103 protein-coding genes (2 of these 103 running past the window's edge) are annotated in these 113780 nt (G+C 65.6%); 47 read left to right on the top strand and 56 right to left on the bottom strand.

Features of this window, described 5'->3' with window-relative positions; translation table 11 throughout:
* Positions 1–521, bottom strand: partial view of a phosphoribosylformylglycinamidine cyclo-ligase gene (gene purM / locus ACTDI4_RS12410; protein ID WP_442841441.1) — the start only. It extends 544 nt beyond the left edge of the window; only the first 521 of its 1065 coding nucleotides appear in the window; it begins with the start codon at positions 519–521; its stop codon lies beyond the left edge, outside the window.
* Between the two features lie 176 nt (positions 522–697).
* Here purM and ACTDI4_RS12405 point away from each other — a divergent pair, with 176 nt between their 5' ends.
* From ACTDI4_RS12405 to ACTDI4_RS12360, 10 genes are all read left to right on the top strand, one after another.
* Positions 698–1258 (top strand): CDP-alcohol phosphatidyltransferase family protein, encoded by a 561-nt coding sequence (locus ACTDI4_RS12405; RefSeq protein ID WP_442841440.1) that lies wholly within the window; start codon positions 698–700, stop codon positions 1256–1258.
* The gene (locus ACTDI4_RS12400; protein WP_442841439.1) at positions 1227–2402 is read left to right on the top strand and encodes an AI-2E family transporter; all 1176 of its coding nucleotides are present in this window, start codon (positions 1227–1229) and stop codon (positions 2400–2402) included. The genes ACTDI4_RS12405 and ACTDI4_RS12400 overlap by 32 nt, the downstream gene beginning before the upstream one ends.
* On the top strand, positions 2399–3100 hold the full coding sequence (gene hdaA, locus ACTDI4_RS12395) for a DnaA regulatory inactivator HdaA (protein WP_442841438.1): 702 nt from the start codon (positions 2399–2401) through the stop codon (positions 3098–3100). The genes ACTDI4_RS12400 and hdaA overlap by 4 nt, the downstream gene beginning before the upstream one ends.
* 224 nt (positions 3101–3324) lie before the next feature.
* Entirely contained in the window at positions 3325–6804 is a 3480-nt protein-coding gene (locus ACTDI4_RS12390; protein WP_442841437.1) for an indolepyruvate ferredoxin oxidoreductase family protein, read from the top strand.
* 169 nt (positions 6805–6973) lie between these two features.
* Entirely contained in the window at positions 6974–8065 is a 1092-nt protein-coding gene (locus ACTDI4_RS12385) for an ABC transporter substrate-binding protein (protein ID WP_442841436.1), read from the top strand.
* Positions 8066–8157: 92 nt separating this feature from the next.
* Positions 8158–9051 carry a branched-chain amino acid ABC transporter permease gene (locus ACTDI4_RS12380; protein ID WP_442841435.1) on the top strand — a complete coding sequence of 298 codons (894 nt, stop codon included), beginning with the start codon at positions 8158–8160 and terminating at the stop codon, positions 9049–9051.
* Positions 9044–9937, top strand: coding sequence for a branched-chain amino acid ABC transporter permease (locus ACTDI4_RS12375; RefSeq protein ID WP_442841434.1), 894 nt, complete (start codon positions 9044–9046; stop codon positions 9935–9937). Before ACTDI4_RS12380 ends, ACTDI4_RS12375 begins: the two co-directional genes overlap by 8 nt.
* Positions 9930–10691: an ABC transporter ATP-binding protein gene (locus ACTDI4_RS12370; RefSeq protein WP_442841433.1), complete on the top strand. Its 762-nt coding sequence runs from the start codon at positions 9930–9932 to the stop codon at positions 10689–10691. The genes ACTDI4_RS12375 and ACTDI4_RS12370 overlap by 8 nt, the downstream gene beginning before the upstream one ends.
* The gene (locus ACTDI4_RS12365) at positions 10688–11446 is read left to right on the top strand and encodes an ABC transporter ATP-binding protein (RefSeq protein ID WP_442841432.1); all 759 of its coding nucleotides are present in this window, start codon (positions 10688–10690) and stop codon (positions 11444–11446) included. Before ACTDI4_RS12370 ends, ACTDI4_RS12365 begins: the two co-directional genes overlap by 4 nt.
* A 37-nt stretch (positions 11447–11483) precedes the next feature.
* On the top strand, positions 11484–12290 hold the full coding sequence (locus ACTDI4_RS12360) for a maleate cis-trans isomerase family protein (RefSeq protein WP_442841431.1): 807 nt from the start codon (positions 11484–11486) through the stop codon (positions 12288–12290).
* A 60-nt stretch (positions 12291–12350) separates the two neighbouring features.
* Here the strand turns inward: ACTDI4_RS12360 and ACTDI4_RS12355 are convergent, their stop codons facing one another.
* The gene (locus ACTDI4_RS12355; protein ID WP_442841430.1) at positions 12351–13046 is read right to left on the bottom strand and encodes a TetR/AcrR family transcriptional regulator; all 696 of its coding nucleotides are present in this window, start codon (positions 13044–13046) and stop codon (positions 12351–12353) included.
* Positions 13047–13178: 132 nt separating this feature from the next.
* Here ACTDI4_RS12355 and ACTDI4_RS12350 point away from each other — a divergent pair, with 132 nt between their 5' ends.
* From ACTDI4_RS12350 to ACTDI4_RS12340, 3 genes are read left to right on the top strand one after another with little or no spacing between them, the layout of a single operon-like run.
* The gene (locus tag ACTDI4_RS12350) at positions 13179–13934 is read left to right on the top strand and encodes an SDR family NAD(P)-dependent oxidoreductase (RefSeq protein WP_442841429.1); all 756 of its coding nucleotides are present in this window, start codon (positions 13179–13181) and stop codon (positions 13932–13934) included.
* Between the two features lie 8 nt (positions 13935–13942).
* The gene (locus ACTDI4_RS12345) at positions 13943–15154 is read left to right on the top strand and encodes an acyl-CoA dehydrogenase family protein (RefSeq protein ID WP_442841428.1); all 1212 of its coding nucleotides are present in this window, start codon (positions 13943–13945) and stop codon (positions 15152–15154) included.
* Between the two features lie 37 nt (positions 15155–15191).
* The gene (locus ACTDI4_RS12340) at positions 15192–16199 is read left to right on the top strand and encodes a phosphotransferase family protein (protein ID WP_442841427.1); all 1008 of its coding nucleotides are present in this window, start codon (positions 15192–15194) and stop codon (positions 16197–16199) included.
* A gap of 46 nt (positions 16200–16245) precedes the next feature.
* Here ACTDI4_RS12340 and ACTDI4_RS12335 read toward each other — a convergent pair whose 3' ends face one another.
* Positions 16246–17508 carry a D-amino acid dehydrogenase gene (locus ACTDI4_RS12335; protein ID WP_442841426.1) on the bottom strand — a complete coding sequence of 421 codons (1263 nt, stop codon included), beginning with the start codon at positions 17506–17508 and terminating at the stop codon, positions 16246–16248.
* A gap of 28 nt (positions 17509–17536) precedes the next feature.
* A complete protein-coding gene (locus ACTDI4_RS12330; protein WP_442841425.1) occupies positions 17537–17890 on the bottom strand; it encodes a RidA family protein in 354 nt (117 codons plus the stop codon).
* Between ACTDI4_RS12330 and ACTDI4_RS12325 the strand changes: the two genes are divergently transcribed.
* The 13 genes from ACTDI4_RS12325 (at position 17880) to cydB (ending at position 31850) form a co-directional block, all read left to right on the top strand.
* Positions 17880–18749 carry a GntR family transcriptional regulator gene (locus tag ACTDI4_RS12325; protein ID WP_442841424.1) on the top strand — a complete coding sequence of 290 codons (870 nt, stop codon included), beginning with the start codon at positions 17880–17882 and terminating at the stop codon, positions 18747–18749. The genes ACTDI4_RS12330 and ACTDI4_RS12325 overlap by 11 nt on opposite strands.
* Positions 18750–18969: 220 nt before the next feature.
* A complete protein-coding gene (locus ACTDI4_RS12320) occupies positions 18970–20214 on the top strand; it encodes a septal ring lytic transglycosylase RlpA family protein (protein ID WP_442841423.1) in 1245 nt (414 codons plus the stop codon).
* A 90-nt stretch (positions 20215–20304) separates the two neighbouring features.
* Positions 20305–21471: a D-alanyl-D-alanine carboxypeptidase family protein gene (locus ACTDI4_RS12315; protein ID WP_442841422.1), complete on the top strand. Its 1167-nt coding sequence runs from the start codon at positions 20305–20307 to the stop codon at positions 21469–21471.
* A gap of 65 nt (positions 21472–21536) precedes the next feature.
* Positions 21537–22214, top strand: coding sequence for a dTMP kinase (tmk, locus tag ACTDI4_RS12310; protein ID WP_442841421.1), 678 nt, complete (start codon positions 21537–21539; stop codon positions 22212–22214).
* Positions 22211–23266: a DNA polymerase III subunit delta' gene (locus ACTDI4_RS12305; protein WP_442841420.1), complete on the top strand. Its 1056-nt coding sequence runs from the start codon at positions 22211–22213 to the stop codon at positions 23264–23266. The genes tmk and ACTDI4_RS12305 overlap by 4 nt, the downstream gene beginning before the upstream one ends.
* Positions 23267–23351: 85 nt before the next feature.
* On the top strand, positions 23352–24905 hold the full coding sequence (gene metG / locus ACTDI4_RS12300) for a methionine--tRNA ligase (RefSeq protein WP_442841419.1): 1554 nt from the start codon (positions 23352–23354) through the stop codon (positions 24903–24905).
* Positions 24905–25699, top strand: a complete 795-nt coding sequence (locus ACTDI4_RS12295) for a TatD family hydrolase (protein ID WP_442841418.1) — start codon at positions 24905–24907, stop codon at positions 25697–25699. The genes metG and ACTDI4_RS12295 overlap by 1 nt, the downstream gene beginning before the upstream one ends.
* A gap of 3 nt (positions 25700–25702) precedes the next feature.
* Positions 25703–26521, top strand: a complete 819-nt coding sequence (locus ACTDI4_RS12290) for an MBL fold metallo-hydrolase (protein ID WP_442841417.1) — start codon at positions 25703–25705, stop codon at positions 26519–26521.
* A gap of 15 nt (positions 26522–26536) precedes the next feature.
* A complete protein-coding gene (locus tag ACTDI4_RS12285; RefSeq protein ID WP_442841416.1) occupies positions 26537–27007 on the top strand; it encodes a YbaK/EbsC family protein in 471 nt (156 codons plus the stop codon).
* A gap of 257 nt (positions 27008–27264) precedes the next feature.
* The gene (gene nirK / locus ACTDI4_RS12280; RefSeq protein WP_442841415.1) at positions 27265–28383 is read left to right on the top strand and encodes a copper-containing nitrite reductase; all 1119 of its coding nucleotides are present in this window, start codon (positions 27265–27267) and stop codon (positions 28381–28383) included.
* 70 nt (positions 28384–28453) lie between these two features.
* A complete protein-coding gene (locus ACTDI4_RS12275) occupies positions 28454–29311 on the top strand; it encodes an SUMF1/EgtB/PvdO family nonheme iron enzyme (protein ID WP_442841414.1) in 858 nt (285 codons plus the stop codon).
* A gap of 113 nt (positions 29312–29424) precedes the next feature.
* Positions 29425–30834, top strand: a complete 1410-nt coding sequence (locus ACTDI4_RS12270; RefSeq protein ID WP_442841413.1) for a cytochrome ubiquinol oxidase subunit I — start codon at positions 29425–29427, stop codon at positions 30832–30834.
* A gap of 2 nt (positions 30835–30836) precedes the next feature.
* Complete coding sequence (gene cydB / locus ACTDI4_RS12265) at positions 30837–31850, top strand: cytochrome d ubiquinol oxidase subunit II (RefSeq protein ID WP_442841412.1); 1014 nt, start codon at positions 30837–30839, stop codon at positions 31848–31850.
* A 23-nt stretch (positions 31851–31873) separates the two neighbouring features.
* Here cydB and ACTDI4_RS12260 read toward each other — a convergent pair whose 3' ends face one another.
* The 17 genes from ACTDI4_RS12260 to ACTDI4_RS12180 form a co-directional block, all read right to left on the bottom strand.
* A complete protein-coding gene (locus tag ACTDI4_RS12260; protein ID WP_442841411.1) occupies positions 31874–33106 on the bottom strand; it encodes an NnrS family protein in 1233 nt (410 codons plus the stop codon).
* Positions 33107–33185: 79 nt separating this feature from the next.
* Positions 33186–33629, bottom strand: a complete 444-nt coding sequence (locus ACTDI4_RS12255; protein ID WP_442841410.1) for a pseudoazurin — start codon at positions 33627–33629, stop codon at positions 33186–33188.
* Between the two features lie 127 nt (positions 33630–33756).
* The gene (locus ACTDI4_RS12250; RefSeq protein ID WP_442841409.1) at positions 33757–34221 is read right to left on the bottom strand and encodes a group III truncated hemoglobin; all 465 of its coding nucleotides are present in this window, start codon (positions 34219–34221) and stop codon (positions 33757–33759) included.
* 92 nt (positions 34222–34313) lie between these two features.
* Positions 34314–34496 (bottom strand): cbb3-type cytochrome oxidase assembly protein CcoS, encoded by a 183-nt coding sequence (ccoS, locus tag ACTDI4_RS12245; RefSeq protein ID WP_442841408.1) that lies wholly within the window; start codon positions 34494–34496, stop codon positions 34314–34316.
* Complete coding sequence (locus ACTDI4_RS12240; RefSeq protein WP_442841407.1) at positions 34493–36754, bottom strand: cation-translocating P-type ATPase; 2262 nt, start codon at positions 36752–36754, stop codon at positions 34493–34495. The genes ccoS and ACTDI4_RS12240 overlap by 4 nt, the downstream gene beginning before the upstream one ends.
* On the bottom strand, positions 36751–37539 hold the full coding sequence (locus tag ACTDI4_RS12235; protein ID WP_442841406.1) for a DUF2189 domain-containing protein: 789 nt from the start codon (positions 37537–37539) through the stop codon (positions 36751–36753). The genes ACTDI4_RS12240 and ACTDI4_RS12235 overlap by 4 nt, the downstream gene beginning before the upstream one ends.
* A 17-nt stretch (positions 37540–37556) precedes the next feature.
* Positions 37557–37757, bottom strand: a complete 201-nt coding sequence (locus tag ACTDI4_RS12230) for a hypothetical protein (RefSeq protein WP_442841405.1) — start codon at positions 37755–37757, stop codon at positions 37557–37559.
* A gap of 2 nt (positions 37758–37759) precedes the next feature.
* Entirely contained in the window at positions 37760–38638 is an 879-nt protein-coding gene (gene ccoP, locus ACTDI4_RS12225; protein WP_442841404.1) for a cytochrome-c oxidase, cbb3-type subunit III, read from the bottom strand.
* Positions 38639–38642: 4 nt separating this feature from the next.
* Positions 38643–38813: a cbb3-type cytochrome c oxidase subunit 3 gene (locus ACTDI4_RS12220; RefSeq protein ID WP_442841403.1), complete on the bottom strand. Its 171-nt coding sequence runs from the start codon at positions 38811–38813 to the stop codon at positions 38643–38645.
* A 3-nt stretch (positions 38814–38816) separates the two neighbouring features.
* Entirely contained in the window at positions 38817–39557 is a 741-nt protein-coding gene (gene ccoO, locus ACTDI4_RS12215; protein ID WP_442841402.1) for a cytochrome-c oxidase, cbb3-type subunit II, read from the bottom strand.
* Between the two features lie 2 nt (positions 39558–39559).
* Positions 39560–41215 carry a cytochrome-c oxidase, cbb3-type subunit I gene (gene ccoN, locus ACTDI4_RS12210; RefSeq protein WP_442843340.1) on the bottom strand — a complete coding sequence of 552 codons (1656 nt, stop codon included), beginning with the start codon at positions 41213–41215 and terminating at the stop codon, positions 39560–39562.
* A gap of 343 nt (positions 41216–41558) precedes the next feature.
* A complete protein-coding gene (locus tag ACTDI4_RS12205) occupies positions 41559–42425 on the bottom strand; it encodes a sulfurtransferase (RefSeq protein ID WP_442841401.1) in 867 nt (288 codons plus the stop codon).
* Positions 42426–42476: 51 nt separating this feature from the next.
* A complete protein-coding gene (locus ACTDI4_RS12200) occupies positions 42477–44219 on the bottom strand; it encodes an NADPH-dependent assimilatory sulfite reductase hemoprotein subunit (protein WP_442841400.1) in 1743 nt (580 codons plus the stop codon).
* An 11-nt stretch (positions 44220–44230) separates the two neighbouring features.
* Positions 44231–46060, bottom strand: a complete 1830-nt coding sequence (locus ACTDI4_RS12195) for an assimilatory sulfite reductase (NADPH) flavoprotein subunit (RefSeq protein WP_442841399.1) — start codon at positions 46058–46060, stop codon at positions 44231–44233.
* Between the two features lie 340 nt (positions 46061–46400).
* Positions 46401–46718 carry a cupredoxin domain-containing protein gene (locus ACTDI4_RS12190; RefSeq protein WP_442841398.1) on the bottom strand — a complete coding sequence of 106 codons (318 nt, stop codon included), beginning with the start codon at positions 46716–46718 and terminating at the stop codon, positions 46401–46403.
* 10 nt (positions 46719–46728) lie between these two features.
* The gene (locus tag ACTDI4_RS12185; protein WP_442841397.1) at positions 46729–47256 is read right to left on the bottom strand and encodes a DUF4142 domain-containing protein; all 528 of its coding nucleotides are present in this window, start codon (positions 47254–47256) and stop codon (positions 46729–46731) included.
* A gap of 95 nt (positions 47257–47351) precedes the next feature.
* Positions 47352–48044 (bottom strand): RNA polymerase sigma factor, encoded by a 693-nt coding sequence (locus ACTDI4_RS12180; RefSeq protein WP_442841396.1) that lies wholly within the window; start codon positions 48042–48044, stop codon positions 47352–47354.
* 168 nt (positions 48045–48212) lie between these two features.
* Between ACTDI4_RS12180 and ACTDI4_RS12175 the strand changes: the two genes are divergently transcribed.
* Positions 48213–49733, top strand: a complete 1521-nt coding sequence (locus ACTDI4_RS12175) for an FAD-dependent oxidoreductase (protein WP_442841395.1) — start codon at positions 48213–48215, stop codon at positions 49731–49733.
* A gap of 4 nt (positions 49734–49737) precedes the next feature.
* Here the strand turns inward: ACTDI4_RS12175 and ACTDI4_RS12170 are convergent, their stop codons facing one another.
* Entirely contained in the window at positions 49738–51756 is a 2019-nt protein-coding gene (locus tag ACTDI4_RS12170; protein WP_442841394.1) for a hydantoinase/oxoprolinase N-terminal domain-containing protein, read from the bottom strand.
* Positions 51757–52008: 252 nt separating this feature from the next.
* Between ACTDI4_RS12170 and ACTDI4_RS12165 the strand changes: the two genes are divergently transcribed.
* The 3 genes from ACTDI4_RS12165 to ACTDI4_RS12155 all read left to right on the top strand — a co-directional run bounded on the left by ACTDI4_RS12165 (position 52009) and on the right by ACTDI4_RS12155 (position 53708).
* On the top strand, positions 52009–52215 hold the full coding sequence (locus tag ACTDI4_RS12165; RefSeq protein ID WP_442841393.1) for a hypothetical protein: 207 nt from the start codon (positions 52009–52011) through the stop codon (positions 52213–52215).
* 316 nt (positions 52216–52531) lie between these two features.
* Positions 52532–52960: a nucleoside diphosphate kinase regulator gene (gene rnk / locus ACTDI4_RS12160; protein WP_442841392.1), complete on the top strand. Its 429-nt coding sequence runs from the start codon at positions 52532–52534 to the stop codon at positions 52958–52960.
* 157 nt (positions 52961–53117) lie between these two features.
* On the top strand, positions 53118–53708 hold the full coding sequence (locus tag ACTDI4_RS12155; RefSeq protein ID WP_442841391.1) for a nucleoside-diphosphate kinase: 591 nt from the start codon (positions 53118–53120) through the stop codon (positions 53706–53708).
* Positions 53709–53754: 46 nt separating this feature from the next.
* Here ACTDI4_RS12155 and ACTDI4_RS12150 read toward each other — a convergent pair whose 3' ends face one another.
* Positions 53755–54600 carry a LysR family transcriptional regulator gene (locus ACTDI4_RS12150; RefSeq protein WP_442841390.1) on the bottom strand — a complete coding sequence of 282 codons (846 nt, stop codon included), beginning with the start codon at positions 54598–54600 and terminating at the stop codon, positions 53755–53757.
* 155 nt (positions 54601–54755) lie between these two features.
* Between ACTDI4_RS12150 and ACTDI4_RS12145 the strand changes: the two genes are divergently transcribed.
* From ACTDI4_RS12145 to ACTDI4_RS12135, 3 genes are all read left to right on the top strand, one after another.
* Positions 54756–55415, top strand: coding sequence for a 5-formyltetrahydrofolate cyclo-ligase (locus tag ACTDI4_RS12145; RefSeq protein ID WP_442841389.1), 660 nt, complete (start codon positions 54756–54758; stop codon positions 55413–55415).
* 122 nt (positions 55416–55537) lie between these two features.
* Positions 55538–57136 (top strand): cytochrome c oxidase subunit I, encoded by a 1599-nt coding sequence (gene ctaD / locus ACTDI4_RS12140; RefSeq protein ID WP_442841388.1) that lies wholly within the window; start codon positions 55538–55540, stop codon positions 57134–57136.
* Between the two features lie 82 nt (positions 57137–57218).
* The gene (locus ACTDI4_RS12135; RefSeq protein ID WP_442841387.1) at positions 57219–57848 is read left to right on the top strand and encodes a Tim44/TimA family putative adaptor protein; all 630 of its coding nucleotides are present in this window, start codon (positions 57219–57221) and stop codon (positions 57846–57848) included.
* 41 nt (positions 57849–57889) lie between these two features.
* Here the strand turns inward: ACTDI4_RS12135 and ACTDI4_RS12130 are convergent, their stop codons facing one another.
* From ACTDI4_RS12130 to ACTDI4_RS12095, 8 genes are all read right to left on the bottom strand, one after another.
* Positions 57890–58774: a LysR family transcriptional regulator gene (locus tag ACTDI4_RS12130; protein WP_442841386.1), complete on the bottom strand. Its 885-nt coding sequence runs from the start codon at positions 58772–58774 to the stop codon at positions 57890–57892.
* A gap of 10 nt (positions 58775–58784) precedes the next feature.
* Complete coding sequence (locus tag ACTDI4_RS12125; RefSeq protein ID WP_442841385.1) at positions 58785–59846, bottom strand: YeiH family protein; 1062 nt, start codon at positions 59844–59846, stop codon at positions 58785–58787.
* Between the two features lie 154 nt (positions 59847–60000).
* Positions 60001–60687: a D-lyxose/D-mannose family sugar isomerase gene (locus tag ACTDI4_RS12120; RefSeq protein WP_442841384.1), complete on the bottom strand. Its 687-nt coding sequence runs from the start codon at positions 60685–60687 to the stop codon at positions 60001–60003.
* 12 nt (positions 60688–60699) lie between these two features.
* A complete protein-coding gene (locus tag ACTDI4_RS12115) occupies positions 60700–61455 on the bottom strand; it encodes a heme ABC transporter permease (protein WP_442841383.1) in 756 nt (251 codons plus the stop codon).
* 84 nt (positions 61456–61539) lie between these two features.
* Positions 61540–63315 carry a glucan ABC transporter ATP-binding protein/ permease gene (locus ACTDI4_RS12110; RefSeq protein WP_442841382.1) on the bottom strand — a complete coding sequence of 592 codons (1776 nt, stop codon included), beginning with the start codon at positions 63313–63315 and terminating at the stop codon, positions 61540–61542.
* Positions 63316–63544: 229 nt separating this feature from the next.
* A complete protein-coding gene (locus tag ACTDI4_RS12105; RefSeq protein WP_442841381.1) occupies positions 63545–72118 on the bottom strand; it encodes a GH36-type glycosyl hydrolase domain-containing protein in 8574 nt (2857 codons plus the stop codon).
* Positions 72119–72505: 387 nt separating this feature from the next.
* A complete protein-coding gene (hutG, locus tag ACTDI4_RS12100) occupies positions 72506–73324 on the bottom strand; it encodes an N-formylglutamate deformylase (protein WP_442841380.1) in 819 nt (272 codons plus the stop codon).
* Between the two features lie 187 nt (positions 73325–73511).
* Complete coding sequence (locus ACTDI4_RS12095; protein WP_442841379.1) at positions 73512–73856, bottom strand: RidA family protein; 345 nt, start codon at positions 73854–73856, stop codon at positions 73512–73514.
* 203 nt (positions 73857–74059) lie between these two features.
* Here ACTDI4_RS12095 and aztA point away from each other — a divergent pair, with 203 nt between their 5' ends.
* The 4 genes from aztA to ACTDI4_RS12075 all read left to right on the top strand — a co-directional run bounded on the left by aztA (position 74060) and on the right by ACTDI4_RS12075 (position 77269).
* A complete protein-coding gene (gene aztA / locus ACTDI4_RS12090; protein ID WP_442841378.1) occupies positions 74060–74872 on the top strand; it encodes a zinc ABC transporter ATP-binding protein AztA in 813 nt (270 codons plus the stop codon).
* A complete protein-coding gene (aztB, locus tag ACTDI4_RS12085; protein WP_442843339.1) occupies positions 74872–75747 on the top strand; it encodes a zinc ABC transporter permease AztB in 876 nt (291 codons plus the stop codon). The genes aztA and aztB overlap by 1 nt, the downstream gene beginning before the upstream one ends.
* Before the next feature lie 38 nt (positions 75748–75785).
* Positions 75786–76748, top strand: coding sequence for a zinc ABC transporter substrate-binding protein AztC (aztC, locus tag ACTDI4_RS12080; protein WP_442841377.1), 963 nt, complete (start codon positions 75786–75788; stop codon positions 76746–76748).
* Positions 76749–76930: 182 nt separating this feature from the next.
* The gene (locus ACTDI4_RS12075) at positions 76931–77269 is read left to right on the top strand and encodes a TIGR01244 family sulfur transferase (protein WP_442841376.1); all 339 of its coding nucleotides are present in this window, start codon (positions 76931–76933) and stop codon (positions 77267–77269) included.
* Between the two features lie 2 nt (positions 77270–77271).
* Here ACTDI4_RS12075 and ACTDI4_RS12070 read toward each other — a convergent pair whose 3' ends face one another.
* Positions 77272–77751, bottom strand: coding sequence for an Lrp/AsnC family transcriptional regulator (locus ACTDI4_RS12070; RefSeq protein WP_442841375.1), 480 nt, complete (start codon positions 77749–77751; stop codon positions 77272–77274).
* A gap of 116 nt (positions 77752–77867) precedes the next feature.
* On the opposite strand from ACTDI4_RS12070, the gene hppD reads away from it, so the two are divergent.
* Positions 77868–78980 (top strand): 4-hydroxyphenylpyruvate dioxygenase, encoded by a 1113-nt coding sequence (gene hppD / locus ACTDI4_RS12065; RefSeq protein WP_442841374.1) that lies wholly within the window; start codon positions 77868–77870, stop codon positions 78978–78980.
* A 16-nt stretch (positions 78981–78996) separates the two neighbouring features.
* Here the strand turns inward: hppD and ACTDI4_RS12060 are convergent, their stop codons facing one another.
* From ACTDI4_RS12060 to hmgA, 4 genes are all read right to left on the bottom strand, one after another.
* Positions 78997–79308 (bottom strand): BrnA antitoxin family protein, encoded by a 312-nt coding sequence (locus ACTDI4_RS12060; RefSeq protein WP_442841373.1) that lies wholly within the window; start codon positions 79306–79308, stop codon positions 78997–78999.
* A complete protein-coding gene (locus ACTDI4_RS12055; RefSeq protein ID WP_442841372.1) occupies positions 79295–79552 on the bottom strand; it encodes a BrnT family toxin in 258 nt (85 codons plus the stop codon). The genes ACTDI4_RS12060 and ACTDI4_RS12055 overlap by 14 nt, the downstream gene beginning before the upstream one ends.
* A gap of 127 nt (positions 79553–79679) precedes the next feature.
* Complete coding sequence (locus tag ACTDI4_RS12050) at positions 79680–80693, bottom strand: fumarylacetoacetate hydrolase family protein (protein ID WP_442841371.1); 1014 nt, start codon at positions 80691–80693, stop codon at positions 79680–79682.
* Positions 80694–80783: 90 nt separating this feature from the next.
* Complete coding sequence (gene hmgA, locus ACTDI4_RS12045; protein ID WP_442841370.1) at positions 80784–82097, bottom strand: homogentisate 1,2-dioxygenase; 1314 nt, start codon at positions 82095–82097, stop codon at positions 80784–80786.
* 93 nt (positions 82098–82190) lie between these two features.
* Here hmgA and ACTDI4_RS12040 point away from each other — a divergent pair, with 93 nt between their 5' ends.
* The gene (locus tag ACTDI4_RS12040; RefSeq protein WP_442841369.1) at positions 82191–82637 is read left to right on the top strand and encodes a MarR family winged helix-turn-helix transcriptional regulator; all 447 of its coding nucleotides are present in this window, start codon (positions 82191–82193) and stop codon (positions 82635–82637) included.
* Between the two features lie 11 nt (positions 82638–82648).
* Here ACTDI4_RS12040 and tdh read toward each other — a convergent pair whose 3' ends face one another.
* Positions 82649–83683: an L-threonine 3-dehydrogenase gene (tdh, locus tag ACTDI4_RS12035; RefSeq protein ID WP_442841368.1), complete on the bottom strand. Its 1035-nt coding sequence runs from the start codon at positions 83681–83683 to the stop codon at positions 82649–82651.
* A 10-nt stretch (positions 83684–83693) separates the two neighbouring features.
* The gene (locus ACTDI4_RS12030; protein WP_442841367.1) at positions 83694–84884 is read right to left on the bottom strand and encodes a glycine C-acetyltransferase; all 1191 of its coding nucleotides are present in this window, start codon (positions 84882–84884) and stop codon (positions 83694–83696) included.
* A 242-nt stretch (positions 84885–85126) separates the two neighbouring features.
* Between ACTDI4_RS12030 and ACTDI4_RS12025 the strand changes: the two genes are divergently transcribed.
* From ACTDI4_RS12025 to ACTDI4_RS12010, 4 genes are all read left to right on the top strand, one after another.
* Positions 85127–87199 carry a putative bifunctional diguanylate cyclase/phosphodiesterase gene (locus ACTDI4_RS12025; protein ID WP_442841366.1) on the top strand — a complete coding sequence of 691 codons (2073 nt, stop codon included), beginning with the start codon at positions 85127–85129 and terminating at the stop codon, positions 87197–87199.
* Positions 87200–87284: 85 nt separating this feature from the next.
* The gene (gene queF / locus ACTDI4_RS12020) at positions 87285–87746 is read left to right on the top strand and encodes a preQ(1) synthase (RefSeq protein WP_442841365.1); all 462 of its coding nucleotides are present in this window, start codon (positions 87285–87287) and stop codon (positions 87744–87746) included.
* Positions 87747–87854: 108 nt separating this feature from the next.
* A complete protein-coding gene (gene mutL, locus ACTDI4_RS12015; protein WP_442841364.1) occupies positions 87855–89681 on the top strand; it encodes a DNA mismatch repair endonuclease MutL in 1827 nt (608 codons plus the stop codon).
* Between the two features lie 84 nt (positions 89682–89765).
* Positions 89766–90005 (top strand): DUF2093 domain-containing protein, encoded by a 240-nt coding sequence (locus tag ACTDI4_RS12010; RefSeq protein WP_442841363.1) that lies wholly within the window; start codon positions 89766–89768, stop codon positions 90003–90005.
* A gap of 6 nt (positions 90006–90011) precedes the next feature.
* Here the strand turns inward: ACTDI4_RS12010 and lpxK are convergent, their stop codons facing one another.
* From lpxK to ACTDI4_RS11955, 11 genes are all read right to left on the bottom strand, one after another.
* Entirely contained in the window at positions 90012–91037 is a 1026-nt protein-coding gene (lpxK, locus tag ACTDI4_RS12005) for a tetraacyldisaccharide 4'-kinase (RefSeq protein ID WP_442841362.1), read from the bottom strand.
* The gene (gene waaA, locus ACTDI4_RS12000) at positions 91034–92350 is read right to left on the bottom strand and encodes a lipid IV(A) 3-deoxy-D-manno-octulosonic acid transferase (RefSeq protein WP_442841361.1); all 1317 of its coding nucleotides are present in this window, start codon (positions 92348–92350) and stop codon (positions 91034–91036) included. The genes lpxK and waaA overlap by 4 nt, the downstream gene beginning before the upstream one ends.
* Positions 92347–93138, bottom strand: coding sequence for a lysophospholipid acyltransferase family protein (locus tag ACTDI4_RS11995; RefSeq protein WP_442841360.1), 792 nt, complete (start codon positions 93136–93138; stop codon positions 92347–92349). The genes waaA and ACTDI4_RS11995 overlap by 4 nt, the downstream gene beginning before the upstream one ends.
* A 2-nt stretch (positions 93139–93140) precedes the next feature.
* The gene (locus tag ACTDI4_RS11990; protein WP_442841359.1) at positions 93141–93386 is read right to left on the bottom strand and encodes a DUF4170 domain-containing protein; all 246 of its coding nucleotides are present in this window, start codon (positions 93384–93386) and stop codon (positions 93141–93143) included.
* Positions 93387–93463: 77 nt separating this feature from the next.
* Positions 93464–94249 carry a 3'(2'),5'-bisphosphate nucleotidase CysQ gene (locus ACTDI4_RS11985; RefSeq protein WP_442841358.1) on the bottom strand — a complete coding sequence of 262 codons (786 nt, stop codon included), beginning with the start codon at positions 94247–94249 and terminating at the stop codon, positions 93464–93466.
* A gap of 7 nt (positions 94250–94256) precedes the next feature.
* Entirely contained in the window at positions 94257–95600 is a 1344-nt protein-coding gene (locus tag ACTDI4_RS11980) for a TldD/PmbA family protein (RefSeq protein ID WP_442841357.1), read from the bottom strand.
* A gap of 89 nt (positions 95601–95689) precedes the next feature.
* On the bottom strand, positions 95690–96535 hold the full coding sequence (locus tag ACTDI4_RS11975) for a patatin-like phospholipase family protein (protein ID WP_442841356.1): 846 nt from the start codon (positions 96533–96535) through the stop codon (positions 95690–95692).
* On the bottom strand, positions 96532–97989 hold the full coding sequence (locus ACTDI4_RS11970; RefSeq protein WP_442841355.1) for a M16 family metallopeptidase: 1458 nt from the start codon (positions 97987–97989) through the stop codon (positions 96532–96534). Before ACTDI4_RS11970 ends, ACTDI4_RS11975 begins: the two co-directional genes overlap by 4 nt.
* A 4-nt stretch (positions 97990–97993) precedes the next feature.
* Positions 97994–99364, bottom strand: a complete 1371-nt coding sequence (locus ACTDI4_RS11965; protein ID WP_442841354.1) for a M16 family metallopeptidase — start codon at positions 99362–99364, stop codon at positions 97994–97996.
* Positions 99365–99455: 91 nt separating this feature from the next.
* On the bottom strand, positions 99456–100010 hold the full coding sequence (rsmD, locus tag ACTDI4_RS11960) for a 16S rRNA (guanine(966)-N(2))-methyltransferase RsmD (RefSeq protein WP_442841353.1): 555 nt from the start codon (positions 100008–100010) through the stop codon (positions 99456–99458).
* Positions 100010–101917, bottom strand: a complete 1908-nt coding sequence (locus ACTDI4_RS11955) for a pseudouridine synthase (RefSeq protein ID WP_442841352.1) — start codon at positions 101915–101917, stop codon at positions 100010–100012. Before ACTDI4_RS11955 ends, rsmD begins: the two co-directional genes overlap by 1 nt.
* Positions 101918–101992: 75 nt before the next feature.
* Between ACTDI4_RS11955 and ACTDI4_RS11950 the strand changes: the two genes are divergently transcribed.
* Positions 101993–102439 (top strand): nucleoside deaminase, encoded by a 447-nt coding sequence (locus tag ACTDI4_RS11950; RefSeq protein ID WP_442843338.1) that lies wholly within the window; start codon positions 101993–101995, stop codon positions 102437–102439.
* An 18-nt stretch (positions 102440–102457) separates the two neighbouring features.
* Here ACTDI4_RS11950 and ACTDI4_RS11945 read toward each other — a convergent pair whose 3' ends face one another.
* The 3 genes from ACTDI4_RS11945 to ACTDI4_RS11935 form a co-directional block, all read right to left on the bottom strand.
* The gene (locus ACTDI4_RS11945) at positions 102458–103129 is read right to left on the bottom strand and encodes a hypothetical protein (RefSeq protein WP_442841351.1); all 672 of its coding nucleotides are present in this window, start codon (positions 103127–103129) and stop codon (positions 102458–102460) included.
* 190 nt (positions 103130–103319) lie between these two features.
* Entirely contained in the window at positions 103320–106298 is a 2979-nt protein-coding gene (gene ileS / locus ACTDI4_RS11940; protein WP_442841350.1) for an isoleucine--tRNA ligase, read from the bottom strand.
* A gap of 231 nt (positions 106299–106529) precedes the next feature.
* On the bottom strand, positions 106530–107339 hold the full coding sequence (locus ACTDI4_RS11935; protein ID WP_442841349.1) for a MipA/OmpV family protein: 810 nt from the start codon (positions 107337–107339) through the stop codon (positions 106530–106532).
* A gap of 192 nt (positions 107340–107531) precedes the next feature.
* Between ACTDI4_RS11935 and ACTDI4_RS11930 the strand changes: the two genes are divergently transcribed.
* Positions 107532–108107: an HdeD family acid-resistance protein gene (locus tag ACTDI4_RS11930; protein ID WP_442843337.1), complete on the top strand. Its 576-nt coding sequence runs from the start codon at positions 107532–107534 to the stop codon at positions 108105–108107.
* On the opposite strand, the gene ACTDI4_RS11925 is transcribed toward ACTDI4_RS11930, so the two are convergent.
* Both ACTDI4_RS11925 and ACTDI4_RS11920 read right to left on the bottom strand, forming a co-directional pair.
* A complete protein-coding gene (locus ACTDI4_RS11925) occupies positions 108104–109087 on the bottom strand; it encodes a bifunctional riboflavin kinase/FAD synthetase (protein ID WP_442841348.1) in 984 nt (327 codons plus the stop codon). The two genes, ACTDI4_RS11930 and ACTDI4_RS11925, sit on opposite strands and share 4 nt — an antisense overlap.
* Positions 109088–109089: 2 nt before the next feature.
* A complete protein-coding gene (locus tag ACTDI4_RS11920; RefSeq protein WP_442841347.1) occupies positions 109090–109950 on the bottom strand; it encodes a TIGR01459 family HAD-type hydrolase in 861 nt (286 codons plus the stop codon).
* A gap of 248 nt (positions 109951–110198) precedes the next feature.
* Here ACTDI4_RS11920 and ACTDI4_RS11915 point away from each other — a divergent pair, with 248 nt between their 5' ends.
* The gene (locus ACTDI4_RS11915) at positions 110199–112082 is read left to right on the top strand and encodes a pilus assembly protein TadG-related protein (RefSeq protein WP_442841346.1); all 1884 of its coding nucleotides are present in this window, start codon (positions 110199–110201) and stop codon (positions 112080–112082) included.
* Between the two features lie 63 nt (positions 112083–112145).
* On the opposite strand, the gene ACTDI4_RS11910 is transcribed toward ACTDI4_RS11915, so the two are convergent.
* A complete protein-coding gene (locus ACTDI4_RS11910) occupies positions 112146–112973 on the bottom strand; it encodes a DUF2189 domain-containing protein (protein WP_442841345.1) in 828 nt (275 codons plus the stop codon).
* A 187-nt stretch (positions 112974–113160) separates the two neighbouring features.
* Between ACTDI4_RS11910 and ACTDI4_RS11905 the strand changes: the two genes are divergently transcribed.
* Entirely contained in the window at positions 113161–113706 is a 546-nt protein-coding gene (locus tag ACTDI4_RS11905) for a CAP domain-containing protein (RefSeq protein WP_442841344.1), read from the top strand.
* A gap of 37 nt (positions 113707–113743) precedes the next feature.
* Here ACTDI4_RS11905 and ACTDI4_RS11900 read toward each other — a convergent pair whose 3' ends face one another.
* Positions 113744–113780, bottom strand: the 3' portion of a protein-coding gene (locus ACTDI4_RS11900) for a DHA2 family efflux MFS transporter permease subunit (protein ID WP_442841343.1). Its footprint extends 1499 nt past the window's final position; 37 of the gene's 1536 nt are visible here — the last part of the coding sequence; its start codon lies beyond the right edge, outside the window; it ends in the stop codon at positions 113744–113746.

The following is a 113780-nucleotide window of genomic DNA, read 5'->3' as shown; positions in this document are numbered from 1 at the left end:
GTAGGCAGGAGCTGGCCGCGCTCGGCGGCACCCACGGCAAAGCCGGCGAGGTCGTAGTCCTTGTCGCTGTACATGCCCGGCATCTCGGCCGTCTCGCCGCCGATCAGCGCGCAGCCCGCCTGCTTGCAGCCCGCCGCAATACCGCTGACGATGGCCACCCCTTGCTCGGGATCGAGCTTGCCGGTGGCGAAATAATCCAGAAAGAACAAGGGTTCGGCCCCCTGCACGACGAGGTCGTTGACGCACATGGCGACGAGGTCGATGCCGATGGTGTCGTGCTTGCCGGCCTCTATGGCGATCTTCAGCTTGGTGCCGACGCCATCATTGGCGGCCACCAGGACGGGATCGGAAAACCCCGCCGCCTTGAGATCGAACACACCGCCGAAACCGCCGATCTCGCCATCGGCGCCAGGCCGCCGCGTGGCGCGCACCAGCGGCTTGATCTTCTCCACCATCAGATTGCCGGCGTCGATGTCGACGCCCGCATCGGCATAGGTGAGCCCGTTCTTCTGCTCGCTCATCGCCATTTCCCTGCTTTTCCCGGGCTCTTGCCACGAACGGCCCCGCCCCGCAAGCAGCATGCATCCGGTGCTTGTCCCGGCGGGGCAAAAGATCGGGGCCGATCTATTGCGGTTCGCCGCGGGGTCGCCCACCTATCAGGCCTGTCGATCGGACCATACAACCTGCGGGGTATTTTGTGACGATCCCCAACGTGATCACGATCCTGCGATTCCTGCTGGTGCCGGGGGTGGTGCTGGCAATGCTCGAGGCGCGCTGGGGCTGGGCCTTCACCGGATTCATCGCCGCCGGCGTATCCGACGCCATGGACGGCTTCATCGCCCGCAATTTCAACCAGCGCTCACGGCTCGGCGCCTATCTCGACCCGATGGCGGACAAGTTGCTTCTGGTCTGCGTGTTCGTCGTTCTGGGCATTATCGGCCAGTTGCCGCTGTGGCTGGTCATTGCGGCGGTCTCGCGCGACGCGCTCATCGTCTGCGCGGTGCTCTTGTCGACCGTCATGGGCCAGCCGGTGGAGATGCGGCCGCTGCTGGTATCGAAGGCAAACACGGCGGTCCAGATCGTCCTGGCGGCGATGGTGCTGGGCGAACTGGCCTTCGAACTGTCGCTCGGGCCCCTGCGGCCGCTCCTCATATTGACGTCCGGCCTCTTGACCGTGGCTTCGGCCGCAGCCTATCTCGTGGCCTGGCTGAGGCACATGAACGGCTATGGCGAAGGCAGTACCCCCGGCAGCACCTGACGAAGCGCCCGCCAGGGCCGCGGCATCGGCCGCTTTCTGGCGCCATGCCGGATTCTGGCTGGGCGCCGCGCTCGTGCTCGCGCTCTTCCTCTACATGTTCAGCGGCATCCTGCTGCCCTTCGTGGCAGGCATGGTGCTGGCCTATTTCCTCGATCCCGTGGCGGACCGGCTGGAGCGTCTCGGCCTGTCGCGCGTCATGGCCACGGTGGTGATCCTCATCGCATTCATCGTAGCGCTGGTGCTGGCTTTCGTGGTGCTGATCCCGGTGCTGGCTTCGCAGATGAGCGAGTTCGCGGGCAAACTGCCGGAATATCTGACGCGGCTGCAGGGCCTCATCACGAGCTTCGATCCGCAATGGCTGGAGCAGCGCTTCGGCGTCAATGCCGCCGGCCTGAAAGAGGGGCTGAATTCGCTCCTGACCTCCGGCTTCGGCCTTCTGACCACCGTCTTCCAGTCGATCTGGAACTCCGGCGTGGCGCTGGTATCGGTGGTCAGCCTGTTCGTGGTGACGCCCGTGGTGGCGTTCTACATGCTGCTGGACTGGGACCGCATGGTCTCCACGGTGGATAGCTGGGTGCCGCGCGACCATGTTCAGACGGTGCGCCAGATCGCCACCGACATCAACACCGCCACCGCCGGCTTCGTACGCGGCCAGGGCACGCTGTGCCTGGTGCTTGGCGCCATGTATGCCATCGGCCTTACGCTGACCGGCCTGAACTTCGGCGTGCTGATCGGCCTGTTCGCCGGCCTTATCAGCTTTATTCCCTATGTCGGGTCGCTGACCGGGCTGGTGCTGGCGGTCGGGGTCGCCTTCGTCCAGTTCTGGCCGGACTGGGTGATGATCGTGGTGGTAGCCTGCGTGTTCTTCGTCGGCCAGTTCATCGAGGGCAACATCCTGTCGCCCAAGCTGGTGGGCAAGAGCGTCGGCCTGCACCCCGTCTGGCTGATGTTCTCGCTGTTTGCCTTCGGCGCGCTGTTCGGCTTCGTCGGCCTGCTGATCGCGGTGCCGGCGGCTGCCGCCATCGCCGTGCTGGTACGCTTCGCCATCTCGCGCTATCTCGAATCGCCGCTCTATCAGGGCGAGGCCACCGAGCCGCCGCCGACGACGGCACAGCGGTCCAAGGCCGCCCGGACACGCGGATGACCAGGCAGATGGAAAAGCCACGCCAGCTTCCGCTCGATCTCGGGCACGGCACTGGCTATTCGCGCGACGATCTGGTGGTCTCGGCGGCAAACGCCGAGGCGGTGGCGCTGGTGGACCGCTGGCCGGACTGGCCTGCACCGGTGATCGTGCTGGCAGGGCCGCGCGGCTGCGGTAAGAGCCACCTGGCCTCCATCTGGCGTGAGAGCGCCGGTGCGATACAGCTTCCGCCCGGTCGTATCGGAGAAGAGGCGGCCGCGCTGGGAGCGCGCTCCGTGCTGATCGATGACGTCGATGCCGACGAGATCGATGAGCAAGGGCTGTTCCATCTCATCAATGCGATCCGCGCAGAGGGGTCGCACCTGCTGCTCACGGCGCGGCGCTTTCCCGCCGCATGGGGCGTAACTCTTCCTGACCTCGCCTCGCGGCTGAAGGCGGCCGCCACGGTGGAGATCCACGAGCCGGACGACCTGTTGCTGGCGGGCGTGGTCACCAAGCTGTTCGCGGACCGCCAGGTCGAGGTCGAGCCGCATGTCGTGCACTATCTGGTGCGGCGCATCGAGCGCTCCCTCGCAGCGGCCATGCGCGTGGTGCAGCAACTCGACAGGGCTGCACTGGAGCAGAAAAGCCGCATCACGCGTTCGCTGGCCGCCGACGTCGTCGGCGCCCTGGACGACGGGCAGGACACTCTTCACCCGTAGCCGCGCCCCGCGGTTGCCTTCCTCTTTCCTTGCGCTCGAAGGTTTCGCCGGCGCGGCCGGGCGAGGATGCGCGATTTTTCCACGTCGCAACGGCACTTCCTGTTTTGCTTATGCTTGCAGGATAAAATTCATATGTGTATACAGTTATGGATTGACATGAAGACTGCCCGGTAGAGGCCGTTCGCTCGAGCTTTGACCCGGATATCCGCGCGCAGGAGATCACCATGGCTTCCCCAGCGGTTTCGCTCGACGACAAATATCTGCTGGAAGAGGGGCGCATCTTCGTGACCGGAACGCAGGCGCTGGTGCGTCTGCCCATGGTCCAGCGCTGGCGCGACCGAGCCGCGGGGCTCGATACGGCAGGGTTTGTCACCGGCTATCGCGGCTCTCCGCTCGGCGGCATCGATCAGGCGTTCGGTCAGGCGCGCCGGTTTGCGGAGGCCAACGACATCCGCTTCCAGGCCGGCCTCAACGAAGACATCGCCGCCACCGCCGTGCTCGGCACGCAGCAGATCAACCTCTTGGAAAAGGCCAACAAGCAGGGCGTGTTTGCCATGTGGTATGGCAAGGGGCCGGGCGTCGACCGTTCCGGAGACGCCTTCCGCCACGGCAATCTCGCCGGCTCCGCGCCTTACGGGGGCGTGCTGCTGCTGGCCGGCGACGATCACACCTGCAAATCGTCGACAACCTCGCACCAGAGCGAATATGCGCTGATGGATGCGATGATTCCGGTTCTCAATCCGGCCGGCGTCCAGGAAATCCTGGACTACGGTCTCTACGGCTGGGCGCTGTCGCGCTATTCTGGCTGCTGGACAGCGATGAAGCTGATCGCCGAGACCGTCGACTCCTCTGCTTCCATCGTCGTGGGCGGCGACCATGTCGCCTTCAGGACGCCCTCGGATTTCGAAATGCCCGCAGGCGGCCCCGGCATACGCTGGCCCGACAGCCCGCAGGAACAGGAGCGGCGGCTCCACAATCTCAAGCTGCCCGCAGCGCTCGCCTTCGCCCGCGCCAACCGTCTCGACCGCGTCGCGCTCGGCGGTCCCCGCCGCAGGCTCGGCATCGTCACCACCGGCAAATCCTATCTCGACGTGCGCCAGGCGCTGGAGGAACTCGGCATTTCCGAAAAGAGGGCCATCGAACTGGGCCTGTCGATCTACAAGGTCGGCATGGTCTGGCCGCTGGAGCCGGAGGGCATCATCGCCTTCTCGACCGGGCTTGAGGAACTGCTGATCGTTGAGGAAAAGCGGCCGCTGCTGGAAGGGCAGGTCAAGGATATCCTCTACAACATGCCTGCCGATCGCCGCCCATGCGTCTACGGCAAGCGCGACGGCGAAAACCGGATCGTGCTGCCGGCCCACGACGACCTGAATGCGGTCCAGATCGCGCGCGCCATCGCCGCCCGCATCCTGCCCTGGCTCGACGACAGAGAACTCGTCGAGCGGATCGGCAGGCTTTCTGACGTCGACGGCGCCAGGCTCGCCACCCTCGTGCCCGTGCAGCGCACGCCTTATTTCTGCTCGGGCTGCCCGCACAACACCTCGACGCGCGTGCCCGAGGGCAGCCGCGCACTTGCCGGCATCGGCTGCCACTGGATGTCGCAGGCGATGGACCGCAACACCGCTACCTATACGCATATGGGCGGCGAGGGCGCGAACTGGATCGGCCAGTCGCCCTATGTGCCGACGCGCCATGTGTTCCAGAATCTCGGCGACGGCACCTATTTCCATTCCGGCCTGCTGGCGATCCGGGCCGCGGTCGCTGCAAGGGTGAACATCACCTACAAGGTGCTGTTCAACGATGCGACGGCGATGACCGGCGGCCAGCGCCATGACGGCACGCTCAATCCGCAGCGCATCACGCACCAGATCCGCGCCGAAGGCGTCGAGCGCATCGCCGTGGTTTCGGACGACACCGACAAATATGCGGGGCAGGAAGCCTTCGCTGCCAACGTCTCGATCCACCATCGCGACGAACTGGACGCCGTTCAGCGCGAACTGCGCGAGGTCGAAGGCGTGTCGGCCATCGTCTACGACCAGACCTGCGCCGCCGAAAAGCGGCGGCGGCGCAAGCGCGACCCCAAGCCGCGCGTGGAGCGCCGCGTCATCATCAACGAACTGGTCTGCGAAGGTTGCGGCGACTGCTCGAAGAAGTCGAACTGCCTGTCGGTGACGCCCATCGACACCGAGTTCGGCCGCAAGCGCCGCATCGACCAGTCCTCCTGCAACGAGGACCTTTCCTGCGTGAAGGGTTTTTGTCCGTCCTTCGTCACCGTCGAGGGCGCGAAACCGCGTCGCCCGAAAAACATCGATCCCAAGGTCATCGCCGCCCGGCCGATCGCCGAGCCGGCGCCGCTCGAGCTCGACCGTCCGTGGAACGTCCTGGTCACCGGCATTGGCGGCACCGGCGTCATCACGATTGGCGCCCTTCTGGCGATGGCCGCCCATCTTGAAGGCAAGGGCTGTTCCACCCTCGACATGGCCGGCATGGCCCAGAAGGGCGGGCCGGTCACGACGCACCTGCGCTTCGCGCCGACGCCGCAGGATCTGCACGCCGTACGCATCTCCTCGCATGCCGCCGATCTGGTGCTCGGCTGCGATCTTGTCGTGGCCGCCGGAAAGGAAGCGCTGGGCGTGATGGCGCATGGCCGCACGCGGGTTGTGCTGAATTCCGAAGAGACGATCACCGGCGCCTTCACGCGAGACCCCAATTTCCGCATCCAGGGCCTTGGCCTATCCGGCATCGTCAAGGACGTGGCCGGGAAGGAGCAGGTCGAAGTCGTCCCCGCCACGCAGCTTGCCACCGGGCTGCTCGGCGATTCCATCGGCACCAACCTGTTCATGGTGGGCTACGCGTGGCAGCAGGGCCTGATCCCGGTTTCGGCCGCCAGCATCGATCGCGCGATCGAACTGAACGGCGCCGCGGTGGAAATGAACCGCACGGCATTCCGGCTTGGCAGGCTCGCCGCGGCGGATCGCGCTGCGGTGGAGGCGCTGCTGCCCAGGCCGCAGGCCGGCTCGCCGCTCGGCCATCGCATCGAATCCCGGTCGCTCGACGAGATCGTTTCCCGCCGCACGGCGTTCCTCACCAGCTACCAGAATGCCCGCTATGCCGGTGAATACCGAGCCCTCGTCGAGCGGGTGCGCGCCCGCGAAAAAGCGGTCACCGGAAAGGAAGGCAGGCTTTCGGAAGCCGTGGCGCGCTATCTGTTCAAGCTCATGGCCTACAAGGACGAATATGAGGTGGCGCGTCTCTATTCGGACGGCACGTTCCGCCGGCAGATCGCCGAAACCTTCGATGGCAAGGGCAGGCTGACTTTCCATCTGGCGCCGCCGCTGCTGGCGAAGAGAGACCCCAACACCGGAGAGCCGGCCAAGATGGCGTTCGGACCGTGGATGATGACGGCGTTCGGCGCGTTGGCGAAATTTAGGTTCCTGCGCGGCACAGCGTTCGACCCGTTCAGCTACACCGCCGAGCGCCGTACCGAACGGGCCCTGATCGGTGAATATCGCCAGCATGTCGAAGCCGCGTTGGAGGCCCTTTCCGCGCAGGGCCACGCAGCGGCCGTGGCCATTGCCGAGGTGCCGGAAGAAATCCGCGGCTACGGCCACGTAAAGGAAGCCAGCATCGAAAAGGCGCGTGCCAGGTGGCGCGAACTGGGCGAGGCCGTCGAGCCTCAGCCGATTCGCGTGGCGGCCGAATAGGAGCTGCGCGCGCCAACTGCAAAGCGCGCAAATCGCAACGGCCGGATGTCGTAGGTTATTGCATGATGATGTGTATTCACTTAGTTTAAAAATCGTGCATACATGCATGCTGTGGAGGTTGTCCGAGCGCACGTCGAGACGGCGATCGGAAGCAAATTCGGAGGAAAGAATGCGTAAAGCCATATTGGCGGCTGCTTGCCTTGCCTTGTCGGGTGCTCCGGCACTCGCGCAGGACGTCGTGCTCGGAGCAGTGCTGCCGCTCTCGGGAGCGAGCGCGACTTTGGGCGACGACCAGCGTCGCGGCATTGAAGTCGCGGTGGATCAGATCAACGAGAAGGGCGGAGTGCTCGGCGGCCAGAAACTGCGCGTGATCGTGGAGGATTCCGGCGGACGCGCGCCATCGGCACTCGATGCCGCAAAGAAGCTCGTGACGGTCGACAACGTGCCCGTCGTGATCGGGGAATACTCGTCGGGCATCACCATTCCGGTCGGCCAGTACCTGGTGCAGGAAGGCCGCGTGCATCTCAACATCGGCTCGTCGAGCGGCAAGATCCGCGACCTGGGCGAGGGCTCGTTCAGCCTCATCGGCCTCGACAACGTCTCCTCCGGCTTCGCGGCCCAGGACGTCATCGACAACAACTGGAAGAAGGCCGCGGTGATCGTGCCGAACAACGCCTATGGCCAGGGCGTTGCCGACGAATTCCAGAAGGCCTTCACCGCGCTTGGCGGCGAGGTGGTCTCGACGGTCCTGTACACCGAAGGCCAGACCACCTATCGTCGTGAATTGCAGCAGATGGAGCGCGGCGAGCCGGACGTCTATGTCTACTCCGCCTATGGCAAGGAAGCCGCGACCGTCAACCGCGAGGCCTACGAGCTTGGTCTCACCTCGACCCCCTGGTACGCGATCTATCTGTCGATGTGCACCAGCGACGCCGACCCGCAGTTCGTTCAGGGGCAGTACGGGCTCGACCTCAACTATGTCGGTCCCGACGGTGCGGCCTACGAGGCCGCCTACAAGGCCAAGTACAACGAGCCCTTCAAGACCAGCTTCAACGGCTATGGATACGATGCCGTGATGATGGCGGCGGCGGCGATCGACAAGGCCGGGTTGACCGAGCCCAAGGCCATTGCCGCCGCGCTCAAGGAGATCGGCAACGGCTACAAGGGTGCGACCGGCGACATCACCTTCGATGCCGACCGGCAGCGCTCCAAGCAGCCCTACCTCAAGCTGAAGATCGCCGACGGCACCCAGCCGCGCTGACGGGTTCGGGCGGCGGGAGGCCTTGGCCGAACGCCGCCCTTTGTCCGCCCGTGCGCCGCGCGGGCGTGGCAAACGCCTCGAGAGAAAACACAATGGTCCAGTTTGTCGTCGATGTCCTGATCCGCGCTGTCGATATGGCGCTGATCGCCATCGGTCTGAGCAGCGTCTATTCGCTGATCCGCTTTCCCAACGTGGCGCTGGTGCAATATGCGACCGCGGGCGCGCTTCTGGCGCTTTTCCTGCAGATGATCGGCCTGCCGCTTGTCATCGCCGGGCTTGTCGCCTGCGCGCTGGTCGGGCTTTTGGCGGTTGTCCTCAACATCGCGCTCTTCGAGCGTCTGCTGCGGGCCGGGCCGGCCATCGCCATGATCGGCTCGCTGGCGCTGAGCATGCTTTTCTCCGCGATTTTCCTGGTCACGGCGGGGCCGCGCCCGCAACGCTTCGCGCTGGACATCAAGCCGCCGCTGCGCTTTCTCGGCGCGCGCGTGACGGAGCATCAGATGATTTCGGTGGCCATCAGCGCACTTGCCATCGCCGTCTTCGCGGCGATTCTTTTCCGCACGGATCTCGGCCGCTGCATGCGCGCCACCGCGACGAACTCGGTGCTTGCCAGCGCGACCGGCATCGACACCCGCAAGGTCACCAACACGGTCGTGTTCCTGTCCGGCGTCATGGCGGCGCTCGGCGGCATCGGGCTTTCCGTCAAGGGCGAAATGAGCGCGCAGCTCGGTCTCGACATGCTGCTGCCGGTCTTCGCGGCGGCTATCCTCGGCGGGCTCGGCAACGCACTGGGAGCGGCCGTCGGCACCGTGGTGATCGCGGCGGCCGAGACGCTGGTGACGAATGTCAATTTCGGGCCGCTTTTCGGGGAATCCGTTCTGTTCATCCCCGCCGCCTACGCCACCGCCACGTCTTTCCTCCTGCTGGTCGTCGTGCTGCTCGTGAAGCCCTACGGCCTGTTCGTCTCGGAGGTGAAACGTGTTTGAGTTTCTCATCCATGTCGCGATCATGGCCTGCCTCTACGGGCTCCTGGCGCTCAGCCTCAACCTGCAGGTGGGATTTGCCGGGTTGGTCAATTTCGGCCAGGTGATCCTGTTCGGCTGCGGCACCTATGGCGCCTCGATCGCCTTTTCCCATCAGCTCGGCCCGGTGGCCGGCATCGCGCTGGGCGTGGCGTTCGCGCTTCTCGTTGCCGTGGCCTTCGCCCGGCTCGGCCGCAATCTCGGCGCCGACTATTGGGGCATCGCCACGCTGGCCGTTGCCGAGGTGCTGCGCATCCTCGCCAACAACGAAACGTGGCTGACCGGCGGTGCCCAGGGCGTGGGCGGCATTCCGCTGCTGTTCGGCGACATGCCGCGCCCCGCCGGCCCTCTGGCGACGCTCGGCCTGTGCCTGGCGCTGCTGCTGGCGGCCTGGTGGCTGTGCAGTCGGCTGACGGGCAGCCGTTACGGCCTGGCGCTCAAGCTGATGCGCGAAGAGCCGCAGCTCGCCGTCTCGCTCGGCTACGACCTTTCGGTGCTGAAGACCCAGACGCTGATGGTCGCGGCGGTCATGGCGGCGCTCTCGGGTTTCGTCTTCGCCCACTACATCACCTTCGTCGGGCCCGACCAGCTCGTCGCCTCCGAGACCTTCCTCATCTGGGCCATGGTCATCATCGGCGGCTCCGGAAATCATCTTGGCGCCATCGTCGGGGCCTTCCTCATGCAGTTCCTCTTCGCGTTCGTGCCCTTCGTGAAGGATGCGTTCCAGCTTCCGTCCGAATACGTGGCCGCCATGCGTCTGACGCTGGTCGGCGGGGGACTTCTGGCCTTCCTCATGTGGCGCACGCAGGGCCTCGTTCCGGAACGCATCGGGGGGCGTGGCAATGGCTGATACCGTTCTGGCCGTCGAGGCCGTCGCCAAGGCGTTCGCCGCGCACAAGGTGCTCGCCGACGTCCGCTTCCGGGTCGGCGCGGGCGAGATCGTGGGTCTCCTCGGCCCCAACGGTTCGGGCAAGAGCACCCTGCTCAACGTCGTTTCGGGCTTCTCGCGGCCCGATGCGGGCGAGATCCTGTTTCGCAACGAAAGCGTCGCAGGCATGCCAGCCCACAGGATCGCCCGGCACGGCCTGGTCCGCACCTTCCAGCTCCCCTCCATGCCGCATCGCATGAGCGTGAGGCAGGTTCTGCATGCGGGCTCGCGCGAGGGAGCCGGCCTTTTCGACGCCTTCACGCCGAGGCGGGGCGATCACTCGCAGGTTGACGTCCTGCTGGAGCAGTTCGCGCTGACAGCCGTCGCCGATCAGCCCGCCAGCTCGCTTTCGGGCGGACAGAAGAAGCTTCTTTCCATAGCCCTGGCCCTGCGCACCAGGCCGAAGCTGCTGTGCCTCGACGAGCCGACCGCGGGCGTGCATCCGCAATTGCGCAGCCGCATGGTGGAATTGCTGCGCGCGTTCAATGGACGCGGCGTGGCCATGCTGGTGGTGGAGCACGACATGCATTTCATCCGCGAGTTGTGCAGCCGCTGCATCGTGCTCGACCGCGGCGAGATCATTGCCGATTGTGCGCCGGACGAGTTGGCGAAGAACGAACGGGTCGTCGAGGCCTATCTGGGCAAATCCGTCGAGCGACAAAAGGTGCTGGCATGATCCGGGTCGACAAGGTTCGCGCCGGCTACGGCGACGGCCCGGATATCCTCCAGGGCATCGACCTCGCAGCCTCTGGCGGGGAGATCGTTACCATCCTCGGCCCTAACGGCTGCGGCAAATCCACCCTGCTCAAATGCATCGCCGGCTTCGTCAGGCCGCGTGGCGGCACGGTCGAAATGGAGGGGCGCAATGTCGGGGCGGTTCCGGTGCATGACCGGATCAGGAACCACGGCATGGGCTTCGTGCCTCAGACCGACAACGTCTTCTCGACCCTGACGGTTGCCGACAACATCCTGCTCGGCGCCCGCCACATGGCGCCGGCTGCACGCGCCGCCCGCTATGAGGAGGTGATGACGCAATATCCCTCGCTGGCTTCCAAGCAGGAACGCAAGGCTTCCGCGCTCTCCGGCGGCGAGCGACAAATCCTGTCACTGGCCCGCGCGCTGATCTCCAGCCCGCGCGTGCTGCTGCTCGACGAGCCCTCCGCCGGTCTGTCCCCGGCGATGATGCATGAGGTGTTCGCCGCGATCGCCGACATTCGCGACCGCACCGGCATGTGCATCGTCATGGTCGAACAGAATGCCTTCGAGGCATTGAGCGTGGCCGATCGCGCCTATGTGCTGTCGCTCGGCAAGGTGGCCATCGAGGGGCGGGCCGACGATCTGCTCGCCGATCCCGCCATGCGCCATCTCTATCTCGGCGGAGAGCCCCCGCCTGCCGCCGAACCCACCCCGCAACCGGCGGCGATCTCCTGATGCGGCGCCTCCGGATTCAAACCAAGAAGGGCAGATCATGACCATTGCTGCAAGGCCGACCGACACCGCCGACCTGGTCTCGAACATCGAAAACATCGCTTTCGAGACCGATGCCGGCGTTGGCCGCAGGGGAAATCTCGGCCTGCTCGTCCTGCGCACCGACCAGACCATCGAGGATGAGTTCCGCCTCGCCCTGCCGGACGGGGCGGCGCTCTACGAGGCCCGCCTTCATTCGCCGGTGGAGATCACCCCGGACAACCTCCGCAAGATGGAGGCCGATATCCCCGGCACGGTCAGGCTTCTCCCCGACGTGACGTTCGACGTCATCGGCTTCGGTTGTACGTCGGGAGCGCTGGTGATCGGCGAGAGCCAGGTGGCAAAGCGCGTGCAGGAGGTGATGCCGCAGGTCAAGGTCACCGATCCGGTGACTGCTGCGGTGGCGGCGTTCAAGGCGCTTGGCACCCGCCGCGTCGCGCTGCTGACGCCTTACATCGCTTCCATCAACCACTCGTTGCGGGCAGCCTTCATCGAGCGCGGGTTGCAAATACCTGTCATGGGCTCGTTCAACGAAGCGGACGACAATCGCGTCGCCCGCATCACCGCCGAGGCGATCGAAAACGCGATGGTGCAGGTCGGCTCGTCCGACGAGTGCGAGGCGGTATTCGTCTCCTGCACCAGCCTGCGCGTTGCCCGCATCGCCGAAAGGGTTGAAGCGCGGCTGGGCAAGCCCGTCACCTCCAGCAACCACGCCATGGCATGGCACATGCTCAGGCTGGCGGGGATAGCGGATGCGATTTCCGGGCTGGGCCGTCTTTACCAGACGCCGCTTGCCGCGAACGCCTGACCGGAAGCGCGCCGCCGGCGATACCGGGGGCGCCGTCGGATCTGCGAGGCGAAGCGGAGGTCAGGTGCGGGCCGGTTGAAGCGCTGCTTCCACGAATGACGAGACGGCCTCGATATAGGCGTCGATGCCGGTGCCCCGCTTGCGGTGCTTGGCGCGCTTGACGTACCAATCCTGCAGGAGCGGCTTGATCAACGATGCCGTCAGGTCGGCATCGGCAACGGCAAAGACGCCGTGACGGGCGCCCTGGCGCAACACCGCGGCGATAATCTCTTCCGTCGCCGCCTCGCTGTCCACAGCCATGCGGCGCTCGGCCGCCGGGAACGACTTGGCCTCCATGAAGGCGAAGACGAACCAGGGCTGCATGGCTTCCGTCAGCCGCACATGCGCCTCGATCAGCCATCTGAGATGGGCGGCCGGGTCCTCGGCTATCTCTTCCGGCGCCGCCCGCAGAACCTCGTTCACCGTGGACGAGACCTCGCCGAGGATCATCGACAGCAGCGTGGCCTTGTTGTCGAAATAGGAGTAGAGCCCGCCCATGCTGAGACCGGAAGCCTGCGCCAGGTCGCGCAGGCTGGTGGCGTGGAAGCCCTGCCGGTTCGACAGCTTCAGCGTGGCCTCGATGATGCGCCCGAGATTTGCCACCGCGACATGCGGCTTCTGCACACGCACGGCATCGCGATGCCGCTCGAGGATGCGCCGGCAGAGCGCCTCCGTGGAGAAGGCGGCGGTCCATTGCCTGTGGCGCGCGAGGTCCAACCGTGTCCATCCTGTGCTTCGGCCTGCGACGCTGGCCCAGGCTCAGCAAATAGCAGCAAAGAGCCTGTTGCAAAAGGGGTAAAGGAGCGATAAGAAAATCGAGCGCTCGCTCGTTTTTTGAAAGTGTCACCGATGCTGTTCGAAGATCTCAAAGGCAAATCCGCGCTGGTCACAGGTGCCTCCGGGGGGCTCGGCCTGCATTTTGCCGAATTGCTGGCGCGGCACGGCGTGGCGGTGGTGCTGGCCGCCCGGCGCAAGGAAGCGCTGGAGGAAGCCTGCGTCCGCGTTGCCGCCGCCGGCGGCAGCGCGCAAGCCGTCCAGATGGACGTTGCCGACAGCGCATCCGTGGTCGCGGCGCTTGCCGAGGCGGCGGTGGATTTCGACATCCTCATAAACAACGCCGGCATTTCGGGCGCCGGGCGGGCTTTCGATCTTGAAGAGGCCGAATGGGATGGCGTGCTGGACACGAATCTCAAAGGCACCTTCCTCGTCGCGCAGGCCGTGGCGCGCGGCATGCGCGAAGCGGGCAGGGGTGGCGCGATCGTCAACATCGCCTCCATCCTCGGCCACCGCGTGGCTGGCAACGTCAGCGCCTATGCGGCCTCCAAGGCCGGCGTCATCCAACTCACCAAGGCGCTTGCGCTCGAGTGGGCGCGCGACGGCATCCGCGTCAATGCGCTTTGCCCCGGCTATATCGAGACCGCCATCAACCGTGACTTCTTCGCCTCGGAAGCCGGCCAGCAACTCGTCAGGCGCATTCCGCAACGCCGGCTGGGCCAGCCGCGGGAACTCGACGGCGCGCTGCTGCTGCTCGCCTCTGCCGCCGGCAGCTACATCACCGGCTCGTCCATCGAAGTCGATGGCGGCCATCTCGTCTCCTCATTGTGAGCATTCCCATGAATTTCGAGATTTCCCCCCAGGTCGAGGACTACCGCGCCCGTATCGCGGATTTCGCATCCCGCGAAATCCTGCCTCTGGAGGAAGACCGTTCCTCCTATGACGCGCATGAGAACATTGCCCTGCCGGTGCTGGAGACGCTGCGCGCCAAGGCGAAGGCGGCGGGGCTGTGGTGCCTGCAACTCAAGCCCGAAACCGGCGGCGCAGGCATCGGCCGAATGGGCATGGCGGTCTGCTACGAGGAGATGAACCGCTCGATCTTCGGCCCTGTGGTGTTCAATTCCTCCGCGCCGGACGACGGCAACATGATGGTGCTTGAGGCGCTGGGCACGCCCGAGCAGAAGGAAAAATGGCTGAAGCCGATCGTCGAGGGCAAGGTGCGTTCGGCCTTTGCCATGACCGAGCCGCACCCCGGCGGCGGCTCGGACCCGGGGATGATCATGACGCGGGCGGAAAAGCGCGGCGACAAATATGTCGTGACCGGCCGCAAATGGTTCATCACCGGGGCCGGCGAGGCCAGCCATTTCATCCTGATCGCCCGCACATCGGACGATCCGCGCCATGGCCTTTCGGCGCTGCTGTTCCACAAGGACCAGCCCGGCTGGCGTATCCGGCGCCGCATCGACATCATGGGGCCGGAAGAGCATGGCGGCCATTGTGAACTTGAATTCGATGGCCTGGAAATCCCGGCGGACGAATTGCTGCTGGGCGAGGGCAGGGGGCTTAAGGTCACCCAGACCCGGCTTGGCCCCGCGCGCCTGACCCATTGCATGCGCTGGCTGGGGCTGGCCAAGCGCTGTGTCGAGATCGCCCGCGCCTACGCTGCGGAGCGTCAAGGCTTCGGCGTGCGCCTGGCTGACCGCGAGAGCATCCAGGTCAAGCTCGGCGACCTTGCCATGCGCATCGAGATCGGCCGCCTGCTGGTGATGAAGGCGGCATGGGAGCTCGACCGCGGCGGCTTCGCCCGCAAGGAGGTCTCCATGGCCAAGATCCATGTCGCCAACCTGTTGCATGACGCAGCCGATGTCGGCATCCAGATCAATGGCGCGCGTGGCTATTCGAAGGATACGGTGCTGGAATGGATCTACCGCTATGCGCGGCAGGCCCGCCTCGTGGACGGCGCCGACGAGGTGCACAAGATGGTGCTCAACCGCTTCCTCAACGATGAGGGCGCGGACTTCTGGCGCTGGAACGTCGCGGCGAATGCCTGAACATGGCATGCAGGCATCCGCAGCAGGGGAACGTGCAATGAACGCCGATTTCGATCCCGCCGCGCTGGAGCACTTCCTGACGGAGCGCTTCGGCAAGGGCCAACTCGGGCTCGAACGCATCGGCGGCGGTCAATCGAACCCGACCTACTTCGTGGATTTCGGCGGGCGCCGCATGGTGCTGCGCAAGAAGCCGGCGGGTCCGATCCTGCGCGGCGCTCATGCCGTCGATCGCGAGTTCCGGGTGCTGGAGGCGCTGGCGCCGACCGACGTGCCGGTGCCGAAGCCGGTGCTCTATCACGCCGACGATGCCGTGCTGGGCACGCCCTTCTATCTGATGGAGCGGCTGGAAGGGCGCGTCTTCCATGATTGCGCGCTGCCCGGCATGGCGCCGCAGGAGCGTCGCGCCATCTATTTCGCCATGGCCGAGACCCTGGCGAAGCTCCATGCGGTGCGCCCGCACGAGGTCGGGCTCGCGGACTATGGCCGGCCCGGCAACTATTTCGAGCGCCAGATCGGCCGCTGGACCAAGCAATGGCGGGAATCGTCGAGCGAGCCCATTCCGGCGCTCGACGAGGTCGCGGCATGGCTGCCTGCCCATATGCCGCCCGACAGCGGCCACGTCGCCATCGCCCACGGCGATTTCAGGCTCGGCAACCTGCTGTTTCATCCCGACAGGCCGCAGGTTATCGGCATTCTGGACTGGGAACTGTCCACGCTCGGCCACCCGCTCGCAGATCTGGGTTTCTGCTGCATCGCCTGGGAATCGATGCCTGACGAATATGGCGGCATCCGGGGCCTCGACCTCGCCGCGCTCGGCATTCCCGACCAGCGGACCTTCGTGGAGCATTATTTCGCCCATGCCGCGCCCACCGAGCCGCTGGAGCCGTTCCACGTCGTCTTTTCGCTGTTCCGCTTCGCCGTGATCTTCGTCGGCATCGCAGATAGGGCGCGCGCGGGAAATGCCGCCGCATCCGATGCCGCCGACGTCGCCCCGCTGGCGAGGCGATTCGCCGCCAGGGCGCGGGACATCATTTCCGGTTGCTAGCCCCGGCGACGGCCCTCGTTTCGGGTGCGCGGCGCAAGATTTGCGATCAGAAGCGGCGGCCGCTCACCATCATGCCGGCCGGATCGAAATCCGGCTTCGCGCGCTTGACGATATCGGCGGTGATCCGCGCCGATCCCGCCGACATGGTCCAGCCCATATGTCCGTGGCCGACATTGAAGACCATGTTGCTGTACCGCCCGCCACGGCCGAAGATCGGCGTGCCTTCGGGCGTCATCGGCCGCAGGCCGGCCCAGTATTGCGGCGCGCCGTAATTCGCGCCGTTCGGGAAAATGTCGCGGATGGCCGAAAGCATATGCTTGAAGTCTTCGGGGCGGTTCGACTTGTCGTATCCCGCGAACTCGGCGGTCGCCGTCACCCGCAAACGGTCGCCGAAACGCGCATAGGCGACCAAATTGTCCTCGTCGACGCCGCCGATCGAAGGCGGATTGTTGCTGCCGTCGAGCGGCATGGTCACGGAATAGCCCTTGATCGGATAGATCGGCAGCGAAACGCCCAAGGTCCTGGCGAAATCCGGCGCGAACACGCCGAGGCACAGAACATATTCGTCGGCGGAAATGACGCCTCGCGACGTCTTCACCCCGGTGATCCTGTCACCCTTGCTTTCGAAACCGTCGACGGAGGTGTTGAACATGAACTTGACGCCGAGATTGTCGGCGCAGAAGCGCGCGAGATTCTGGGTGAAGACGCGGGCGTCGCCGCTGCCGTCGGAAGGGCAATAGACCGCCCCTGCAAACTTGTCCTTCACGGATTCGAGCGCCGGATCGATACGCGCGGCTTCGCCGGGATCGATGGCGCGCAGGTCCAGCCCTTCCTCGGACAGGATGCGCGTGTTGGCCGCGCCGCGCGCGAAGGATTCGGGCTTGCGGTAGAGATAGAGCAGGCCGCCCTCCCGGCCGTAATATTCCACGCCCGTATCGGCGATGACGCCTTTCAGGCGCTCCTGCGAGTACAGGCACAGGCGCACCTTGCGCTTGGTGTTGGTGCGCGCCTTCTCGGCCGTGCAGTTCAGCAGGAACTTCCAGGACCACGACCACAGGCGCGGGTCGAGGCTGGGCCTGAAGCGCAGCGCCTGGCCGTCGTCGAACAGGGAGCGAAGCAGGATGCGCGGCGCCTTGGGCGAGGACCATGTATAGGCATGGCCGGGCGCGACGAGACCGGCATTGGCAAAGCTGGTCTCGGCCGCCGCCTCGGCAAGCCTGTCCACCACCGTGACCTCATGCCCGTCTCGCGCGAGCTCGTAGGCGGTTGTAACGCCGACGACTCCGGCGCCGAGCACAATCACGCGCATGCTGCTTCTCCGTCTGCTGCGGGAACGGTCAGAGCGCCGCGATCACGGCGATCTCCACCGTGAATTGCGGCGCGGCGAGTTTGGATTCCACGGTCGCGCGAGCAGGCGCACAGTCGGGCGCGACCCAGGCGTCCCATACCGCGTTCATTTCCGCAAAGGTGGAGATGTCGGAAAGCCAGATCGACGCCGACAGCAGCTTGGTCTTGTCGGTGCCTGCCGCGGCGAGCAGAGCATCGATGCGGCTGAGAATGTTGGTGGTCTGGGCGGTGACACTCTGTCCGCCGGCGTCAAGCGCCACCTGGCCGGAAAGATAGGCCACGCCGCCGTGGACGACGGCCTGGCTCATGCGTGCGCCTGGTTCGATGCGCTTGATGTCGCTCATGGGAAAACCTCCGTTTCTGATAGGACTCACTATATGTGGACATAAGTGTATCCACAAGAGGATTGTGAACTGCACCTGGCCGTGGCAAGACTGGGCCAATGCGGAGAAAGTCATGAACATCAATGAAAAACGCGCTGCAACGGACGCCGCTCAATCCCGGCAGCAGCCCCGGCAGGCAAAGACCGGACGGGCGGCCGACAGCGTGGAAAAGGTCTACGAAGCGGTCAAGGAGCTTGCCGTGGAGTACCGGTTCAAGCCGGGCGAACGTGTCAACGAGGTCGAGCTTGCGGCCCGGCTTGGCGTGTCGCGCACGCCCGTGCGCGAGGCCTTGAACCGGCTGGCGCGCGACGGTTTCATGACTTTCGTGCCGAACAGGGGCTTTTATGCGCGCGACATAACGCCTGAAGGGGTGCAGGAGCTCTACGAGCTCCGCGCGGCCATCGAGCGGGCGGCGTTCCGCTTCGCCTGCCAGCGCGGCAGCGACGCCGAAATCGGCGATGCCATCGCCCTGTGGCACGACAACAGCAATCTGGGCCCCACCACGGACTGGGCCAGGGTGGCCGAGGCTGACGAAGCCTTCCATACCGCCATCGTGCGCCTGTCCAAGAACGAGCGGATGCTCAATGCCCTCGAAGGGATCAACTCGCTCATCCGGTTTTTCCGCAGGATCGATCTGGAAAGCAGCCGGCGCCGCGGCGGGCTGTATGACGAGCACGCCGCCATCATAGATTGCCTGAGGCGCCGTGACGGCGAGGCCGGCGGCGAACTGATCGAACGGCACATCACGCTGAGTTCGGCTCATGCCGTGGAGGTCACCAAGGAAGGGCTGGCGCGGATCTTCTTCGGCCGCACCGGCTGAGCGGCGGATCGCAGCCAAACCCTGGAACCGGCGGCAGCGCGATTGTGCCACAATCTCGCCGGGTTCAGGACATAGTTGGTTAATCTGCTGATAAGCAATTCCTGCGCAGATGGACTTTGGGGACCGGGGCGTCGGATGCGTGCATCAGCGGCTTGCCTTGGCTTTCGCAAATGTATCGTGTCGCGGTGCCGCCGTCGGGCCTGAGGGGACCATCGAAGAAATGCAGACATTGACGCGCCAGCGTCTTCGCCGCGCATCCGATTTCATGTTCGTGGTGGTTTCAGCCGGCCTGCTGGCCGCCTGCGCTTCGCCCGAACCCAGGGCCGCGGCCGTCAAGAAGCGGTCCAAGGAGTATTTCGCCGAGAGCGAATACGGCGTGAAGGCGAGCCCCCGGGTAGCCACGGGCAGCAAGATTCCGCGGGGCGGCGGACGCGACCAGCTCGGCAAACCGTATCAGGTGCGCGGCAAGTGGTACTATCCCAAAGAGGACAAGCGCTACGCCAAGGTCGGCAGCGCCTCCTGGTATGGCGACGCCTTCCACGGCCGGCTGACCGCCAATGGTGAAGTCTACGATACCGCCCACCTGACCGCGGCGCACCCGACGATGCCGCTGCCGAGCTATGCGCGCGTTACCAACCTGGCCAACGGCAGTTCCGTCATCGTGAGGGTGAATGACCGTGGCCCTTATCATGAAGGCCGCATCATCGACCTGTCACAGCGCGCGGCCGAAATGCTCGACTACGCCAATGTCGGCACCGCCAACGTCAAGGTGGAATATGTCGGGCGCGCACCGCTCGACGGCGATGACGACCGGTATCTGATGGCATCGTACCATCCGGGCAACCGGGCTCCGGACCCGTCGGTCGGCCTGCCCACCGGGGTGATGATCGCCATGAACGGATCGACCCCCAGCGCCCGTCCCGCGCCGATGCCCGTGCCGTTCCCCCAGCAGATGCTGGCCGAGGCGACCGCCGTCCAGCCGGTGCTGTCGGCGCAGGCCCCGTCCTTTGACGGCATCGCGCTGCCCGAATTCGGCCCCATCGTGCCGCAGCGGCCGGACCTTGCCCTGCCTTCGCAGGTGCCGTTCGCCATCGCCTCGCTGTCCTACGCGGACGAGCGGGTGCAAAGCGCGGCGCGCGCATTCGACGCTTTCGAAAAGGCAGGGCGGGTGAACCCGGACGATCTGGCAAATGCGTGGAAGCGCGCCAATCCCGCCGCCGCGGCTGCCTACAGCCGCGACTATGTCGCGGCGGGTTCCTATGCGGATGCCGCGCAAGCCAGGGCAATCGCGGCGCAGCTTGCCGGATTTGGACGAATCGGCATCGAGCAGAGCCGGCCGGACGGCGCCGGTGGCAAGATATGGTATTCGGTCAATCTCTACCCGGACGGACGCGCCGACCTGGACGCCATGCTGCAGGCGGCATGGTCGCACGGCGCTGCGGACGCTATTGCCGTGCGCGATTGAGGCGGCCCTTGCGGCCCGGTTGTTGATCCGCCCGCAAAGCCTGATAGCCTTGCGGTCTCTCTCTGGCCGAACGCGGGGCTTTCCATTCGCATGATCCGTCGTCTTCGTCGGTTTCTCGCCGGGTTCCTGAGCACCGCGCTGGTCGTGGCATGTGCTGCGCCCGCCGCGGCCCAGCTTTTCGAGACCAAGGCGGCCGAGGCCTTCATGATCGATGCCGGGACGGGCACGGTGCTGTTTTCCAAGGACGCCGACAAGGCGATCCAGCCGGCCTCGCTGGCCAAGCTGATGACGATGGAAATGGCTTTCAACGCCATCAAGACCGGCCGGCTGAAGCGGGAAGACACGTTCGTGGTCAGCGAGCATGCCTGGCGCACCGGCGGGGCGCCGTCCCGCGCCTCCACCATGTTCGCCGCCCTGAAATCCTCCATCCCGCTCGAAGACCTCATCAAGGGCGTTACGGTGCAGGCCGCCAATGACGGCTGCATCATCTTCGCCGAGGGCTATGCCGGCTCGGAGGAGAATTTTGCGATGCAGATGAACGAGCGCGCGCGCCAGATCGGGCTGGAGATGTCGACCTTCGTCAACGCGACCGGACTTCCGGCCCCGGGGCAGAAGACGACCGTGCGGGAATTGACGCTGTTGGCCCTGCATCTGTGGCGCGATTATCCGGACCTTTATGCCGATTACGGCCTCAAGGACTTCACCTGGAACAAGATTTCGCAGCGCAACCGCAACCCGCTGCTTGCGATGGACATCGGCGCCGACGGGCTGGCCGTGGGCGCGAGCGAGGAGGACGGCTTCGGCATCGTCGGTTCAGCCGTGCAGAACGGCAAGCGCGTCATCGCCGCCATGAGCGGGCTGGCCAGCGACCGCGAGCGGGCGGAAGAGGCGCGCAAGCTGATCGAGTGGGGCCTGCGCTCCTTCGAGAAGACCGAGATTTTCGCCATGGACGAGGTGGTAGGCGAGGCGCAGGTTTTCGGTGGCGTCAAATCGGGTGTGAGCTTGAAGGCGAAGGGTCCGGTGGATATCTTTCTGCCGATCGTCAATCGCGACAAGCTGACGGCGCGCATCGTCTATGACGGGCCGTTGCCGGCGCCGGTCGAGGAAGGCCAGAGGGTGGGTTCGTTGCGGGTATGGATCGGCGACACGCTGAGCCAGGAAACGCCTCTATACGCCGCCGAGACGGTCGAGGTCGGAACGCTGCCCGACCGCGCGCTCGACGCGCTGAAGGAGTTGGCCGTGGGCTGGCTTCGTTAGGTGGCACGGATTATGACACCCGGCGCACATTGCGCATGGGACGCAGACGAGCGAAGGCGCGACTATTGGCCAAAGGCTTCTTCATAACCTTCGAGGGCGGGGAGGGCGCCGGCAAGTCCACCCAGATCGCCCGGCTGGCGGCCAAGCTGCGCGCCAAGAAGTACGATGTGGTCGTGACCCGCGAGCCGGGCGGTTCGCCCGGCGCGGAAGCGGTGCGGCATGTGCTCCTGTCGGGCGCCGCCGAGCCGTTCGGCCCGGGCATGGAGGCGCTTCTGTTCGCCGCCGCGCGCTCGGACCATGTCGAGCAGGTCATCCGTCCGGCCGTGGATCGCGGCGCCATCGTGCTATGCGACCGCTTCATGGATTCCTCGCGCGTCTATCAGGGGGTCACCGGCGGGCTCGACCCCGCCTTCATGCGCGCGCTGGAGCGCGTTGCCGTTAATGGCATGGTGCCGGACCGGACGCTCATTCTCGATCTCGACGCCGAGGAGGGGCTGCGGCGTGCCGGCGACCGGCGCGGTGCCGGCGACGCGCCCGACCGCTACGAGAAGGAAACGCTGGCCGTCCATCAACGCCGGCGCGACGCATTCCTGGCGATCGCGGCCGCAGAACCGGAGCGCTGCATCGTCATCGATGCTTCCGGAGACATGGGCGTGGTGGAAGACCGTGTGACAGCCGCCATATTTGCCGCGCTGGAAGTGAAGCTGCCGGCGCGCGGCCGCCGACAGGCGACGCCGGCATGATGTTCGAACGGATCGCCCCCGAGCAGCACGACATGCTGGACGGCGTGCCGTCGCCGGCCGAGACCCTGCGCCTTTTTGGACATTCCGAAACGGCGTCGATCCTTGCCGCCGCCTATCGCGCCGGCAAACTTCCACACGCCCTGATCCTGGCCGGCCCGCTCGGGATCGGCAAGGCCACGCTGGCCTTCCATCTGGCGCACCACCTGCTGAAATATCCGCAACCCGCCTCGGCGCCGGAAACGCTCGATGCGCCCGACCCGGCCTCGCCGCTGTTTCGCCAGATCGCCACCGGCGCGCATCCTTCGGTGCTGCACCTGACGCGGCCGCTCAATGACCGCACCAAGGCCTTCAAGACCGTGCTCACCGTGGACGAGATCCGCAAGGTGGGCGGTTTCCTGTCGATGACGTCGCATGATGGCGGCCACCGGGTGGTCATCATCGACCCGGCCGACGACATGAACACCAATGCCGCCAATGCGTTGCTGAAGAATCTTGAAGAACCGCCCAAGCGCACGCTCTTCATCCTGATCGTGCATGCGCCCGGCAGCCTCCTGCCCACGATCCGCTCCCGCTGCCAGATGATGCGGCTCAACCCGCTCGGCGAGGCTGATCTGATGCGGGTCCTGGACGGGCTGGAGCCGCCACCGCCGCAGGAACCGGCCGCGCGCGCTGCGCTGGCGGTCAGGGCAGGGGGCAGCGCCCGTGCGGCGGTCCTGCTCACCCAATATGGCGGGCTGGAGATCGCCGAGGCGCTAAGCGCGCTGGCGAGGGCGCCCGGCATGGACGTCGCCGCGGCCTACCGGCTTGCGGAGGCGGTTGCCGGCCGCGACCAGACGGTGCAGTTCGGCATTTTCAACCGCCATGCGCTCGATCTGCTTGCCGACGGCGCCAGCGCTGCCGCGCTTGCCGGCGACCTTGCCAGGGCCAAAGCGCTGTCGGATGCTTGGCAAGAGGCTCTGGACGCGATATCTGAGACCGAAACCTACAATCTCGACAAGAAGCAGCACGCGCTCACGATGATCGACCGCCTGAATTCTGCAATGCGAATGTGACGCGTGGTGCGGGATGGCAATCGCCGTCCCGATGCGATAATTCACGCCCGACATCATTCCATTTCAGATTTCCGACGGTCCGCACATGTCACGCGAAAAATTTTACGTCACCACGCCGATATTCTACCCGAACGGCAAGCCGCATATCGGCCACGCCTACAACGTCATCGCCACCGACGTGCTGGCGCGCTTCCAGCGGCTCGACGGCAAGGATGTGTTCTTCCTGACCGGAACGGACGAGCACGGCCTGAAGATGCAGCAGAACGCCGAGGCCGAAGGCATCACGCCGAAGGAACTCGCCGACCGCAACTCGGCGATCTTCCGCGAAATGGACGAAAAGCTCGGCATCTCCAACGACCAGTTCATCCGCACCACCGAACCGCGCCACTACCGCGCCAGCCAGGCTATCTGGGAAAAGATGGCGGCCAATGGCGACATCTATCTCGGCGGCTATTCCGGCTGGTATTCGGTGCGCCAGGAGGCCTATTTCGACGAATCCGAGACCACGGTGGGCGAAGACGGCGTGCGGCGCGAACCGCTCGGCTCGCCGGTGGAATGGAACGAGGAGCAGACCTATTTCTTTCGCCTCTCGGCCTATCAGGACAGGCTGCTGGCCCATTACAAAGCCAACCCCGACTTCATCGGCCCGGCCGAGCGCCGCAACGAGATCGTCAGCTTCGTGAAATCCGGCCTGCGCGATCTTTCCATCTCGCGCTCGACCTTCAAGTGGGGCGTGCCGGTGCCGGGCGACGACAAGCATGTGATGTATGTGTGGGTCGATGCGCTCACCAATTACATCACGGCCGCAGGCTATCCTGATGAAAACTCGGAGAATTGGCACTATTGGCCGGCGAACGCCCACATCATCGGCAAGGACATCATCCGCTTCCATGCGGTCTACTGGCCGGCGTTTCTGATGTCGGCCGGGATTGCGCTGCCGAAGCGCATCTTCGCCCACGGCTTCCTGTTCAACCGCGGCGAGAAGATGTCGAAATCGGTCGGCAACGTCGTCGACCCGTTCACCATGGTCGACCACTACGGGCTGGACCAGGTGCGCTATTACTTCATGCGCGAGGTGCCGTTCGGCCAGGACGGAAGCTACAGCCACGAGGCCATCGTCAATCGCACCAATGCCGACCTCGCCAACGATCTCGGCAATCTGGCCCAGCGCTCGCTGTCGATGATCGCCAAGAACTGCGGCGGCCAGGTGCCGAAGCGCGGCGACCTCCTGGAAGCCGACCGCGACATCCTCGACCGGGCGGTGGAGGCCCTTGACGCCGCGCGCAAGGCGATGGGCGAACAGGGCATCCATGTGGCGCTGGCCTCGATCTTCTCCGTCGTCGCCGAGGCCAATCGTTACTTCGCCGCGCAGGAGCCCTGGGCGCTGAAGAAGACCGACCCCGCCCGCATGGAGACGGTGCTGTGGACGACCGCAGAGGTGATCCGGAGGGTGGCCGTGCTGTGCCAGCCCTTTATCCCCACTTCGGCGGGCAAGCTGCTCGACATGCTGGCCGTGGGCGATGAAGCGAGAAGTTTCGGCCATGTGGCAGCGGACCATGCGCTGATGCCCGGCACGGCGCTGCCGGCGCCGCAGCCGGTGTTTCCGCGCTATGTCGAGCCTGTGGATGGAAACGCCTGATGCTGGTCGACAGCCATTGCCACCTCGACTTTCCGGATTTCGCCGAGGAGCGGCAAGATATCGTCGCCCGCGCCCTGGCGGCCGGGGTCGGGCGCATGGTGACGATCTCGACCAGGGTCAGGAAGTTCCAGCAGGTTCTTGAGATCGCGGAATCTTTCGAAGAGGTCTATTGCTCGGTCGGCACCCATCCGCACAACGCCGCGGAAGAGCTGGACGTGACCGCGGCCGAGCTGGTGCGCCTTGCCGCGCATCCCAAGGTGGTGGCGATCGGCGAGGCCGGGCTCGATTACCACTACGATTACGCTCCGCGCGAGGCGCAGGCACAGGGCTTGCGCACCCACATCGCCGCCGCCCGCGAGACAGGCCTGCCGCTGGTCATCCATGCGCGTTCGGCAGACGAAGACATGGCCGCGATCCTGGAGGAGGAGACGGGGAAGGGGGCCTTCCCCTTTATCCTGCACTGCTTTTCCTCCGGCCCGCGGCTGGCGGAGGTGGGCGTGGCGCTGGGAGGCCATATCTCCTTTTCCGGCATCATCACCTTCAAGAACTCGGCAGAATTGCGCGAGATCGCAGCGCGGGTGCCGCGCGAGCGGCTGCTGGTGGAGACGGATGCGCCTTATCTGGCCCCCGTGCCGCATCGCGGCCGCCGCAACGAGCCTGCCTATGTCGCCGAGACGGCAAAGGTGCTGGCGGCCACGATCGGTGTGAGCGAGCAGGAAGTCGCCGACATCACCACGCAGAACGTCTTCCGGCTGTTTTCCAAGATGCCGCGCCCGACGCAAAGGGGCGGCTGAGCGGTGGGCGACCGGCTGCGCTTCACCCTGCTCGGCTGCGGCTCCTCGCCCGGCACGCCGCGAATTACCGGCGACTGGGGCAATTGCGACCCTACCAACCCGAAGAACCGGCGCATGCGCGCGGCCGCGCTGGTGGAGCGAATCTCGGCCAGCGGCGCAAAGACCACCGTGGTCATCGACACCGGGCCGGATTTTCGCGCACAGATGCTGATGGCGGGCGTGAAGCGTGTCGATGCGGTGATCTACACCCATCCGCATGCCGACCACATCCACGGCATAGACGATCTGCGCGGCTTCGTCCTGGAGCAGCGCAAGCTGATCGACATTTATGCCGACGGACCCACCATGGAGCGGCTGCGAGCGGCCTTCGGCTATTGCTTCGAGACGCCGCACGGCAGTTCCTATCCGCCGATCCTGTGGGCGCGCACCATCGACCACGACCGGCCGGTGGTTGTCGCGGGCGAGGGGGGCTCCCTCTCCTTCCAGCCGCTGCCGCAGGTTCACGGAGACATCGTCTCGCTCGGTTTCCGGGTCGGCGGGCTGGCCTATTGCCCCGACGTCAGCGCCTTTCCGAAGGCGACCGCCGAACGGCTCGGCGGGCTCGAGCTGCTGGTGATCGACGCACTGCAATACAGGACGCACCCCAGCCATTTTTCGCTGGGCGAAGCGCTGGAATGGATCGAGAAGCTGGCGCCGAGAAAGGCGGTGCTGACGCATATGCACGTGCCGCTCGACTACGACACGGTGATGGCCGAGACGCCTGCGCGTGTCGAGCCGGGATATGACGGCATGATCGTGGAAATAGCTTATGATTCAATGTGAAATGGCGAGTTCTTCATGGCGGGAAGTATCGAGCGCGTAACACAGGCTGCGGCGGATGCCGGGCTGGACATCGAGGTCAGGCGCATGGGCGCGTCCACCAGGACCGCAGAGGAAGCCGCGCAGCAATGCGGCTGCACGGTGGCGCAGATCGTCAAGTCGCTGGTCTTTCAAGGCGAGACCAGCGACAGGCTCTATCTGTTCCTGGTCTCGGGCTCTAACCAGCTCGACCTCGGCAAGGCCGCCGCGCTGGCGGGAGAAGCGCTGAAGCGCGCCGAGCCGCGCCATATCCGCGATCAGACCGGCTTTGCCATCGGCGGCGTTTCACCGCTCGGCCACCTGATCGCCATTCCTGCTTTTGCGGACGAGACGCTGCTGGGCTTCGAGCGCGTTTGGGCCGCGGCCGGGGCGCATGACGCGGTCTTTGCCGCTGCGCCGGCAGCGCTGGTCAAGGCTGCAAAGGCAGCCGTGGTGCCGCTGGCGGCGTAGTTCGTGGCCACGACATAAAGCCGAACGGCACAAGCATCGGTTCCATAATCTATCTTATGCGACTTTTACATGAGCCTCTCGTATCGTGAGGCGCCGGCTCCTTTTCTCGTCCCCGTTCCTCCTATGCGCCCTTTGCCATCCAGGTGCGACATTTTGCACTTGCGAGCGATTGTTGCGCTGCAACAAAGAGCGTTTGCGCAACTCGTCCTAGTTTCCTGGCCATGAAGACAGGCAACCTTCATGAAGGAGATGGAAAGATGCTGACGAGACGCGAAGCTCTTTTGGGTACGGTCACCGGTGCGGCAACCGCCGCGGTGCTGGCGGCCATGTCGGCCACGCCGGCCCGCGCGCAGCCGCAGCCCGTCGATGTGAGCAAGCTGCCGCGCGAGAAGGTCGCGCTGGTCGCCCCGCCCTTCGTGCATGCGCACGAGCAGGTCGCCACGGGCGGCCCCAAGATCGTCGAGTTCCAGTTGACGATCAAGGAGCAGCCGATGGTCATCGACGACGAAGGCACGACCCTGCAGGCCATGACCTTCAACGGCTCGATCCCGGCGCCGATGATGGTGGTGCACGAGGGCGACTATGTCGAACTGACGCTGGTCAACCCAGAAACCAACGAGATGCCGCACAATGTGGACTTCCATGCGGCGACCGGCGCCCTGGGCGGCGCCAAGCTGACGGAGGTCAACCCCGGCGAGCAGGCGACGCTGCGCTTCAAGGCTACGCGGGCCGGCACCTTCGTCTATCACTGCGCACCTGCGGGCATGATCCCCTGGCACGTGGTGTCGGGCATGAGCGGCACGATCATGGTGTTGCCGCGCGACGGGCTGAAGGACGAGAACGGCAAGCCGCTGAAATACGACCGCCTCTTCTACATCGGCGAGAACGACTTCTACATCCCGCGCGACGAAAACGGCAAGTTCCGCAACTACGCCTCGCTGGGCGAGAGCTACGACGACACGCTGAAGGTCATGCGCGGGCTGGTTCCCACCCATGTCGTCTTCAACGGCAAGGTCGGTGCGCTCACGGGCGACAACGCGCTGAAGGCCAATGTCGGTGAAACGGTGCTGTTCGTGCATTCGCAGGCCAACCGCGACACGCGCCCTCACCTGATCGGCGGCCATGGCGACCATGTGTGGGAGATGGGCAAGTTCCATAATCCCCCGGCCAAGGACCTCGAGACCTGGTTCGTGCGCGGCGGATCGGCCGCGGCTGCGCTCTACACCTTCCGGCAGCCGGGCATCTACGCCTACGTCAACCACAACCTCATCGAGGCGGCCGAACTCGGCGCCACCGCTCATGTCATGGTGGACGGCGAATGGGACAACGACCTGATGGCGCAGGTGAAGGCTCCGGCTCCGATCGCAACCTACTGACGGGCGAGCGCGAGCAGTCGAACGGGCGGCCCGTCGGTTTCCGGCGGGCCTTTTTCTGGAGGATATGGTCATGAAACTGGCGACCCCCGCAGCCCTGGCGGCAACGGTACTGGCCTTCGCCGCCGCTCCGGTCCTGTGGCATCCGGCAGACAGGGCCGCAATGCCCGTCGAGACCGTAACGGTGGCGCCCGGCTCCTTCGTCTTTCGCTTGCCAGGCGAATATCTCAAGGCCGACTGGCCGGTCGACGCACCGAAGCGCAACGTGACCTTCCGGCGCGGATTCGACATCATGAAATTCCAGGTCAGCGCTGCCGACTATGCCGGCTGCGTGGCCGATGGGGCGTGCGAGGCGCCGGAAGGCGGCCGCAAGGCTTCCGCCGACATGCCCGTCACCGGGGTGAGCTATCGCGATGCCGTCACCTATGCCGCGTGGCTGTCGCAAAAGACCGGCGACACCTGGCGCCTGCCCTCCGACGAGGAATGGGCCTTTGCGGCCGCCGAGCGCATGAATGACGACGCGCTCGGGGTGGAAGACGACGGCGCCAACCCCGTCGCCCGCTGGCTGGCGCGCTATCGCGCCGAGTCCGGCACGGGCCCGCGCGATGCCGAGCCGAGGCCGCTCGGCCATTTCGGGACGAACGGCAAGGGCCTTGCGGATGTCGCCGGCAATGTCTGGGAATGGACGACGAGCTGCTATATGCGCGCCACGATTGCGGCGGACGGCAGCGTGGCGCAGAGCATCGAGAATTGCGGGGTTCGCGTGGTCGGCGGCCGTCACCGCGGCTACATGTCGAACTTCATCCGCGACGGCAAGAGCGGCGGCTGCGCCGCCGGCATCGCGCCGGACAATCTCGGCATCCGGCTGGTTCGGGAAGCCCCTTCCCTGCTGGCCAGCTTCAAGGCGCTGGTGGCGCGCGCGATGAGCTGAGCGCCGGTTCCAATCTTCGGTTGCAGGCCGGCCTTGCTGGATCGGCCTGATGCGCTATCTTGGCATTGCGATCCCGAACGGGAAAACCTTGACCAGCGCGCGCAAGGCAATCGATGGAACTCGATCCCCTGCTCCTGTCCCGCCTGCAGTTCGTATGGGTCGTCGGCTGGCACATCCTGCTGCCGGCCTTCACGGTGGGGCTGGCTTCCTACATCGCGCTTCTGGAAGGCATACATTTCTTCACCGGGCGCGAGATCTATTTCCGCATTTCCGGCTTCTGGATAAAGATCTTCTCCGTCGCCTTCGGCATGGGGGTGGTGTCGGGCATCGTCATGCCCTTTCAGTTCGGCACCAACTGGAGCCGCTACTCCGACGCCACGGCGAACGTCCTATCGCCGCTCTTCGCCTATGAAGGCCTGACCGCCTTCTTCCTGGAGGCCGCATTCCTGGGCGTCCTGTTGTTCGGGCGCAGCCTGGTGCCACGCTGGGCACATTTCGTCGCGGCGCTGATGGTGGCTTTCGGCACGTTGCTGTCCTCCTTCTGGATATTGTCCGCCAACAGTTGGATGCAGACACCGGCAGGCTACGAACTGGTCGATGGCCGCTTCTATCCCAAGGACTGGTTCGCCATCATCTTCAACCCGTCCTTCCCCTATCGTCTCGGCCATACAGTCGTCGGCTTCTACGTCACCACCGCCTTCGTCGTGGCCGGTGTCGCGGCATGGCTCATCCGGCGGGGTCGATTCGTGGCGGAAGGCACGCGCATGCTGTCCATGACGCTGTGGCTGCTCACCGTCCTGGTGCCCTTGCAGATATTGCTGGGCGACGAACATGGTCTCAACACGCTCGAACACCAGCCGGCCAAGCTGGCCGCGATAGAGGCGCACTGGGAAACGGGGCGGCGCGTGCCGCTCGTGCTGTTCGCGGTGCCGGACGAGCAGAACGAGGCCAACCGCTATGCGATCGAGGCGCCGGTGCTGGGCAGCCTCATCCTGATGCACGACCTCAACGGCGAGGTTCGCGGTCTGAAGGACTGGCCGCGCGACCAGCGGCCGCCGGTCGCCATTCCCTTCTTCGCCTTCCGCATCATGGTCGGCATCGGGCTGCTTATGCTGGCCGTTGTGGTGGCGAGCTGGTGGCTGCGTTGGAAGGGCCGGCTCTACGACAGCACCTGGTTCCTGCGCGCCTGCGAATGGATGGCGCCGCTCGGCTTCGTCGCCGTGCTGGCCGGCTGGACCACGACGGAGGTAGGCCGCCAGCCCTGGACGGTCTACGGCCTGCTGCGAACCGCCGATTCGGTCTCGCCGTCGCTCAGCGGAAGCGACGTGCTGATCTCGCTGCTCGGCTATATGGTCGCCTATTTGGTGATCTTCCCGGCCGGACTGCTGATCATGGCGCGGTTCGTGCGCAAGGGACCGCAAGAAGCCGAGGACGAGCAGGAAGAGTTCGAAGAGATCGAGAGCGGCCGTCCCGGAGGGCCGGTCCGCGCCCTGCCCGGCTCGGTACAGGGAAAGGCCGACTGATCATGGAGCCGCTGGTTCTCGACTTCGTGCCGCTGTGGACGCTTATCCTCGGGATCGGCGTATGCTTCTATGTGATCCTAGACGGTTTCGATCTGGGCGTCGGCATCCTCTTCGGCTTCCAGCCGGATACCGAGTCCCGCAACATGGTGATGAATTCGATCGCGCCGATCTGGGACGGCAACGAGACCTGGCTGGTGCTCGGCGGGCTGGCGCTGCTGGCCGCCTTCCCGCTGGCCTTCGCCATCATCGTTCCGGCCGTCTATTTTCCCATACTGGTCATGCTCCTGGCGCTGATCTTTCGGGGCGTCGCGTTCGAGTTCCGCTATCGGGACGCGGAGCACAAGACCTTCTGGGACCACGGCTTTTCATGGGGCTCCACCATCGCCACCTTTGCCCAGGGCATGGTGCTGGGCGCATTCATCCAGGGCTTCCAGGTCGAAGGCCGCCATTTCGTCGGCTCGTCATGGGATTTCATCACGCCGTTCTCGATCCTCACCGGCATCGCGCTGGTCTTCGGCTACGGGCTGCTGGGCGCGGGGTGGCTGATCCTCAAGACCGAAGGCGAGTTGCAGGATCGCGCGCGCCGGCTTGGCCGCTGGTGCTTCCTCGGGGTGTTCGCCGCCATCTGCATCGTCAGCATCTGGACCCCGCTGATGAATGCCGACATCGCCGCACGGTGGTTCACATGGCCGAACATGGCGTTCCTGGCGCCGGTCCCGGTGGTGACCGCCCTGCTCGGCTGGCTGGAGTGGCGCTCGCTCAACAACCGCTCGGAAGCCCTGCCTTTCATCGCCGCCATCGGGCTGTTCCTGGTTTCCTATCTCGGCATCGGCATCAGCCTGTGGCCGTTGATCGTCCCGCACACCTACACCTTGTGGGACGCCGCCTCGGCGCAGAGCACGCAGGCGTTCCTGATGGTCGGCACGCTTTTTCTGCTGCCGGTCATCCTCATGTATACGGGCTGGTCCTACTGGGTGTTCCGCGGCAAGGTGCGGGCCGACATCGGCTACCACTGAGGGCGGCAGCGGTCCGGCGAACGTCAGGCCCGATGGAACGAGAACAGCCTAGCCAGAACGCCGTCGTCCTTTTCCCCGGCGCGCAGACGCGGACGCATCGCCATGCGCCCGTAGAACACCGAATAGCCGATGAAGGCGGCCGCCCAGGCGGCGGCCGAGCCGTGCAGCAGAAACGTTTCGCCCGGATGGAAGACGGCGCAGAGGCGCAGCACGGCGGCCAGCAGGATGGCCGCAAAGACCACGCAGCCGTCAAAGCCGGCCCGCAGGTCCCGTCCTGTGTGGCCGAGCGTGGCGCGCACCATGACCGCCAGCGTCATGCAGCCGATGGCGCCGACGCCGAAGGCGTGCAGCCCGGCTGCGGCGGGCACCGCCTGTGGCAGGAGCGCTGCCAGCCCGGCGAGCAACAGCCCGACCGGCACGAAGGCGAAGGCCAGATGCAGGATCAGCACCAGCGGATCGCGCCAGGTGCGGTCGCCCGCCCATCTGCCCAGCCGTATGACGTTGAGAGCGGCGGCCGCGACCAGCACCGCGCCGGTGTCGCCCCGCTCCGGGAACGCGCACCAGGCGGCAAGCGCCAGCGCCGACAGCACGATGGCCACGGCATCGAAACGCCCGAAGGGAATGGGCAGGCGCCCGGGATTTTCTCGCACCAGCCAGTTGCGGGTGAAACTCGGGATGATGCGCCCGCCGATGATCATGATGAGCAGGATCGCAGCGCCGATGCCGAGGCGCCGGCTGATGTCGGACAGGCCGTTGAAATGGGCCTCGATGTGGAACATGAGATTGGCGGCGAACAGCACCGTGACCGGCGCCAGTACCTTGAGGTTGCGCCAGTTGCGGCCGGCGACGATCTCGACCGCCGCGGCGGCGGCGACCGCCAGCAGGAAGGCGCTGTCGATGGCGGCGGCGGCGGCCCAGCCGATCTGGGCCGACAAGAACACGGCCACGCGCCCGGCGGCCCACAAAAGCACGAGTACCAGCAACGGCGCGCCCTGCACCGGCAGGCGGCCGGTCCAGTTGGGGATGGCGGTCAGCAGGAAGCCGGTCACGATCGCGGCCGCATAGCCGAACAGCATCTCGTGGATGTGCCAGTCCACCGGCGCGAACAGGCTGGCGGTGTCGAGGCTGCCGTAGAACAGCGGCAGCCAGAACAGGATGGAAATCCCGGAAAAAGCGGCACCAAGGAGGAAAAAGGGCCGGAAGCCGTAGGAAAGGACCGCCGGATAATTGCCCGGCCTGGTACGCGGGATCGCCATGTCGCCTGTGCCGTCTGGGGCCGGGCGGGACAGCATGTCCGCCCGGCCGGTTGCTATCCGAAGAAAAAGTCGCGTCGGCTCAGTTGCCCGCCGGTACCTTTTCCAGCAGTTCGGCGAACACCTTCTTGGCCTTGCCGGGTTGCTTGACCCCCTTGGCCTGCTCGAGGTTCGTCGGCTGACCGACCACGATCAGCGCCACCATGCCCATGCCGTAGTGCGGCACGCATTTGACGCCGTAGACGCCTTCCTTGTCGACGGTGATGGTGACCGGCTTGCTGATCTCGCCCTTGAAGGGTTCCGCGCCTTCCGGAATCATGCCGTCGATGCTGGCCGCGTCATGGCCCTTGTCGGTCGGCACGAAGGTAACGGTATCGCCGGGCGCGGCCTCGATGTAGTTCGGTTCGAAAACCATGACGCCGTTGGCGCTCTTGTTGAGCATCTGCACCTCGTGGTCGGCAGCATGCGCGGCGCCGGCCAGCATCAGGGCCGCGAAAGTCGTGGCTATCAGGGTTGCATGTCTCATTTTCTTGCCTTTCCGTTTTGGGAGGTTGAATTTGTCGCGCTGCTTCTATTGCGGACTTCCGCACTCAACTTTGAGGCAACGCAAATTGGCGGGGAGAAGTGTATTTCGCGGAAATCGGGCGGGGGCCTCACAGATTCTCCTTCACTATCGGCCGGATCTCAAGCGTGTCGTGGCCACGGTTATAGGCGATGGCCAGACGGAAGGAATGGGCGATGCGCAGCGCCCTTTCGAGGAAAAGCGTGGCGACCTCCGGCGGACACAGGCGCGTCACCGTCGCCTGGAACAGGGTCAGCCAGCGGCGGAAATGCTCTTCCCCCAACTCCGGTATGGCAAGATGCGGCGGCAGCGGCCGTCCGTCGTAGCGCGATGTGCGCAGCATCGTGGCCGACCAGAAGTCGCACATCTTGGCGAGATGATGCGGCCAGGCCTCGGGTGCGATCACGCCGTTGAAGATCGGACCCAGCAGCGCATCGCGCCGGATCTCGTCATAGAAGCCGTGAACGACGGCGTGGATCATGGCCTCGTCGAGCATTTCGGGCAGCGGAACACCGTCGACGATGATGGTCTTCCTGGTCCTGGCGGGTTCGTTCATGCTTGCCGTTCCGGTCTCCTGCACCGCCGAAGCCCGACGGCGCTCCCTTGTTCGCATCGCCGCCGATGCTCACGCCAGATAAACATATATCGTCAATCGATGTTATTGAAGCGCGACCTATCGTCCTTCCCTTCCTCTTCGTCGTCGAACAGGATGCGCTCGGCCGCGCCATCGAGATCCTCATACTGACCGCTCTTCAGCGACCAGAAGAATGCGCCAAGCGCAACGCCGCCGAGAAGCAGCGCCAAGGGAATGAGGAAGATCAGGCTGCTCATCCCGGCAGTCCCACGGCCTGTCCGGTTGCTGCCTGACGATACGGGCGTTCCTGCCGGTTCCGCTTCGGCGCGCGCCCCTGCCGCAGTCGCAACGCGTTCGCAACCACGATCACCGAGGACAGCGACATTGCAATGGCTGCGACCAGCGGCGTGACATAGCCGGCAATGGCGATGGGCAGGGCAATCGCGTTGTAGGCGATCGCCAACCCAAAATTCTGCCGGATCAATCTGCCGGCCTCGCGCGCCACCGCCACCGCCAGCGGCACGGCCGACAGGGGCTCGTGCAGGAACACGAAGTCGGCGGCGTTGCGACCGATATCGGCCGCGCTCGCCGGCGCCATGGAGACATGCGCCGCGGCCAGCGCCGGCGCGTCGTTCAGGCCGTCGCCGACCATCAGCACCTTTCGCCCCTCCCCGGCCAGCGCTTGCAGACGCGCGACCTTTTGCGCCGGCAGCAGGCCGCCTGCGTGATCCTCGATGCCGATCCGGTTCGCCGTTGCCGCAACCGCCTCCATCTCGTCGCCCGACAGGACCTCGGCGCCCAGCCCGAGGCCGCGCAGCGCCGAAACGGCTTCGCCTGCTTCGGGACGTAGCGTGTCCTCGAAGGTGAAGGCCGCCAGCAACTGTCCGTTGCGGGAAAGAACGGTCCCGCCTTCGTCGCCTCCGCCGCCGAGCGCCCAGCCCGCCCGCCCCAGGCGGTAGACGTCCCGGCCGGCCCGGGCCTGGAGGCCGAGCCCGGGATGTTCGGAAATGTCGGAAAGATGCGGCCCGGTCTGCCCGTGTGCGCCGGCCGCGGCGATCGCCCGCGACAGCGGGTGGCGGGAATGCGCGGCAAGCGCGGCGGCAAATGCGAGCGCGTCGGGGTCGATCCTTTCCTGCCCGACCAGGCGCGGCCGGCCCAGCGTCAGCGTGCCGGTCTTGTCGAAAGCCACCATGTCCGCCTCGGCCAGCCGCTCGAGGCCGGAGCCGTCCTTGACCATGATGCCGTTCTCGAACAGGCGGCGGGCCGCCACCACCTGAACGATGGGCACGGCCAGCCCCAGCGCGCAGGGACAGGTGATGATGAGGACGGCGATGGCGATGCCGATTGCGCGGTGCCAATCGCCGGTCGCGGCCATCCAGCCGAGGAATGTCAGGAACGCGGTGGCATGCACCACGGGCGAATAGAGCCTTGCAGCGCGGTCGGCCAGGCGCCGGTAGCGGGCGCGGCCGCCTTCGGCCGCCTCCATCAGGCGCACCATCTCGGCCAGGAAGGAATCTTCCGCCCGGGCGGTGGCCGTAATGGCAAGCGGCCCGGAGAGATTCAGCGTGCCCGCCTGCAAGGCAGAACCGGGCACGGCGCGCTGCGGGGCACTTTCCCCCGTGGCGATCGCGCAGTCCATCTCCGAAATGCCTTCCGCCACGACGGCGTCCACCGGCACGCGATCGCCTGCCGCAAGCAGGATAAGCATGCCCGGCTCGATCTCCTTGACCGGCAGGTAGTCGAGGCTTCCGTCCGCGCGCAGCACCGTGGCGCCGTGCGGAGTGAGCCGGATCAGCCCGTGCACAGCCGCCCTCGCCTTCTCGCGCATCACATGATCGAGCGTGCGGCCGATCAGCAGGAAGAAGATCAGCGTGGTGGCGGCATCGAAATAGGCATGCTCGCCATTGTGCATGGTATCGTAGACGCTAAGTCCGAAGGCGAGGCAGATGCCGATGGAGATCGGCACGTCCATATTGGTCCGGCCATGCCGCAGCGCACCCCAGGCCGACCTGAAGAAGATGCGGCCCGAATAGAGCAGCGTCGGCAGCGCCAGCGCGGCTGAAATCCAGTGGAACGCCTGCCGGGTTTCGGCATCGGCCCCCGACCACACGGAAACCGACAGCAGCATGATGTTCATCGCCGCGAAGCCAGCCACGGCCAACGCCCGGATGAGGCGCGAAAGCTCAGGGTCGCCCTTGTCCGCCTCGGTGTCGAACAGGTGAGCGGGATAGCCCAGCGCCGCAAGCGTTTCGACAAGCGGCGGCACCTTGTCGGCGTGCCACTTCACCACCACGCGCCGGGTGGAGAGGTTGACGCGCGCCTGCTGCACGCCGGCAAGCTTGCCGAGGCCTTTCTCCACCGTGCGGATGCAGGCGCCGCAGTGTATGCCGGGCACGGAGAGGTCGGTCTGTCTGATCCCGTCCCCGAGGTCGCGGCTGGCAAGCAGCACCTCCTCCCGCGAGGGTGCGCCGCCAAGCTCGGCGACAGTCTCCGCGCCGGGCGCGCAGCAGCTCATCCGATCGCCCTGTAGCTGTGCCAGGTGGCGTGGCCGAGCAACGGGAAGGCCACGACGAGCCCGACAAGGCCGGTCGCGACGCTGAGCAGGAACAGCACCAGCACGATGAGGCCCCAGGCCAGCATCACCGGCTTGTTGTTCCACACCAGCGAGATGCTGGTGCCCATGGCGGTGAAAGCGTCGGTTCGCTGGTCGAGCAGCATGGGAATGGAGAACGTGCTGATGGCGAAGGAAAACGCCGCGAACAGCCCGCCCACCACGGAGCCGACCAGCAGCATGGCCCAGCCCGTCGGGGTGGTGAAAAGCATCTCCGCGATATGGTCGAGCCCGGGGAACGGCCGCAGCCCGAAGAACAGCGCGTAGACAATGACCGCCGCCCGCATCCACAGCAGCATCAGGAGGCACAGGATGGCGCCGGTGAACAGCACCTGCCCGCCCGACCGGGCGTCGACCAGCAGCATGTCGGCAAGCCGCACCGGCTCGCCCTGTTCGATGGCGCGGCTTTTCTGATAGAGGCCGATGGCGATCAGCGGCCCGACCACCATGAAGCCGGCCAGCGCCGGAAACAGGATGTAGTCGAGTTTGAAGGCGAACAGGCTCCATACGATGGCCAGGGACACGGCGAAGACGGCGATGCCGTAGACAAGGCTCGGCCAGGGATGGGTGCAAAGGTCGCGCCAGCCGGCGCGGAGCCAGCCGAAAGCCGCGCTTGCGGGCAGGTTGCGGCGGCGGCTTGCCGCCAGCGGCAGAATTTGGCCGGGAGCGGAGTTGCTGGTGCTCATCATGCGCTTTTCTCCTTCCCTCAGCAGGCCGAACCGGCCGCACGGAATTTCCCGCCGGTGCCGTCCTGGTCCACCGTCTTGGCATGTGGCACGCAGCCAGGCTGCGAGTCGAACGCGACATAGACCAGATGCGTGTTGGCGCCGACGACGAGCAACACCACCGCCGCCACGATCACCAGCGAAATCAGCCGCCAATTGAGGCGCTTGACGGGCACGGCCATCGTCATTTCCGCGCCTCCGGCAAGGTATGCACGTAGAGCGTCAGGAGCTTGACGGTCAGCGGCGACAGCCGCGCATCCCAATGAGGCATGTGTCCCTGCCGACCCGAATAGACAGACGTGTAGACCGCCTGCTGGCTGCCGCCATAGATCCAGTTGGCGTCGGTCAGATCCGGCGCGCCGACGTCATGGCTGCCCTTGGCGTCCTCGCCATGGCAGGCCGAACAATTGGCCTCGAACACTTCCTTGCCCGCCACGGTCCGGTCGGCATCGCCCGCGGCAGGCGCCGCGCCCGACAGAGAGCGGACATAGGCGACCACGTTCAGGATCTGATCGGCCTGCAGCATGCCGTCGCGGCCGAAGGCCGGCATCTGCGAAACGCGGGTGTCCTCGCTGGTGGAATTGATGCCGACGCGGATCGTTTCCTCGATGGCCTCGGGCTCGCCGCCCCACAGCCACGATTTTGCGGCAAGGTTCGGGAAGCCCGGACCGCCGGTCGCTTCCATGCCATGGCATGCCGCACAATTGTCCTGGAACAGTGTGCGGCCCGTTTCCTTCACGAGATGCATCAACTGCGGGTCTGCCTCGATGTTGGCATAGCTCATCTGCTCGACCTTGGCAGTCCAGACAGATCGCTCGGCATCGGCGGCAGCCACCTGCTCCGTCACGACGTTGCGCTGATCGAAACCGAGCAGGCCCTTGGTGTAGGTCCAGCCCAACGGCCAGGTCGGATAGAGCACCCAGCACAGGACCGCGAACAGAATCGTGGCCGCCAGGAAAAAGGACACGACGCGAGGTATCGGGGTCTCAAGCTCTTCGATGCCGTTCCATTCGTGCCCCGTGGTCGTGCGACCGGTGACGGGATCTTGTTTGCCCAGCTCCACAGCTCTAGCTCCGCGGCTTGTCGTCTTTGTCCAGAATGCTCTTCTTGGCGCGATCGAACCGTTTCCGGTTGGACGGCCAGAGCGCGTAGATCACCACGCCGATGGCGAAGGCGACCAGGTAGAACAGTCCCCAGCTCTTGGAGAACGCCACGAGGGTGTCATGATCGATGCCCATGGCTCAATCCTCCGCCGGTACGACCGTCGCCTGCTTGTAGGCCGTCTCCGTCAACCGGCCGAGTATCTGCAGGTAGGCCACCAACGCGTCCATTTCGGTGACGCGCCCGGGATCGCCGCCGAAATTGCGCACATGCGTGGCCTCGCCGTAGCGCTCGGTGACGCCGGCGGACGCCTCGCTGTCGGGCATGGCCTGGCCGTAGGCGTCCTTGGCCGCATTGTCGATCATATCCTGGGTGTAGGGCACGCCGACGGCACGCTGGGCCGCAAGATGGGCGCCGAGATCGTCCAGCTTGAGCTCGTTGCGCATCAGCCAGCCATATTTCGGCATGACCGATTCCGGCACCACGTCGCGCGGATTGATGAGATGCGCCACATGCCATGCGTCGGAATATTTCTCGCCGAGGCGGGCAAGGTCCGGCCCCGTGCGCTTGGAACCCCACAGCATGGGATGGTCGTATTTGGATTCCACGGCCAGCGAATAGGGGCCGTAGCGCTCGACCTCGTCGCGCAAGGTGCGGATCATCTGGCTGTGGCAGGCGTAACAGCCTTCGCGGATATAGATGTTGCGTCCGGCCAGTTCGAGCGGCGTGTAGACGCGCATGTCGGGTGCGTCCTCGACCGTCTCGTTGATGGTGAAGAGCGGCGCGATTTCCACGAGGCCGCCGATCGAGGCCACGACCACGATCGCCAGCGCGAAGCCCATGGCGTTTCGCTCGATCTTGCGATGGAAGAATTCCGACATCTCTATTCTCCGGCCTGCACGGCGCTCGGCGAGGCGAGCACGGGGACGTCGGTGCGGGCTGCCTCCAGCGCGGCCGCCCTGCCCTGGCGGATGGTCATCATCACATTGTAGGTTCCCACGATCGCGCCGAGCAGGAACAGCAACCCGCCGAACGTGCGCGCGATGTAGTAGGGATGCATCGCTTCGACGGAATCGATGAAGGAATAGGCCAGCGTGCCGCCGTCATTGTAGGTCCGCCACATCAGCCCCTGGATGATGCCCGAATTCCACATCGCGAAGACGTAGACGATGCATCCCGTCAGGGCCAACCAGAAGTGAACCTCGATGAGCTTGGGGGAATACATCCTCTCGCGCTTCCACATCCATGGCACCAGCGCATAGATCGAACCGAATGTGATCATCGCCACCCAGCCGAGCGCGCCGGCATGCACGTGGCCCACGGTCCAGTCGGTATAGTGCGACAGCGAGTTCACCGGCCGGATCGCCATGAACGAGCCTTCGAAGGTCGTCAGGCCGTAGAACACCGCCGCCACCATCATGAAGCGCAGCGTGGCGTCGTCCCTCACCTTGCTCCAGGCGCCGTTCAGCGTCGCCAGCGCATTGCCGGCCGAAGCCCAGGACGGCACCAGCAGAACGATGGAGAAGGTCATGCCCAGCGTCTGCACCCATTGCGGCAGCGCCGTATAGTGCAGGTGGTGCGAACCGGCCCACATATAGAGGAAGGTTATGCCCCAGAAGCTGATGATGGAAAGCCGGTAGGAAAAGATCGGCCGCTCCGCCCGCTTGGGAAGATAATAATACATCATGCCGAGGAAGCCGGCGGTCAGGAAGAACGCCACGGCGTTGTGGCCGTACCACCACTCCGTCATGGCGTCCTGCACGCCGGAGAACAAAGAGTAGCTTTTGGCCGCGCCCCAGGAAACGGGAACCGCCAGGTTGTTGATGATGTGCAGCACCGCGACGACCAGGATGAAGGCCATGTAGTACCAGTTGGCCACGTAGATATGCGGCTCCTGGCGCCTTGCCAGCGTGCGGAGATAGATCGCGAAATAGACCACCCACACAATCACCAGCCAGATGTCGGCGTACCATTCGGGCTCGGCATATTCCTTGGACTGGGTGACGCCCATGAAGTAGCCGGTCACGGCCAGGATGCAGAACAGGTTGTAGCCGAGCAGCACGAACCAAGGGCTGAACTGATCCGGCAGGCGCGCCCGCGAGGTGCGCTGGAGCACGTGGAAGGAGGTGGCGATGAGCGCGTTTCCGCCGAAGCCGAAGATGACGCCGGTGGTGTGCACGGGGCGGATGCGGCCGAAGCTTGCCCAGCCAGCGTCGAAGGTCAGGTCCGGCCAGGCCAGCAGCGCGGCGACCCATACGCCGAAGGCCATGCCGAAGACCGCCCAGGCCATCGTCAGCACGATACCCGCCTTGGTCGGGTCGTCATAGTAATGCGACAGGCGCGCGGGGTCGGGTTCGGGGGCGTAGTAGCCGGACATCACCACGAAGGCCAGGCCGACGCTGAAGATGAGCACGATGAAGCCGTGAATCCCGAAAGGATCGCCGCTTCCGGCAGCCGCCATGGCCAGGCCGATCAGGGCGAGCGCCAGAAGCGTGACCAGCGCCCATTGTCTTTCGGTGACCGTCAGTCCTGAAACCATCACGCCCTCGCTGCCCGTGTCCGCCTTTTCGATTTCCGGCTGCATCGCGACGTCAGAACCCGACATCGCTGCCGACTCGTCCACGGCCAGGATAAACGCTGGCCCGAGTCGATTCCAGACCCACTCCGCACGGCATTATTCTTGCCGGCAGAGGTCGGATTAGCATCGGTAATAGTGGAGCCCAATTCGCAACAATGTCGCAGACGGCGTCATCGGGTGCGACAAAAGGTCAAGAAAGACTTGTGCTTAGCTATATTTGTAAAATACGTGCACCGCCGCGTCACATGGCCGCGGCGGTGTTGGGTGATCTTGCTAGGTGTCTTAGCCGGTCAGTCGGATCTGGCTATTTGCCCAGCCAGACGGTGCCGCTCCTATTGGTCACCGGCACACCCACTGCATTGCCGTACTCGGTCCACGAGCCGTCATAGTTGCGCACTTCGTAGCCCAGCAGGCGCTTCAGCGCGAACCAGGAATGGCTGGAGCGCTCGCCGATGCGGCAATAGGTGATGACCGGCCTGGAGCCGTCCACGCCCTTGTCGGCATAGATCCTGCGAATTTCATCGAGCGGCTTGTAGGTGCCGTCCTCGTTGACGATGGTTGCCCACGGCACGTTCTCGGCGCCGGGGATGTGGCCGGCGCGGATCGACAGTTCCTTCACGCCTTCCGGCGCAAAGATCTTGCCGAGATATTCGTCCGGCGAACGGATATCGATCAGCTTGCCTTCGATGCGGCCCTCTACCACGTCGAGCACGTTGGCGAGCCGCGCGCGCAGGCTGTTGTCGCGCTCCGGCAATTCGATGGACGATGCCGTGAATGAGGGTACCTTGTCGGTCAGCGCCAGGCCCCGCGCCTCCCACAGCTTCCTGCCGCCGTCGAGCAGCTTCACCCGCTCGCCGAACCCGTAGACGTCGAGCACCCAGGCGCCCCAGGCCGCGAACCAGTTGTTGTGATCGCCATAAATGACGACGGTGGTGTCTTCCTCCACCCCCGCCTTGCGGAGCTGTGCCTGCAGCTTCTCGCGCGAAGCGATGTCACGGTTGACGGTATCGACCAGGTCGACATGCCAATCCAGATTGACGGCGCCAGGAATGTGGGCCTTTTCGTAGACGCCGGGATCGACGCTGACCTCGAACACCCGAACTTTCGGATTTTCCAGATTGTCCTTGAGCCAATCGGCGGTGACGAGCGAATGCGACACATTGTCGGTCATGACTTCATCCTTTCTTCCTGAAACCTGCCGAGGGCGCGGCCGACCGCGCGCTCAATCGTTGAAATGCCGGCCTTCCTTCACCTCGGCCGCGTGGCCGGCGCGGATAGCGAAATCGCCGAAATGCTCGCCGGACGTTCGGTTCGCAGCGAAATCCGCGATCACCCTGGCCAGATGATCGAGAATGGCGGCTTCGCCGACATTCTCCAGCACCATCTTGTTGAGGCGCTGGCCATGAAAGCCGCCGCCCAGATAGAGGTTGTACTTGCCCGGCGCGCGGCCGGTCAGCGCGATCTCGGCGATGTAGGGACGCGCGCAGCCGTTGGGGCAGCCGGTCATGCGGATTGTGATCGGTTCGTCTTCCAGCCCGTGGAGTTCGAGGAGCGCCTCGATCTTCGTGACGAGGTCGGGCAGGTAGCGCTCGCTCTCGGCCATGGCCAGACCGCAGGTGGGCAGCGCCACGCAGGCCATGGAGTTCAGCCGCAGCCCGCTGATCCTGTCGGCCGCACCGAGTCCATGCTCGCGCATCACCGCCTCGATGGCCGGTTTTGCGGCTTCGGAGACGTCGGAGATGATGAGGTTCTGGTTCGGAGTGATGCGGAAGGTGCCCGTATGCGTCTGCGCGATCGCGCGCAGGCCGTCCATCAGCGCACGGCCGGGGAAATTGCTGACGCGGCCGTTCTGGATGAACAGCGTGTGGTGCCAGCGGCCGTCGTCTCCTCGTGTCCAGCCGTTCGGGTCGCCGTTGGTCGTGAAAGCGAACGGCCGTGCCGGCTGCAACGCAAAGCCCAGGCGGGCCTCGATCTCGCCCTTGATCCAGTCCAGCCCCTTGTCGTCGATCGTGTATTTGAACCGGGCACGCGCCCTGTCAAGGCGGTCGCCATAGTCGCGCTGCACGCCCATGACGGCATCGGCCGTTTGCTGCAAGTGCTCGACCTCTATGAAGCCGATGAGGTCGGCGAGCCGCGGATAGGTCTTCGGCGCCTGGTCGGTACGGCCCATGCCGCCGCCGATAGCGACGTTGAAGCCCTGCAGTTTGCCGTCCTCCACGATGGCGATGAAACCGAGGTCCTGGGAATAGACGTCAATGTCGTTGGACGGCGGCACGACGAAGCCGATCTTGAATTTGCGGGGCATGTAGGTGCGCCCGTAGAAAGGCTCCTGCGGGCCGTCGCCCGTGCCTTCGCGCTCCTCGCCGTACCAGATCTCCTCATAGGCGCCCGATTGCGGCACCCGGTGGTCGCTGGTGCGCTTGGCAAGCGCAAAGACCTCGGCATGGATGGCCGAAAGCCGGGGATTGACCGAGCACATGACGCCGCGCGCGTCGTCGCCACAGGCAGCCCGCGTATCCAGCAGCACCTCGCGCAGCCCCTGCATGGCCGGGCGCAGGTTCTGCTTCTGCACGCGGTGGAGCTGGAAGGTCTGGCGCGTGGTCAGGCGCAGCGTGTCGCCGCCGTAGGCGCGCGCCAGTTCGTCCAGCTTCAGCCACTGCGAGGGGCTGCACACGCCGCCCGGCAACCGGATGCGGGCCATGAACGTATAGGCCGGCTCCAGCTTCTGGCGGCGCCGCTCGTCGCGGATGTCGCGGTCGTCCTGTTGATACAGGCCGTGGAACTTCATCAGCTTGATGTCGTTGCCGGGCACGGCGCGGGTGAGTTCGGCCGCCAGCCCGTCCGAGATGGTGCCGCGCAACTGCCGGCTTTCGGCCTTCAGCGTCTCGTCGGGATTGAGCCTGTCCAGCGGCTGGGAAACGTCGCGGCTGCGGTCGGTGGGAGCGTGCGGGGAAAGAAGGCTCATCGGAACGGCACTCAATAGACGTCGATCTGGTAGCGGCGGTCGCGCCGCAGCGTGGCGAGATAGTCTTCGGCGGCATCTTCGTCGCAGGCGGCCTGCTGCGCCAAGATCTGCTTCAGCGTCGCGTGCACGTCCGGCGCAAGGTGCTGGCCGTCGCCGCAGACGTAGATGTTGGCGCCCTCCTCCAGCCAGGCGTAGATGTCGCGCGCCTGCTCGGCCATGCGATGCTGGACGTAGACCTTGGCGGCAGAGTCTCGGGAGAAGGCGACGTTCATGCGCGACAGCAGCCCGTCCTTCATCCATCCCTGCCATTCGGTCTGGTAGAGGAAGTCGCTGTCAAAGTTGCGCTCGCCAAAGAACAGCCAGGACTTTCCGCCAGCGCCGCTCTCCTCGCGCTGCTGCAGGAAGGCGCGGTAGGGTGCCACCCCGGTGCCGGCGCCGATCATCAGGATCGGCCGCTCGTCCTGCGGCAGGCGAAAGTGCGGGTTGGCCTGGATATAGACCGGCAGGCTGCTTTCGGGTTCGGCGCGTCCGGCAAGATGACCGGAGGCCACGCCCTCGCGCGCCTCGCCGAGCAGTTCGTAGCGCACGGTGGCGACGGTCAGGTGCGCCTCGTCCGGGGCGTAGTCCGGGCTGGAGGCAATGGAGTAAAGGCGCGGCTGCAGGGGGCGAAGACCAGCCACGAAATCCGCGGCGGCCAGGCCGCGGACGGGAAAACGCCTGACGATATCGATGACATGATGGTCGCGGGCAAACGCGGACCGCGCCGGCGCGTTGTCTTCCCCGCGCAAGCCGGCAAGTTCGGCCGCGCCGCTAAGCTCGGCCCAGCGGTCGATGAAGCGCGGCGTGGCGGCGGTGATCTCGAAGGTGTCGCCCAGCGCCTCGGCAAGCGGCCGCGAGCCGTCCTTCAGCGCCACCTGCTCGTCGGCCGAAAGCGCCAGCGCCTCCAGCAGCTTCTCCACGAGCTCGGGCGCATTGCGCGGCACGATTCCCAGCGCATCGCCCGGCTGGAAAGCGAGGCCGGAGCCGTCGAGCGACAGCTCGACATGGCGTGTCTGCTTGCTCGACCCGCGACCGGTCAGCACAAGATTGTCGATCACCGTCGCCAGGAACGGATTGCGCTTGTCGAATCCGGCCTGCACCGGCGCCGCCGTCGCTTGCGCGACCAGTGCCGCGACCTTGTCTTCTTGTTCGGCAGGCAGCTTCGCCAGCATGGCATCGATCCAGCCGGCAGCCGGCCCGTCGTAGTCCACGTCGCAGTCCAGACGCTCGGCAAGACGTATCGCGCCAAGCTCGGCCAGCCTCGTGTCCAGGCGGCGGCCTGCGCCGCAGAAATGCTCATAGGTGGAATCGCCCAGCGCCAGGACGGCAAAGCGCAACCCATCCAGCCGCGGCGCCTTGCGGCTCTCCACGAATTCGAAGAAGGCGATCCCCGAAAGCGGCGGCTCCCCTTCCCCATGCGTGCTGGCAAGAACGAGCAGGTCCTGCTCCTCCTTCAGTTGACGCAGCTTGTAGTCGGCCATATCCGCAAGCCGGGACTCGAGCCCGTTGGCGCGCGCCTTGTCGGCCAGCGTGCGGGCAAGGGCCGCGCTGTTTCCGGTCTCGCTGCCGTAAAGGATGGTCAGCGTGCGCGCGGCTGCGGCGGCCGGCTGCGGCGCTGCCGGTGCCTGCGGCACCGACGCAAGCGCCGTGGCCCCGGCAAGGGCGCGTGCGCCATGCTCTATGCCGGCGAAATACCCCGACAGCCACAAGCCCTGGCCGGGGTTCAGCGAGGTGGCGAGCGCCGTCACCTGGCTCCATTGCTCGGCGGTCAGCCCAGGTCCGGGAAAGTTCGCCACGGTCATCGCTGCCGGCTCCTCCGATATGCGCCGCCGGCTTCGAAAAACGTCGGAAAAAGCGGCGGGAACAGTGCGTTTCGGGCGAGGTTTGACGCGCGTCAGGGCTGCATGCAAATGAATGAATCTGCTAGATGAGTGCAATAAAATTGCTGGAAACGCTGTTTGAGATGGCCATTCTAGCGATGACTTTTTCCGCGCAAGTTTCCTTCCAACAACCGCATTTTTCGTGGTCGAAACATATGGAGCGGCGGAGTCGAAATTTTTTTGCGTGAGCCGGTCGCTATCGCCGGGTTGCGGCCTCGCGCCGCCGAAAGGCAGCGCGGGGCATTGGAAATCACGCCGCCGGCTACTTTGCGGCGACGGTGATCCGGCCTTTCATATTGGGATGGAAGCGGCAGTAGTAGTCCAGCGCGCCAGCCTGCTTCAGCACGACGCTTCCTGATTTCTTCGGTGGCAACATCACGTCCCAGCCGCCCTTCACGGTGGCTGTATGGGCGAGCGCATCCTTGTTCACCCATTCGATGGTGTCGCCGACCTTGGCACTGACGGTGGCGGGCGAAAACACCAGCTTGTCGATGGTGACCGTTATGGTTTCGGCCTGCGCTGGCAGCATGGATACGGCGAGCAGCAGCGCGACGGCTCCGAAAAGACGTTTCGGCGACATGGCGATCGCCTCACTTCAGCGCCGCAGCGACATGCTCGGCATGCTGCTCGTGGCCCTGGAAGACCTTCAGGCCGGTTTCCAGCAGGCTCTTCAGGTCGGCGTTGCTGGCCGATGGGATCAGCACGGTCTCCAGCGCGCCGTTGACCTGCTTATGGTAGGCCACCTCATTGTCGATATAGGCCTTGTCGAAGGCCGCTCCCTTCAACTTGGCGAGTTTGGCGCGCTCCTCCTTGGCGGAGGCCACGAGAGACTTGCTGGTGGCGTTGTCCTCGGGCTTCACCTTCAGTTTCTTGACGAGATCGAGCGCCTGCTTGTTCACCGCCTCGTGGTCGCGCACCATGTCGTCGGCGAAGTCGCGCACGTCCTTGTTCTGGGTTTTCTTCAGGGCGAGCTTGGCCGCCTCGATGTCGATCTCACCGGCGGTATAGGCGATGTGGGCGATCTGTGGATCGGTCGGCTTCTCGGCGGCCTGAGCGAACGTTGCCGAGGCGGCGAAAAGGCAAAGCGCGGCCGTGGCCGCAAGCGGGCGAATAAGCATGGAAACCTCCTTGGAGCCCGAGCCGTCAGGGCTTGCGGGCGCATCTTGAGTGGACGCCGATTGGATGCGCGCGCGGCCGCGACGTTCCCGAAAAATCAGTCGGAAAAGCCCAGACGCCGCATCACCGCGCTCGTCAGGCGCTCGCAGCGCCGACCGGCAAAGGGAAAGGCGTCGAGCAGCACCGGGCCGATCTGCTCATCCAGATCCTTGCGCACGAGCACGCGCGCGCGATGCAGCCGCGTCTTCACCGTCTCGGGACGGATGCCCAGCACCTCGGCGGTCTCTTCCATGCTGAGGCCTTCGATCACGCGGGCGACGAAGACGGCCCGGTAGATGTCGGGCAGGTTGTCGGTCGCCTTTTCGACCAGTTGCAGGATCTGTCTTTGCGCCATGGTGCGTTCCGGATCGTCGCTGGCTGGATTGAGCGGAAAGGGAATGACGTGGGCTTCGATGGCCGGCCGCAGCGGCGCCATGGCCTGCTCGCGCCGGCGCCGGGCACGCAGCCGGCCCAGCGCCTCGTTGATGACGATGCGTGAAAGCCACGTCGACAGAGCGGCTTCGCCGCGAAAGCTGCCAAGATGCGTGAAGGCGCGGACATAGGCCTCCTGCACGATGTCCTCGGCCTCGCCGTCGTTGCGCACCACGCCGCGGGCTATCCGGTAGAGGCGCTGGTTGTGCCTTTGCATGATCTCGCGGAAGGCGCCGGCTTCGCGCGCCTGCGCGCGCCGCACCAATTCCATGTCGTCGGCGGCGACGGCGATCGCGGTGCTTTTCCGTGCGTGGCCCATCGACTTCCTCCTTCTCAAGCATAGATCGGATGCATGGCCGGGGAAAAGGTTCCCGCTTCGGGCCGCTCGGGCACAATATGATTGCGCCACGGGCCTTCCGGCCGGGAACTTTTCATGTCGGCGGGCGTCGAAGCATCTGCGCGACGGGCGCAGGCAAGGAGAACCGCAATGGCATCGCATGCTCAGCAGAACCCCGGCCCCGACCTCACTCAGGGCGTTCCGCTCTCCGCCTTCGGCGACGGGCCATTGCTCAAGGGTCATGTCGGCAAGGAGGAGGTGCTGCTGGCGCGCGTCGGCGACGAGGTGATGGCCGTCGGTGCTTCCTGCACGCATTATGGCGGACCGCTGGCGGAAGGCATCGTGGTGGACGGCACGGTGCGCTGCCCGTGGCATCACGCCTGCTTTTCGCTGCGCACCGGCGAGGCGCTCGGCGCTCCCGCCTTCGATGCGCTTTCGTGCTGGAAGGTCGAGCGCAATGGCGACCGCATCGTGGTGCGTGAAAAGGCGGAGCCGGCGAACAAACCTGCAGCCCTGCCGTCCGGGCAGCCGGAAGACATCGTGATCGTCGGTGGCGGCGCTGCCGGCTTCGCCTGCGCCGAGATGCTGCGGCGGCACGGCTATGACGGGCGCCTGACCATGTTGAGCGACGATGCAGACCCGCCCTGCGACAGGCCCAACCTGTCCAAGGACTACCTGGCCGGCGATGCCCCGGAAGAGTGGATTCCCCTGCGCCAGGACGATTTCTATGCGCAGAACCGCATCGACCTGCACCTGAAGGCGGCGGTCCAGCGCATCGATGCGGCCGCCCGCACGGTGGTGATGCAGGACGGACGCGCCTTCCCCTTCGACCGCCTGCTCCTGGCGACCGGGGCGGAACCGGTGCGCCTGCCCATTCCCGGAAGCGAGCGAGAGCATGTGCTGACGCTGCGCTCGCTTGCGGACAGCCGCAACCTCATCGAGCGGGCCAGGACCGCCAGGACGGCAGTGGTGCTGGGCTCGGGCTTCATCGGGCTGGAAGTCGCCGCTTCGCTGCGCGCGCGTGGGCTCGACGTGCATGTCGTGTCCCTGGACGAGAGGCCTCTGGAAGCCGTGCTCGGCGCCGAGCTTGGCGACTTCATCCGCGCCCTGCATGAACAGCATGGCGTGGCGTTCCACATGGGCACATCCATCGCGCGCATCGAGCCCGGGAAGGTGATGCTGAACAACGGCCGCGAACTGGCCGCCGACCTGGTGGTCGTCGGCGTCGGCGTGCGGCCGCGCGTCGCTCTCGCCGAGGAAGCGGGGCTCGCCGTCGACAGGGGCGTCGTGGTGAACGAGATGCTGGAAACCAGTGCCCCGGGCATCTTCGCCGCCGGTGACGTGGCCCGCTGGCGCGATCCGGCCAGCGGCAAGATGCAGCGCATCGAGCATTGGGTGGTGGCCGAGCGGCAGGGCCAGGCAGCCGCACGCAACATGCTGGGAGCGGCCCGGCCGTTCCGCGACGTGCCGTTCTTCTGGAGCGCGCATTACGACGTGACCATCCGCTATGTCGGGCATGCGCAAGCGTGGGACGGCATCGAGGTCGACGGCGACATCGCCGCGCAGGACTGCATTGTGCGCTACAGGAAAGGCGGCAGGATCATCGCCGCCGCTGCGATCGGGCGCGATGTCCAGGCGCTCGAATGCGAACTGGCGCTCGAACAGGCGTGAGCGGTCAGGAGGCGACGCGCGGCCGTCCCGTCGCCGTCGCCACGATGAAGGCTTCCACGAAGCTGCGCTCGTTCTCGATGGTGGCTACGCGGATGTCGCGCGCGATCTCGATGCGAGCCTGGTCCGTACCGGCGCGCTCGGCAAGCTCGGCGGCAACCGCCCGGATATGGATTTCGGCAGCGGCCAGGGCCTCCTCTTCCGTATCGAAATCCTGCAGGTGCTCGCCGGCGTTGAGCCGGAAAAGCCCGATTTCCGGTTGGCTGACGCGCGCTTCGGCCGACATGCATACCTGCCCCACCACCGCGCCGAGCGCATTGGCGACGTCGGCATGCTCGGCGACCACGCAGGAATTGCCGATCAGCCGTGGCAGGGCGGCATAGTGGAGATGCGCCGATGCGCCGAGGCCGATCACCGGCCGGTCGAGCACGATGGCGAGTTGGGCCATGCCGCCGGTCAGGGTCACCGCCCGTTGCACCAGCGGGTTGGCCACGGAAACGCCGCCGTCGAGCCCGTCTTCGGCGAAAACGGTTTCCAGCATCACTTCGGCCGAGCGGCGTGTGACGGCCTCCAGCACCAGTTCGCAGAAGCTTTCAGCGTCCTTGGCCACCAACCGCCCCTGCCCGTCGCGCCGCCGCGCCAGGAGGCCGGCGCCCAGCCGGGCGACGGAGACGTCCCAATTGGCCTGCCGGCCGAGCACATGTGCCGCGTCCGACGGTGTGAAGCCGATGATGTGAACCAGTCCGCGCGCCACGAGCCTGTTCAGCGTGGCAAGCCGCGAGGTGGAGACGAGCAGGTCGTCGAGCGGAGCGGGAACGTCGGAGATTTCGGCGAAGAGCCGCGTCTCGGTGGGGCTCAGCCCGGCCGCCAGCCGCTCGGGCAGGCCGGTGCGGATGGCGAAGCGGCCATCCAGCCTGCTGCTGACCGGGTTCAGCGCCTGCCGGTGCAGCGCCTTGCTGATGGCCTCGCCATGCTGCCGACCGGCCAACGCCAACGGCACCAGCCGGCGGGGGCCGAGCACGATGCCGGAGACGAGGCTGCGTTCCTTGAGCGCGACTTCCGAATCGCCGCCCAGCCCGTAGGTGCGCATGGCCACCGCCTCGACCATGGTGCGCATGCCGCCCACCGTGGCTCCGTCCGGGTCGAGCCGCAGCCGGCCGCGGTCGAGCACGGCGACGTCGGTGGTGGTGCCGCCGATGTCGGAGACCACGGCGTTGTCGAGCCCGGTCAGGTGGCGGGCCCCGACCAGCGAGGCGGCAGGCCCCGACAAAATCGTCTCGATGGGACGCTGGAGCGCGAAGTCGGCAGTCACCAGCGCGCCATCGCCGCGCACCACCATCAAGGGTGCGACGATGCCGCGCCGGGCCAGAAATCCCTGTGTGGCCGCCACGAGCCGGTCGATCATGGAAATCAGCCGGGCGTTGAGCAAGGTGGTCAGCGCCCTGCGCGGGCCGCCGAGCCTGGAGGACAGTTCGTGCGAGCAGGTGACGGGCAAACCGGTCCTTTCGCGGATCAGGTCGCGCGCGGCGATCTCATGCTCCGGGTTGCGTACTGCGAAGTAGGCGGCGACCGCCACGCCCGACACCGTCCCGGCGAGCGAAGGCAAGGCGGTCTCCAGCGCCTCGAGCGACAATTCGCGCGGCTCGCCGTGCACGTCATGGCCGCCGGGGCAGAAAACCACCGGGTCCGACCCGAGCGTGGAAGACAGGCCGTCGTGCTGGAGATCGTCCTCCTCGAAGCCGATCATCACCAGCGCGACGCGTCCCCCCTGCCCCTCCACCAGGGCGTTGGTGGCCAGCGTGGTCGACATCGAAACGAGCTTGATCGCTTCGGGGGCAACACCGGTCTCACCGAGCACGCTGCCGACTGCGCCCTCTATTCCTACGGCGAGGTCGTGCCTGGTGGTGAGAGATTTGGCCTTGGCCACGACGCCTGCGGCTTCCGACCACAGGATCGCGTCGGTGTAGGTGCCTCCCGTGTCGATGCCGAGATAAAGAGAGGAGGACGGCAATGCGGGCGCGTTCATATCGCTCAACACCGAGGGCGGAATCGGGCATGCGGGTCGGCCATGACGGCAAATCGAAAGACCCTTGGCGCGCCATTTAATATAAGGCAAGTGAAATTTATTTTGGCTTCAGTGCAATTTTTATGCATTGAAATCAAGGCCAGCATTGGTCCATTCTGCCCGAGCAAGACAGTGGATCACCGATTGCCCGCGGCGGCGGGCAAGTTTGCGTGCCGATGAAACACAAGCGGCCAAGCGACTGGACGGTTAGCCATGACGGTGGCGTGGAATGATCTGAGCGACGACGAGCGCATGGCGCTGAAGCGCATGAATCGAGGCCCCTACCCGGAGCTTTCCGCCGCGCTCGGCGCGCGCCTTGTGGAGCTGGGACTGGCACAGGAGCGGCCGGCCGGCATCGGCATTAGTCGGGCAGGCCGCGAGCTTGTCATCGAAACGCTGCTTGCCGCGCGGCGCGATTGAGCCGCCGCGGCACGCTGTTCCGGCGGCTTCGGCGTGTCTTGACTTTGACCGCCACATCACCAACTATCCTCCCATGAACACCACGGTCGCCCATACTGGCTATTTGCCATTCCGGATCTGCCCCATCGCGGGAGTATAGCCCCCGGCTCGGCCGTCTGCGCCCCCCGAGCCGAGGGGGCACACCACTTCCCGACAGAGCGGCATACGGGTTTTTTTATTCCCGACGTTCGGCGCGCACCACGAAGGATAGTCATCTGGCTTGGCGTTTGCGCCTTATTTCGCGTGCGTTCTGTCGTGACCAAAACACGGAGTTGAAATGCAAAACAATGCAAGATTGCGGCGCAAGCCGAACATCTCGATCTCGAAGACCGACCATACCCGCCTTTCGGCGCTCGCCGAGGCCGTGGCGGAGCGCAGCCCGGAGATTTCCGAGGAACTGCTGGCGGAGTTGGATCGCGCGCGCGTGGTGGCCGACAATGCGGTCGCAGACAAGGTCGTGCGCATGGGTTCGACCGTCCGCTTCAAGCCCGATACGGGCGAGGAAAAGACCGTCACGCTGGTGTTTCCCGGCGAAGCCGATATCGCCCAGGGCAAGATCTCGATCCTGACGCCGATCGGCACAGCGCTGCTCGGCCTTTCCGCCGGACAATCGATGAACTGGACCTCCCGCGACGGCCGCCGTCACGAATTGGCGGTTCTGGACGTGACCATCGCCACGCCGGCGGAGACACGGGAACAGGCATGAAGGGCGGCCGTCGGCGTCTTCTCAATCATGCGGGCAGCCTGATCGCAGGAGGCTGACCCCTGCGTCCGGCGGCGGTCGGGCTCAGGGGCAAGCCATCCAGCACCAGACCAACGCGTGAAGCCGGGTCCCGGCGCCGGGCCGGCAGGGAGACATGCCCATGTCCGATATCGAAACCTTCCACCTGACCACCAAGGACTTCACCGTTCTGGAAGTGATGCTGGAGCGTGTGACCGGCCGCGACGAGACGATGAGGGTCATCCTCCAGCGCAAGATCTCCAATGCAATCGTCACGTTCCGCGAGGACATTGCCCCCCATGTCGCGACCCTGAGCAGCCGGGTGGCGTATCGCGTCGACGGCGGACCGGAGGAGATTCGCGTCATCGCGCATGACGACATGCGCGGCCTCGTCGGCACGATCCTGCCGATCACCAATCCGCGCGGGCTTGCCCTGCTCGGCCTTTCAGAGGGCCAATCCATGGAAATCACCCGGGCGGACGGCGGCCGGGAAACGCTGACCCTGCAGCAGGTGCTCTACCAGCCGGAGGCATCGCAGAAGCAATCGGAACGAGGCGGCCGCGCCGACGGGCAGGCATCCGGCGGGGAGGCTTCCGCCCAAATCCTGCGCCCGCGCGGGCCATTCCTGCGCGTGGTGCACAGTTCCGACGATTTGCCGCCGAAGCCCTCGCACAAAACCGCGGTGCCGGCGTCCGACAACGGCTTCGACGATCCGGGCCCTTCGGCGGCATAGCTGCACGCGTCGCTCCCCGCCCGGCAGAGCCGGCGGGCAGCCTGCCTCATCCGACGACCGTCTTGAGGCCCTGCAGCGCATCCTGCACGTCGGCCCTGCCTTCCCCCGCTTCCGCATAGACCGCATAAGCCGGATAGGTGAATTCGGGCGCGCCCGCCACGAGTTCCAGTTGCCCGGCCGCAATGTGCGGGGCCACGGCGCCCTTGCGGAAATAGCCCATGCCGCCGGCCCGCAGGATGTAGCTCAAGCCCAGCGGACCCAGGCCGACCATGAGGCCCGGAGCGCCGAAAGCCGTTGCGCTGGCTCCGTGCTGGGCGGCAAACATCGGCCCCCAATCGACATAGACGTAGTCGGGGGCGGTTTCCGGCTCGCCCGGCTTGGCGGGTGTCCTGACCATGACGAGCTGCTCTTCCTCCAGCAATTCCACCCGGAAGCCGGGCAGAAGTTTCGGCGCGTAGAGCACCGCAATGTCCAGAACGCCGGTCCGCAGCCTCTCGATGAGCTGGTCCGGCACGCCGACATGGGCATGGATGGCGATCTCCGGCTTCGACTTGCGCATCCATACAAGCCAGTCGAGCAGCAGGGGATTCCACAGGCTCAATTCGCCGCCCAGCGCCACCACGCTGGTCTGTCCGGACGGGATGGCAAGCTGGTGGCGGGCCCTTTCCCATATCTGCACGAAAGACTGGGCAAAGCGCTCGAACTCCCGCCCCGCCGGCGTGAGCTGGGCGCCGTTGCGGTTGCGGATGAAGAGTTGGCGGCCCAGTTCCTCCTCCAACGTGCGAATGCGCGCGCTGACGGTGGTCTGGGTGACGTGGAGCCGGTCCGCGGCGTTGAGGAAGCTGCCGGAATGAACGATTTCGAGAAATGTCCGCGCCCGGTCGATATCCATTGCAGAGCTCCCAATGCCAAAATTCAATGCAAGAATATTGCATTGATACTGCATTTAATTCCGTTTGCCTTCTCTTTTCAACCGGCGCAGCCTGCCTTGTGAGAGAGCCCGTTCCGGCATGGCGCACAGGACGGGCTGCCTGCCCGAGGACCATCATGTCCATTGCCGACGATACGACGCCCGAACCGGGCGAATACGCATCTCCCCCCTGCTTCATGCATGAACTGACGCCGAACTTTCAGCCGCAGCCGGTGCGCGACGCATGGACCGACGTCTGCCGCTGGCGCAAGGCCGAGCGCACGCGCCTGCTCGCCGAGCGCCTGGCGGTCGACGCCGAGGAGCGGAAGAACAGGTCCGACCGCATCGCGGCTGCGCTCGACCGCACCATGGGCAAGGTCAGCGGCCGCATCATCAGCGCCTACTGGCCGTTCCGCGGCGAGCCGGACCTGCGCAACTGGATGATAAAGGTGATCGAGCGCGGCGGGCGGATCGCCCTACCGGTCGTCATCAAGAAGGGGTGGCCGTTGGAGTTCCGCATCTGGTCGCCGGGAGATCCGTTGGAGCGCGGGGTCTGGAACATCCTCGTTCCCGCTCACGGGCCCTCGGTCCAGCCGAGCCTTGTCATCGCACCTCTGGTCGGTTTCGACGGGGCCAACTACCGGCTGGGCTATGGCGGCGGATTCTTCGACCGGACGCTGGCCGCCATGCGCAGGAAACCGTTCGTGATTGGCGCCGGCTATTCGAACGCCGCGATTCGTACTATCTATCCGCAGGCCCATGACATTGCCATGGACGCCATCGTTACGGACGAATGATCACGAACCACGAAAAGAATGCAGGTCGGGGCCGGTTCCCCGCTTGTGACGACACGTAGCAGATCGCCGTCCACCCGTGAGACCGCTCCGCCCGCCACCATCAAGGAGGCAGGTGAAAGATCATGACGGATACAGCAGCGGCACTCCCGGCCGATCACAGGCCGACTTTCCTTTCCCGATGGGTCTTCACGACCAATCACAAGGACATCGGAACACTCTATCTGTGCTTTTCCATGCTCGCCGGCATCTTCGGCACCGGCCTGTCGGTTGCCATCCGCATGGAATTGCAGGAGCCGGGCCTGCAGTTCTTCACCGATCCCACGACCTACAACATGGTCGTCAGCAGCCACGGGCTGGTGATGATCTTCTTCGTTCTCATGCCGGCGCTCATAGGCGGCTTCGGCAACTGGTTCGTGCCGATCATGATCGGCGCGCCGGACATGGCCTTCCCGCGCATGAACAATGTGTCGTTCTGGCTGCTGGTGGCCTCGTTCCTCCTGTTCATCATTTCGCTGTTCGTGCCGGGCGCACCTGGCGCCTACGGCCATGCGGGCGGCTGGACGCTGTATCCGCCCTATTCGACCATCGGGCAGCCAGGTCCGGCGGTCGACCTCGTCATCCTGTCGATCCACGTTGCGGGCGCCTCCTCGATCCTCGGCGCCATCAACTTCATCACCACCATACTGAACATGCGCGCGCCGGGCATGACGATGCACAAGATGCCGCTGTTCGCCTGGTCCATGCTGGTCACGGCCTTCATGCTGCTGTTCGCGTTGCCGGTTCTGGCGGGCGCCATCACCATGCTGCTCACAGACCGCAATTTCGGTACGTCGTTCTTCGCCCCTGAGAACGGCGGCGATCCGGTGCTCTTCCAGCACCTGTTCTGGTTTTTCGGCCATCCCGAGGTCTACATCATGATCCTGCCGGGCTTCGGCATCGTCAGCCACGTCATCTCCACTTTTTCCAAGAAGCCCATCTTCGGCTATCTGGGCATGGCCTATGCCATGGTGGCCATTGCCGTCATCGGCTTCGTGGTGTGGGCGCACCATATGTTCACGGTCGGCCTGTCGCTCGACACGCAGCGCTATTTCGCCTTTGCTTCCATGGTCATTGCCGTGCCGACAGGCGTCAAAGTGTTCTCCTGGCTGGCCACGATGTGGGGCGGCTCGATCGAGTTCAAGACGCCGATGCTGTGGGCGACCGGCTTCGTGCTGCTGTTCACCATCGGCGGCGTCACCGGCGTGCAACTGGCCAATCCCGGTCTCGACCGCATGTACCAGGACACCTATTACGTCGTGGCCCACTTCCACTATGTGCTGTCGCTGGGAGCGGCCTTCGCCATCTTCGCCGGCTTCTACTACTGGTTTCCCAAGATGACCGGCTACATGTACAGCGAGACATTGGGCAAGATTCACTTCTGGCTGATGTTCGTGGGCGTCAACCTGGTGTTCTTCCCGCAGCATTTCCTGGGCCTGGCCGGCATGCCCCGCCGCTATGCCGACTATCCCGATGCCTTCAAGGACTGGAACTTCATCTCGTCGATCGGTTCCTACATATCTGCCTTCGGGCTGGTGGTGTTCTTCGTCATGATCGCAGAAGCCTTCGCCAGGAAACGCATAGCGTCCGACAATCCCTGGGGCGTCGGCGCCACGACCCTGGAATGGACGCTATCGTCGCCCCCGCCCTACCACCAGTTCTCCGAGCTTCCGCGCATTCGCTGAAAAAGGGAGGGGTTGCCGGCAGGCGAGAAGAATGGGTCGAAACGGAGCGGCGCAGGCTGGCCGCTCCGGCATGGAGGCCGGAATGAATGAAACCGCCGAGATGGGGAGCCAGATCCCCGCGATTGTGCTGTTTGCCTTGTGGTGGGGGCTTTTGATGATGCTGAACATCCTGTTTCCGCACATCGGCACCGACAAGCCGGCCCCGGCCGACGGTCCCGGCAAGGATGCAGCCGCCAGGCGCCCCGTTTCCGGCACGGCCTGCCAGGCTGTCAGGGACGCCGACCCCGCCTTCGACGAAGCCGATTTCCTGCGCGGCGCGTCCAACGCCTATGAGGCTATCCTGCGCGCCTATGCCGAGGAGGACCGCACGGCCCTTGCGCCGCTCCTCTCGGCGGACGTGCTGGGGGCCTTCGAAGCGGCAATGGCAGAACGCAGGGAGCGCCGCGAGAAGCTGTACCTAACCTTCGTGTGCCTGAAGGAAGCCCGCATCGTCACCGGCGACGTGAATGAAGGGCGGCTCGAAATCAGCGTCCGCTTCATTGCCGAGGTCGTCAGCGCGATCCGGTCCACGGCCCCGGAACCCGATGACGGCGAAATCGTGCGGAACGACACGATGCGGATGGTGGAAACCGGCGACCTTTGGACTTTTGCACGCGATCCGAGCTTGCGGGACCGCAACTGGCAGCTGATCGCCACCGACGAAGCGGCCTGACCGGAGAGGCAGGGCCATGCTCCGCCCATGACCGCGGCAGCCTATCCGGATGTCTCGATAAGCCGCATGAATTCGTTCTCGGCAGCGGTGGCATAGCGGTCTTTGTGCCGCAGCATGAGGAAGCGGCGACGTGGCAGCGGATAGTCCACGGCCGCCAGCGTGCCGGCAGCCAGCGCGCGTGCCACCACCAGCTTGGAGATGACGGTGACGCCGCCGCCCGCCTCTACGGCCGAGCGCACGGCCTCGTTGGAGGGCAGAACCAGGCTCGTGCGCATTTCGGACCAGTCGATGCTTTCCTCGCGCAGCATTGCCGCGAGAATCGAGCGCGTTCCCGAACCCGGCTCGCGCAATATCCAATCGGCCGACCTGAGGTCCAGCTTGTCGCCGGCCCTGTGGCGGCTCCACGGATGGTTTGCCGGCACCACCAGAACCATTTCGTCTTCAGCGACAGTCATTGCCGAAAGGCGCGGCTCTTCCACCTCGCCTTCGACGAAGCCGAGATTGGCCTCGCCCTCGCGCACCAGCGCGGCCACGGTCTCGGTGTTGCCCATGACCAGCGACACCGACATGCCCGGATAGGCGGCGCGGAAAGCGTGGATGAATTTCGGCAGCCAGTAGTTCCCCACGGTCTGGCTCGCGGCGAGGCCAAGGGAGCCGACCTTCAGGCCGGCAAGATCGGCGAGCACCAGTTCGGCGGAGGCCGCACGCGCCAGCACCGCCTTGGCCTCGACCAGGAACAGGCGGCCCGCGTCGGTCAGCGCGATACGGCGGCCGACGCGGTCGAAGAGCTTGGTCGCATAGCGCGCTTCGAGGGCCGCGACCGCCGCGCTGGTTGCGGACTGGGTCAGGTTAAGGTCGCGGGCGGCGCGCGTCACATGCTCACGTTCGGCGACGGCAACGAATATCCGCAACTGCTCCAGCGTCATCCGGCTTCCTTTACGCGGCCAGTTTCACAAGCACCAGGCTGAAGCAAGCGATAAAGACAAACGCCGAAAGCGCAACCATCAAGGGGCGCAGGCCACGCGAGCGGATCGCCGACACGTTGGTCTGCAGGCCCATGGCGGCCAGGCCAACAGTGAGCATGAAGGTGGTGGCCAGCACGATGGCCTGCTTGGCCTCGGCCGGGATCGTCACGACGCTGTTGATCGCCACGGCACCGATGAAGGCGACCACGAACCACGGCATCGGCGGCTTGGCGGCCGATTCGCCCTTGCGGCCGCGGGCAGCCAGGATGCCCAGCGTGATCACCACCGGCGCCAGCAGCGTGACGCGCGCCAGCTTGGCAATGGTGGCCACCTCTCCGGCCTGGGGGCCGACCTGGAAGCTTGCGCCGATCACCTGAGCGATCTCGTGGATCGACGAGCCCGACCACAGGCCGTATGCGTGCTGGTCAAGCGCGAGGAGGGGCGCGACCAGCGGATAGCCGAGCATGGCGATCGTGCCGAACACGGTCACCGCGGCGACCGCATAGGCGACATCCTCGTCGCGGGCGGCGGTCACGGCGTTGGTGGCCACCACCGCCGACGCGCCGCAGATCGAGGTTCCGGCGGCGATCAGTTCGGTCAGTTTGCGATCCACGCCCAAGGCGCGCCCAACCCATATCGTGAAGCAGAAGGTCGCGACAAGCGTGATCACCACGACGCTGACGCCGCCCATGCCGATGGAGGCGACCTGAGTCGCCGTCAACTGAAAGCCGAGAAGAACGATGGCGTAGCGCAGTACCTTGCGCTGGCAAAAGGCGATGCCGGGCTTGGCATGAGCCGGCGCGCCGACAAGATTGGCCACCACCATGCCGACGAGGACCGCCAGGATCATCGGGCTGAAGATGCCGAGCCCCGGCAGGTTGCGGAAAGAATACGCCGCGGAGGCCACGATGACAGCGAGCACCAGACCGGCCCACACGGTCGTCTTGCCCGTGCCGATCCCGGCATTCGGCGCTGAAGCGCTCTTATGGGTGACGTTGTGCCGTGCGTCGGCGGCAGGCGAAATCGAGGACATGCGATACTCCAATGCTGGCTGGCACTGGAATTGCATTCTCCCGATCGATAATCCAACGCATTGTACGTGTGGGAATGTTCGCTTTTTCCGAACGGTTTTGCCCGGACCCACGCTGTGGCCGCAGATCGCGGCGGCGATCGACCGCCCCGCGCGCTCAGCCCACCCAGCGCTCGTAGTCGGATACGAGCAGATGGAGCGGCGGGACATCCTCCTCGATCTCGGAAAAACGCCCGATCGGCTCCCGGAAGATGTTGTCGGTCAGATCGTCGTTGACCGTGGACACCTCGCCGATCAGCACGTCCTTGCCCTCCCCCCAGAAGGCATGCCAGACGCCGGGAAACAATGTCACGCTCTCGCCCGGATCGAGCTTCAGAAGTCCGCCCGGGGGAAGCTTGCGGACGGTGCCGTCGACCGGCACGGAAACCTCGGCCTTCGGGTTGACGCCGCCATCCCGGTCCGACATGAACAATTCGAGCACCAGCTTGCCGCCGCCGCGATTGATGATGTCTTCCGTCTTGATGGCGTGGCGATGCATCGGCGAGAGCTGGTCCTTGCGCGAGATCATGATCTTCTCGGCATAGAGCATGCCCGCGCCCTTCCTCATGTCTTCCAGACGGCCGTTGCGCACGGTGAACAGGAACAGGCCGAATTCGTCGAACCTGCCCTGCCCGTAATCGGTGATGTCCCAGCCCAGGCGCGCGTCGAAGATGCCGCGAGAGCTTTCGCTGCGCGCTTTCATCTCCTCCGGCGTCCAGTAGGCGAAAGGCGGCATGATGTAGCCGAAGGAGCGGATGAAGGCGTCGGCGTCACGGATGATGTCGTTGACCCTGGAGCGTTTCATCTTGGCATCCTGTCAGGCTTCGGCGCGGCGGGCAGCCATACGGCGCATGGCCGCCACGCGCCGGCGGCGGATTTCGGTGCGCATCGCTATGAGATGCAGGGCGAAGAACAGAACGGTGAAGCCGACCGCCATCACCATCAGCGGCCTGAGCAGGCTGGGATCGATGGTCGGTCCATCCATCCGGAACACGGAAGCCGGCTGGTGAAGCGTGTTCCACCATTCGACCGAGAATTTGATGATCGGGACGTTGACGAAGCCCACGAGCGTCATGATCGCCGCCGCCCACGCGGAGCGGCCGGGATCGTCGAGCGCCCGCGTCAGCGCGATGATGCCCAGATACATCAGGAAGAGCACGAAAACGGAGGTGAGCCGGGCGTCCCATACCCACCAGGTGCCCCACATGGGCTTGCCCCAGATGGAGCCGGTGATCAGCGACAGCGCGGTGAAGACCGCGCCGATCGGCGCCGCGGACTTCAGCGCCACGTCGGCCAGCGGATGGCGCCAGACCAGCGTGCCCAGCGCGGAAACCGCCATCAGGGAGTAACACATCATGGCGAGCCAGGCGAACGGCACGTGGATATACATGATGCGGACCGTGCTGCCCTGCTGGTAGTCTTCCGGCGCAGCAAAGCTCATGTACAGGCCGACGGCCAGGAGCATGGCCGCCAGCGCGGCAAGCCAGGGCACCAGCCGGTCGGCCAGCGCAATGAAGCGTGTGGGATTGGCTATATCGGCCCACAATGACGGGCGCGCACTCGTATCGCTCATGCACCGATACATAGACCGGAGCGGCCCTGCCGGCAATCGGCGCACAGGGAAGTTGTTGCCGCAGGCGCGCGGCAGCGGCGAGGATCAGGCCGCCTCGTCCTGCACGGAAAGGCGAGCCAGGCGCCGCACCTCCTCGTCGTTGAGCAGGCCGCCGGCCCGCAGAAGGGCGGCGAAGCGTCCGTTGCGAAGCGAAAGCTCGGAGAAGCCGCCCATCTCGACCACCCTGCCCTTGTCCATGAACACCACCAGATCGGCGTCGCGCACGGTCGTCAGGCGGTGGGCGATGATGAAGGTGGTGCGGCTGCGGCGCAGGTCGTCGATAGCCTCCTTGACGCGCCCCTCGGTCTCTACGTCGAGCGCGCTGGTGGCTTCGTCCAGGACGAGGATCGGCGCATTCTTCAGCACCGCGCGGGCGATGGCGATGCGCTGGCGCTCGCCGCCGGAAAGCTGGCCGCCGCGCTCGCCCACCACGGTGTCGTAACCGCCGCTCTTCGATCGGATGAAATCCTCGGCCACCGCCGCTTCGGCCGCGGCATGGACGTCCTCGTAAGTGGCGTCGGCACGGCCGAGGCGGATGTTGTCCTCGATCGAGCGGTTGAGCAGGCCGGCATCCTGGAACACGGTGGCGATGGAATGGCGCAGAGAGGCGCGCGTCACCGAGCGCGTGTCGATGCCGTCGATCAGGATATGGCCGCGTTCGGGGACATAAACGCCCTGCAGCAGGTTGATGAGCGTGGTCTTGCCTGCGCCGGTCGGGCCGACGATCGCCACCGTCTGCCCCGCCTGGACCTCGAAGGAGACGTCGTCCACCCCCTGCCCCGAATTGGGGAACTCGAAACCGACATTCTCGAAGCGGACGTGGCCGCTCACGGGGCCAAGGTCGCGCAACCCCTCGGGCTCGGCTTCCTCGACCGCCGAATCCTCCAACTGGTAGAAGTCCTCCAGCTTGGCACGCGCTTCCGAAATCTGGTTGACGAAGGCCGACACCTGGTCGAGCCGGGCGATCAGCAATGTGGCGAAGCCGGTGAAGGCGATGACGTCGCCGATCCGCAATTCGCCATGCGTGACGAGGAAGGCGCCGATCATCAGCACCACCATCATGGAGATGGTCGACGACAGCCGATGCAGCGCATTCGCCAGCGCCCACCAGTCCAGCACAGGATACTGGGCGTTCAGGAGTTCGTGGACGTGGCGCTTGAGCGTCTCGGTCTCGTGGACGACACGGTTGTAGCTTTGCAGCACGGCGACGTTGCTCACCGAATCCGTCACATGCGCGAATACGGTGTGATAGTGCCGCTCCACGCTGGCCTGCCCGTCCTTGGTGCGGCGCATGACGAGCCGGCCGATGGCGAAATAAAGCACGCCAAGCACCAGAAGCACGATCGACATGCGCAGATCCATGGTCAGTGCCGTCGGCACCAGCAGCATCAGCGCCACGGCAGTGGACAGATGCTGCCGCATGAATTCCAGCCATAGCGAGAAAAGCGATTCCACCGCTCTCAGCAGCGTGTGCAGCGAATTGGACGTGCCGCGCTCGTGGTGCCAGGCGAGCGGCATGGCGATGACCCGCTCGAACGACGCACAAAGCACCTCGCAGCGCAGCTTGTGGGCGAAGCGGTCGGCGCTGCGCGCCACCAGCACGAAGGCGACGACATTGAATGCGCCCAGCCCGGCCCACATGGCCAGCGGCGGGACGGCATCCGTGCGGTTGGAAATGGCGTCGATGACGCGGCCGAACATGATCGGCTCTAGGATAGCAACGGCAGCCAGCGTTACGTTGGCGGCGCAGATGAATGCCACGCGCTTCTTGTCGGCCGCAAGATAGCCAAGCGCTCTCCAATAGATTTGCAGAAGGGACACCCGGCTACTCCGCGAAACTATCTGTTGCGAACCGCTTCAAACGCGGGAAACACCTATAGTCACAGGGCACGCAAAACAATGCTTGCGGGCCGCTTCAGTTCCGATTCCGCGAACAAAAGATGGCAACCGCTCGAAATCTGTCGTGATCGCTTAACGAGTTGAGATAAAAGGTGAAATGCCAGCCATGCGGCAAAATTGCGGCAGCACTGGGCGACTGCCGCAATTTTAATCAGCGCTTGGTCTGCACCTTGCCGGAGACGGCCGGTATCCGCACAATCACATCAAGTTTCGTGCCGCTCGCGGCCTCGAATGAAGACCCTTTCATCTTGGCTCCGTTCACTTCGAGCGAAGCGGTCTTGATGTTCCTGGCACGCACCACGCGGATGTCGCACTCGGCGCCCGCCAGCCGCAGGCGGGCGGTGTAGCCATCCCAGTTCGAGGGAAGCCGGGGGTTGATCTCGATGCGTTTGCCATGCCTTTCAATGCCGAGAATGCCCTCCACCGCGGCGCGATAGAGCCAGCCGGCGGAACCCGTGTACCATGTCCAGCCGCCGCGGCCGTTCTTGCCTTCGCCGGCGTAGATGTCGGCGGCGACCACATAGGGCTCGACGCGATAGTGCTCGGCGGCGGCCTCATCCGCCGCATGGGTGACCGGATTGAGCATCGAAAGGCATCGATAGGCCTCGTCGGTCCACCCCATCTCGGCCAGAGCGATCACGAACCATGTCGCGGCGTGGGTGTATTGGCCGCCGTTTTCGCGCACGCCCGGCGGATAGCTCTTGATATAGCCCGGGTCCTTGTCCGTCTTGGAGAAGGGCGGCGTGAACAGCTTCACGATCCTGGCGTCGTCGTCGACCAGCATCTCCACCGCCTTTTCCATCGCGGTACGGGACCGAACCGGATCGCCTTCGCCCGAAAGCACGCTCCAGGACTGGGCAATGGAGTCGATCTTGCATTCCGCGGAACTGTGCGAACCCAGCGCCGTGCCGTCGTCATAGCTGCCGCGGCGATACCACTCGCCGTCCCAGGCCGTGGCTTCGAGAGCAAGCTTGAGTGCCGAAGCATGCTTTTCCCATGCCTGCTCGCGCTTGGCGTCGCCCTCGGCCTTCGCCACCGCGCCGAAATCGGCCAGTGTGCGCAGGAGGAACCAGCCCAGCCAGACGCTCTCGCCCTTGCCCTTCTCGCCGACGCGGTTCATGCCGTCGTTCCAGTCGCCGCCGAGGATCAGCGGCAGGCCGGCCGGACTGCTGCGCTTGATGGCGAGGTCGAGAGCGCGTGCGCAATGGTCGTAGAGCGAGGCGGTCTTCTTCGACGGCTCCGGCGTGAAGAAGGCATCGTGCTCGCCCTCCGCCAATGCCTGCCCGTCGATGAAGGGAAGCTTTTCCTTCAGGATCGACTTGTCGCCGGTCACCGACACGTAGCGCGCCGTGGCATGGGCCAGCCACACCACATCGTCGGAGATCATGGTGCGCACGCCCGCGCCGGTGCGCGGCAGCCACCAGTGCTGCACGTCGCCCTCGGGGAACTGGCGCGCGGCGGCGTTGAGGATCTGCGCGCGCGCCAGGGCCGGATCGTGCCCCAGCAGCGCCAGCGTGTCCTGCAACTGGTCGCGGAAGCCGAATGCGCCGCTGGCCTGATAGAAAGCGGAACGGGCGCGAATGCGGCAGGCCAGTGCCTGATAGGGCAGCCAATGATTGACCATGACGTTCAGCGCATTGTCCGGCGTCTCGACCTGCAGCGTATCGAGGAAGCCGCGCCAGTCGCGCTCATTGTCGGCCAGGCGTTGATCGAAGTCTTTGTCGCGATGGGCCTGAATCAAGGCGGACGCTTCCTGGGCCGATCCGGCATCGCCCAGAATCCACAGCAGCGTGACGTCGCCGCCGGCCGGGATTTCGACGTCGCGGGCAAGCGCTGCGCATGGGTCGTCTCCGGCTTCGATGCGGCCGGAAAGTGCCGCTCCGGACAGAACCGCCTGTGGCGCCCGGCTTGTGCCGTGGCGACCGAGGAACTCCATCCGGTCGGCAGTGAAGGAGTCCGGCTCGCGGTCGGACGCCAGGAACGCCACCCTTTCACCGAAATCGAGCCCGTAGGGGTTCTGGGCGAACAGGGCGCCCGTGGCCGCATCGCGTGAGGAAACCACGGTGGCGGCGGTGCGTGAACGATGGCTGCCCAGCACCCATTCGGCATAGGCGTAGATGCGCAAGCGCACCGTAGCCCCGCCGCTATTCTGGATGCGAAGCCGGGCGATGCGCACCGGATCGGCCGGGTCGACCACGTAGGTGAGGTCCATCGACAAGGCTCCGCGCCTGGTGCGGAATGTGGAGAACCCCTGCCCGTGCCAGGTCTCGTAGACCATGGCGGGGTCGCGCACGGTCGCTGCCAGGGGCGAGAATGCCGCGCCCGTATCGAGGTCGTGGATATAGATGCCCTCGCCCGGCCGGTCGCTGACCGGATCGTTCGACCAGGGCGTGATCTGGTAGTCGCGGCTGTTGCGGCTCCAAGTGAAGGCCGCCCCTTCTGCGGACACGTGGAAGCCGAAGGCGGAATTGGCGATGACGTTGATCCAGGGCTGCGGCGTGACCCGGTCGCCGGCGAGGCGCGTCACGTAGTGGCGGCCGTCTCCTTCGAAGCCGCCGAAGCCGTTCCAATGGCTGAGCCCTTCGCCCCCGTCCGGCAAGGTCTGCGTCGCGGCGGCGGTTGCCTGCCCCCGCGCGGAATTTTCCCGCAAAAGCAGGGCGCCACCCGGGTGGGCCGCATCGCGCGCCAGCAGCGCTGCCGACTCGGCCCGCTCGACCTGGTCGAAGACCGTGCCGTTGCGCGTGTGCAGAACGACGCGGGCGGACGCGAGCAGCGTCTTGTAGGTCGGCTCGTCCATCAGATCGCGCCGCACCGCGAAGATGTGCTGGCGTGGCCCCAGTTCCGTGCCGCGCAGCCGGGCGTTCTCGCACAGCGCCTCGATCGCCTGCTGCAGATCCTGGACATAGGAGGACGCCTGCTCGTTGACGATGACGAGATCGGCCATCATGCCGCGTGCGCGCATATATTCCTGAAAGCGCAGCGCCTGCGCCACGATCTCGATATCGGCGATGTCGCCGATGCGCACGGCAAAGATCGGGTAGTCGCCGGAAATGGAGGTAGGCCACAGGCTGGACTGCTTGCCCAGCCCAGAGGCGATCACGTCTGAAGGCACGCGCAGGAAAGGATCCGGATAGATCAGGTAGCGCGCCAGCTTCTGCACATTCGCCGCGTCGGTGAGGCTGAGGCCCAGATGGCGGTTCTGCACCTGCGAGCGGGTCCAGGCCAGCATGGCCTGCCGCGCGAAGCTTTCCGCATGGTCGAGCCTCGACACCGCTTCCTCCAGTTCGGCACGGTTCGAGCCGACCATGGTCCAGAAGGTCAGGGAAATCTTCTTGTTGGCCGGCACGCGCACGCGCCGGCGCAGCGCCGCGACCGGGTCGAGGGTGAAGCCGGAATGGCCGCCGAGCCGGGCGCCGCCGTCGAAGGCGGCCGCGTCGGCGATGGTGCGCCCGCGCCCGATGAAGGCGCGGCGGTCGGTCTCGGCTTCGGTGTCGCGCGATTGCGCGGAAGGGTCGGTGACGAAATGCACCGCCGCTATGTCGGGATCGCTGGCCTCGCGCTTTCGGCGAGTGGCGTAGATGGCGCCGTTCTGCGGGGCGATTTCCGTCTCGACGAACATCTTGGAAAAGGCCGGATGCGCGTTGTCTGCGGCTTCGGAGCCGAGAACCAGTTCGGCAAACGACGTGACCTCGATGTGGCGGTCGACCGGGCCGTTGTTGTAGAGGGTGACGCGCCGGCCCTCGCCATTGCCTTCCGACACGACGATGCACTCGACCTCGGAGCGCAGGGTTCCCACGGTCTTGATGAAACTCGCCTTGTCGTCGGAGAACAGGGCCTGCGCGATCTCGTTCGGCACGCTCTTCGGCTCGACAGTCGCCGACCACCAGTCGCCGGTCTCGACGTCGCGCAGGAAGATGTAGGAGCCCAGCCGGTCTTCCGTCGGATCGGGCTGCCAGCGGTTGACGGCGATGTCGCCGCAGCGCGAATAGCCGGAGCCCGTCGCCGTCACCATCACCGAATAGCGGCCGTTGGACATGAGGTTGGTGGCGCGCAGCGCCCATGCCGGATCGAGGATGACGCGCGTGTCCGGGCTCTGCACTTCCGTGTCGTCCTTGGACGATCGCTCCTCCGCCTCGGTGCGCACCGTATCGGCGGGAATTTCGCGCGGCGCCTTTTCCTGCAGCAGCAATTCGGCCGACTCGATGACGGGATCGCTGTGGAAGCGGTCGCGCATGCGCCCTTCGAACACGGCGTCGGCGATTGCGGCGATCGACATGCCGGAGTGATGCGCGAAATAGTTCTGCACGACGGCACAGCGCGCGCCCTCGGGCACGCGCTGCGGCGTGAAGTCGACCGCATCGTAATAGCCATGGCGGCCGAGCGCGCCGATCTCATCGAGACGCTTGAGGTTCTCGACCGCTTCGCGCGGCGTGAACTGCGCGGCGAGGATGGTCGCGTAGGGCGCGATCACCGTGTTCTGGCCCAGCCCCCTCTTGAGGCCAAGTCCGGGCACGCCGAAGTTGGTGTATTGATAGTTCATTTCCCGGTCGCGGGCATTGTAGGCGGCTTCCGAGATGCCCCATGGCACGTTCTTCTCGCGCCCGTACTGGATCTGGCGCTTGATGATGAGCTTGCTGGTCTGGTTGAGCAGGCTGCCCTGCGGTTCCTTCATGACGAGCGGCGGCATCAGATATTCGAACATCGAGCCGGACCACGACATCAGAGCGCCGCGGAAGCCGATCTCCACGATCGGTCGGCCGAGCTTGAACCAGTGCTCGGTGGGCAGGTCGCCCTTGGCGATGGCAAAAAGGCTCGTCAGCCGCGCCTCGGAGGCCAGCAGGTCGTAGCAGGCCTCGTCGAGCTGGTGTTCCTCGGCACGGTAGCCGATGGAAAGCAGCTTGCGCTCCTGCCGCATCAGGAAGGAGAAATCCATCTCGAAGGCGAAGCGGCGCGCCCGTTCGCGCAGTTCCATGAGCTTTGCGCGCAGTGCCTCGACCGTCTTGTCGTCGCTGTGGGCATCCCTGACATGGGCCTCGCAGGTCGCTTCAAGCCGGGCGGCCCAATCGGTGAGCACGTCGCTATGGTAGGAATCCGCCTCGGTATGTATCGCGGCGGCGAGCTTGCGGATCTCGCCCGCCAGCACGGCAAGGTTGATGGTCCGGATGGAAGCCATCTCCGGCTGTGCCTTGATGGTGCGCACGGCCCTGCGCATGCCGTCCAGCCGGTCGGCGAGCCGCTGGCGCAGGGGGCGGAGCTGGCGCCGGTCGTCCGGCAGTTCATCCAGGCTCTCGTCCAGGATCGCCACAGCGTCGAGAATACCCTCGAAATCGCCCTGGAGGTGAACGGAGGGTGCCTCGGCCCATTCGGCGCAGGCGGCGGCCATCGCCACGAGATGGCCGGCCAGATTGCCGCTGTCGACCGCGGAAATATAGAGCGGATAGAGGGGCTTGAGCGTCCTGGTATCATACCAGTTGTAAAGGTGGCCGCTGCTGCGCGGCATGTTCTCCATGGTCGAGACGGTCGCCTCGATACGGGAAACCGCATCCGAGAGGCTGATCCAGCCGAAGTCGCGCGCCGACACCACCGACAGCAGATAGACGCCGATGTTGGTGGGCGAGGTGCGGCCGGCCACGATCGGAGCCGGGCTTTCCTGGAAATTGTCCGGCGGCAGGTGGTGATGCTCTTCGGTGACGAAGCTTTCGAAATAGTGCCAGGTGCGGCGCGCCACGATGCGCAGGGCATGCATATCGCGCGGCAGCAGGTGCAGCCTGTCCTCCGTCTCGGCCGAGCGGCTGATGAGCCAGGCGAAGGCCGGCGAGCCGACCCAGAACAGCGCGAAGAAGAAGGCGACGAAGGCGCCCGTGGAATCGGCGAGCACGGGGATGGCGAGACCGACGAGACCGATGACCACCGCTCCGAACATGAGGCTGTAGTAGTAGCCCAGCCCGTCGCCGGCCCCCTTGTGCGCCTGCGATGCGGTGCGCCATTCCAGCAGGTTCATGCGCGAGACAAACAGCCGGTAGAGCGTGCGGCCAATGGCGTCTGCCATCATCCAGGCCAGATGCGCCATCAGCACGATCTTGAGCACCACCATGGCCGTGCCGAAGGCGACGTCGCGGGCAAGCGCCGAGAAATGGCCGCGCGGCGTGGAATCGCGGCTCTTCGGCAGCAGCGAATTGACGATGTCGAAGGTCGGCGCCATGAACAGGGTCAGGATGAGAAGCGCCTGCCATTGCGCGGCCTGGGTGAAGGGCAGCAGCGTCCAGCCGGCGATGGCGGCCATGACCCAGAAGATGGGCGTGAGCGAGCGGCGCAGATTGTCCACCATCTTCCAGCGCGACAGCGCCGGCACGCCCGAGCGCGGGTCGAGGATGAAGTTGAGCAATTGCCAGTCGCCGCGCGCCCAGCGGTGATGGCGCGAGGCGTCCACCGAGTAGCGCGTGGGGTAGTCCTCAACCAGCTCGACATCGGTAATGAGCGCCGAGCGGCCCAGCGCGCCTTCCAGCAGATCGTGGCTGAGAACGGTGTTTTCCTCGATTCGATCCTTGAGCGCCGTCTCGAACGCATCGATATGGTACAGCCCCTTGCCGGTGAAGGAGCCGTCGCCGAACACGTCCTGATAAAGGTCCGACACTGCGAAGACGTAAGGGTCCAGGCCGCGATTGGCGGAAAACACGCGCTGGAAGAACGACGCCTCGTCGCCGGTCGTCAGCGAAGGAGTGATGCGCGGCTGCAGGATGGTGTATCCGGACGTCACCGCGTGCCGGGCAGAATCGATGTGCGGCCTGTTCAGCGGGTGGCTGAGCTTGCCGATCAGCTTGGACACCGCGCCGCGCGTGGTGCGCGTGTCGGCATCGAGCGTCATCACATAGGTCACGTTCTGCGGCAGCGGCACATCCAGCGGCAGGAAGGTGGTGTCGCTGTCGCCGCGCAGCAGCAGGTTCAGCTCGTGCAGCTTGCCGCGCTTGCGCTCCCACCCCATCCAGCAGCCCTGCGCGGCGTTGTAGAGCCTGCGCCGATGCAGCAGATGGAAGCGCGGAATCCCTTCCGCAGGATAGCGGGCGTTCAGGCGTTCGACCTGGGAGCGGGCAAACTCCAGGATCTCGGTATCCGTCGCGTCCAGTTCGTCCTTGCTGTCCGGCCAGTCGGAAAGCAGGGCGAAATAGAGTTCGTCCGACATGTTGGCGAGGTGGTGGACCTCGATGTTGCGGATGTTCTCCTCGACGTCGTCGCGCGAGCCGATCAGCGAAGGCACCACCACCAGAGTGCGCGCCTCGGCCGGCACGCCGTCCTTGTATTCGTAGCCGATCAGCCGGGTCGGTTTCAGGAACAGCAGCACCACGGTGTGGAAGAAGGCGAGCGCGCCCTCGCTGGCCGGCACTGAAAACAGCACCAGCATCAGGGTGATCGCCGCAGGCGAAAGCCCCAGCACCAGCAGTGCCGCCCCGGTGACCCATAACAGCAGCACCGTCAGCGCGAAGACCGGCACGACGATGCCCAGCCATCCGCTCTGCCGGAACGAGCGCTTGAAGCGCTCCGCCAGGCTCGGGCGATAACCGATCTCGCGTTCCAGTTCCGGGCGGCGGGGACCGACCACGAAGAAGCCGACATCGATAGCCGCCTCGGGCTCGGCGGCGTTGCGCGCACAGCCGGCCAGTTCGGTCGCCTTTTCCGCAACATGATATTCGGATTTATCGGAGCGGCGGGCGAGTTGCTCGATCTCGCGCCGGTACTGGTCGCGCGAGGCGAAGTCGAGCGCGCTGAAATTGGTGCGTTCGCGCAGCAAGGCATCGATGCGGCTGACGTCCTCGAACCAGACCGTCCAGTCGATGTCGTTGATGAGGCGCAGGCCCCGGATGATGTTGCCGGTGGTCACGTTGCCGCTGGACAGCGTCTGGTGCTCGGCGATGATGATTTCCTCGGCATCGGTGCCGGATTGCTCAAGCTCCGCCTCCAGCCACTCCAGCGCCCGGCCGGAATTCTGCGAGCCGTCACGCAGGCGGTAGAGCAGTTGCGTGGCGAAGGTGGTGTCGCGGGCATGCGCGGCATATCCCGACAGGATCGACTGACGCCCGCCGGTGTCGTCGGCGGCCAGCACGCGGTCGGCGACCTCGTTGGCGATCATGCGCATGTCGCGCGACCGGCTCACCCTCACCGCCAGCCTGCGCAGGTTTTCCACGAGCACGAAACGCAGCAGCGAAGGCAGCGCCCAGATCTCGCCGATCCTCATCGGCTCGATCGACTGGAATCCCTCCACGATGGCCTTGAACATCTGCGCCGAGACGGAGCTGTCGGTGTGCGCCACATAGGCCCAGGCCAGCGCCAGCGCGCGCGGCACGCTGGTGCCGTCGGCGAGTTGCAAGGTGGGAAGCTGCCGGTAGAAGCGGCGCGGCAGGTCGCGCTTGATCTGATAGATGGTCTCCTCGACCAGATAATTGTTGTCGAGCAGCCATTGCGCGGCCGGCGTGATCGTCTCGCCACGGCCCTGGGCCGCGTTGGTCAGCCGGTAGACCTCCAGGATCTTCTTGGCGTTTTCGCGGATGCGGGCCTGGAAATCGAACGGCAGCAGCCCCGCAAGCTCATTCACGTCGCCTCGCGCGAGGCTTTCACCAAGGCTGCGGAGCCGGTCTTCCGCCAGGAATTGCGAACGAATGGGCTCTTCCGGGGCGGCCGGAGCGTTCGCGCCAATCTGTTCGATCTGCGCGGGGCTGGTCTGTATGTTCATCGATCGATCCATGCGGCGGGGACGATCCGCGGCAGAGCCCCGGGTCGCATTCCCGTAACCGATTTAAACGTGATTGGTTGCATAGCAACGGCAGTCGAATGAGATCGGCGATCCATACCGACAGACAATAGCAGGCGTTGCCCCCCCGACAACTCCGGGCACCCACTTATGTGAGCGACGGCGCGGATGGAATGGAGAGGATTCGGGCTTTTTCGTGATCGCAGCGGCATGGCCGGCGATATTTCGCCGGCTTCGCGATAACGCTTGGAGACGGGCTTTAACGAGCGCCCTGCCCCTTCTCGATTCATGTAGGAAAAATCCTGTGCGCTACGCCGGACCTATACTCCCGGCTTGCCGCAGCCGGCTCGGCCCGGCCGCCAAAGTCGTTCAGTTGCGCGCCCAGGCGACCGCGCCGCGGAGCACGTCCTCGAGCGTCTCTCGGATCGGCGCGGCGAAAGCGGCATCGTATTCGCTCGGCCAGTTCTCCGGACTGACCGCATCGGCGGGCTCGTGCATGTAGCCGCGACAGGCCAGTTCCATCTGGAGCGCATGCACGCCGCTTTCCGGCCGGCCATAGTGGCGGGTGATCCAGCCGCCCTTGAAGCGGCCGTTGATCACATGCGAAACGCCGGTCGCGGCCAGGATGCCGCGCACTTTCTCCTGTAGCGCCGGATCGGCGCTCTTGCCGTCATTGGTGCCGAGGTTGAACACCGGCAGGGTGCCCTCGAACAGGCGCGGCAATTCCGAGCGGATCGAATGGCAATCGTAGAGCACGACGCGCTCGTGCACCGTGCGCAGGCGGTCGATCTCGGCCTGCAACGCCGCATGGTAGGGGTCGAACCAGGTTTTGCGCCGCTGCTCGATCTCGGCCGGGTCGGGCTCTTCGCCTTCGCGATACAGCCTGACACCGCCGAAGGTTTCGGTCGGACACAGTCCGGTGGTGACCTGCCCCGGATAGAGCGATGCGCCCGAAGGGTCGCGGTTGACGTCGATGACGCTGCGCGAGATGGCCGTGCGCACGACCGAGGCACCGAGCCCCGAGACGAAATCGTAGAGCTTCTCGATCCACCAGTCTGTGTCACAGCGCGCCAGCCAGGGTGAGGAAAACCGGCCTTCCAGCCCGGCCAGTTCGGTGCCGGTATGCGGGATCGAAACCAGCAGCGGCGCGGCGCCGTGCGTGACGGTGAGCCAGGGCGTATCGATCATGCTGCTCCTTGTCCCTCCGGGTGGATGCGCGCGGCTGCGTCCGCCGCTGCGCCGCTTACATGGTAGAGCAGCGGACACGGGGCGGGCAACGCCCATATCGCCCCATGTCCGCCCCGTTCCATGTCGCGGCGCAAGCCGACGGCTTTCATCACGCCTCCGGCGTGATCGCCGGGACGCCTGCAGCCGCTCAGATCGCCGCGGTGACGATGATCTCGACCTTGTATTCCGGACCCGCCAGCTTCGCCTCGCCGGTGGCGCGGGCGGGCGTGTGGCCCTGCGGCACCCAGGCGTCCCATTCCTTGTTCATCTCGGCGAAATTGGCCATGTCGTCCAGCCAGATGATGGTCTGAAGGATCTTGGTCTTGTCGCTGCCGGCCTTGGCGAGCAATCCGTCGATCGTCGCCAGGATGCTGCGGGTCTGCTCGGCGACACTCGCGTTCGGCGTGCCGACCTGCCCGGCCAGATAGACGGTGTTGCCATGGATGACGATCTGGCTCATGCGCGGCCCGACATCGATACGGCGAATGCTCATTTCTGCTTCCCTTCCAGTGAATGGCCTTCCAACGGTGACCGCGCCTGTTTAGGTGCTGCGCGGCGCAAGGGCAAGCCATCCGCCGACCCTGCCCCACCGCGTTTTCCGGTCTGGGGAATTTTGCGCCGATGCGTTGACTAATGTAATAACATCACATATCCAGAAGCGACGCTCCCCACGCCCCACCGCATACGGAACGTCACATGCTGCAACCTTGCCTCACCTTCGACGATCTGACGCTGGGCTACGGAAGCCATCCCGCCGTGCATCATCTCGATGGCGTGATCCGCAAGGGGTCGCTCACCGCCGTGGTGGGCGCCAACGGTTCGGGCAAGTCGACGCTGATGAAGGGCATCGTGGGCATGCTCAAGCCGATCTCTGGCGCGATTTCGCGGCTGCCGGCAACGCGCATCGCCTATCTGCCGCAGCAGTCGGAACTGGACCGCTCTTTTCCCGCGCGCGTCGTCGATCTCGTATCGCTGGGCCTGTGGCCCCGCCGCGGCCTGCTCGGCCGCCACACCGCTCAGGACCGGGCATCGGTAAGCAAGGCGCTGATGGCTGTCGGGCTGGAGGGGTTCGAGAAGCGCGCGATAGATACGCTGTCCGGGGGGCAGTTGCAGCGCGCGCTGTTCGCCCGCGTGCTGGTGCAGGATGCCGACCTGATCCTTCTCGACGAGCCCTTCAACGCGGTGGACGCCAAGACCGTCGTTGATCTTGTTGCGCTGATCAAGCGCTGGCATGGCGAGGAACGCACTGTTCTGGTCGTCGCCCACGACCTGGACCTTGTCCGCCGCCATTTCCCCGAGGCGCTGCTTCTGGCGCGCCGACCGGTGGCCTGGGGCGAAACGACCGAGACGCTGCGGCCGGAAAACCTTTTGCGGGCGCGGCAATTCCACGAGGCGTGGGAGGACGACGCGCCGTGGTGCGAGCCGCACGACCACGGGCATGGAGCGGCGGAGCACGGCCATGGGGCCGAACCCCGTCACGAGCACGATCTGGGGCCGAGGGCCGCGTGATGGATGCGCTCTACGGGCTTTTGATTGCGCCGTTCGCTGATTTCGCCTTCATGCAGCGTGCCTTGCTTGGCGCGCTCATGCTGTCGCTCGGCGCCTGCCCCGTCGGCGTCTTCCTGATGCTCAGGCGCATGAGCCTTTCCGGCGATGCCATGGCGCACGCCATCCTACCGGGGGCAGCCGCCGGCTTCCTGCTCTACGGGCTGGAGATTTTGCCGATGACGGTGGGCGGGTTGGTGGCGGGCATCGTCGTGGCGCTCGGCGCCGGCGCCGTCTCCCGCTTCACGATCCAGCGGGAGGACGCCTCGATGGCGGCCTTCTACCTCATTTCGCTCGCCATCGGCGTGCTGATGGTCTCGCTCAAAGGTTCGAGCGTCGATCTCATGCATGTGCTGTTCGGAACCGTTCTTGCGCTGAACGACGAGGCGCTTGCCCTCATCGGCGGCATCGTCGTCGTCACGCTTGCAGCCCTTGCCGTCTTCTGGCGCGCACTGGTGGCCGATTGCCTCGACCCGCTGTTCCTGCGCTCCGTGAGCCGGATGGGCGGCCCGGCGCATTTCGTCTTTCTGGGCCTTGTCGTGCTCAACCTGGTCGGCGGCTTCCAGGCGCTGGGCACGCTGCTGTCGGTCGGGCTGATGATCCTGCCGGCCGCGGGCGCGCGCTTCTGGACATCGCGCGTCGGGCCGATGTGCGTGGTGGCAGTGGCGATCGGCTTTGCTTCCTGCGTGGCCGGCCTGCTTCTGTCCTACCACCTGTCGCTGCCATCCGGCCCGGCCATCATTCTGTCGGCGGGCACGGTCTATCTCGCCTCCATCCTTTTCGGAACGCGCGGCGCGCTGCGCAACCGCATCGTGCCCCACCGGCACCGCACCGCCTGAACCCTTATAAGCGTAGAAAACTGCAAGGAGACCCCGTCATGCTGCCATCCTTTCGACGCGCCCTGGCGATGAGCGTTATAACATTAAGTGCCATTGCGGCCGCGCCGGCGATCGCCGAGCCGCTGAAGGTGGTGGCGAGTTTCACCGTCATTGCCGACTTCGCCAAAAATGTCGGCGGCGACCGTATCGCCCTCACCACGATCGTCGGCCCGAATGGCGACGCCCATGTCTACGAGCCCAAGCCGGCCGATGCGGTGGCCATGGCCAAGGCAGACGTGGTGCTGGTCAACGGGCTGCATTTCGAGGGCTTTCTCCGGCGGCTCGTGGAGGCCAGCGCCACCGGCGCGCAGATCGTCGAACTGACCAAGGGGGTGAATACCGTCGAATTCAAGCCTGAGTTCGCGGAGGCGGAAGAAGACCACGCCGCAGATGCGGAAGCCGACCATGCGGAGCACCGCCATGACCATGGCGTCATCGATCCGCACGCCTTCCAGTCCGTCGCCAACGCGAAAATCTATGTGAAAAATATCGCCGACGCCTTCTGCGTGGCCGATGCCGCCGGATGCGACGACTACGAGGCCAACGCCGCCGCCTATACCCGGAAGCTGGACGCCCTGGACGGCGACGTACGGGCGGCCATCGGCGCCATCCCGGCACAGAAGCGCGTGGTCATCACCTCGCACGACGCCTTCGGCTATTTCGAGCACGAATACGGCCTCACCTTCCTGGCTCCGCAGGGCATCTCGACCGATTCCGAGGCTTCGGCCGCCGATGTCGCCCGTCTTGTCGCGCAGGTCAGGCAGGACAAGGCGACGGCGATCTTCGTGGAAAACATCACCAATCCGCGCCTGATCGAGCAGATAGCGGCGGAGACGGGCATCAAGGTCGGCGGCGCACTCTATTCGGACGCGCTGTCCGGCCCCGACGGCCCGGCATCGACCTATATCGACATGATGCGCAACAACATCGCCCAGATCAAAGGCGCGATCCTGGGAAGCTGACGCCTGCCGCACCCCTCGAATGGCGGCACGCCTCACCCTACATGATCTGCTGCGCATCGCAGAGCGCTGACGGCCGGCCGCAAGGCCGGCTTTCGGCGTTGCACAAAGCAAGCTGCGGTGGCATGAAGGCCGCCCCTGCCAGACTGTTTCTGGCACTGCGCACAACAGATTGCGAGGGTCGCATGGAATTCCGTCAGATCACCGACAACTACTCGGTCTCGGGGCAGATCACGCCGGGCGATGTCGCCGCCATCAAGGCCGCTGGCTTCAAGAGCGTCATCTGCAACCGCCCGGACGACGAGCAGCCCGGCCAGCCTTCGCACGGTGCTATCCAGACAGCGGTGGAAGCGGCCGGCCTTGCCTTCCGTTTCATCCCGGTCGTCAGCGGCCAGATCACCACCGACAATGTCGAAGACCAGGCGCATGCGCTGGACGACCTCGAAGGGCCGATCCTGGCCTTCTGCCGCTCCGGCGGCCGCTGCGCCAATCTCTATGCGTTGATCCAGCAGGCCAAAGGCTAGGGTCAGGGCCTGTTAATGGGCAGGGCGGCGGTCTCCTTCAGGGTTTCCAGGACGACCGCCGTCTTGACGTGCTGCACGGATTCATGCGGCAGAAGCACGCCGTTGACGAAATCCGACAGCGACTTGAGGTCGGGCGTCACCACCTTCAAGATATAGTCCATCTCGCCGGTCAGCGCGTGCGCCTCCTGAACCTCGGGCAGCCGCGCCACCAGCTCGCCAAAGCGGCGGGCGTTGTCGCGGTTGTGGGTGGCCAACGTCACCGAGATCATGTTGACCAGCGGAAAGCCGAGGCGGTCGCGGTCCAGCACCGCACGGTAGCCGCGTATGAAGCCGTCTTCCTCCAGCCGCTGGCGGCGACGCGAGCATTGCGAGGCGGACAGGTTCACCCGCTCCGACAGGTCGTTGTTGGTGAGCCGGGCATCCTGCTGCAACAGCGCCAATATCTTGCGATCAAACTGATCTATCCGCTCGTCTGGAGCCATTTTCTTCTCGATTATGCACGAAATGCGCGCAATTTGAGCATCCAGGGCATTCGAATGCAAGCCTCGTGCGGCCAGTCGGGCGTAGAATGATCTGAATCGATGAGGAGGATCATGTCATGGGCCCCTTCCCGCACGACGCACCGCCGGCCAGGATCAGCGAGGCCAATCCCGCCGGCACCGACGGTTTCGAGTTCGTCGAATTCGCGCATCCCGAGCCGCAGAAGCTGGCCGAGCTTTTCACCCGCATGGGCTACGTGCCCGTTGCGAAGCACCGCACAAAGGCGATCACCGTCTGGCGTCAGGGCGACATCAACTATGTCGTCAACGCCGAGCCCGGCTCGCACGCAATGAAGTTCGTGGACCAGCACGGGCCTTGCGCGGCTTCCATGGCATGGCGCGTGGTCGACGCGAAACATGCCTTCGACCATGCCGTGGCGAAAGGCGCCACGCCCTATGAGGATGACGACAAGGCGCTCGAGGCCCCCGCGATTGTCGGCATCGGCGGCTCGCTCATCTATTTCATCGAGAAATACGGGGCGAAAGGCTCAGCCTACGACGCCGAGTTCGAATGGATCGGCGAGCGCGACCCGAAGCCGGAGGGCGTCGGCTTCTACTATCTCGACCACCTCACCCACAACGTCTATCGCGGCAATATGGACAAGTGGTGGGATTTTTACCGCGAATTGTTCGGCTTCCGGCAGATTCATTATTTCGACATCGACGGACGCATCACCGGGCTCGTCAGCCGCGCCATCACCTCGCCCTGCGGCAAGATCCGCATCCCGCTCAACGAGTCCAAGGACGAGACGAGCCAGATCGTGGAATATCTCAAGAAATACAAGGGCGAAGGCATCCAGCACATCGCCGTGGGCACGGAAGACATCTACGACGCCACCGACCGGTTGGCCGGCAACGGGCTGAAATTCATGCCCGGCCCGCCCGACACCTATTACGACAAGAGCCGCGAGCGCGTGGTTGGCCATGACGAGCCGATCGAGCGCATGAAGAAGCACGGCATCCTGATCGACGGCGAAGGCGTCGTCGACGGCGGCATGACCAAGATCCTGCTGCAGATATTCTCCAGGACCGTGATCGGCCCGATCTTCTTCGAGTTCATCCAGAGGAAGGGGGACGAAGGTTTCGGCGAGGGCAACTTCCGCGCGCTGTTCGAATCCATCGAGGAAGACCAGATCCGTCGCGGCGTGCTGAAGGTGCAGGCGGCCGAGTAACGAAACCGCAGCCAGCCTATTTCGACAGACCGGCCGCCTTGCGCAAGGCGTCGTTGATCCGGCTTTGCCAACCCGGCCCGCCGGCTCGGAAACTGGCGATCACATCGCTGTCCAGCCGCAATGTCACCTGCTTCTTGGGATGGGCGAGCGCCGGACGCCCCCGCGCCCGCCGGATGCTTTCGGCAAGGTCCGGAAACGTTTCCGCGAAGGGCTTTGCATTGCGGAAATCTTCCTTGCTCCATTCCGGATTGTCCGAGGCAGTGTCCCAATCCGCCTTGGCGTAACCTCGGTTCGGTTCGAATTCAGCATATTTTTCAGGTTTCTTCATCAAAATGCCTCCTTTCAGTCCGGCTCGCAGACCGCATGGAAACGACCGACACGCCTTCCATTCCAAGGCGGACAAACACGACGGCGACGACGCCGTCGGCCAGTTTACCTATCGCTTTGAAACGGCCGGACTTTGCAGGAACGACCAACGAACCCAGAAAGAATTCACCATCGAGCGCCGAAAAATCCAGCCCATGCTTTTCGATGTTGGCCAGCCGCTTCGGTTCGTCCCAGACGATCTTCATTAATATATGTACCTACAAGAAATCCTAGTCAATCTTTTTCGTAGCTACAATAATAAGCATGGCTCCTGCCGGCCGATCCGTCGCGACCTATGCTCGGCACTCCCGAAGGCGGGCCAGCCGATCGGGCTCAACGCTCGTATCTCTCCGCCGTCTGTTCGATCGCGCCGAAGATCGAGCGGCCGGCCTTGTCCTTCATCTCGATGCGCACGGTGTCGCCGAAGCGCATGAAGGGCGTTTTCGGCGCACCGTCGGCAATCGTCTCGATCATGCGCTGCTCGGCAATGCATGAATAGCCGACGCCGCCCTCTCCCACCGGTTTTCCCGGTCCACCGTCGAGCTTGTTCGAGACGGTGCCGGAGCCGACGATGGTGCCGGCGGCCAGCGGACGCGTCTTGGCCGCATGTGCGATCAGTTGCGGGAAATCGAAGGTCATGTCGACACCCGCATTGGCGCGGCCGAACGGCTTGCCGTTGAGATCCACGCAAAGCGGCAGATGCAATCTTTTGCCGTCCCAGGCATCGACCAGTTCGTCCGCGGTCACGGCCACAGGCGAAAAGGCCGATGACGGCTTGCCCTGGAAGAAGCCAAAACCCTTGGCGAGTTCAGGCGGGATGAGCCCGCGCAACGAGACGTCGTTGACCAGCATGACCAACCGGATCGCCGCCCGCGCCTCCTCGACGGTCGCGCCCATCGGCACGTCGCCGACGATCACGGCGACTTCCGCCTCCATGTCGATGCCCCACGCCTCGTCGGCGATGCGGATCGGATCGCGCGGGGCGACGAAGCTGTCGGAGCCGCCCTGGTACATCAGCGGATCGGTCCGGAAGCTTTCCGGCATCTCGGCACCGCGCGCCGTGCGCACCAATTCTATATGGTTCAGATAGGCCGAACCGTCCGCCCACTGATAGGCGCGCGGCAGCGGCGAATGCGCGTCATGCTCATGAAAGCGCTGCGAGGGCACCGAGGCGCTCTCCAGCGACTGAGCAAGAGTGGCCAGATGCGGCGAAATTCGCGCCCAATCGTCCAGCGCCGCCTGCAATGTACGCGCCAGAAACGAGGCGTCGGTGCAGCGCGTGAGATCACGCGAGACGACGACGAGCCTTCCGTCGCGCGTCCCGTCCTTCAATGTGGCAAGTTTCATGCGGTTTCCGTTCTCCCCGGTTTGCGGCGGTTGCCGCCGCATCATCGTGCGTCCCCTGGAAGGACGCACGACCTTATTACAGCGTCGACCTTAACTCCAATCCCCTTCCGGCGTGCCGTTGAAGCGTTTCCTCAGGCCTTTCCAGCAATCGATATAGTCCTGCTGGAGCGCGGGGCTTTCGGCGGCGAAGCGTGTCAGCATCTGCGGGAAGCGGGTCTCGAACATGAAGGCCATGGTGCGGTCCAGCTTATGCGGCTGCAGCTCGGCCCTGGAAGCCTTCTCGAAGCCGGGCGCGTCCGGCCCGTGCGCCAGCATCATGTTGTGCAGGCTGATGCCGCCCGGGACAAAACCCTCCTCCTTGGCATCGTACTGGCCGTGGATCAGGCCCATGAATTCGCTCATGATGTTGCGGTGATACCAGGGCGGGCGGAACGTATCCTCCGCCACCAGCCAGCGCGGCGGAAAGATGACGAAATCGACATTGGCCGTGCCTTCCTCGCCGCTCGGTGCCGTCAGCACCGTGAAGATCGACGGGTCGGGATGATCGAACAGGATCGCACCGACCGGGGAAAACGTTGCCAAATCATACTTGTAAGGCGCGTAGTTGCCATGCCACGCGACCACGTCGAGCGGCGAATGGTCGAGTTCGGTGACGTGGAAGGCGCCGCACCATTTCACGGTGAGCCGGCAGGGCGTCTCCTTTTCCTCGAACCAGGCGCAGGGCGTCTTGAAATCCCGCGCATTGGCCAGGCAGTTGGCGCCGATGGGGCCTCTGTCGGGCATCGTGAACTTGGCGCCGTAGTTCTCGCACACATAACCGCGGACCTCGGCGTCGACCAGTTCGACCTTGAAGACAAGCCCGCGCGGCAGCACGGCGATCTCGCCGGGCTTCAGTTCGATCACTCCCATTTCGGTGACAAAGTTCAGCCTGCCCACCTGAGGAACGACCAGCATCTCCCCGTCCGCATTGAAGAAATGATCGTCAGTCATCGAGCGGTTGGCAATGTAGACATGGGCGGCCATGCCGCTTTGTCCCAGCGCATCACCGGCCGTGGTCATGGTGCGCATGCCGGCGAGAAAGTCGGTCGGTTCCGTCGGCATCGGCATCGGGTTCCAGCGATGCTGGCCGAGCGCAAGTTCGTGGTCTCCGAGGTTCGGCGCCGTCTTCCACAGCGGATAGCGCGCGCCCTCGAAGCGGCCGGTGTGCTTGACGCTCGGGCGGATGCGGTACAGCCAGGAGCGCTCGTTGGTGCCGCGCGGCGCGGTGAAGGGCGAACCCGACAGTTGTTCGGCATAGAGCCCGTAGGCCGGCCGCTGGGGGGAATTCCTGCCCTGCGGCAGCGCACCCGGCAGGGTCTCCGTCTCGAAATCGTTGCCGAAACCCGGCATGTAAGAAAAGGCCATGACCACCTCCCGTGGGTCGACGATATCAGTTACATTCGTAACCATTGATTTTGTAACCATCAACGAGGTTCACCACGTCTGGAACGGAACATCATGCCCGGCGAACACGACGTCCTGGAACTGGAGAATTTTCTGCCCTATCGGCTCTATCATCTGGCCGACCTGGTCAGCCGCGACTTTGCGCGGGTCTACAAGGACCGGCTGGGCCTGACCCGGCCCGAATGGCGCGTTCTGGCCGGGCTTGGCCAGCATGGGGCAATGACGGCCACGGCGCTGGGTGCACAATCTTCCATGCACAAGACCAAGGTGTCGCGCGCCGTCGCGGAACTGGAGCGGCGGCGCTGGCTGGTGCGCACGCCCGACGAAAAGGATCGCCGCGCCGAGCACCTGGCGCTCACCAGGGCCGGCCTTGCCGCCTATCGGGAGATGGTGCCGCTGGCGAAGGCGTTCGAGGCGGAACTGCTGCACAAGCTGCGCGATGGCGAGCGCGCGGCCATCGCTACCGCGCTGTCAGCGCTGGAGAAAAAGCTCGTCGCTTGAGGCAGGCAGCCTCACCAGTCCATAACCACCTTGCCGGAATCGCCGCTCTTCATGGCCTCGAAGCCTTCGATGTAGTCGTCGATGCCGATGCGGTGGGTGATGAGGCCGGTCACGTCCAGCGGCCCCTGCACCAGCGCGATCATCTTGTACCAGGTCTCGAACATCTCGCGGCCGTAGATGCCCTTGAGCGTCAGCATCTTGAAGATGACCTTGTTCCAGTCGATCTCGAAGCCCGTGGGCGCGATGCCGAGAATGGCGATCTTGCCGCCGTTGTTCATCGTGTCGATCATGTCGCGGAAGGCGGGCGCAGCACCCGACATTTCCAGCCCCACGTCGAAGCCCTCGGTCATGCCTTCCTGGCGCATGACGTCGCGCAGCTTTTCCTTCGAGGCATCGACCACGTGATGGACGCCAAGTTTCCGGGCCAATGCCAGCCGGGTGGGATTGATGTCGGTGATGACGACCTTGCGCGCGCCCACGCACTGCGCCACCAGCGCGCCCATGATGCCGATCGGGCCGGCGCCGGTCACCAGGACGTCCTCGCCGACCAGGTCGAAGGACAGCGCCGTGTGCACCGCATTGCCGAGCGGATCGAAGATCGCGGCCACCTCGTCCGGCACGTCATCGGGGATCGGCACCACATTGTGCTGGGGAATCGCGACATATTCGCCGAAGGCGCCCGGCCGGTTGACGCCGACACCCAGCGTGTTGCGGCACAAGTGCCCCCTGCCCGCACGGCAGTTGCGGCAATGGCCGCACACGATGTGCCCTTCGCCCGATACGCGCTGGCCGACCCTGTATTCGGTGACCGCCGAGCCGACCTCGGCGATGGTGCCGACGAATTCGTGGCCGGTCACCATCGGCACGGGCACCGTCTTCTGCGCCCACTGGTCCCAGTTGTAGATATGCACGTCCGTACCGCAGATCGCGGTCTTCCCGACCTTTATCAACACGTCGTTGGGGCCGATCTCCGGCACCGGCACCCGCTCCATCCAGATGCCTGGCTCGGCCTTTGCCTTCACCAGCGCCCGCATCATGTTGGACATTTCCCGCTCCTTACGAAATCACGCCCAGTTCGCGCCCGACTTCCCCGAACGCTTCGACTGCGCGGTCGATGTCGCCTGTCGAATGTGCGGCCGACATCTGGGTGCGGATGCGCGCCTGGCCCTTCGGCACGACCGGAAAGGAAAAGCCGATGACGTAGACGCCGCGCGCAAGCATGCGCGCCGCCATCTCCTGCGCGAGCGCGGCATCGCCCAGCATGACCGGAATGATGGGATGACCCTGCCCGGCCAGCGTGAAGCCCAGCTTCGTCATCGCGGAGCGGAAGCGCTCTGCATTGGCATAGAGGCGGGCGCGCAGGCCGTCGCCATTTTCGACCAGATCGAAGACCTTGAGCGACGCCGCAGCGATCGCCGGCATCAGCGTGTTGGAGAACAGGTAGGGCCGCGAGCGCTGGCGCAGCCAGTCCACAACCTGACGCTTTCCGCAAGTATAGCCGCCGGACGCACCGCCCAGCGCCTTGCCCAGCGTGCCGGTCATGATGTCCACCCTGCCCTCGACGCCGCAATGCTCGGCCGAACCGCGCCCGTGCCGGCCGACGAAGCCGACGGCATGGCTGTCGTCCACCATGACCATGGCGCCATATTTTTCCGCGAGATCGCAGACGCCCTGCAGATTTGCGACGATGCCGTCCATGGAAAAGACGCCGTCCGTGGCGATCAGCTTGAAGCGGCAGCCTTCGGCCTTCTTCAGTTCTTCCTCCAGCGCCGCAATGTCGTTGTTGGCATAGCGGAAGCGCTTCGCTTTCGACAGCCGCACGCCGTCGATGATGGAGGCGTGGTTCAGCGCGTCGGAGATGATCGCGTCTTCCTCCGACAGCAGCGTCTCGAAAAGCCCCGCATTGGCGTCGAAGCAGGATGAATAGAGGATCGTGTCCTCCGTGCCGAGAAATGCGGAAATGCGCGCTTCCAGTTGCTTGTGCTCCTCCTGCGTGCCGCAGATGAAGCGAACCGAGGCCATGCCGTAGCCGTAGCGGTCGAGCCCGGCCTTGGCCGCCTCGCGGAGCGTCTCGCTGTCGGCGAGGCCGAGATAGTTGTTGGCGCAGAAATTCAGCACCTTGCCGCCGCCTGCCACCTCTATCTCGGCCGATTGCATGGAGGTGATGACGCGCTCGGCCTTGTACAGCCCGGCCTGCCTGAGGCCCTCCAGTTGGTCGTCGAGAGAGGATAAAAATGCCGCGGTCATGGTCGGTCCCGTTCCTGCCGGGAAGGACTGTCGCCCCGTCCGGTCGAAAAATCCATTACAAAAGCGACCGAGCCTTCGGACGGTTGCGACAGAACATAAGCTGCTACTTTATAAGAAGGCGGTAACCATCTCTTCAAACTTGTTCGGGTACGGCGCCCCGCACCCGCCTGGTTGCCGGCTCGTTAACCATTTGCACCTCAGTATGAAGCGATATTTTGCCCGTTCAAAGGCCCCCATAGGATATGTCGCAGCAGCCGGCACAAGCCGATTCGAGAAGGCTGACCTTTCTTTTCAAAAGCGCCTATTGGGCTGCCTTGCTTATAATTGCCGGCATGGCGATGGCCTCTTTCATCCTGCTGCAGCAGATGATCGCCGCCCAGCAACGTGACCGCGCCCTGCTCGACATCGTCTCCACGCAAAAGACGCTCTCGCAGCGCATCGTCTTCCTCGCCGCCGTTGCCGATGCCGCCACGCGCGACAAGCAGCCGGCCCTTCTGTCGGCCCTGATGGAGGCGACTGACCAGTTCGAGAAGAACTACGACCGGCTGATGCAAACCCTCGGCGCCGACCCCAAACTTTCGGCATCGACCCCGCCGTTTTCCGTCGAGGCCGTTCTGTTCGGCAGACCCTTTCACCTCGACCACTTCACGGTTGGACTGGCCTCGAGCAGCCGGCGCCTGGCGTCAGCCATCGACAACCGGCTGAAAAGCCTGAACGGCGAGAAGAACCGCAAGTTCGACGGCGAGGTCATCTCGCTCGATGCGCCCATCGCCAATGCCACGCTGGCGGGTTACGCCGCGCTTTCCGACAGCATCCGCATGCATGCCGAAGAGAAGTCGCGCGGGCTGCTCAGCCTTCACCGCACCCTCTTCTACGCGACGATCGGCGCGATCGTCCTGATCGCGCTGTTCATCTTCCGGCCCATGTCGAACGTGATCCTGCGTAAGACCCACGAATTGATCGACGCGCGCAACTCGATGGCTTTCATCGCCATCCATGACGGGCTGACGGGGCTGCACAACCGCACCTTTCTGACCGACCATTTCGATGAGCTTCTCAAGAGCGCGCACCGGCGGCGCGAGCGGGTCGCGGTCGTGCAGCTCGACCTCGACCGCTTCAAGCAGATCAACGACACGCTGGGGCATGCCGCCGGCGACTATGTGCTCATCGCCACCGCACAGCGCATGCGCGAATCGTGCCGCGCGTCGGATCTGTGCGTGCGGCTGGGCGGCGACGAGTTCATCATGGTTCTGAACGGAGCCGGCAGCAGCGAAGACATCAACACGGTGGCCAGGCGCATCCTGTCGCGCATCAACCAGCCGATCGTCTATCAGGGAACCACCATCCAGCCCGGCGCCAGCGCGGGCATCGCCGTCTATCCGGTCGATGCCGACAACGTGCAGGATCTGCTCGTCCACGCAGACCTTGCCCTTTATTCGGCAAAGAAGCTGGGCGGAGGCGCGGCCTCCTTCTTCTCCGAACAGTTGCGCCAGGAACTGGACCATCGCAAGCGGCTGGAACAGGATATCCAGATAGCCATCGCCGAACGCGCCTTCGACGTCTATTTCCAGCCGCAGGTTTCGTTGCGCGACGGATCGATCATCGGCGTGGAAGCGCTGGCGCGCTGGAAACATGCCGACCGCGGCATGGTCTCTCCCGGCGAATTCATCCCCGTGGCCGAGAAATGCGGACTGATGGCCGACATCGGCCGCATCGTCATCGAAAAGGCCATAAGTCAGGGCGCCGAATGGCACCGCGACGGCATCCTCTTCGGCCGACTGGCCGTCAATGTCTCCGGCAGCGAATTGCGCGAGGCCGATTTCGACACCTTCCTGTTCAAGACGCTGGAAGCGGCCGGCCTGCCGCCTTCCAAGCTATCGCTGGAAATCGTGGAATCCGTCATCCTGGACGACGAAAAGACCGGGATCGCGGCGAAGCTGCGCCATATCCGCTCTGCCGGGGTCCATCTGGAACTGGACGATTTCGGCACCGGCTATGCCTCGCTCAGCCACGTCAACCCCAACGAGATCGACCGGCTGAAGATCGATCGCCGCTTCGTGCAGAACATCCACGAGAACGACGACAACTCCAAGATCGTGCGCGCCATCACCGAACTGGCGCGCGGGCTCGGCATCTCGATCGTCGCCGAGGGGGCGGAGACGGAAGCAGAACTGGAATCGCTTTCGGCGATCGGCTGCGACCAGGTGCAGGGCTATTCCATCGCCTTTCCGATGCCGCAGGACAAGGCGCGGGAATGGCTGGTTGCGCGCAACCCGCGCCAGGCGAAGCTGAAGCTGGTCTCCGGGGCGGTCTGACCTGCGGGCGGCAGATCGTTGCCCGCCAGTGCCGCCAGACTATATCAAGGCATGTGCGCCGGCCCCTTCTGAAAGAAGCCTCGCCATGACCGCGACAGATTTGCTTACCCAACTCGGCGCGCATGCGGAGATACCGCAAAGCCCGGACAGGGCGGTTCTGGAAACCGTTCCGTTCAGCCGGGGTGACGGGCCGCCGGCGATCGTGCGTTTCACCGCGCCCGAGTTTACGTCGCTCTGTCCGGTCACGGGCCAGCCCGACTTCGCCCATATCGTCATCGATTATGCGCCCGATGCGCTGCTGATCGAATCGAAGTCGCTCAAGCTGTTTCTGACATCCTTCCGCAACCACGGCGCCTTCCACGAAGAATGCACCGTCGCCATCGGCCGGCGCATCGTGGCGGCGGCAAGGCCGCTTTGGCTGCGCATCGGCGGTTACTGGTATCCACGCGGCGGCATCCCCATCGACGTGTTCTGGCAGACCGGCACTCCGCCCGAGGATGCATGGCTGCCGGACACGGGCGTAACGCCCTATCGAGGGCGAGGCTGACCGCATCTGAGGGTGCCAAGGACATCCAAGATCGCCATTCCGGCTTTGGCGCCACGTCCTGCAGCCCGGCGCTTTCGCAGCGCGGTCGAATCCCGGTATAGTGGCACAATGCCCATTCACCAGCTTTCCGACACGATGATCAACCAGATCGCCGCCGGCGAGGTCATCGAACGCCCCGCCAGCGTGGTCAAGGAACTGGTGGAGAATGCGCTGGATGCCGGCGCTTCCCGCATCGAGGTCGTCACCGGCGGCGGCGGACTCGCGCTGATCCGCGTCACCGACGACGGCGCCGGCATTCCCTTGCCGGAACTGCCGCTGGCCGTGGCGCGGCACTGCACCTCCAAGCTGGGCGACGATATCCACGACATCCGCTCGCTCGGCTTTCGCGGCGAGGCGTTGCCGTCGATCGGCTCGGTGGCGAGGCTTACCATCCGCTCGCGCACGGCCGAGGGCGACAGCGCCGCCGAGATCGGCCTGGAAGGCGGCCGGCTCTTGCCGGTGCGCCCGGCCGCCGCCAATCGCGGCACCACCGTGGAGGTGCGCGACCTGTTCTTCGCCACGCCGGCACGGCTGAAATTCATGAAAGGCGAGCGCGCCGAAACCGCCGCGACCAGCGAGGTGGTCAAGCGCATCGCCATTGCCTTCCCCGATGTGCGCTTCACGCTGGCCGGCCCTGACCGTTCAACGCTGGACCTGCCTGCCGCCGGCAATGGCGCCGACGGCCAGCTCGCCCGCATCGCGCAAGTGATGGGCGCCGACTTCCCCGACAACGCGCTCGCCATCGATGCCGAGCGCGAGGGCGTGCGTCTTTCCGGCCACGTCTCGATCCCGTCCTTCACCCGCGCCAATGCGCTGCAGCAATATGCCTATGTCAATGGCCGCCCGGTACGCGACAAGCTGATCGCCGGTGCGATCCGCGGCGCCTATGCCGATGTCCTGCCGCGCGACCGGCATCCGCTCGCCGTCCTGTTCCTCACGCTCGATCCCGCGCTGGTCGACGTCAACGTACATCCCGCCAAGGCCGATGTGCGCTTCCGCGATCCCGGCCTGGTGCGCGGGCTGATCGTGGGTGCCATCCGCCAGGCGCTCGCCGCCGCCGGCATTCGCCCGGCCACGACCGGCGCTGCGGGCATGATGGCCGCGTTCCGGCCGGGCGGCTCCGGAACCAAAGGGCATCAGGGCGCCCATCCCTTCTTCCGCCCCGAGCCGGCGCCCGGCTTCGACCCAGCGCGTTCGCCCTACCGGCCGCTGGAAACCGGCTTTGGCGAAAGCGTGCAGGCCACCTTCGACGCCGGGCCGCTTCAAGGCGCCGATGCCCGAGCCGGTTTGCAGGAGCCTTCCGAGACATTGTTGCGAACGGAACTGGGCGCGGCCCGCGCGCAGGTGCACGAGAATTACATCGTTGCCCAGACCGTCGATTCGCTGGTCATCGTCGACCAGCACGCTGCGCATGAGCGACTGGTCTACGAGGCGCTGAAGCAGGCGCTCGAAGCGCGTCCCATGCCGGCGCAGATGCTGCTCCTGCCCGAGATCGTCGACCTGCCGGAGGAGGACGCCGAAAGGCTGGCGCTGCACGCCGGGACGTTGGCCTGCTTCGGGCTCGGGCTGGAGCGCTTCGGGCCGGGTGCGGTCGCGGTGCGCGAAACGCCTTCGATGCTCGGCGAGATCGACGTGGGACAACTGGTCCGCGACCTCGCCGACGAACTGGCCGACAACGACACGGTCGAGACGCTGAAGGAGCGGCTGCATCACATCGCCGCCACCATGGCCTGCCACGGCTCCGTGCGCTCCGGGCGCAGGCTGCGGCCCGAGGAGATGAACGCGCTGCTGCGCCAGATGGAGGCGACGCCCGGCTCGGCCACCTGCAATCACGGCCGCCCGACCTATATCGAGCTGAAGCTGGCGGATATCGAGCGGCTGTTCGGACGCCGGTGACGTGCCCGAAAGGATGCGACCGGATGTCCTTGACCTGGCCGGCGATTTGTGGCCGAAACGACCGATGAGAATGGACGCACACCCATGATGAACCGCTTTGAAGGGCCAGGCGGCCGCGAGGCCCGCATCCGCTATCTGGACGGCGATTTCCAGGTCGTCAGCCCCGGCTCGTTCGTGCGTTGCGCCGTCACGGGCGATTCCATCCCGCTGGACGAGCTGAAATACTGGAGCGTCGCCCGCCAGGAGCCCTATGTCAGCGCGGACGTCTCGCTGCGCCGCGAGATCGAGGCCAATCCCGACCTGCGCAGCCGGCGCGGCGGCTGACCGGCTTTATTTCCGGACACGGCGCTGATGCCAGGCGTCCAGCGTCTGTTCGACGAGCAGACGGGGCACATGCGGCGGATCGAACGCCGTGTCGATTTCCAGTACTTCCAGTCCGTCCAGGAACCCCGCAGGCGCCTCATGGCGCAGGCGTGCGGCGTCCTTGGCCGTGGTGAGCAGCGTCAGGCCTTCGCGCCGGGCGGTTTCGGCAAGCTCGGCCAGTTCGTCCTCGGCATAGAAATGATGATCCGGGAAGGCTCGCGACTTTACGACCGTGCCGCCGGCCGCCGCGATCGTGTCGAAGAACTTTTCCGGATGCCCGATGCCGGCGAAGGCCAGGAACCGCCGGCCCGCGAATCGCTCCACCTCAACCGGAAAGGCCTGCGCCTGGTAGATCGGCCTACCTGCCCGCGCCGCCCGGCGCACCAGCGCGTCGGCGGCGGTGCCCTCGCCCATGTTCAGCACGGCATCGGCAAACAGAAGCTGGTCGCCGATGCGCGCGCGCAGCGGACCGGCGGGAATGATGCGGCCGTTGCCGAGGCCGTGGCGGGCGTCGACCACCAGCAAGGCGAGATCCATGTGCAGATGCGCGCTCTGGAAACCATCGTCCATGATGAGGAAATCGCAGCCGTGCTTTGCCATCAGGCGTTCCGCGCCCGCCGCTCGGTCGCGCGAAACCGCCGTAGGCGCCTGCCGCGCCAGCAGCAACGGCTCGTCGCCCACCAGGCGGGCGCCGTCATGGTCGGGATCGACGACATGCACGCCCGAAAAGCTGCCGCCATGGCCGCGCGACAGGAAACCGGGGGAAAGTCCCATGCGCTGCGCTTCCCGGGCAAGCGCGATCGCCACCGGGGTCTTGCCGGAGCCGCCGACGGTGAAATTCCCGACGCAAAGCACCGGCGCGTCGATCTTGCGGCGGCGTGCCGACTTCATCCGGCGCCCTGCGACGAGACCGTAGGCGAGCGCCAGAGGCGCGAGCATCGCGGCACGCCAGTCCGGCTTCTCCCACCAGAAGGGGGGCGCCTCGGAGGTCAACGGCCACCGGCGCTCTTGAGGCGCGCCTTGACGATGAGGGGCTGGACGAAAGGTTCCAGCGATTTCAGCGTACGGGCCAGCGCGCCGCGCATCTCGGCCACCGTCGCGGCTCCGGCCGCCATCATCCCGCGCCGCGCCGCCTCGTTGGTAAGCAGGAAATTGACGGCGCCGGCCAGCATGTTGCTGTCGCGCACCAGCTTGGCGCCGCCGCTGTCGAGCAACTTCTGGTAGGCTTCGCGGAAATTCTGCACGTTGCGCCCGGCGAGCACCGCCGTGTCGAGCATGGCGGGCTCCAGCGGGTTCTGCCCACCCTGCGAGGTCAGCGAGCGGCCGACGAAGGCGATCTCCGTCAGCCGCAGGTACAATCCCATCTCGCCGATCGTGTCGCCCAGCAATATGTCGATGCCGGGCTCGACCGGATCGCCGGAACTGCGCCGCGCGACGTGAAGGCCCATGGCCGCGAACTGCTCGGCCAGCGCGTCGGCGCGGTCCGGATGGCGCGGCACGACGATGGTGAGCAGGCCCGGATGGCGCGCGCGCAGGGCCAGATGGACGTTGGCGGCGATGTCTTCCTCCCCCTCATGGGTGGAGACCGCGGCCCAGGTCGGCCGCGCGCCGATCTGCCGCCTCAGCACGCCAAGCGCCAGTTCGTCGGCGGGCGGCGGCACAGTGTCCCCCTTGAGATTGCCGGACACCGTCACCGGCCGCGCGCCGAGTGCGCGGAAGCGCTCGCCGTCCACTTCCGATTGCGCCACGACGTGGGCGAGGTTCTCGAACAGCGCCGCGGCGACACCGGGCCGCTTCTTCCAGGACGAGAAGGAGCGGTCGGACAGGCGGCCATTGACCAGCACCTGCGGCACGCGCCGGGCGCCCAGTTCCAGTATGGTCATCGGCCAGATCTCGGATTCGGCTATGATGGCCAGGTCCGGTTGCCAATGGTCGAGGAAGCGGCTGACCGCCGGCTTCAGGTCGAGCGGTACATATTGATGGATGATGCGATCGGAAAGCCGCTCCTCGGCCACCTTGGCGGAGGTCACCGTGCCGGTGGTCAGCACGATGTTGACGCCATAGGCCAGGATGCTCTCCACCAGCGGCACCACCGCGATGGTCTCGCCTACGCTTGCCGCATGGACCCAGATCAGCGGGCCCGGCGGCCGCGGGCGCCCGGCCACGCCATAGCGCTCGCGGGTGCGGCTGCGGTCTTCCTTGCCGCGCGAGACGCGCCAGGCGACATAGGGTCCGATCAGCGGATAGGCGGCGGCGCCCGCGAAGCGGTACATCGACAGCACGGTGCGCGCCCAGTGTTCGCTCATCGTCCGCCATCCACCAGGCTGTAGGCTTTGGCGGTGGCCGCGTTAAGCTCGTCGGTCAACTCTTGGCGCTTGCGCTCCATTTCCGCCTCGTCGGCGTCCGCGCTCACATGCACCGGCCGGCCGGCGGCGATGGCCAGACGGCCGAAGGGCAGGTTGATGGTGGTCTTGTCCCAGCTCTTCTCCAGCACCTTGCGGCGGCTGGTGGCGAGCGCGGCCGGAAAGATCGGCCGCCCCGAAAGCTTCGCCAGCAACACGACGCCCATCCCGGCTTCGCGGGGCGTGCCATGGGGGATATCGGCGATCATGCAGACGTTCTTGCCGGCGGCGAGCGACTTCTTCAGGCCGATCAGCGCCTTGGCGCCCCCCTTGTCGAGATGGCGCGCATCTTCACGCCCGCCCGAACCGCGCACGGTCTCTATGCCGAAGCGTTCGATCACCTGCGCGTTCAGCTCGGCATCGGCGCTGCGCGAGACCATGGCGACCAGGTTGCGCCGGCTCGGATAGGCGGCCGGCATCAACAGGTGCTGGCCGTGCCAAAGAGCGATGATGGCGGGCTCCAGCCTTTCATATTCGCTGCCCTCGAAGCGGATGGAGCCCGGAGCGGTGCGGTTGGTCATGCGGATGAAGCGCATGGCCTGCACGAACAGGCTGACGATGGCGCCCTTGACGAAGCGAGACTGCGCCAGCGGCTTGCGTATCCTCTTCCAGAATGCCCGCAAGGTCCTGTCGCCACGCTTCTTGCCTGGCGCGGGCTCTTGCGCCCGCGGCTGCGCCACCCTTTGCTCCATCGTCAAGCGCCGGCGTTTGCTTCGGGATCGAGCAGGCGATGCAGGTGCACGACGAAATAGCGCATATGCGCATTGTCGACGCTGGCCTGCGCCTTGGCCTTCCAAACGGCATAGGCCGACTGGTAGTTCGGATAGATGCCGACGATATCAAGCGCTTCGAGGTCGCGGAATTCGGTGCTGCCGAGCGTTTTCAGCTCGCCGCCGAACACCAGGTGCAAAAGCTGTTTTTCCGTTTCATTGCCAGCCATGTGCGTCCTTCAAGTCCCATGATTTTGGTAGCTGGTCTAACCCAAAGCATGCGGTTTTGAAACTGGTCAAAACCCGTTCAGCTACCGGCTTGCGCAATCACGGCCGCCATGGCCTCCAGCAACTCGCCGCTGCCTGCCGCCAATGCCCCGTGGCGGATGATCTCACCGCCGAAGGTCGGCGCCCGGCCGCGCCTGTCGAGCAGGCTGCCGCCGGCTTCGGCCAGGATAAGTTCGGCGGCGGCAATATCCCAATCATGCGCGTCGGGCTTGACGAAGGTTGCATCGAGATCGCCGGCGGCTACCATCGCCAGGCGGCACGCCAGCGAAGGAATGTATGCCACCCGGTGCAGCCGGCTTTGCCACCGTGCCGGCAGCAGGTCGAGCATAGGCCTGGGGCCGGCCACCTCCAGCGCGGTGCCCGGCGCCCGCACGCCGATGGAGTGGCCGTTGCGGAATGCGCCGCCGCCGGGAACGGCCCAATAGGTCTCGCGCTTGACCGGGCATTCCAGCACGCCGGCAAGCGTGCGGCCATTCTCCACCACGGCGACGCTGACGCACCAGGTATCGGCACCCTGCAGGAAGCCGCGCGTGCCGTCGATCGGATCGACCACGAAGGTTCGGCGTGCGGCAAGGCGCGCCGGATCGTCGGCGGTTTCCTCCGACAGCCAGCCATAGCCGGGGCGTGCCGCCATAAGCGTCCTGCGCAGGAATGCGTCGGCGGCATAGTCGGCCTCGCTGACCGGCGAGGTGCCGCCCTTCAACCACACCTGCGGGTCCTTTCCGAAATAGGCGAGCGCGATCGCGCCGGCCTCGCACGCCGCCTCCCGCAGCAGGGCGAGGTCTTCGGCGAGGTCTCTTGCCATGATCGCATCAGCTTCCGGCAAGGGTCATCCCCTCGATCAGCAGCGTCGGCGCCGCCGTGCCGAAATTGCGGTCGAGATCGTTGGCCGGCATCATGTTCAGGAACATCGCCTTGAGATTGGAGGCGATGGTGACCTCGGACACCGGATAGGCGATCTCGCCATTCTCGATCCAGAATCCGGAAGCGCCACGGCTGTATTCGCCGGTGACCATGTTGACGCCCTGGCCGAACACCTCGGTGACGTAGAAACCCGTCTTGAGAGCGGCGATCAGTTCCAGCGGCGTCTTCTCGCCCGGCTCTATCGCCAGATTGGTGGATGACGGCGACACGGACGAGCCGCTGCGCACGCCGCGCCCATTGGTGGTCAGGCCCAGTTCGCGCGCGGTGGAGGTCGACAGGAACCAGTGGCCCAGCACACCCTTGTCCACCATGACCAGCCTTTCGCCTTCCACGCCTTCCCCGTCGAAGGGCCGGGAAGACTGGCCGCGGATGCGCAGCGGTTCATCGATGACGGTGATGGCGGCGGAGGCGACCTGCTTGCCCATCATGTCGCGCAGGAAGCTGGTCTTGCGCGCCACCGCCGCGCCATTGATGGCGCCGGCAAGATGCCCGGCGATGCCGCGGGCAACGCGCGGGTCGAACACGACGTCGACGGCACCGGTTGCCGCCTTGCGCGCCCCGAGACGCTTCACCGCCCGCTCGCCCGCCTTGCGGCCGATGGTCTCGGGCGCATCGAGATCGGCGAAGTGCAGGCGCGAGGAAAAGTCGTAGTCGCGCTCCATCGCGGTGCCCCCGCCCGCGATCACGCTGGCCGAGCGCGAGAAACGGGTGGCGGCATAATGGCCGAGGAAACCGTGCGAGGTGGCAAGCACCAGGCCGCCCATGCCGGCGCTGGCGCCGCTGCCGGAGGAATTGGTGACGCCTTCGACGGCAAGAGCGGCCGCCTCCATGGCCAGCGCATCCTCCTTCAGCCGGTCGGCCGAGATCTCCGTGGCGTCGAACAGATCGAGATCGCGCCGTTCTTTGGCCAGCAGGGCGGGATCGGCCAACCCCTGATAGGGATCCTCCGGCGACACTTTCGCCATCGCTACCGCGCGGCCGGCGAGTTCGTCGGCATCGGACGCCGCGTTGGCCGAGACGCTGGCGACGCGCCGCCCGACGAAGACGCGCAGCGACGCATCCTCGCTTTCCGCCGCCTCGATATCCTCCACCTTGCCCAAGCGCACCGACACGCTGGTCGAACGGCCGCGCACCACCACGGCGTCGGCGGCATCGGCCCCCGCCCGTTTCGCGGCCTCGACGAGCTCCGCCACGCGGTCGGTGAGCTGCGAGGGGTCCAGCATATCCTTCATGCCTGCAATCCTGTCATTTGGCGGCCTGTCGATGGTGCATCTATTGTCCCGCGGGCCCTTGTGCAATGGCAGGCGACCGCCGGAAACGTTCAGTGCGCCTGCAGTTGACGGCGAGATTTCAGCACGGCCTCGATGCGACGCTTCAATTCGTCCTTCACCGAAGCGGTTTCGGCCATCACCGCATTCATCTTGAGGAAATCGAGCACGCGGAACCGCGACACCGGCGGTCGGATCAATATGTCCGGCTGGCACTGCGTCAGCTTGTTGGCGATGATCGACTGCATCATGAGCTGCGTTGCGCCGAACATCAGGTCGACCGAAGTCGGCCGCCTGCTCTCGGCTGCCGACGGCGCTCCCACCACATCCACGGCGATGGTGATGTCGGCATCCGCTTCGATGAGGTCGAAGGGCACCGGATTGTAGATGCCCCCGTCGATCAGCATGCGCCCGTCCCGCACCACCGGCCGGAACACGGCCGGAATGGCAGCCGAGGCGGCAAGCGCCGAATGCAGGTCCCCGTCCTCGAACACGGCGAGCTTGTGGCCGAAATAGTCGGTCGCCGTCACTTTCAGCGGAATCCGGAGCGCGTCGAAGCTTTTCGGCACGGCCGGCGGGAGAAAGGCTTTCAGGATGCGCTCGACATTGAACTGGCCGACACGCAGCCCGCCCCGCATCATCTCGGCGAGACTGCCGGGCCGGGCCTTCCACATGAGGCTGGCGACCTGCGCGCGCGTGCCGAGGATGGAACGGGCATAGTCGCCAATTTCCCGCCCGGTCATGCCCGAAGCCATGCCGGCCCCCATGATGGCGCCGATCGACGAGCCGGCGATGACCACCGGCCGGATGCCGAGTTCGTCCAGGGTCTCGATGACGTGGATATGGGCCAGACCGCGCGCCCCGCCGCCTCCGAAGGCGACGCCGAAGGTCGGGCTCATCCACCGCCCCCTCGGGCGCCATCCTGGGCCGCGCCGCCGCTGGTGCCGCTCCCGGCGGTTCCCTGCGCCGCGGCCTTGTCGCCTTCCGGCCCTGCCGTACCGGCTTCGGCAGCCCCCGAGAGCGGAGGGCCGACCGCCATGACTGTGGGCTCGGCCGAAAGCAGCTTCCTGGCGGCCGCCTTCACTTCGTCCAGCGTCACGGCATTGAGAAGGCCGGCACGGCGCTGGATATAGTCGATGCCGAGCCGGTCCAATTGCAGTTCGACCAGGGTGGAGGCGATCGAGCTTGACGAATCCAGGTTGTTGATCGCGTAGGCGCCGACCAGATAGGCTTTCGCCGCCGCCAGATCCTGCTCGGTGGGTCCGTTCACCGCCATGTCCCTGACGACGTCGCGAATGACGGCAAGCGTCTCGGCGGCGCGGTCGGATCGGGTTGCGGTGGCGACGACCAATGCTGAGGCATGATCGTAATCGGCCAGGGCGGAACTGATGTTGTAGGCAAGACCCCGCTTCTCGCGAACTTCACGAAACAGGCGCGACGTGAAAGTGCCGCCGCCGAGGATCTGGTTCATCAGCGCCGCGGCGTAAAAGTCCGGCGCATTGCGCTTTACGCCCGGAAAAGCCAGTTGGAGCGAGGTTTGCGGCAGGTCGTAGTCGACCTGAAGCTGCTGGCCGAGCTTCAATTGCAAATCCGCGACCGGGCGCAGGGACTGCTTCTGCGGCAGGTCGCCGAACAGCAGGTCCAGGTCGCGCTTCAGCGTCGGCGCGTCGATGGCCCCGACCACGGCCACATGCAGCCCGTCGCGTGCGAACAACGCCTTGTGCGCGGCGTGCAGATCATCGACGGTAATGGCCTTCACGCTCCCGCTCGTACCCTCGTCCGGCCGGGCATAGGGGTGGTTGCCATAGACCGCGCGCAGCCATTTCTCCCGAGCCTCCGTCGCCGGATCGCGCTCGCCCGCCAGCAGGTTGGACAGGATCTGGCCGCGAATGCGGTCCACGGCCTGCTGGTCGAAACGCGGCTCTTCAACCGCCTGGCGCAGGAGCTCGAAAGCATCTTCGTCGTGGTCGGCCAGCATGCGCATGGAGCCGTAGATACCGTCGCGGCTCGCCTCGAAGCTCATCTCGGCGCCGACCTGGTCGAGACGGGTCTGGAAGGCGTCGCTGTCGAGCGTACCCGCGCCCTCGTCGAACAGGCCGGTCATCAGGTTGGCCAACCCTTCCTTGCCGGGCGGATCCTGCGTGGAGCCGCCGTCGAAGACGAAGCGGATGGTGACGATGGGCACCGTATAGTCTTCCACCAGCCAGGCGGTAATCCCCTTCTCGGAGGTCACGGACTGGATGTTGACCTCAGCCCGCGCCACGATCGCCGGCAGCAGGAGGAACAGGATCGAAAGCAGCAACGCGGCTGCTGGCGCGGCAATGCGCGCGCGAATGGCGGTCAGGCTCGGCATGCCGTCAATTCTCCGTCTGCTGCTGCGGCAACAGATATCCCGTCACCGAACGCGCCTGCACCAGATATCGGGCGGCCGCGGCCTTGATCTCGCCGGCCGTAACCTTGCGGATACGGTCCGGCCATTCCTGCACGTCCCGCACGGTGCCGCCGGTGGCCAGGGTGCTGCCATAGATGTTGGCCATGGATTCCTGCCTGTCGCGCGCGAAGATCATGGAGCGGACGAAACGGTCCTTGGCCGCTTGCAGCTCGGCATCGGTCACGCCGTCCCGGCCGATCCGCGCGACCTCCGTGTCCACGGCCGCCTCTACATCGGCAAGTCCCGCCTTGCCCAGCGGCGCAGCGTAGACGGCAAAGCTCGTATCGTCCAGCGTCCGTCCCCGGAACACGGCCCCGGCGCTGGAGGCGATGCCCTTGTGCACGACCAGTTCCTGATAGAGGCGGCTGCGGATGCCTCCCCCCAGGATTTCCGCCAGCAGGTCAAGCGCCTCGGCTTCGCCGGGCCTGGCCGTACGATAGGAGGGCACGACCCAGCGGGTGGAAAAGCTCGGCACGCCGACGCGGTCGTCGGCCAGCGTCACGGTGCGCCTCGTGTGCTGCTCCGGCTCCACGGGGCGCACACGCGGCGGCAGGTCCTGCCCGCGCGGGATAAGGCCGTAGGTCCTTTCCGCCATCGCCTTGACGGCATCGGGCGCGACGTCGCCCGCAACCACCAGAACCGCATTGTTGGGCGCATAATAGCGGTCATAGAAGGCCCTGGCATCGGCGCGGTTCAGCTTTTCGATTTCCTGCATCCAGCCGATCACCGGAATGCGATAGGGCTGGTTCAGCCACAGCGTGGCGTCGACCGCCTCGTCGAGCAACGCGTCGGGCTCGTTGTCGATGCGCGCGCGGCGTTCCTCCATGATGACATCGCGCTCCGTGGCGACCGTCTCGTCGGTGAGGACGAGGTTGCGCATGCGGTCGGCCTCGAAGCCCATCATCTCTTCCAGCGCCTGCGGCGCCACCGTCTCGTGGAAGGCGGTATAGTCATAGGAGGTGAAGGCATTGTCGTTGCCGCCGATGGCGGCCACTGCGCGGTCGAACTCGCCGGCCGGATGATTGGTGGTGGCCTTGAACATCAGGTGCTCGAAGAAGTGGGCGATGCCCGACTTGCCCGGCGGCTCGTCGGCGCTGCCGGCCTTGTACCAGACCATATGGGTGACGATCGGGGCCCGGTGGTCGGGAATGACGACCACTTCCATGCCGTTGGCGAGCGAGAAATCCGCCACTTTCGCGCCATCAGGCGCGGTCTGCGCGAAAGCCGGTGCGGCGACAGCCACGACCAGCGTCGCCGAGACCAGGCAACGCCGCAGCCAGCCAGCGTGAAATGTCATGAACTGCTCCGATCATACGGCAGGGATGAACCGGAACGCACCCCGCCAGCTTTTGAACCACCCGTCATCTGGCCGTCAAAGGCGGCCGAAGTCAGGCAAGCTCGATGAAACGGATCACTGTTTCGCCGTAGGCGCGCTCGTCGATCACGCCGAAACCGGGGCCAGGATCGAAAGGAGCGGCCGCAGCTTCCTCCACCACGCACAGTGCGCCGGGAACCAGCCAGCCGCCCGCCCGCGCCGAACGCAGGGCACGCTCGCCCAGCCCCTTTCCGTAAGGAGGGTCGGCAAACAGCAGCCCGAACGGCGCAAGCGTGCCGGCTTCGCCAAGGTTCGTGGCGTCGCGCCGGAAAATCTTGGTGCGGCCGGTCAGCCCGAATGCCTCGACATTGGCGCGGATCAGTCCGCGGCCCTCCGCCGATTCCTCGATAAAGACCGCGTAGGAGGCCCCGCGCGACAACGCCTCGAGGCCCAGCGCACCGGTGCCGGCGAACAGGTCGAGCACACGTGCACCCTCGAGCCTGCCGGTAAAGCGGTGCGCCAGCACGTTGAACACGGCTTCGCGCGTGCGGTCGATGGTAGGGCGGATCGCATCGGTGCGCGGCGGCGCCAGCGGCCGGCCGCGCAGCTCGCCGCCGACGATGCGCATCAACCTTCTCTCGAAGGGCCCTTGCGGGGCCGCCTGCCCGACGGGCCGGGCCCGCCCTTCGCACCGCCGCCGCGCGGACGTTCGCCGCGCGGCTTGTCGACACCTGCATCGGCGTCAGGCTTGGCCTTGCCCTGCGGGCGCGCACCCGGCGCCATCCACACATTCGCCCGGCGCTGACCCGGCGGTTCCATCTGGCGCGGCTCACGCTCGCCCTTGCGGAAATCCTTGGCCGGCTTGCCGCTGCGCGCACCGAAAGCGGGCCTTTCCGGCTTCGTCGAAAGCTTCCCGAGCGCTTCGTCGCGCGCGCCTTCGCGGCGCTTGCGGTTCTTGATCAAGCCGCCCTCGCCGATCGGGCGGTGGTCGCCGTCGCGCGTGATCCGCGGCCGGGCCGGCTCGTCCGGGCGCGGCTCGCTGCGGCGCACCGGCTTGTTGGAAAAGGGTGTGGCGATATCGGCTTCGAAATTCGCGCCGGATTCCTCGACCAGCCGCTCGCCGAGCTGATCGCGCAGCATGCGGCCCTTGATCTCCAGTACATGACCTTCAGGCAGTTCGCCGAGCTGGAACGGCCCGAAGGAGATGCGGATCAGCCGCGTCACCTCCAGCCCGAGCGCGCCGAGGATGTTCTTGACCTCACGGTTCTTGCCTTCGCGCAGGCCGATCGTCAGCCAGGCGTTGGAGCCCTGTGTGCGCTCCAGCGAGGCTTCCACGGCACCATAGAAGACGCCGTCGACGGCGATGCCGTCCTTCAGGCCGGCCAGCGCCTTCTCGTCCACCTGGCCGTGCACGCGGGCGCGGTAGCGCCGCAGCCAGCCCGTGGCCGGCAGTTCGAGCACGCGCGCCAGCCCGCCATCGTTGGTGAGCAGCAGCAGCCCTTCGGTGTTTATGTCCAGGCGCCCCACCGTCATCAGCCTTGGCAGCTCGGCCGGCAGCACCTCGAACACGGTCTTGCGCCCTTCCGGGTCGCGGTTGGTGGTCACCACCCCCGCCGGCTTGTGGAACAGGAACAGCCGCGTGCGCTCGATCGCCGGGATTTCCGTGCCGTCGAGATGGATCACGTCGGTGGTCGAGACGTTGAAGGCCGGCGAGGTCAACACCTTGCCGTTGACCTTGATGCGGCCGGCCGCGATCAGCTCTTCCGCGTCGCGGCGCGAGGCAATGCCCGCCCGCGCCAACCGCTTGGCGATGCGCTCGCCCTCTTCGGCGGCTGCTGCCGGCGCGGGGCGCGGACGCGGCCTGAAGCCGCCTTCGCTCTTCCCCGCTCCGGCGAAATCGCGCTTCGGCCTATCGAAGCGCCGTTCCCCGCGCTCGCCCTCGGCGGCGCGGTCCTGGCGCGGCGGGCCTTTGCGGAACGGCCGCTCGCCGGGCTTGCCGTCGCGGCGCGGCGGCCGGTCTTCCCCTGTGCGATCGCGGCTTTCGAAATCGCGCTTCGGCCGTTCGAAGCGCCGTTCCCCGCGCTCGCCCTCGGCGGCGCGGTCCTGGCGCGGCGGGCCTTTGCGGAACGGCCGCTCGCCGGGCTTGCCGTCGCGGCGCGGAGGCCGATCTTCCCCTGTGCGATCGCGGCTTTCGAAATCGCGCTTCGGTCGTTCGAAGCGCCGTTCGCCGCGCTCGCCCTCGGCGGCGCGGTCCTGGCGCGGCGGACCTTTGCGGAACGGCCGCTCGCCGGGCTTGCCATCGCGGCGCGGCGGCCGGTCCGGCCGGTCCTCGCGAGCCCGCTCGTCGCGCCGGAATTCGCGCTTCGGCTGCCCGGGTCCCGCGTCCTTGTCGCCGAAGCGTTTCGCGAAAGGCTTTTTGGAAAACGGCTTGCCGTCGCCCGAAGCCGGCCTGGCGGATTTGTCTCCGCCTCGCGCCTGCGCACCGAAGCGCTTGGGTCCGCGCTGGCGTGAAAATTTCTTGTCGTCGTCGTTCATGTGGCCTTTGCCCGTTTGCGCGGCTAGATATCAGGATCGCCTGCAAGTGGCGAGGCGAATTCGGAGTTGAACAGATTGAAGCGGCCGGATTTCATGGCGGCGGCGCTGCGGGAGGCAGAAGCTGCGGCAGCCCGCGGCGAAGTACCGGTCGGCGCGGTGGTCGCCAGCGGCGACAGGCTCGTCGCGGCGGCCGGAAATCGCACACGCGAACTCGCCGACCCGACCGCGCACGCCGAACTGCTGGCAATCCGCGAGGCCTGCCGGACGCTGGAAAGCGAACGCCTCACCGGCTGCGACCTCTATGTCACGCTGGAACCCTGCACCATGTGTGCCGGCGCCATCTCCTTCGCGCGGCTGCGCCGGCTCTATTTCGGCGCGGCCGACGAGAAGGGCGGCGCGGTGGTCAACGGCGTGCGCTTCTTCGCTTCTCCGACCTGCCATCACGTGCCGGAAGTCTATTGCGGCATCGGCGAGGTCAGCGCGGCCGCCCTGCTCAAGGGCTTCTTCCAGGGCAGGCGCTGAGCCTGCCCCGCTACCCTCCTACCAGGGCAGCCAGTCGAACATGCCCTTCTTGCCTTTCGCCTGCTGCTTCAGGCGGCGCTCCTTCTTGTATTCGTCCTCGCCCAGGTCGTTCTGCGGCGCGGTGGCGGCCGCGGCCCGATAGGTCAGCGGCGGTTCGCTGAGATATTTGCGCGTCGTGGGGTCACCCTGGTTGCTTTCGGCAAGGCGGCGCTTGACCTCGCCGCGGCGCGCCACATCCTGGCCTCCATCCGGCGGCGGCGGGTGGCTGGAGCCGGATATGGCCAGCGCCTTCTTGACCGCCTCGGGATCGGTCTGCACGTCGTCCACGATCTGCGCCTGGAAATTGGTGTCCTCGAAATGCTTGGACGCATCTTCGCGCAGGCGCGCACGCCGCTGTTCGGGCGATTCCGGCCACTGTGCGCTCGCGGCCTGGGTGATGTTGTCCTGCGGCGCCGGAAGGCTTTCCTTCTGCCCCGGCGCGGGCCTCACCAGGGCGGGGCGGGGCTTGTAGTCGATGTGCTCGCGCTTGGGCGGCGAGAATGACAAGGCGCTGCTGAGATCGCCGACGAGCTGCTCGCTGGCGGTCTTGTCGGTGCCGTAGGTGGGAGAGCCCAGGCAGCCCGACAGCGCCAGCCCGGACGCGACAAGCGGCGCCAGCAGCGCGGCGCGCGCAGGAAGTCTATGCGTCATGCCAAAAAATCCCACTCTCAAAGCCCTTGCCGCCGGCTTTGCCGACGATCCGCCGCCCGCAACTTCACCGAAATTCCGGCGACAATTTGTCGTGACGAGTTTTGCGTATGTATCTTAACCACCCGTCAAGGGCAACGTACGGGCGGCAGTGCGCCGCCCGCAGTCGTCTTGCGTTGCATTTGTGCACCCTTCAGAGCCGGCCGAGCGCCTGCAACTCGTGCAGCACCGCGGCATCGCGCGCCGACACGTCGGGGAACTGCGGGTCGCTGCCCACGTCGGCGGTGTAGCGCCAGGAGCGGGCGCATTTCTTCAGCCCCTTCGCTTCCGCCTGTTCGATCACCACGGCGATGCCCTTGACGTCGTCAAGGCGGAAAGCGTCGGCCGGCGCGCCGCCATGCCGGAATTCCAGGCCGCTGGTGATGCAGATCTCGGCCATGTCGACGCTTGCCACCTCGCCTTCCAGCGTGGCATCCTCCAGATAGACCACCGGCACGGCCTCCAGCGAGGAGCCGATGACCTTGCCGGCGCGGGCGATCTCCAATGCGCCGGTGACGACGCGGCGCATCTGCCGCACCTTGCGCCACCTTTCGGCCAGCGCATCGTCACGCCATTGCGCCGGCACCTGCGGCATCTGCTCCAAATGCAGCGATTCGGCATCCGGCCTGCGATCGAGCCACGCCTCTTCCATGGTGAAGGGCAGCATCGGTGCCAGCCATTTCACCAGGCAATCGAACAGACGGCGCACGACTTCCACGGACGCCCTGCGCTTCACGCTCGAAGGCCCTTCGCAGTAGAGCGCGTCCTTGCGGATGTCGAAATAGAAGGCCGACAGCTCCACCACCATGAAGTCGAGCAGCGCGCGCGTGATGCGCTTGAACTCGAAGGCGTCGTAGCCGCTCCGCACGATCTGATCGAGTTCTGCCAACCGGTGCAGCATCAGCCGCTCCAGCTCCGGCATCTCGGCCAGGGGCACTTCCTCCCCCTCGTCATGGGCGAGCGTGCCGAGCATCCAGCGGATCGTGTTGCGCAGCTTGCGGTAGGCGTCGATGTTGGTCTGCAGGATGGTCTTGCCGAGCCGCTGGTCTTCCCAATAGTCGGTGGTAACCACCCACAGGCGCAGAATGTCGGCGCCGGACTGCCTGATGACATCCTGCGGCACCACCGTGTTGCCGAGCGACTTCGACATCTTGCGGCCTTCCTCATCCATGGTGAAGCCATGGGTGATGACGGCGTCGTACGGCGCGCGGCCGCGCGTGCCGCAACTCTCCAGCAGCGAGGAATGGAACCAGCCGCGGTGCTGGTCCGACCCTTCCAGATAGACGTCGGCCGGCCACTTCAGGTCGGGGCGGTCTTCCAGCGTGAACGCGTGGGTCGACCCGGAATCGAACCAGACGTCGAGAATATCCTTCACCATGACCCATGGCTCGCCGGCGCGGGCGCCCAGGAAGCGCGCGCGCGCGCCATCGGCAAACCAGGCATCGGCGCCTTCCTGCTCGAACGCCTCGAGGACGCGGGCGTTGACCGCTTCATCCTGGAGCACGTTGCCGTCGGCGTCGGCGAAGACGGCGATCGGCACGCCCCAGGCGCGCTGGCGCGACAGCACCCAGTCCGGCCGCTCCTCGATCATGGCGCGCAGGCGGGTCTGCCCGGCCGAGGGCACGAAGCGGGTGGCGTCGATCGCATTCAGTGCGCGCGAACGCAGCGTGGTGCCATCGCCGAGCTGCTTGTCCATATGGACGAACCATTGCGGCGTGTTGCGGAAGATGATCGGCTTCTTCGAGCGCCAGGAATGCGGGTAGCTGTGCTTCAGCCGCCCGCGCGCGAGCAGCGCATCGCGCTTGATGAGTTCGTCGATGACGGCCTTGTTGGCATCGCCCTTCTTGCCGTTGTCGTCGATGACGCGGGCCGCGCCGCCCTCGCGATCCGGGCCGAAACCGGGCGCGTCCTTGGTGAAGAAGCCGCCATCGTCCACGGTGAACGGCAGCCGCGTGTCGATACCGCGCTTTTCCAGATCGGGCACGGCATGCATCCAGGCGTCGAAGTCCTCGCGGCCGTGGCCGGGCGCGGTGTGCACGAAGCCGGTGCCGGCATCGTCGGTGACATGATCGCCCGCCAGCATGGGGACGGCGAACCCGTAGCCGTCGGCAAAACCCTTGAACGGGTGGGAAAGCGTAAGGCTTTCAAGCTCCTCGGCGCTGACGCTCCGGAGCCGGTTGAACGTTACCTTGGCCTTGGCGGCCGAGTCCTCGGCCAGCGCATCGGCGAAGATCAGCTTTTCCCCGGGCTGCGGGCCGTAGGAATTCTCCGCCGCAGCCACCTCGTAGAGACCGTAGGAAATGCGCGGCGAAAAGTTCACGGCGCGGTTTCCGGGAATGGTCCACGGCGTGGTGGTCCAGATCACCACATGGGCGTCGTAGAGATCGGGGCTCAGGACACGGCTGGCGACTTCCTTCACCGGCTCGCCGGCAGCAAGGTCCAGGCTCTGCGACTGAACCGGGAACTTCACCCAGATCGTGTCGCTCTCATAGTCCTGGTACTCGACCTCCGCCTCGGCCAGCGCGGTGCGCTCGACCACCGACCACATGACGGGCTTGGAGCCGCGATAGAGCTGCCCGCTCATGGCGAATTTCAGCAGCTCGCCGGCAATGCGCGCCTCGGCGTGGAAATTCATGGTGGTGTAGGGATTGTCGAAATCGCCGATGACGCCGAGTCTCTGGAACTCGCCGGTCTGCACCGTGATCCAGTGCCGGGCGAAGTCGCGGCATTCCTGCCGGAACTCGTTGATCGGCACTTCGTCCTTGTTCTTGCCCTTGGCGCGATATTGCTCCTCGATCTTCCATTCGATCGGCAGGCCGTGGCAGTCCCATCCGGGCACGTAATTGGCGTCGAAGCCGCGCATCTGGAACGAGCGGTTGATGACGTCCTTGAGGATCTTGTTCAGCGCATGGCCGATATGGATGTTGCCGTTGGCATAGGGCGGGCCATCATGCAGCACATAGATCGGCCGGCCGGCGGAGGTTTCGCGCAGGCGCCGGTAGAGGTCCATGTCCAGCCAGCGCTTGACCAGCGCCGGCTCCTTCTCCGGCAGGCCGGCGCGCATCGGGAAATCCGTTCGCGGCAGGTAGAGCGTGCTGGAATAATCGATCGTTTGCGGTTCGGTGTCGGTCATTGCCTTGCCATGTCCATCGCCCGCAGGGCGGCCTCGGGCGTTCAACTATCATGTTCTGGAAAAAGCGCGAGGGGCGCTACCAAGATTCCCGGCGCTTCCGGGCCGGGCTCAAGCCCCGGCCGTCCGGAACACCGGGCCGGTAATTCGTATCACGGACGCGAACATGCGCGGAAAGCTCGACATGGCCCGTGCTTCTAACCGAAGACGGGCCTGGAATAAAGGGCCGCCCGCCTACATGGAAAAATCGAAGCGGTAGGTGGTGGACACACCGAAGGTGAACTGGTTGCGGTCGCCGCGCTCGCGCACGAGGCTGGACTTCGCGGCCGGGCCGGTCAGACGGGCATATTCCCCGAACAGGCTGGCGGTGACGGGGTCGGTCACCCGCCAGGTGACGGCGCCGCCGGCACCGACCGACTTCAGGCCGCTGCCGGGATGATATTCGCCAAGGCCCGAATCGACCGCCTCCTGCGCATCGACGCCATAATAGGCGTCGAAATATTTGGCGGACGCGAAGGACAGGCGCGGGCCGCCGGAAATGCGGATGTCCGGCGTGATGTCGAAAAAGGCGTCGGCCGCGACGTCGCCGGCAAAGCCGTTGTGGGCGCGGATGCCGTGCCGCAGTTCGGCGCGCACGCGCACCCAGTCCAGCGGATAGAACTCGAAGAAGCCGCCGGCCTCGCCGCCCCAGCGCACGGGCTTCAGCCCCTTCAGCTCATCGGCGTCATTGTCGCGCGCCCAGAGGAACTTGCCGACAAGGCCGGCGCGAACTTCGCCGTCGTCGATCAGCGCCAGCGAGATATTGTCGTTGCGCGAGGAAAAGCGCGCCTCGGGGCCTGCCTTGCCCAGCGAAACGAGCGGCATCGCACTCAGCATGTATTTGCTGCTGCCCTCGAATTTCGGTGCGACGAGTCCGGTGGCGCCGACCGTCAGGTACCAGTTTCCGGACATCCAGCCGAAGGCGCCCTCGCCCGCCGCGGCCGTCACAGGCATGAGCAACGCGGCGCAGGCCAACATCGCGGACAGGGTTTTGACGGACTTCATTTCGACACCTTGCGCACAACTCACCGTTGATCGAAGCCATGCCCGGACTTGGGTAAAATTTGATTTAACTCCGTCGCATCGCGCGATTGCACGGGCCGGCGGCCGGAAATCGTGCTTCTGGACGAAGGCCGGCGGGAGCGATACCTTTCATGCGGCGCAAACCAGCGCCGCTGGATGCTTTGAAGGAGAGGACTGATGACTCTGAATGGCGACACCTTCAGACAGGCACTGGAAGAAACGCAGGCAAAATGGGGTTGGTTCGTGGCGTTGGGCGTGCTGCTCCTGATCTTCGGCGGCATAGCCTTCGGCAATCTGGTCATCGCCACCGTCGCATCGGTCTACCTCGTCGGCTGGCTGATGCTGTTCAGCGGGATCATCGAGATCATCCATGCCTTCGGCGTCAAGAGCTGGGGGCGCTTCTTCTACTGGCTGCTTTCCGGCCTGCTTTATGCGGTCGCCGGCTTCTTCGCCTTCTACAACCCGCTTCTGGCTTCCGCGGTGCTGACTTTCCTGCTGGCCGTCGCGCTGGTCGCCGCCGGCCTGCTTCGGCTCTGGGTAGGCTGGCAGCACCGGGCCGAAAAAGGCTCGGGCTGGATCATCGCAGCGGGCATCGTCACGCTGCTGGTCGGCATCCTCATCGCGCTGCGCTGGCCGGCCAACAGCTTGTGGGTGCTGGGCCTGTTCTTGGCGATCGACCTGATCTTCCAGGGCTGGACCTTCATCGCCTTCGGGCTGGCACTGAAGACCGGCAGACGCGCCGCAGCCTAGAAGGCGATGCGGGCATCGAGATCGGACAGCGGACGCACGCCCGCCAGCAGCGCCCGCGCCTCGGCCTCGTCGCGCTTCATCTGCTCGACGAGCGCGTCGAGCCCGTCGAACTTCTCTTCGCCGCGCAGGTAGCCGAACAGGCTGACCCGGCAGACCTCGCCGTAGAGATCGCCGGAAAAGTCGAACAGGAAGGTTTCAAGCAGCGGCGCGCCGTTGTCGTCGACCGTCGGGCGGCGCCCGAAGCTGGCGACGCCGTCATGCAGCGTGCCGTCCGCACGACGGAAGCGCACGGCATAGATGCCTTCCTTCAACGCGGTTTCCGGCGCCAGCTTCATGTTGGCGGTGGGGAAGCCGAGGGTGCGGCCAAGCTTCTGCCCCCCGATCACCTCGCTTTCCACGGTAAAGCGATAGCCGAGCAGCCCTGCCGCCTCCTCGGGCCTGCCGCTTTCCAGAAGCGTGCGGATGCGGCTTGACGACACCACCTCCGCGCCCTCGTCGCGGAAAGCGTCCACCAGCGTCACGCCGAAACCGTAGCGTTCGCCGGCCGCCATCAGAAAGGCCGGGCCGCCCTGGCGGTCCTTGCCGAAATGGAAGTCGACGCCCGTCACCGTGCAGCCGATGCCGAGCATGTCCACCAGAATATCCGTTATGAAGGTCTCCGCCGAGCGCGCGGCGAATTCGCGCGAAAAGGCCTGTTCCACCACCGCGTCGAAGCCGAGTTCGTGCAGAAGCCGCGCCTTCATGACCGGCGGTGTCAGCACGAACAGCGGCGCTTCCGGCCGGAAGACCTTGCGGGGATGCGGCTGGAACGTCAGCACCAGCGCCGGCACGCCCCGGCCTTGGGCCTCGTCCAGCGCGCGTTGCAGCACCGCCAGGTGGCCGCGATGCACGCCATCGAAATTGCCGATGGCCACCACCCCGCCGCGCAGACGGGAAGGCAGCGGCCGGTCGCCCGAAATGCGCTCGAACGAGCCCGTCATGCCTACCGAAGCCTTGGGATAACGGCCACGGGGCTGTAGCCGTGCTTTTCCAGGAAAGCGGCAAGCCTTTCCGGGTCCGGGGCCAGCGGCTCGCCATAGTCGCGCGCATGGATGCCGCCCGACACGTAGAGAACGTCGAGGCCGTTGTCGGCGCCGCCCTTCACATCCGTCATCACGCCGTCGCCGATGGCCAGCACCTCGGCACGGTCCGGCTCGCGGCCGAGCACCTCCGCGGCAGCCTGCAACGCGGCACGATAGATCGGCGCATGCGGCTTTCCGGCGATCAGCGTGCGTCCGCCCATCTGCGCATAATCGCGCGCCAGCGCGCCGGCGCACCAGATCAGCCGATCGCCACGCTCGACGATGATGTCGGGATTGGCGCAGATGAAGGGCAGGTTCCTGGCCCGCAGCCGTTGCAACAGTTCTGCATAGTCCGCAGGCGTTTCGACTTCGTCCTCGAAAAGGCCGGTACAGATGACGCCCTGCGCCTCGAACTCCTCGACCGGCTCGACATCCAGCCCGTCGAAGAGGCTTGCGTCGCGGTCGGGGCCGAGATGAAAAATCATGCGCGGGCCTTGGGCGATCAGATCGCGCGTGACGTCGCCGGAGGTCACCACCCGGTCATAGGCCTGATCCGGCACGCCGATCGCGCGCAACTGGGCTACAACGTCGCGACTGCGGCGCGGGGAATTGGTGATGAGGACGACGGCGGCCCCGGCTGCACGCGCTTTTGCCAGAGCGGCAGCGGCATCGGGGAAATGCGTCTCCCCATTGTGTATGACCCCCCAGACGTCGCAAAGCAGGGCCGAATAGCGCCCCGACAACGCATCGAGCGCGGCAATCGTTTTGGGCAATTCGGTCATGCCGTATTCCAAGGTTCCGTCTCCCGAGCATCGATGACGAGGGGGTCCTAGCTCAAGCGCCCTGCCCTGTCATCAGCTTTTGCGGCGGGGCAGGTCGCGCCGGGGCCTTGCCGAACTGGCCGGGGCTTTGCAAATGGTTAACGGCGCAGCAATTGCGCAACGCATTTTGAAGGAAGTTCGGGAACCGGAAATTTAGCGATTGCGGTCATTATCCTTGGCCAAAATGGGCTTGGCAGGGGTGAAGGCCGATGTTCCGCAAATTCTTCCGCGATACGAGGGGCAACTATGCCCTTCTCACCGTCGTCGCGCTCGTGCCGCTCATGGGAGCGCTGGCGCTGGCGGTGGACTACACGGAAATATCCCGCCAGCGGCAGGACACGCTGAACGCGCTCGACGCCGCCGGACTGGCCACCGCGCGCTACATCGCCAGCGGGGTGAGCGACAGCCAGGCCATCGCCTACGCCAACAACTTCTTTACCGCCAACCTGCGGCATGTCGATCCGGTGAACACCGTGCTGACGGTGGTGCTGCCCAACAACAGCGCCGGCGGCGGCACGCTGAAAATGTGCGCCGACCTCACCTATTCGCCCTATTTCCTGCCGGCCGCCGCCATGCTCATCGGCCGCGAGTCGAGCGATTTCAACTTCACCACCTGCTCCGAGATCCGGCTGAAGAACACGCTGGAGGTGGCTCTGGTGCTGGATAATTCGGGCTCGATGGATACGAAGGGCGGCTCAACCGGCAAGCCGCGCATGACCCTGCTGAAGGCGGCAGCCAAGCAGCTCGTGGATACACTTTCCCTGCAAGCCGAGCAGATGAAGCAGATGGAAAAGCCCGTCCAGTTCTCGCTCGTCCCGTTTGCGGCCTCCGTGAATATCGGGAATGAGAACAAAGACGCGACCTGGATGGATTTGAGAGGCATCTCGCCGATCCATCATGAAAATTTCGATTGGTCGAAGATGACCAAGGCCAACAACGCCAACAAGTATATCGAGAAATCCGGCGACATCTACTATATGCGAGGCAAGGATTGGGGCTCGGATCAGAACAAGGAGATGACGCGCTTCAAGCTCTACGAACTGATCAAGACGCAGGTCTGCGATGTCAAAAACGGATCCAATTGCAAGACCCTCGGCAAGTCGAAGCAGTATGAGGAATGGGCCGGTTGCGTGGAAGCGCGCCCCTTCCCCTACAACGACAATGACACATCACCCACGTCGAGCGACCCCGCGACCATGTTCGTGCCCATGTTCGCTCCCGACGAGGCCGGCAACTTCTGGACCGGAACGGACGAGTTCGGCAAGGCGCATACCTCCACCACGACATGGAGCTACAATAACAATTGGTGGGTGGATTCCGACGACAGCCTCGGAGTGAAGGCCCGCCAGCAGGACGCCCGCAAGTATTTCCTCGAAAAGCCGTGGAATGTGACCAGCGCGTCCGGCGCGCGCGGCCCCAACTACTCTTGCACGACCACGGCGATCACACCCTTGCAGGACGTCACGACGGAAAGCGGTAAGAAGAAAATCTTCGATGGCATAGACGCCATGCAATCCAACGGGAACACCAATGTTCCGGAAGGTCTCGCCTGGGGATGGCGCACCGTTTCCAGCAACGAACCCTTCACCAATGGCCGGCCGAACACCGATAAGGGCAACGACAAGGTCGTCATCGTTTTGACGGACGGCGCCAACACCTATTCAGCCATGAGCGACAGCAAGAACGCGTCCAATCTCTCCACCTACGCAGCCTACGGCTATGCCGGCATAATTCCGCAAGGCTCGAGCCTCACGCGTCTGTTCATGAACACCGATAGCACGGTCAGCAAGACCACCTACTCCAGTTCGAACTACACGGCCGCGCTCGACTGGCATCTGAAGACGCTCTGCGAGAACGCCAAGGACTCCAATATCCTGCTCATGACGGTGTCGCTCGACCTCAGCGAGAAAAAGAGCGACGAGAAGAAGGCGATCAACGCTCTCACGGACTGCGCATCCGACTCTCGTTACCGCCGCGATCCCGACAACCCGGCCAAGCCGGCCAAGCTCTACTGGAACGCGACCAGCGACAACCTATCCGACAAATTCAAGGAAATCGCAGACGAACTATCCAACCTGCGCATCGTGAAATAGGCGCAATACCCGCCGGCCCGGCGCAACTGCCGGGCCGGTCTGCCTTCAACCTCTCTCATTGCGCTACATCGGGCGCCGGGCCGAAGCCGCCTTGCCCGGTTCCACCGCCTTGCGATAGAGATGCCAGGTGGCGTGACCAAGGATCGGCATGACCACCGCCAAGCCGGCAAACAGCGGTATCGAGCCGATGACCAGCAGCACTGCCACGATCAGGCCCCACAATATCATCTGCAGCGGATTGGCGGCGAACACCCGGGCCGAGGTGTCGACGGCGGCCACTACGCCGGCGTCGCGGTCGAGCAGCATGGGAAAGGCCACAGACGTCGTTATCAGCACGAACAGCGCGAAGCAGAGCCCGGCGAGATTGCCGTAGAAGATCAGCTTCCAGCCCCGCCCGGTGCTCAGCACCTCGCTCAGGAAGCCGGAAACGGAGGCCGGTGCCTGGCCGCCATATACGGCCGTGTAGATGGCTTGCGCGGTGAGCAGCCAGGCCAGGAACACCGCCAGCAACAGCACCCCCATCGCGACGATCGACGGCACGGCGGGGGAGTGACGCACTTCCAGGGCGTGCTTCCAGGCGGAATCCAGACCAAGCTCACGCCGGCGGCTGATCTCGTAGAGGCCGATGGCGGCAAACGGGCCCAGCAGCGCAAAGCCCGACATCAGCGGATAGACCATATGGATGGCGTCGGCGCCCGTCGTCGTCCACCGGGCCAGCATGACGCCGACGATCGGATAGATGATGCACAGGAACGCGTAATGCGACGGCTTGGCCCAGAAGTCCTCGGCGCCCAGCCTCAGGGCGTCCCAGACGTCATGGGTGGTGATGCGGCGGACTGCCGGCTGCATGAGCATGCCGCGGGCATCCGCCATGACATGGAATGCGGCCATGACCTTTCTCCCGTTCGGCAGAAGGCGGCTGTTGCCCGGATGGCCGCCTGTCGCTGCCATTTCTATCAACGGGCCGATCATAACAGGGTCCGGCGCCGCGGAGTATTCAAATACGCGGTATGCCCCCCGGAGGCACGCAAGGCGCAGGCGAGACCGGACATTTTGCGGCCGCCGCCCGGCAAAAGCCATGATCTATGTTATTCGGAACGGCATGCGCCTCTCACTGCTTCGATCCTCGTCCGAACCGCCGCAATTCGATGCCGGTCGCCGCACGCTGCTGAAAGCCGCCTGTGGCGGCGCCCTGCTCGCGCTGGCCTCGTGCGCCACGGGCCGGCAGACGGGAAGCGGCGGCGGGTCTTCGGCATCCGCTGCGGACATCCTTGCGGGCATCCGTTCCGCCCAGGGGCTGCCGGCCCTCCAGCCCGACACGCGGCTCGAACAGGCCGCGCTCCAGCAGGCGGGCTACATGGCCGGCGCCGGGCGCATGAGCCACACCACCGGCTGGGGACGGGATTTTTCCGCGCGGGTCAAGCAGAACGGCATCGATGGCGCGGCGGCCGAGAACATCGCGCAAGGCCGCATGGACCTGCAGCGGCTGTTCGACATGTGGATGGCTTCCCCTCCGCACCGGCGCAACATGCTCGACCCGCGCTTCACGCGCTTCGGCCTGGCCTATGTCCGCGACGGCAAGAACGGCGACTGGCGATACTGGGCCCTGGTGCTGGGCAAATAGGGACAGGGAGCAGGTCGAAACGCCCTGCCCCAAGATCCTAATCCATATGCGCCGCGGAGGCCTGCGCCCCGGCG

This window comes from Mesorhizobium sp. PUT5, assembly GCF_052216645.1.
Classification (GTDB): domain Bacteria; phylum Pseudomonadota; class Alphaproteobacteria; order Rhizobiales; family Rhizobiaceae; genus Mesorhizobium.
The sequence above is the reverse complement of the archived record's forward strand: the minus strand, read 5'-3'. Positions and strand labels throughout refer to the sequence as shown.

Coding starts and splice junctions, on each gene's coding strand:
- ACTDI4_RS12400 (WP_442841439.1), top strand. CDS start 1,227: ATGGCGAAGGCAGTACCCCCGGCAGCACCTGACGAAGCGCCCGCCAGG.
- hdaA (WP_442841438.1), top strand. CDS start 2,399: ATGACCAGGCAGATGGAAAAGCCACGCCAGCTTCCGCTCGATCTCGGG.
- ACTDI4_RS12390 (WP_442841437.1), top strand. CDS start 3,325: ATGGCTTCCCCAGCGGTTTCGCTCGACGACAAATATCTGCTGGAAGAG.
- ACTDI4_RS12385 (WP_442841436.1), top strand. CDS start 6,974: ATGCGTAAAGCCATATTGGCGGCTGCTTGCCTTGCCTTGTCGGGTGCT.
- ACTDI4_RS12380 (WP_442841435.1), top strand. CDS start 8,158: ATGGTCCAGTTTGTCGTCGATGTCCTGATCCGCGCTGTCGATATGGCG.
- ACTDI4_RS12370 (WP_442841433.1), top strand. CDS start 9,930: ATGGCTGATACCGTTCTGGCCGTCGAGGCCGTCGCCAAGGCGTTCGCC.
- ACTDI4_RS12365 (WP_442841432.1), top strand. CDS start 10,688: ATGATCCGGGTCGACAAGGTTCGCGCCGGCTACGGCGACGGCCCGGAT.
- ACTDI4_RS12360 (WP_442841431.1), top strand. CDS start 11,484: ATGACCATTGCTGCAAGGCCGACCGACACCGCCGACCTGGTCTCGAAC.
- ACTDI4_RS12350 (WP_442841429.1), top strand. CDS start 13,179: ATGCTGTTCGAAGATCTCAAAGGCAAATCCGCGCTGGTCACAGGTGCC.
- ACTDI4_RS12345 (WP_442841428.1), top strand. CDS start 13,943: ATGAATTTCGAGATTTCCCCCCAGGTCGAGGACTACCGCGCCCGTATC.
- ACTDI4_RS12340 (WP_442841427.1), top strand. CDS start 15,192: ATGAACGCCGATTTCGATCCCGCCGCGCTGGAGCACTTCCTGACGGAG.
- ACTDI4_RS12335 (WP_442841426.1), bottom strand. CDS start 17,508: ATGCGCGTGATTGTGCTCGGCGCCGGAGTCGTCGGCGTTACAACCGCC.
- ACTDI4_RS12325 (WP_442841424.1), top strand. CDS start 17,880: ATGTCGCTCATGGGAAAACCTCCGTTTCTGATAGGACTCACTATATGT.
- ACTDI4_RS12330 (WP_442841425.1), bottom strand. CDS start 17,890: ATGAGCGACATCAAGCGCATCGAACCAGGCGCACGCATGAGCCAGGCC.
- ACTDI4_RS12320 (WP_442841423.1), top strand. CDS start 18,970: ATGCAGACATTGACGCGCCAGCGTCTTCGCCGCGCATCCGATTTCATG.
- ACTDI4_RS12315 (WP_442841422.1), top strand. CDS start 20,305: ATGATCCGTCGTCTTCGTCGGTTTCTCGCCGGGTTCCTGAGCACCGCG.
- ACTDI4_RS12305 (WP_442841420.1), top strand. CDS start 22,211: ATGATGTTCGAACGGATCGCCCCCGAGCAGCACGACATGCTGGACGGC.
- metG (WP_442841419.1), top strand. CDS start 23,352: ATGTCACGCGAAAAATTTTACGTCACCACGCCGATATTCTACCCGAAC.
- ACTDI4_RS12295 (WP_442841418.1), top strand. CDS start 24,905: ATGCTGGTCGACAGCCATTGCCACCTCGACTTTCCGGATTTCGCCGAG.
- ACTDI4_RS12285 (WP_442841416.1), top strand. CDS start 26,537: ATGGCGGGAAGTATCGAGCGCGTAACACAGGCTGCGGCGGATGCCGGG.
- nirK (WP_442841415.1), top strand. CDS start 27,265: ATGCTGACGAGACGCGAAGCTCTTTTGGGTACGGTCACCGGTGCGGCA.
- ACTDI4_RS12275 (WP_442841414.1), top strand. CDS start 28,454: ATGAAACTGGCGACCCCCGCAGCCCTGGCGGCAACGGTACTGGCCTTC.
- ACTDI4_RS12270 (WP_442841413.1), top strand. CDS start 29,425: ATGGAACTCGATCCCCTGCTCCTGTCCCGCCTGCAGTTCGTATGGGTC.
- cydB (WP_442841412.1), top strand. CDS start 30,837: ATGGAGCCGCTGGTTCTCGACTTCGTGCCGCTGTGGACGCTTATCCTC.
- ACTDI4_RS12260 (WP_442841411.1), bottom strand. CDS start 33,106: ATGGCGATCCCGCGTACCAGGCCGGGCAATTATCCGGCGGTCCTTTCC.
- ACTDI4_RS12255 (WP_442841410.1), bottom strand. CDS start 33,629: ATGAGACATGCAACCCTGATAGCCACGACTTTCGCGGCCCTGATGCTG.
- ACTDI4_RS12250 (WP_442841409.1), bottom strand. CDS start 34,221: ATGAACGAACCCGCCAGGACCAGGAAGACCATCATCGTCGACGGTGTT.
- ccoS (WP_442841408.1), bottom strand. CDS start 34,496: ATGAGCAGCCTGATCTTCCTCATTCCCTTGGCGCTGCTTCTCGGCGGC.
- ACTDI4_RS12240 (WP_442841407.1), bottom strand. CDS start 36,754: ATGAGCTGCTGCGCGCCCGGCGCGGAGACTGTCGCCGAGCTTGGCGGC.
- ACTDI4_RS12235 (WP_442841406.1), bottom strand. CDS start 37,539: ATGATGAGCACCAGCAACTCCGCTCCCGGCCAAATTCTGCCGCTGGCG.
- ACTDI4_RS12230 (WP_442841405.1), bottom strand. CDS start 37,757: ATGGCCGTGCCCGTCAAGCGCCTCAATTGGCGGCTGATTTCGCTGGTG.
- ACTDI4_RS12220 (WP_442841403.1), bottom strand. CDS start 38,813: ATGGGCATCGATCATGACACCCTCGTGGCGTTCTCCAAGAGCTGGGGA.
- ccoO (WP_442841402.1), bottom strand. CDS start 39,557: ATGTCGGAATTCTTCCATCGCAAGATCGAGCGAAACGCCATGGGCTTC.
- ccoN (WP_442843340.1), bottom strand. CDS start 41,215: ATGGTTTCAGGACTGACGGTCACCGAAAGACAATGGGCGCTGGTCACG.
- ACTDI4_RS12205 (WP_442841401.1), bottom strand. CDS start 42,425: ATGACCGACAATGTGTCGCATTCGCTCGTCACCGCCGATTGGCTCAAG.
- ACTDI4_RS12200 (WP_442841400.1), bottom strand. CDS start 44,219: ATGAGCCTTCTTTCCCCGCACGCTCCCACCGACCGCAGCCGCGACGTT.
- ACTDI4_RS12195 (WP_442841399.1), bottom strand. CDS start 46,060: ATGACCGTGGCGAACTTTCCCGGACCTGGGCTGACCGCCGAGCAATGG.
- ACTDI4_RS12190 (WP_442841398.1), bottom strand. CDS start 46,718: ATGTCGCCGAAACGTCTTTTCGGAGCCGTCGCGCTGCTGCTCGCCGTA.
- ACTDI4_RS12185 (WP_442841397.1), bottom strand. CDS start 47,256: ATGCTTATTCGCCCGCTTGCGGCCACGGCCGCGCTTTGCCTTTTCGCC.
- ACTDI4_RS12180 (WP_442841396.1), bottom strand. CDS start 48,044: ATGGGCCACGCACGGAAAAGCACCGCGATCGCCGTCGCCGCCGACGAC.
- ACTDI4_RS12175 (WP_442841395.1), top strand. CDS start 48,213: ATGGCATCGCATGCTCAGCAGAACCCCGGCCCCGACCTCACTCAGGGC.
- ACTDI4_RS12170 (WP_442841394.1), bottom strand. CDS start 51,756: ATGAACGCGCCCGCATTGCCGTCCTCCTCTCTTTATCTCGGCATCGAC.
- ACTDI4_RS12165 (WP_442841393.1), top strand. CDS start 52,009: ATGACGGTGGCGTGGAATGATCTGAGCGACGACGAGCGCATGGCGCTG.
- rnk (WP_442841392.1), top strand. CDS start 52,532: ATGCAAAACAATGCAAGATTGCGGCGCAAGCCGAACATCTCGATCTCG.
- ACTDI4_RS12155 (WP_442841391.1), top strand. CDS start 53,118: ATGTCCGATATCGAAACCTTCCACCTGACCACCAAGGACTTCACCGTT.
- ACTDI4_RS12150 (WP_442841390.1), bottom strand. CDS start 54,600: ATGGATATCGACCGGGCGCGGACATTTCTCGAAATCGTTCATTCCGGC.
- ACTDI4_RS12145 (WP_442841389.1), top strand. CDS start 54,756: ATGTCCATTGCCGACGATACGACGCCCGAACCGGGCGAATACGCATCT.
- ctaD (WP_442841388.1), top strand. CDS start 55,538: ATGACGGATACAGCAGCGGCACTCCCGGCCGATCACAGGCCGACTTTC.
- ACTDI4_RS12135 (WP_442841387.1), top strand. CDS start 57,219: ATGAATGAAACCGCCGAGATGGGGAGCCAGATCCCCGCGATTGTGCTG.
- ACTDI4_RS12130 (WP_442841386.1), bottom strand. CDS start 58,774: ATGACGCTGGAGCAGTTGCGGATATTCGTTGCCGTCGCCGAACGTGAG.
- ACTDI4_RS12125 (WP_442841385.1), bottom strand. CDS start 59,846: ATGTCCTCGATTTCGCCTGCCGCCGACGCACGGCACAACGTCACCCAT.
- ACTDI4_RS12120 (WP_442841384.1), bottom strand. CDS start 60,687: ATGAAACGCTCCAGGGTCAACGACATCATCCGTGACGCCGACGCCTTC.
- ACTDI4_RS12115 (WP_442841383.1), bottom strand. CDS start 61,455: ATGAGCGATACGAGTGCGCGCCCGTCATTGTGGGCCGATATAGCCAAT.
- ACTDI4_RS12105 (WP_442841381.1), bottom strand. CDS start 72,118: ATGAACATACAGACCAGCCCCGCGCAGATCGAACAGATTGGCGCGAAC.
- hutG (WP_442841380.1), bottom strand. CDS start 73,324: ATGATCGATACGCCCTGGCTCACCGTCACGCACGGCGCCGCGCCGCTG.
- ACTDI4_RS12095 (WP_442841379.1), bottom strand. CDS start 73,856: ATGAGCATTCGCCGTATCGATGTCGGGCCGCGCATGAGCCAGATCGTC.
- aztA (WP_442841378.1), top strand. CDS start 74,060: ATGCTGCAACCTTGCCTCACCTTCGACGATCTGACGCTGGGCTACGGA.
- aztB (WP_442843339.1), top strand. CDS start 74,872: ATGGATGCGCTCTACGGGCTTTTGATTGCGCCGTTCGCTGATTTCGCC.
- aztC (WP_442841377.1), top strand. CDS start 75,786: ATGCTGCCATCCTTTCGACGCGCCCTGGCGATGAGCGTTATAACATTA.
- ACTDI4_RS12075 (WP_442841376.1), top strand. CDS start 76,931: ATGGAATTCCGTCAGATCACCGACAACTACTCGGTCTCGGGGCAGATC.
- ACTDI4_RS12070 (WP_442841375.1), bottom strand. CDS start 77,751: ATGGCTCCAGACGAGCGGATAGATCAGTTTGATCGCAAGATATTGGCG.
- hppD (WP_442841374.1), top strand. CDS start 77,868: ATGGGCCCCTTCCCGCACGACGCACCGCCGGCCAGGATCAGCGAGGCC.
- ACTDI4_RS12060 (WP_442841373.1), bottom strand. CDS start 79,308: ATGAAGAAACCTGAAAAATATGCTGAATTCGAACCGAACCGAGGTTAC.
- ACTDI4_RS12055 (WP_442841372.1), bottom strand. CDS start 79,552: ATGAAGATCGTCTGGGACGAACCGAAGCGGCTGGCCAACATCGAAAAG.
- ACTDI4_RS12050 (WP_442841371.1), bottom strand. CDS start 80,693: ATGAAACTTGCCACATTGAAGGACGGGACGCGCGACGGAAGGCTCGTC.
- hmgA (WP_442841370.1), bottom strand. CDS start 82,097: ATGGCCTTTTCTTACATGCCGGGTTTCGGCAACGATTTCGAGACGGAG.
- ACTDI4_RS12040 (WP_442841369.1), top strand. CDS start 82,191: ATGCCCGGCGAACACGACGTCCTGGAACTGGAGAATTTTCTGCCCTAT.
- tdh (WP_442841368.1), bottom strand. CDS start 83,683: ATGTCCAACATGATGCGGGCGCTGGTGAAGGCAAAGGCCGAGCCAGGC.
- ACTDI4_RS12030 (WP_442841367.1), bottom strand. CDS start 84,884: ATGACCGCGGCATTTTTATCCTCTCTCGACGACCAACTGGAGGGCCTC.
- ACTDI4_RS12025 (WP_442841366.1), top strand. CDS start 85,127: ATGTCGCAGCAGCCGGCACAAGCCGATTCGAGAAGGCTGACCTTTCTT.
- queF (WP_442841365.1), top strand. CDS start 87,285: ATGACCGCGACAGATTTGCTTACCCAACTCGGCGCGCATGCGGAGATA.
- mutL (WP_442841364.1), top strand. CDS start 87,855: ATGCCCATTCACCAGCTTTCCGACACGATGATCAACCAGATCGCCGCC.
- ACTDI4_RS12010 (WP_442841363.1), top strand. CDS start 89,766: ATGATGAACCGCTTTGAAGGGCCAGGCGGCCGCGAGGCCCGCATCCGC.
- waaA (WP_442841361.1), bottom strand. CDS start 92,350: ATGAGCGAACACTGGGCGCGCACCGTGCTGTCGATGTACCGCTTCGCG.
- ACTDI4_RS11995 (WP_442841360.1), bottom strand. CDS start 93,138: ATGGAGCAAAGGGTGGCGCAGCCGCGGGCGCAAGAGCCCGCGCCAGGC.
- ACTDI4_RS11990 (WP_442841359.1), bottom strand. CDS start 93,386: ATGGCTGGCAATGAAACGGAAAAACAGCTTTTGCACCTGGTGTTCGGC.
- ACTDI4_RS11985 (WP_442841358.1), bottom strand. CDS start 94,249: ATGGCAAGAGACCTCGCCGAAGACCTCGCCCTGCTGCGGGAGGCGGCG.
- ACTDI4_RS11980 (WP_442841357.1), bottom strand. CDS start 95,600: ATGAAGGATATGCTGGACCCCTCGCAGCTCACCGACCGCGTGGCGGAG.
- ACTDI4_RS11975 (WP_442841356.1), bottom strand. CDS start 96,535: ATGAGCCCGACCTTCGGCGTCGCCTTCGGAGGCGGCGGGGCGCGCGGT.
- ACTDI4_RS11970 (WP_442841355.1), bottom strand. CDS start 97,989: ATGCCGAGCCTGACCGCCATTCGCGCGCGCATTGCCGCGCCAGCAGCC.
- ACTDI4_RS11965 (WP_442841354.1), bottom strand. CDS start 99,364: ATGACATTTCACGCTGGCTGGCTGCGGCGTTGCCTGGTCTCGGCGACG.
- rsmD (WP_442841353.1), bottom strand. CDS start 100,010: ATGCGCATCGTCGGCGGCGAGCTGCGCGGCCGGCCGCTGGCGCCGCCG.
- ACTDI4_RS11955 (WP_442841352.1), bottom strand. CDS start 101,917: ATGAACGACGACGACAAGAAATTTTCACGCCAGCGCGGACCCAAGCGC.
- ACTDI4_RS11945 (WP_442841351.1), bottom strand. CDS start 103,129: ATGACGCATAGACTTCCTGCGCGCGCCGCGCTGCTGGCGCCGCTTGTC.
- ileS (WP_442841350.1), bottom strand. CDS start 106,298: ATGACCGACACCGAACCGCAAACGATCGATTATTCCAGCACGCTCTAC.
- ACTDI4_RS11935 (WP_442841349.1), bottom strand. CDS start 107,339: ATGAAGTCCGTCAAAACCCTGTCCGCGATGTTGGCCTGCGCCGCGTTG.
- ACTDI4_RS11925 (WP_442841348.1), bottom strand. CDS start 109,087: ATGACGGGCTCGTTCGAGCGCATTTCGGGCGACCGGCCGCTGCCTTCC.
- ACTDI4_RS11920 (WP_442841347.1), bottom strand. CDS start 109,950: ATGACCGAATTGCCCAAAACGATTGCCGCGCTCGATGCGTTGTCGGGG.
- ACTDI4_RS11915 (WP_442841346.1), top strand. CDS start 110,199: ATGTTCCGCAAATTCTTCCGCGATACGAGGGGCAACTATGCCCTTCTC.
- ACTDI4_RS11910 (WP_442841345.1), bottom strand. CDS start 112,973: ATGGCCGCATTCCATGTCATGGCGGATGCCCGCGGCATGCTCATGCAG.
- ACTDI4_RS11905 (WP_442841344.1), top strand. CDS start 113,161: ATGATCTATGTTATTCGGAACGGCATGCGCCTCTCACTGCTTCGATCC.